Annotated in this window: 104 protein-coding genes and 3 tRNA genes (2 of these 107 only partly in view); 55 read left to right on the forward strand and 52 right to left on the reverse strand. The window is 65.0% G+C overall.

The window, feature by feature from the left end; all coding sequences use genetic code 11:
- Positions 1-918 carry the 5' portion of an MASE4 domain-containing protein gene (locus tag ACFQ4G_RS03365; protein WP_238203549.1) on the reverse strand. It extends 1,506 nt beyond the left edge of the window, so 918 of the gene's 2,424 nt are visible here — the first part of the coding sequence; it begins with the start codon at positions 916-918; its stop codon lies beyond the left edge, outside the window.
- Positions 919-1,239: 321 nt separating this feature from the next.
- On the opposite strand from ACFQ4G_RS03365, the gene miaB reads away from it, so the two are divergent.
- The 6 genes from miaB (at position 1,240) to ACFQ4G_RS03395 (ending at position 8,462) form a co-directional block, all read left to right on the forward strand.
- Positions 1,240-2,580 (forward strand): tRNA (N6-isopentenyl adenosine(37)-C2)-methylthiotransferase MiaB, encoded by a 1,341-nt coding sequence (gene miaB / locus ACFQ4G_RS03370; RefSeq protein WP_238203547.1) that lies wholly within the window; start codon positions 1,240-1,242, stop codon positions 2,578-2,580.
- Between the two features lie 151 nt (positions 2,581-2,731).
- A complete protein-coding gene (locus ACFQ4G_RS03375) occupies positions 2,732-3,802 on the forward strand; it encodes a PhoH family protein (RefSeq protein WP_238203718.1) in 1,071 nt (356 codons plus the stop codon).
- A 5-nt stretch (positions 3,803-3,807) separates the two neighbouring features.
- Complete coding sequence (ybeY, locus tag ACFQ4G_RS03380; protein WP_379039694.1) at positions 3,808-4,311, forward strand: rRNA maturation RNase YbeY; 504 nt, start codon at positions 3,808-3,810, stop codon at positions 4,309-4,311.
- A 36-nt stretch (positions 4,312-4,347) separates the two neighbouring features.
- A complete protein-coding gene (locus tag ACFQ4G_RS03385) occupies positions 4,348-5,472 on the forward strand; it encodes a hemolysin family protein (protein WP_238203545.1) in 1,125 nt (374 codons plus the stop codon).
- A gap of 117 nt (positions 5,473-5,589) precedes the next feature.
- Complete coding sequence (gene lnt / locus ACFQ4G_RS03390) at positions 5,590-7,281, forward strand: apolipoprotein N-acyltransferase (RefSeq protein ID WP_238203543.1); 1,692 nt, start codon at positions 5,590-5,592, stop codon at positions 7,279-7,281.
- Positions 7,278-8,462, forward strand: coding sequence for an MFS transporter (locus ACFQ4G_RS03395; RefSeq protein WP_238203541.1), 1,185 nt, complete (start codon positions 7,278-7,280; stop codon positions 8,460-8,462). Before lnt ends, ACFQ4G_RS03395 begins: the two co-directional genes overlap by 4 nt.
- Before the next feature lie 74 nt (positions 8,463-8,536).
- On the opposite strand, the gene ACFQ4G_RS03400 is transcribed toward ACFQ4G_RS03395, so the two are convergent.
- Complete coding sequence (locus tag ACFQ4G_RS03400; protein ID WP_238203539.1) at positions 8,537-10,126, reverse strand: catalase; 1,590 nt, start codon at positions 10,124-10,126, stop codon at positions 8,537-8,539.
- Between the two features lie 149 nt (positions 10,127-10,275).
- Between ACFQ4G_RS03400 and ACFQ4G_RS03405 the strand changes: the two genes are divergently transcribed.
- The 11 genes from ACFQ4G_RS03405 (at position 10,276) to ACFQ4G_RS03455 (ending at position 24,113) form a co-directional block, all read left to right on the forward strand.
- Entirely contained in the window at positions 10,276-11,235 is a 960-nt protein-coding gene (locus tag ACFQ4G_RS03405; RefSeq protein WP_238203537.1) for a LysR substrate-binding domain-containing protein, read from the forward strand.
- Positions 11,236-11,267: 32 nt separating this feature from the next.
- Positions 11,268-12,317, forward strand: coding sequence for an AbrB family transcriptional regulator (locus tag ACFQ4G_RS03410; RefSeq protein WP_238203535.1), 1,050 nt, complete (start codon positions 11,268-11,270; stop codon positions 12,315-12,317).
- A gap of 4 nt (positions 12,318-12,321) precedes the next feature.
- Positions 12,322-12,669 (forward strand): diacylglycerol kinase, encoded by a 348-nt coding sequence (locus ACFQ4G_RS03415; protein WP_238203534.1) that lies wholly within the window; start codon positions 12,322-12,324, stop codon positions 12,667-12,669.
- The gene (ilvA, locus tag ACFQ4G_RS03420) at positions 12,563-14,398 is read left to right on the forward strand and encodes a threonine ammonia-lyase, biosynthetic (RefSeq protein WP_379039698.1); all 1,836 of its coding nucleotides are present in this window, start codon (positions 12,563-12,565) and stop codon (positions 14,396-14,398) included. The genes ACFQ4G_RS03415 and ilvA overlap by 107 nt, the downstream gene beginning before the upstream one ends.
- Positions 14,399-14,563: 165 nt before the next feature.
- On the forward strand, positions 14,564-16,714 hold the full coding sequence (locus ACFQ4G_RS03425; protein WP_238203530.1) for a methyl-accepting chemotaxis protein: 2,151 nt from the start codon (positions 14,564-14,566) through the stop codon (positions 16,712-16,714).
- An 88-nt stretch (positions 16,715-16,802) separates the two neighbouring features.
- A complete protein-coding gene (lgt, locus tag ACFQ4G_RS03430; protein ID WP_238203528.1) occupies positions 16,803-17,687 on the forward strand; it encodes a prolipoprotein diacylglyceryl transferase in 885 nt (294 codons plus the stop codon).
- On the forward strand, positions 17,684-18,769 hold the full coding sequence (locus tag ACFQ4G_RS03435; RefSeq protein WP_238203520.1) for a class I SAM-dependent methyltransferase: 1,086 nt from the start codon (positions 17,684-17,686) through the stop codon (positions 18,767-18,769). Before lgt ends, ACFQ4G_RS03435 begins: the two co-directional genes overlap by 4 nt.
- Before the next feature lie 106 nt (positions 18,770-18,875).
- Positions 18,876-19,199: a rhodanese-like domain-containing protein gene (locus ACFQ4G_RS03440; protein ID WP_238203509.1), complete on the forward strand. Its 324-nt coding sequence runs from the start codon at positions 18,876-18,878 to the stop codon at positions 19,197-19,199.
- A gap of 143 nt (positions 19,200-19,342) precedes the next feature.
- Positions 19,343-20,491 carry an efflux RND transporter periplasmic adaptor subunit gene (locus ACFQ4G_RS03445; protein WP_238203507.1) on the forward strand — a complete coding sequence of 383 codons (1,149 nt, stop codon included), beginning with the start codon at positions 19,343-19,345 and terminating at the stop codon, positions 20,489-20,491.
- A gap of 140 nt (positions 20,492-20,631) precedes the next feature.
- On the forward strand, positions 20,632-23,841 hold the full coding sequence (locus ACFQ4G_RS03450; protein WP_238203505.1) for an efflux RND transporter permease subunit: 3,210 nt from the start codon (positions 20,632-20,634) through the stop codon (positions 23,839-23,841).
- 195 nt (positions 23,842-24,036) lie between these two features.
- A tRNA-Pro gene (locus tag ACFQ4G_RS03455) sits at positions 24,037-24,113 on the forward strand.
- A gap of 215 nt (positions 24,114-24,328) precedes the next feature.
- Here ACFQ4G_RS03455 and ACFQ4G_RS03460 read toward each other — a convergent pair.
- From ACFQ4G_RS03460 to ACFQ4G_RS03510, 11 genes are all read right to left on the reverse strand, one after another.
- Positions 24,329-24,586, reverse strand: coding sequence for a PilZ domain-containing protein (locus ACFQ4G_RS03460; protein ID WP_238203503.1), 258 nt, complete (start codon positions 24,584-24,586; stop codon positions 24,329-24,331).
- Positions 24,587-24,698: 112 nt separating this feature from the next.
- Positions 24,699-26,273, reverse strand: a complete 1,575-nt coding sequence (locus ACFQ4G_RS03465) for a SpoVR family protein (RefSeq protein ID WP_238203501.1) — start codon at positions 26,271-26,273, stop codon at positions 24,699-24,701.
- Between the two features lie 96 nt (positions 26,274-26,369).
- Entirely contained in the window at positions 26,370-27,671 is a 1,302-nt protein-coding gene (locus ACFQ4G_RS03470) for a YeaH/YhbH family protein (protein ID WP_238203499.1), read from the reverse strand.
- A 111-nt stretch (positions 27,672-27,782) separates the two neighbouring features.
- The gene (locus ACFQ4G_RS03475; RefSeq protein ID WP_238203492.1) at positions 27,783-29,735 is read right to left on the reverse strand and encodes a PrkA family serine protein kinase; all 1,953 of its coding nucleotides are present in this window, start codon (positions 29,733-29,735) and stop codon (positions 27,783-27,785) included.
- 183 nt (positions 29,736-29,918) lie between these two features.
- Positions 29,919-30,368, reverse strand: coding sequence for a 4-aminobutyrate aminotransferase (locus ACFQ4G_RS03480; protein ID WP_238203490.1), 450 nt, complete (start codon positions 30,366-30,368; stop codon positions 29,919-29,921).
- 197 nt (positions 30,369-30,565) lie between these two features.
- A complete protein-coding gene (locus ACFQ4G_RS03485) occupies positions 30,566-31,078 on the reverse strand; it encodes a MerR family transcriptional regulator (protein WP_238203709.1) in 513 nt (170 codons plus the stop codon).
- An 80-nt stretch (positions 31,079-31,158) separates the two neighbouring features.
- The gene (locus ACFQ4G_RS03490) at positions 31,159-31,479 is read right to left on the reverse strand and encodes an integration host factor subunit alpha (protein ID WP_238203467.1); all 321 of its coding nucleotides are present in this window, start codon (positions 31,477-31,479) and stop codon (positions 31,159-31,161) included.
- 132 nt (positions 31,480-31,611) lie between these two features.
- Positions 31,612-32,589 carry a beta-ketoacyl-ACP synthase III gene (locus ACFQ4G_RS03495; RefSeq protein WP_238203465.1) on the reverse strand — a complete coding sequence of 326 codons (978 nt, stop codon included), beginning with the start codon at positions 32,587-32,589 and terminating at the stop codon, positions 31,612-31,614.
- A gap of 27 nt (positions 32,590-32,616) precedes the next feature.
- Entirely contained in the window at positions 32,617-33,651 is a 1,035-nt protein-coding gene (plsX, locus tag ACFQ4G_RS03500; protein ID WP_238203464.1) for a phosphate acyltransferase PlsX, read from the reverse strand.
- A gap of 238 nt (positions 33,652-33,889) precedes the next feature.
- On the reverse strand, positions 33,890-34,402 hold the full coding sequence (locus ACFQ4G_RS03505) for a YceD family protein (RefSeq protein ID WP_238203462.1): 513 nt from the start codon (positions 34,400-34,402) through the stop codon (positions 33,890-33,892).
- Positions 34,392-34,958 (reverse strand): ubiquinol-cytochrome C chaperone family protein, encoded by a 567-nt coding sequence (locus tag ACFQ4G_RS03510; RefSeq protein ID WP_238203461.1) that lies wholly within the window; start codon positions 34,956-34,958, stop codon positions 34,392-34,394. Before ACFQ4G_RS03510 ends, ACFQ4G_RS03505 begins: the two co-directional genes overlap by 11 nt.
- A gap of 173 nt (positions 34,959-35,131) precedes the next feature.
- Between ACFQ4G_RS03510 and ACFQ4G_RS03515 the strand changes: the two genes are divergently transcribed.
- Positions 35,132-35,629: an outer membrane protein assembly factor BamE gene (locus tag ACFQ4G_RS03515; protein ID WP_238203459.1), complete on the forward strand. Its 498-nt coding sequence runs from the start codon at positions 35,132-35,134 to the stop codon at positions 35,627-35,629.
- A gap of 91 nt (positions 35,630-35,720) precedes the next feature.
- Here the strand turns inward: ACFQ4G_RS03515 and hisA are convergent, their stop codons facing one another.
- From hisA to ACFQ4G_RS03565, 10 genes are all read right to left on the reverse strand, one after another.
- Positions 35,721-36,458 carry a 1-(5-phosphoribosyl)-5-[(5-phosphoribosylamino)methylideneamino]imidazole-4-carboxamide isomerase gene (gene hisA / locus ACFQ4G_RS03520; protein WP_238203707.1) on the reverse strand — a complete coding sequence of 246 codons (738 nt, stop codon included), beginning with the start codon at positions 36,456-36,458 and terminating at the stop codon, positions 35,721-35,723.
- A gap of 44 nt (positions 36,459-36,502) precedes the next feature.
- Complete coding sequence (gene hisH, locus ACFQ4G_RS03525; RefSeq protein ID WP_238203457.1) at positions 36,503-37,165, reverse strand: imidazole glycerol phosphate synthase subunit HisH; 663 nt, start codon at positions 37,163-37,165, stop codon at positions 36,503-36,505.
- A complete protein-coding gene (locus ACFQ4G_RS03530) occupies positions 37,162-37,650 on the reverse strand; it encodes a DUF2628 domain-containing protein (protein WP_238203455.1) in 489 nt (162 codons plus the stop codon). The genes hisH and ACFQ4G_RS03530 overlap by 4 nt, the downstream gene beginning before the upstream one ends.
- A 41-nt stretch (positions 37,651-37,691) precedes the next feature.
- Positions 37,692-38,279, reverse strand: coding sequence for an imidazoleglycerol-phosphate dehydratase HisB (gene hisB, locus ACFQ4G_RS03535; RefSeq protein ID WP_238203705.1), 588 nt, complete (start codon positions 38,277-38,279; stop codon positions 37,692-37,694).
- Between the two features lie 141 nt (positions 38,280-38,420).
- Positions 38,421-39,296 (reverse strand): S-methyl-5'-thioadenosine phosphorylase, encoded by an 876-nt coding sequence (locus ACFQ4G_RS03540; protein WP_238203454.1) that lies wholly within the window; start codon positions 39,294-39,296, stop codon positions 38,421-38,423.
- A gap of 109 nt (positions 39,297-39,405) precedes the next feature.
- Positions 39,406-40,305, reverse strand: a complete 900-nt coding sequence (locus tag ACFQ4G_RS03545; protein ID WP_238203452.1) for a cytochrome c1 — start codon at positions 40,303-40,305, stop codon at positions 39,406-39,408.
- A gap of 19 nt (positions 40,306-40,324) precedes the next feature.
- Positions 40,325-41,608, reverse strand: a complete 1,284-nt coding sequence (locus ACFQ4G_RS03550; RefSeq protein WP_238203451.1) for a cytochrome b — start codon at positions 41,606-41,608, stop codon at positions 40,325-40,327.
- Between the two features lie 95 nt (positions 41,609-41,703).
- On the reverse strand, positions 41,704-42,264 hold the full coding sequence (gene petA / locus ACFQ4G_RS03555; protein WP_238203449.1) for a ubiquinol-cytochrome c reductase iron-sulfur subunit: 561 nt from the start codon (positions 42,262-42,264) through the stop codon (positions 41,704-41,706).
- Between the two features lie 240 nt (positions 42,265-42,504).
- A complete protein-coding gene (locus ACFQ4G_RS03560) occupies positions 42,505-43,920 on the reverse strand; it encodes an MATE family efflux transporter (protein ID WP_238203442.1) in 1,416 nt (471 codons plus the stop codon).
- Positions 43,917-45,785: an ABC transporter ATP-binding protein gene (locus ACFQ4G_RS03565; RefSeq protein ID WP_238203440.1), complete on the reverse strand. Its 1,869-nt coding sequence runs from the start codon at positions 45,783-45,785 to the stop codon at positions 43,917-43,919. The genes ACFQ4G_RS03560 and ACFQ4G_RS03565 overlap by 4 nt, the downstream gene beginning before the upstream one ends.
- A 98-nt stretch (positions 45,786-45,883) precedes the next feature.
- On the opposite strand from ACFQ4G_RS03565, the gene ACFQ4G_RS03570 reads away from it, so the two are divergent.
- The 9 genes from ACFQ4G_RS03570 (at position 45,884) to hslU (ending at position 54,254) form a co-directional block, all read left to right on the forward strand.
- A complete protein-coding gene (locus ACFQ4G_RS03570) occupies positions 45,884-46,333 on the forward strand; it encodes a tRNA (cytidine(34)-2'-O)-methyltransferase (protein WP_238203703.1) in 450 nt (149 codons plus the stop codon).
- Positions 46,334-46,458: 125 nt separating this feature from the next.
- Positions 46,459-46,752, forward strand: a complete 294-nt coding sequence (locus ACFQ4G_RS03575; RefSeq protein WP_238203438.1) for a hypothetical protein — start codon at positions 46,459-46,461, stop codon at positions 46,750-46,752.
- Positions 46,753-46,879: 127 nt separating this feature from the next.
- Positions 46,880-47,560 carry a PspA/IM30 family protein gene (locus ACFQ4G_RS03580; protein ID WP_238203436.1) on the forward strand — a complete coding sequence of 227 codons (681 nt, stop codon included), beginning with the start codon at positions 46,880-46,882 and terminating at the stop codon, positions 47,558-47,560.
- A gap of 104 nt (positions 47,561-47,664) precedes the next feature.
- Positions 47,665-47,937, forward strand: a complete 273-nt coding sequence (locus tag ACFQ4G_RS03585; RefSeq protein WP_238203435.1) for a YiaA/YiaB family inner membrane protein — start codon at positions 47,665-47,667, stop codon at positions 47,935-47,937.
- A 52-nt stretch (positions 47,938-47,989) separates the two neighbouring features.
- Positions 47,990-48,910, forward strand: coding sequence for an oxygen-dependent coproporphyrinogen oxidase (gene hemF, locus ACFQ4G_RS03590; RefSeq protein WP_238203701.1), 921 nt, complete (start codon positions 47,990-47,992; stop codon positions 48,908-48,910).
- Positions 48,907-50,025, forward strand: coding sequence for an ATP-dependent DNA helicase (locus tag ACFQ4G_RS03595; RefSeq protein ID WP_238203433.1), 1,119 nt, complete (start codon positions 48,907-48,909; stop codon positions 50,023-50,025). The genes hemF and ACFQ4G_RS03595 overlap by 4 nt, the downstream gene beginning before the upstream one ends.
- 314 nt (positions 50,026-50,339) lie before the next feature.
- A complete protein-coding gene (gene hslV, locus ACFQ4G_RS03600; RefSeq protein WP_238203432.1) occupies positions 50,340-50,873 on the forward strand; it encodes an ATP-dependent protease subunit HslV in 534 nt (177 codons plus the stop codon).
- 103 nt (positions 50,874-50,976) lie between these two features.
- The gene (locus tag ACFQ4G_RS03605) at positions 50,977-52,647 is read left to right on the forward strand and encodes a methyl-accepting chemotaxis protein (RefSeq protein ID WP_238203430.1); all 1,671 of its coding nucleotides are present in this window, start codon (positions 50,977-50,979) and stop codon (positions 52,645-52,647) included.
- A 293-nt stretch (positions 52,648-52,940) separates the two neighbouring features.
- Complete coding sequence (gene hslU / locus ACFQ4G_RS03610; protein ID WP_238203428.1) at positions 52,941-54,254, forward strand: ATP-dependent protease ATPase subunit HslU; 1,314 nt, start codon at positions 52,941-52,943, stop codon at positions 54,252-54,254.
- Between the two features lie 66 nt (positions 54,255-54,320).
- Here hslU and ACFQ4G_RS03615 read toward each other — a convergent pair whose 3' ends face one another.
- From ACFQ4G_RS03615 to ACFQ4G_RS03635, 5 genes are all read right to left on the reverse strand, one after another.
- A complete protein-coding gene (locus ACFQ4G_RS03615; protein WP_238203426.1) occupies positions 54,321-55,385 on the reverse strand; it encodes an MBL fold metallo-hydrolase in 1,065 nt (354 codons plus the stop codon).
- Positions 55,386-55,430: 45 nt separating this feature from the next.
- On the reverse strand, positions 55,431-55,637 hold the full coding sequence (locus ACFQ4G_RS03620) for a hypothetical protein (protein ID WP_238203425.1): 207 nt from the start codon (positions 55,635-55,637) through the stop codon (positions 55,431-55,433).
- Positions 55,638-55,709: 72 nt separating this feature from the next.
- Positions 55,710-56,819 (reverse strand): aromatic ring-hydroxylating oxygenase subunit alpha, encoded by a 1,110-nt coding sequence (locus ACFQ4G_RS03625; protein WP_238203424.1) that lies wholly within the window; start codon positions 56,817-56,819, stop codon positions 55,710-55,712.
- Between the two features lie 301 nt (positions 56,820-57,120).
- Positions 57,121-58,197 (reverse strand): acyltransferase family protein, encoded by a 1,077-nt coding sequence (locus ACFQ4G_RS03630; RefSeq protein WP_238203423.1) that lies wholly within the window; start codon positions 58,195-58,197, stop codon positions 57,121-57,123.
- Between the two features lie 528 nt (positions 58,198-58,725).
- The gene (locus ACFQ4G_RS03635) at positions 58,726-59,325 is read right to left on the reverse strand and encodes a hypothetical protein (protein ID WP_238203421.1); all 600 of its coding nucleotides are present in this window, start codon (positions 59,323-59,325) and stop codon (positions 58,726-58,728) included.
- Between the two features lie 230 nt (positions 59,326-59,555).
- Here ACFQ4G_RS03635 and pgeF point away from each other — a divergent pair, with 230 nt between their 5' ends.
- From pgeF to ACFQ4G_RS03650, 3 genes are all read left to right on the forward strand, one after another.
- The gene (gene pgeF / locus ACFQ4G_RS03640) at positions 59,556-60,326 is read left to right on the forward strand and encodes a peptidoglycan editing factor PgeF (RefSeq protein ID WP_238203419.1); all 771 of its coding nucleotides are present in this window, start codon (positions 59,556-59,558) and stop codon (positions 60,324-60,326) included.
- A gap of 270 nt (positions 60,327-60,596) precedes the next feature.
- Positions 60,597-61,430 (forward strand): outer membrane protein, encoded by an 834-nt coding sequence (locus ACFQ4G_RS03645; protein WP_238203418.1) that lies wholly within the window; start codon positions 60,597-60,599, stop codon positions 61,428-61,430.
- Between the two features lie 281 nt (positions 61,431-61,711).
- Positions 61,712-62,437, forward strand: a complete 726-nt coding sequence (locus ACFQ4G_RS03650) for a DUF2076 domain-containing protein (RefSeq protein ID WP_238203417.1) — start codon at positions 61,712-61,714, stop codon at positions 62,435-62,437.
- A 106-nt stretch (positions 62,438-62,543) separates the two neighbouring features.
- On the opposite strand, the gene ACFQ4G_RS03655 is transcribed toward ACFQ4G_RS03650, so the two are convergent.
- A complete protein-coding gene (locus ACFQ4G_RS03655) occupies positions 62,544-63,332 on the reverse strand; it encodes a L,D-transpeptidase (protein WP_238203699.1) in 789 nt (262 codons plus the stop codon).
- Positions 63,333-63,646: 314 nt separating this feature from the next.
- Here ACFQ4G_RS03655 and ACFQ4G_RS03660 point away from each other — a divergent pair, with 314 nt between their 5' ends.
- Both ACFQ4G_RS03660 and mtnA read left to right on the forward strand, forming a co-directional pair.
- Positions 63,647-64,378: a chemotaxis protein gene (locus ACFQ4G_RS03660; protein ID WP_238203416.1), complete on the forward strand. Its 732-nt coding sequence runs from the start codon at positions 63,647-63,649 to the stop codon at positions 64,376-64,378.
- A 511-nt stretch (positions 64,379-64,889) separates the two neighbouring features.
- Positions 64,890-65,987 carry an S-methyl-5-thioribose-1-phosphate isomerase gene (mtnA, locus tag ACFQ4G_RS03665; RefSeq protein ID WP_238203415.1) on the forward strand — a complete coding sequence of 366 codons (1,098 nt, stop codon included), beginning with the start codon at positions 64,890-64,892 and terminating at the stop codon, positions 65,985-65,987.
- An 87-nt stretch (positions 65,988-66,074) separates the two neighbouring features.
- Here the strand turns inward: mtnA and ACFQ4G_RS03670 are convergent, their stop codons facing one another.
- The 6 genes from ACFQ4G_RS03670 to ACFQ4G_RS03695 all read right to left on the reverse strand — a co-directional run bounded on the left by ACFQ4G_RS03670 (position 66,075) and on the right by ACFQ4G_RS03695 (position 70,354).
- Complete coding sequence (locus ACFQ4G_RS03670; RefSeq protein ID WP_238203414.1) at positions 66,075-67,070, reverse strand: MaoC family dehydratase; 996 nt, start codon at positions 67,068-67,070, stop codon at positions 66,075-66,077.
- A gap of 8 nt (positions 67,071-67,078) precedes the next feature.
- Positions 67,079-68,176 (reverse strand): redox-regulated ATPase YchF, encoded by a 1,098-nt coding sequence (ychF, locus tag ACFQ4G_RS03675; RefSeq protein ID WP_238203413.1) that lies wholly within the window; start codon positions 68,174-68,176, stop codon positions 67,079-67,081.
- Between the two features lie 185 nt (positions 68,177-68,361).
- A complete protein-coding gene (locus tag ACFQ4G_RS03680) occupies positions 68,362-68,652 on the reverse strand; it encodes a hypothetical protein (protein WP_238203412.1) in 291 nt (96 codons plus the stop codon).
- Complete coding sequence (locus tag ACFQ4G_RS03685) at positions 68,642-68,854, reverse strand: hypothetical protein (protein WP_379039713.1); 213 nt, start codon at positions 68,852-68,854, stop codon at positions 68,642-68,644. Before ACFQ4G_RS03685 ends, ACFQ4G_RS03680 begins: the two co-directional genes overlap by 11 nt.
- An 80-nt stretch (positions 68,855-68,934) precedes the next feature.
- Positions 68,935-69,543 carry an aminoacyl-tRNA hydrolase gene (gene pth, locus ACFQ4G_RS03690; RefSeq protein WP_238203410.1) on the reverse strand — a complete coding sequence of 203 codons (609 nt, stop codon included), beginning with the start codon at positions 69,541-69,543 and terminating at the stop codon, positions 68,935-68,937.
- A gap of 115 nt (positions 69,544-69,658) precedes the next feature.
- Positions 69,659-70,354, reverse strand: a complete 696-nt coding sequence (locus tag ACFQ4G_RS03695) for a 50S ribosomal protein L25/general stress protein Ctc (RefSeq protein ID WP_238203409.1) — start codon at positions 70,352-70,354, stop codon at positions 69,659-69,661.
- A 318-nt stretch (positions 70,355-70,672) separates the two neighbouring features.
- Between ACFQ4G_RS03695 and ACFQ4G_RS03700 the strand changes: the two genes are divergently transcribed.
- Both ACFQ4G_RS03700 and ACFQ4G_RS03705 read left to right on the forward strand, forming a co-directional pair.
- Positions 70,673-71,212 carry a retropepsin-like aspartic protease family protein gene (locus ACFQ4G_RS03700; protein ID WP_238203408.1) on the forward strand — a complete coding sequence of 180 codons (540 nt, stop codon included), beginning with the start codon at positions 70,673-70,675 and terminating at the stop codon, positions 71,210-71,212.
- A gap of 186 nt (positions 71,213-71,398) precedes the next feature.
- Entirely contained in the window at positions 71,399-72,901 is a 1,503-nt protein-coding gene (locus ACFQ4G_RS03705; protein ID WP_238203407.1) for a phosphomannomutase/phosphoglucomutase, read from the forward strand.
- A gap of 121 nt (positions 72,902-73,022) precedes the next feature.
- Here ACFQ4G_RS03705 and ACFQ4G_RS03710 read toward each other — a convergent pair whose 3' ends face one another.
- Complete coding sequence (locus ACFQ4G_RS03710) at positions 73,023-73,523, reverse strand: pilus assembly protein N-terminal domain-containing protein (protein ID WP_379039738.1); 501 nt, start codon at positions 73,521-73,523, stop codon at positions 73,023-73,025.
- A gap of 442 nt (positions 73,524-73,965) precedes the next feature.
- Here ACFQ4G_RS03710 and ACFQ4G_RS03715 point away from each other — a divergent pair, with 442 nt between their 5' ends.
- From ACFQ4G_RS03715 to ACFQ4G_RS03755, 9 genes are all read left to right on the forward strand, one after another.
- Positions 73,966-74,133 (forward strand): Flp family type IVb pilin, encoded by a 168-nt coding sequence (locus ACFQ4G_RS03715; protein ID WP_238203405.1) that lies wholly within the window; start codon positions 73,966-73,968, stop codon positions 74,131-74,133.
- Positions 74,134-74,437: 304 nt separating this feature from the next.
- Positions 74,438-74,944, forward strand: a complete 507-nt coding sequence (locus ACFQ4G_RS03720; protein WP_238203404.1) for an A24 family peptidase — start codon at positions 74,438-74,440, stop codon at positions 74,942-74,944.
- Positions 74,945-75,140: 196 nt separating this feature from the next.
- Positions 75,141-75,944, forward strand: a complete 804-nt coding sequence (cpaB, locus tag ACFQ4G_RS03725; RefSeq protein WP_238203403.1) for a Flp pilus assembly protein CpaB — start codon at positions 75,141-75,143, stop codon at positions 75,942-75,944.
- A gap of 34 nt (positions 75,945-75,978) precedes the next feature.
- On the forward strand, positions 75,979-77,475 hold the full coding sequence (locus ACFQ4G_RS03730) for a type II and III secretion system protein family protein (protein WP_238203402.1): 1,497 nt from the start codon (positions 75,979-75,981) through the stop codon (positions 77,473-77,475).
- A gap of 55 nt (positions 77,476-77,530) precedes the next feature.
- Positions 77,531-78,265 (forward strand): CpaD family pilus assembly protein, encoded by a 735-nt coding sequence (locus ACFQ4G_RS03735; protein WP_238203401.1) that lies wholly within the window; start codon positions 77,531-77,533, stop codon positions 78,263-78,265.
- Positions 78,266-78,336: 71 nt separating this feature from the next.
- On the forward strand, positions 78,337-79,581 hold the full coding sequence (locus ACFQ4G_RS03740; protein WP_238203400.1) for an AAA family ATPase: 1,245 nt from the start codon (positions 78,337-78,339) through the stop codon (positions 79,579-79,581).
- A gap of 27 nt (positions 79,582-79,608) precedes the next feature.
- Complete coding sequence (locus ACFQ4G_RS03745) at positions 79,609-81,057, forward strand: CpaF family protein (RefSeq protein WP_238203399.1); 1,449 nt, start codon at positions 79,609-79,611, stop codon at positions 81,055-81,057.
- Positions 81,054-82,022: a type II secretion system F family protein gene (locus ACFQ4G_RS03750; protein ID WP_238203398.1), complete on the forward strand. Its 969-nt coding sequence runs from the start codon at positions 81,054-81,056 to the stop codon at positions 82,020-82,022. The genes ACFQ4G_RS03745 and ACFQ4G_RS03750 overlap by 4 nt, the downstream gene beginning before the upstream one ends.
- A 6-nt stretch (positions 82,023-82,028) precedes the next feature.
- Positions 82,029-82,991 (forward strand): type II secretion system F family protein, encoded by a 963-nt coding sequence (locus ACFQ4G_RS03755; protein WP_238203397.1) that lies wholly within the window; start codon positions 82,029-82,031, stop codon positions 82,989-82,991.
- A gap of 112 nt (positions 82,992-83,103) precedes the next feature.
- Here the strand turns inward: ACFQ4G_RS03755 and ACFQ4G_RS03760 are convergent, their stop codons facing one another.
- On the reverse strand, positions 83,104-83,886 hold the full coding sequence (locus tag ACFQ4G_RS03760) for a tetratricopeptide repeat protein (protein WP_238208743.1): 783 nt from the start codon (positions 83,884-83,886) through the stop codon (positions 83,104-83,106).
- Between the two features lie 225 nt (positions 83,887-84,111).
- Between ACFQ4G_RS03760 and ACFQ4G_RS03765 the strand changes: the two genes are divergently transcribed.
- The gene (locus ACFQ4G_RS03765; protein WP_379039719.1) at positions 84,112-85,491 is read left to right on the forward strand and encodes a leucyl aminopeptidase family protein; all 1,380 of its coding nucleotides are present in this window, start codon (positions 84,112-84,114) and stop codon (positions 85,489-85,491) included.
- A 16-nt stretch (positions 85,492-85,507) separates the two neighbouring features.
- Here ACFQ4G_RS03765 and ACFQ4G_RS03770 read toward each other — a convergent pair whose 3' ends face one another.
- Entirely contained in the window at positions 85,508-86,470 is a 963-nt protein-coding gene (locus ACFQ4G_RS03770) for an EcsC family protein (protein ID WP_238208742.1), read from the reverse strand.
- Complete coding sequence (locus ACFQ4G_RS03775; RefSeq protein ID WP_238208741.1) at positions 86,467-87,927, reverse strand: AmpG family muropeptide MFS transporter; 1,461 nt, start codon at positions 87,925-87,927, stop codon at positions 86,467-86,469. The genes ACFQ4G_RS03770 and ACFQ4G_RS03775 overlap by 4 nt, the downstream gene beginning before the upstream one ends.
- A 320-nt stretch (positions 87,928-88,247) precedes the next feature.
- Here ACFQ4G_RS03775 and ACFQ4G_RS03780 point away from each other — a divergent pair, with 320 nt between their 5' ends.
- Positions 88,248-89,399: a PAS domain-containing protein gene (locus ACFQ4G_RS03780; RefSeq protein WP_379039740.1), complete on the forward strand. Its 1,152-nt coding sequence runs from the start codon at positions 88,248-88,250 to the stop codon at positions 89,397-89,399.
- On the forward strand, positions 89,396-89,875 hold the full coding sequence (locus ACFQ4G_RS03785) for a response regulator (RefSeq protein ID WP_238208740.1): 480 nt from the start codon (positions 89,396-89,398) through the stop codon (positions 89,873-89,875). Before ACFQ4G_RS03780 ends, ACFQ4G_RS03785 begins: the two co-directional genes overlap by 4 nt.
- A gap of 13 nt (positions 89,876-89,888) precedes the next feature.
- On the opposite strand, the gene mutS is transcribed toward ACFQ4G_RS03785, so the two are convergent.
- Both mutS and ACFQ4G_RS03795 read right to left on the reverse strand, forming a co-directional pair.
- Positions 89,889-92,642 carry a DNA mismatch repair protein MutS gene (mutS, locus tag ACFQ4G_RS03790; protein ID WP_238208739.1) on the reverse strand — a complete coding sequence of 918 codons (2,754 nt, stop codon included), beginning with the start codon at positions 92,640-92,642 and terminating at the stop codon, positions 89,889-89,891.
- Between the two features lie 130 nt (positions 92,643-92,772).
- Positions 92,773-93,099: a hypothetical protein gene (locus ACFQ4G_RS03795; RefSeq protein ID WP_238208738.1), complete on the reverse strand. Its 327-nt coding sequence runs from the start codon at positions 93,097-93,099 to the stop codon at positions 92,773-92,775.
- A gap of 205 nt (positions 93,100-93,304) precedes the next feature.
- On the opposite strand from ACFQ4G_RS03795, the gene hrpB reads away from it, so the two are divergent.
- Both hrpB and ACFQ4G_RS03805 read left to right on the forward strand, forming a co-directional pair.
- Positions 93,305-95,803 carry an ATP-dependent helicase HrpB gene (gene hrpB / locus ACFQ4G_RS03800; RefSeq protein WP_238208737.1) on the forward strand — a complete coding sequence of 833 codons (2,499 nt, stop codon included), beginning with the start codon at positions 93,305-93,307 and terminating at the stop codon, positions 95,801-95,803.
- A complete protein-coding gene (locus ACFQ4G_RS03805) occupies positions 95,800-96,243 on the forward strand; it encodes a DUF805 domain-containing protein (RefSeq protein WP_238208736.1) in 444 nt (147 codons plus the stop codon). Before hrpB ends, ACFQ4G_RS03805 begins: the two co-directional genes overlap by 4 nt.
- Positions 96,244-96,250: 7 nt before the next feature.
- Here the strand turns inward: ACFQ4G_RS03805 and cmk are convergent, their stop codons facing one another.
- Positions 96,251-96,883 carry a (d)CMP kinase gene (gene cmk, locus ACFQ4G_RS03810; RefSeq protein WP_238208735.1) on the reverse strand — a complete coding sequence of 211 codons (633 nt, stop codon included), beginning with the start codon at positions 96,881-96,883 and terminating at the stop codon, positions 96,251-96,253.
- Positions 96,884-96,888: 5 nt separating this feature from the next.
- Entirely contained in the window at positions 96,889-98,238 is a 1,350-nt protein-coding gene (gene aroA, locus ACFQ4G_RS03815) for a 3-phosphoshikimate 1-carboxyvinyltransferase (protein ID WP_238208734.1), read from the reverse strand.
- A 252-nt stretch (positions 98,239-98,490) separates the two neighbouring features.
- Between aroA and ACFQ4G_RS03820 the strand changes: the two genes are divergently transcribed.
- The 3 genes from ACFQ4G_RS03820 to ACFQ4G_RS03830 all read left to right on the forward strand — a co-directional run bounded on the left by ACFQ4G_RS03820 (position 98,491) and on the right by ACFQ4G_RS03830 (position 99,346).
- Positions 98,491-98,880: a TIGR02300 family protein gene (locus ACFQ4G_RS03820; RefSeq protein ID WP_238208733.1), complete on the forward strand. Its 390-nt coding sequence runs from the start codon at positions 98,491-98,493 to the stop codon at positions 98,878-98,880.
- Positions 98,881-99,061: 181 nt separating this feature from the next.
- Positions 99,062-99,137, forward strand: a tRNA-Ala gene (locus ACFQ4G_RS03825).
- A 133-nt stretch (positions 99,138-99,270) separates the two neighbouring features.
- Positions 99,271-99,346, forward strand: a tRNA-Ala gene (locus ACFQ4G_RS03830).
- A gap of 121 nt (positions 99,347-99,467) precedes the next feature.
- Here ACFQ4G_RS03830 and ACFQ4G_RS03835 read toward each other — a convergent pair.
- On the reverse strand, positions 99,468-100,094 hold the full coding sequence (locus ACFQ4G_RS03835; RefSeq protein WP_238208732.1) for a hypothetical protein: 627 nt from the start codon (positions 100,092-100,094) through the stop codon (positions 99,468-99,470).
- A gap of 483 nt (positions 100,095-100,577) precedes the next feature.
- Here ACFQ4G_RS03835 and ACFQ4G_RS03840 point away from each other — a divergent pair, with 483 nt between their 5' ends.
- On the forward strand, positions 100,578-100,958 hold the full coding sequence (locus ACFQ4G_RS03840) for a hypothetical protein (RefSeq protein ID WP_238208731.1): 381 nt from the start codon (positions 100,578-100,580) through the stop codon (positions 100,956-100,958).
- Between the two features lie 37 nt (positions 100,959-100,995).
- Here ACFQ4G_RS03840 and rfbA read toward each other — a convergent pair whose 3' ends face one another.
- Genes rfbA through rfbC form a run of 4 tightly spaced genes read right to left on the reverse strand, consistent with a single transcriptional unit; the run spans position 100,996 to position 104,511 of the window.
- On the reverse strand, positions 100,996-101,886 hold the full coding sequence (rfbA, locus tag ACFQ4G_RS03845) for a glucose-1-phosphate thymidylyltransferase RfbA (protein WP_238208730.1): 891 nt from the start codon (positions 101,884-101,886) through the stop codon (positions 100,996-100,998).
- Entirely contained in the window at positions 101,883-102,806 is a 924-nt protein-coding gene (gene rfbD / locus ACFQ4G_RS03850) for a dTDP-4-dehydrorhamnose reductase (protein WP_238208729.1), read from the reverse strand. Before rfbD ends, rfbA begins: the two co-directional genes overlap by 4 nt.
- Before the next feature lies 1 nt (position 102,807).
- Positions 102,808-103,899, reverse strand: coding sequence for a dTDP-glucose 4,6-dehydratase (gene rfbB, locus ACFQ4G_RS03855; RefSeq protein WP_238208728.1), 1,092 nt, complete (start codon positions 103,897-103,899; stop codon positions 102,808-102,810).
- A gap of 60 nt (positions 103,900-103,959) precedes the next feature.
- Positions 103,960-104,511: a dTDP-4-dehydrorhamnose 3,5-epimerase gene (gene rfbC / locus ACFQ4G_RS03860; RefSeq protein WP_238208727.1), complete on the reverse strand. Its 552-nt coding sequence runs from the start codon at positions 104,509-104,511 to the stop codon at positions 103,960-103,962.
- A gap of 214 nt (positions 104,512-104,725) precedes the next feature.
- Here rfbC and ACFQ4G_RS03865 point away from each other — a divergent pair, with 214 nt between their 5' ends.
- The gene (locus tag ACFQ4G_RS03865) at positions 104,726-105,130 is read left to right on the forward strand and encodes a DUF2147 domain-containing protein (RefSeq protein WP_238208726.1); all 405 of its coding nucleotides are present in this window, start codon (positions 104,726-104,728) and stop codon (positions 105,128-105,130) included.
- Here ACFQ4G_RS03865 and alaS read toward each other — a convergent pair.
- Positions 105,123-107,801, reverse strand: a complete 2,679-nt coding sequence (gene alaS / locus ACFQ4G_RS03870) for an alanine--tRNA ligase (RefSeq protein ID WP_238208725.1) — start codon at positions 107,799-107,801, stop codon at positions 105,123-105,125. The two genes, ACFQ4G_RS03865 and alaS, sit on opposite strands and share 8 nt — an antisense overlap.
- 204 nt (positions 107,802-108,005) lie before the next feature.
- On the opposite strand from alaS, the gene ACFQ4G_RS03875 reads away from it, so the two are divergent.
- On the forward strand, positions 108,006-108,422 hold the full coding sequence (locus ACFQ4G_RS03875; RefSeq protein WP_238208724.1) for an MAPEG family protein: 417 nt from the start codon (positions 108,006-108,008) through the stop codon (positions 108,420-108,422).
- Between the two features lie 74 nt (positions 108,423-108,496).
- Here the strand turns inward: ACFQ4G_RS03875 and recA are convergent, their stop codons facing one another.
- Entirely contained in the window at positions 108,497-109,588 is a 1,092-nt protein-coding gene (gene recA, locus ACFQ4G_RS03880; protein WP_238208723.1) for a recombinase RecA, read from the reverse strand.
- A 262-nt stretch (positions 109,589-109,850) separates the two neighbouring features.
- Here recA and ACFQ4G_RS03885 point away from each other — a divergent pair, with 262 nt between their 5' ends.
- Positions 109,851-110,783, forward strand: coding sequence for an RES family NAD+ phosphorylase (locus ACFQ4G_RS03885; protein WP_238208722.1), 933 nt, complete (start codon positions 109,851-109,853; stop codon positions 110,781-110,783).
- Positions 110,784-110,787: 4 nt separating this feature from the next.
- Here ACFQ4G_RS03885 and cckA read toward each other — a convergent pair whose 3' ends face one another.
- Together cckA and flhB are read right to left on the reverse strand one after the other, a co-directional pair.
- Positions 110,788-113,469, reverse strand: a complete 2,682-nt coding sequence (gene cckA, locus ACFQ4G_RS03890; protein WP_238208721.1) for a cell cycle histidine kinase CckA — start codon at positions 113,467-113,469, stop codon at positions 110,788-110,790.
- A gap of 121 nt (positions 113,470-113,590) precedes the next feature.
- Positions 113,591-113,740: the 3' portion of a flagellar biosynthesis protein FlhB gene (flhB, locus tag ACFQ4G_RS03895; protein WP_238208720.1), read on the reverse strand. 918 nt of this gene lie beyond the right edge of the window; 150 of the gene's 1,068 nt are visible here — the last part of the coding sequence; its start codon lies beyond the right edge, outside the window; it ends in the stop codon at positions 113,591-113,593.

Genomic DNA, 113,740 nt, shown 5'->3' on the forward strand with positions numbered 1-113,740 from the left:
GTCCCGCGCGCGTTGCAGCTCCGCGCGCTGGCGCTCACGCTCGTCGGCCGTCCGCTCGGCCCGCCCGTAGAGGAAGTCGACCTCGCGCAGATAGACCCCGAGGACGATGATCCCGGCCGCCAGAGCCTCCATCCGGCCGGCGAACCAGCCGATGCTGCCTCGCGCCGCACCCGCCATGGTGATCAAGCTGTCGAAGACCAGAAGCAGGAGCGAGACGGCCAGCCAGAGCTGGAGCACCGTTCTCAGTCGCGTGGTCCAGCACAGGGTGCCGAGCGCGATCAGCGTCAGGGCCAGCACGCCAGGGCCGATCCCGGTGGTGCTCAGCAACGTGTAATCGTCACCTTCGACGCTCTTGGGCAACCAGGACACGTAGCGGTGCACCAGCATTGTGACGAGGCCGACGAGGAGAAGGATGGCGAGCATCGTCCACCGCGCCGCCGCATCAACGCGGGACAGGGGCACTTGGCGATACCGGTGTCGTCCCTCCGCCAGGGCATAAGGCAGGGCGAAGAGCGGCGGCCCGATATGCCAGAACGTCCATAGCCAGGTCGTCGTGTCGGGCCCTGTGCCGAGCATCCGGCCCGCCGCGAACAGGTTGGGAAACGAGAGCAGCTGAACGAAGACGATGAGGGTGGTGTAGAGGCTCCCGGCCGCGAGCAGGAGCAGCGGCACCGAACGCGTCCGCCGGTATTGCGTGAACAGCAGGAACGTCGTGACCGCATAGACCGTGACGAGGGCCGATTGGTAGCTCGGGACGAAGCCCGGCATCGGTACGGTCGGTGAAGCGGCGATGGGCAGGAGCGCCAGGGTCGTCGCGGCAAAGGCGCTGGCGACGCAGACGGCGAGCATCCGTTGAAAGGATGTCGCGGGGGCGGAGGCGAGAGTCTCCAGGCTTCGATCCGGCGTCACGTCGATCATGCTCCGCGTCGAAACGTTCTGACTTCTCCGTCGTGGTCGTCAGGGAAAAATTACTTAAAAGGCTTCCTGCCTATTGGAAAGCATTACTCGATGGCTGGAAGAACCGCTTCAGAAGCTCACGCGTAGCTCGCGGGACACCGTTACGCGCTCTATGTCGGTCGAGCGGTATCCGGCCTCTGTCTTCGACCGTTCTCGGGAAGCGACGGACGGGGCGAAACGTGCTAGCACCACGCGAGACGAGCGTCGTCCGCCAGCCCCGTGGCATCAGCCTGGGCCGGATGCGCGAGACGCCCGAGAATTCAAGGTGCTGGAACAGGTTCGTTGAAGAAAGCCTTCGTCAAATCCTACGGCTGCCAGATGAACGCCTACGATGCCGGCCGCATGTCGGACCTGCTCGGCAGTCAGGGCTATGCCGCCACCGACAGCGTCGAGGAGGCGGATGTCGTCATCCTCAACACCTGCCACATCCGCGAGAAGGCCGCCGACAAGGTCTATTCCGAACTCGGCCGTCTGCGTGTGCTGAAGACGGCTCGGGCGGAAGCCGGCCTGGACACCCGGATCGTGGTGGCAGGCTGCGTCGCTCAAGCCGAGGGCAAGGAAATCCTGTCGCGTGCCCCCGCCGTCGACGTCGTGGTCGGCCCGCAGAACTACCACCGGCTGCCCGATCTTCTCGCTCGTTCGGGCACGTCGCGTGTGGTCGACACGGAATTTCCGGTCGAGGACAAGTTCGATCATCTCCCCGTCCGCCGGACGGCCGCCGTATCGTCGTTCCTGACGGTGCAGGAGGGCTGCGACAAGTTCTGTGCCTTTTGCGTGGTTCCCTACACGCGTGGTGCCGAGGTCTCCCGGTCCGTCGCCGCGATCCTGGATGAGGCTCGGAAACTCGTCCGTGGCGGCGCCCGCGAACTCACCCTCATCGGGCAGAACGTCAACGCCTATCACGGCGTCGACGTCGATGGTTCGCCGGCGACGCTCCCCACGGTGCTGCGTATTCTTCAGGCGATCCCCGGTCTTCTTCGCCTGCGCTACACCACCAGCCATCCCAACGACATGGAAGACGACCTGATCAGGGCGCATGGCGACATCGCCGCGCTGATGCCCTACCTGCACCTGCCGGTTCAGTCCGGCTCGACCCGCGTGCTCCAGGCAATGAATCGCAAGCATACGGGCGACGATTACCGCCGGCTCATCGAGCGGGTCAGGCAGGTGCGGCCCGACATTGCCCTCTCCTCCGACTTCATCGTCGGGTTCCCAGGTGAGACCGACGCGGAGTTCGAGGAGACCATGCGGCTCGTGGCCGAGATCGGCTTCGCCTCCGCCTACTCGTTCAAGTACAGCCCGCGTCCCGGCACGCCGGCCGCCGAGCGCGAGGATGCCGTGCCGGAGACGGCGAAGGCCGAGCGTCTCGCCGCACTCCAGGCACTGCTCGATGAGCAGCGCCATGCGTTCAACGCATCTGCCGTGGGGCAGGTCGTCGAGGTGCTGGTGGAGAAAGCCGGGCGCCATGCAGGACAGGTAGCCGGCAAGACGCCGCATCTCCTGCCCGTCCAATTCGACGCCCCGGCCTCCGCCATCGGCACCATCGTGCCCGTGCGCGTGGTCCGGGCCGGTTCGAACAGCCTGTTCGGCAAAGCCGTCGCCGACGAGGCGGCGGCCGCTTGAGCAAGCGATTGGTACGAGATCGCCCTCCCGTCCTCGTCGGCTCGGCAAGTGCGCCTTGCCGGATCGGGTCTTTTCCTCGGACGAGCCACACCCCCAATCAAGGAGCTTCGGCGTGCCGGTATCTGACGGTCTGACTGGACGAGGTGCTCCGTTGCGCGGACGCGGACCTGCAGCGCGCGTCGGAGAAATCGTGGAGAGTGTGGACGTCTCGCTGACCTTCGACGACAACCGCCTCGCGAGCCTCGTCTTCGGCCAATACGACCAGAACGTCGCGCATATCGAGCGGCGCCTCGCCGTCACCGCCACCGCCCTGGGCAACCACCTCGTGGTGAAGGGACCACCGGACTCTGCCGAGAAGGCGCGCAAAGTGTTCGAGCGGCTCTATGCCCGAGTGAAGGCGAGCGGCACCGCCCTGACCCTCGGCGACGTGGACGGCGCGATCCAGGAAACGACGCTGCAAGGCAATCTCTTCCCCTCCGCCGAAGTGAGCGCGGAGCCGGACCGGCCGCATTTCGACCAGATCGCAACGCGCAAGCGCGGCGCCGTCCGTGCACGCAACGCCGCGCAGGACAAATACATCAAGCTCCTGCGCAACCATGAACTGGTCTTCGCCGAGGGTCCGGCCGGCACCGGCAAGACCTGGCTCGCGGTGGGCTACGCCGTGTCCCTGCTCGAGCAGGGGCACGTCGAACGGCTGATCCTGTCGCGCCCCGCGGTGGAAGCCGGCGAACGGCTCGGCTTCCTGCCGGGCGACATGCGCGAGAAGGTCGATCCCTATCTGCGGCCGATCTACGACGCGCTCTACGACTTCATGGAAGCACGCCATGTGGACCGCAGTCTCCAGACCGGCGTCATCGAGATCGCGCCGCTGGCCTTCATGCGCGGACGAACCCTCACCAACGCCGTGGTGCTCCTCGACGAGGCGCAGAACACGACCTCGATGCAGATGAAGATGTTCCTCACCCGGCTCGGCGAAAATTCGCGGATGATCATCACCGGCGACCCGAGCCAAGTCGACTTGCCGCCCGGCCAGAGATCCGGTCTCGTGGAGGCGGTGAACATCCTCGACGGCGTCGAGGGCATCGGCCGCGTCACCTTCCGCGACGTCGACGTGGTGCGCCACGATCTCGTCCGACGCATCGTGACCGCTTACGAATCCGCTGCCCATGGCGAGGGCGATTCCGACCGCTCATCACCATCCCGCCGCCGGCCCCCGGCCTGATGCCGATGCCGTCCACCACCCCCTTGCCCCGTTCGGAAATCGATGTCGCCGTGGAGGATCCGCGTTGGGATTCCGTGGTTCCCGACCTCGAAGCCTTCGTGACCCGGGCAGTAGAGGCGGGAATCGTCGTCGCCCCCGATGCGCCGACCCATCCCGTCGAGGTGAGCGTACTGCTGACGTCGGACGATGTGGTCCAGGAACTTAACCGCACCTGGCGCGGCAAGGACAAGCCGACCAACGTTCTGTCCTTCCCCGCACCGCCGCAACCCGCCCATGCCGGGATCGCGGTGCCTCTCGGTGACGTCGTTCTTGCGTATGACACGATGCTGCGCGAAAGTGCCGAGCAGTCGAAACCGCTTCACGATCACCTTGCGCACCTTCTCGTCCATGGCACCCTTCATCTTCTCGGCCAGGACCACGAGACCGGCGACGCGGAGGCGAACGCCATGGAGGCCCTGGAGACCGAAGCCCTGCGCGGCCTCGGTATCCCCGACCCCTATGCCGACTGATGGGCGATCCCGCCCGCATTCCCAGACCAGAGAGACATGACGAACGATCGAAGTCGCGGCGCGGCTCAGGCTGCGCCCAGTAGCAGTGACGGTGAGGCGCAGGCGCGCGAGCCCTGGTACGACCGCCTGCTGCACGCCTTCCATCTCCGGCCGCGCGATTCGTTGCGCGACGATATCGAGGATGCGCTGGCCGAGCCCGATTCAGGCGAGAACGCGTTCTCGCCCCTGGAGCGGGCGATGCTCAAGAACGTCCTCGGGCTGCACAAGGTGCGCGTCGACGACGTGATGATCCCGCGGGCCGACATCGTCGCCGTCTCCATGGAGACGAGCCTCGGCGATCTGCTCAAGCTGTTCCGCACCGCCGGCCATTCGCGGCTGCCGGTCTACGGCGACACCCTCGACGATCCGCGCGGCATGGTCCATATCCGCGACTTCGTCGACCATATCGCCGCCAAGGCGGAGGCGACCACGCGGCGTCCGAGCGCCGCCGCCGTCACCGCACTTCCCGACACGTCCGGTGACGTCGTGGCCGTCGTTCCGCCGCGTCCGCGGCGGGGCACCCGTGCCCTGAAGGCGCTCAACCTCGGCAATGTCGACCTTTCGGCGACCCTGGCTTCGACCCGCATCCAGCGGCCGGTCCTGTTCGTGCCGCCCTCCATGCCTGCGATCGATCTTCTGGTGCGGATGCAGGCGACGCGGACCCACATGGCCCTCGTCATCGACGAATACGGCGGGACCGATGGACTGATCTCCATCGAGGATCTGATCGAGATGGTGGTCGGCGACATCGAGGACGAGCACGACGTCGCCGAGGGGCGCCTCGTCCAGCGCGTGGAAGGTGACGCCGACGTCTTCGTCGCCGATGCCCGGGCCGGCCTTGCAGAGGTCTCCGAGGCGAGCGGAGTCGATCTCGTGGCGGCGGTGGGCGAGATGGCCGAGGAGATCGACACGATCGGCGGCCTCATCGTGACGCTCGCCGGACGCGTGCCCTCTCGCGGCGAACTGATCACCGGGCCGGGCGATCTCGAATTCGAGGTGCTCGATGCCGATCCGCGCCGGGTGAAACGGCTGAGGCTGCATCGCGGTCCGATGAAGATCGCTCCGCTGATTCCGCTGGCCCTGCCGCCGCCGAGCAGCGGACCGGTCGCCGAAGCCTCCTAAAGCAACGGGCCGGATGTCTCGTTCGGCCGCTTGTTCCGGAATTCTGCCCAAGATCAGCTTCTCCCGGATGGTGGTATCCACTTGCCGGGCTGATGCTGCAGCCGAAATGGTCAGCCCATGAGCCACGCCTTCGACGGCGCCGATTCGCACGTCGCGCCCGTGCGCGGAGGCGCGACAGGTCCGCTCGCCCACTTCGCCCAATGGGTGATCCTCACCTCCGGCTGGCGACGCGTCCTCATCGCCTTCCTGGCCGGCGCGGTCGGCGCCCTGGCGATGCCGCCTTTCGGTGCCCTGCCCGCCCTGATCCTGTCGCTGAGCATCGCGATCTGGCTGATCGACGGGGCGGCGACGGGACGGAGCAAAATTCGCGGTGCCATCCTCGCCTCCGCCGTCATCGGTTGGGCCTGGGGATTTGGCTACCTCACCGCCGGGCTGTGGTGGCTCGGCTCCGCCTTCCTCGTGGAAGCGGATGAATTCCTGTGGGCATTGCCGCTCGGCGTCATCGGCCTTCCCGCCGTTTTGGCCCTGTTCTACGCGGCGGGTTTTGCCCTTGCGCGCCTGCTGTGGTCGCGGGGACCGGCGCGCATCGCTGCCTTCGCCTTCGGCCTATCCGCGTGCGAGTGGCTGCGAGGCCATCTCTTCACCGGGTTTCCCTGGAACACGCTCGGCATGGCCCTCGGCCAGAACCTCTGGCTCATGCAATCCGCCTCGGTGATCGGGCTCTATGGCCTGACCCTCCTCGCGATCCTGATCGCCTCGGCGCCCGCCACGCTCGCTACCGGCGAGACGGTGCGCGGCCGCTACGGACCGTCCTTGGCGGCTTGCCTTGCAGTCGCGGCCTTGGCTCTCTTCGGTTCTGCTCGACTGCCGGCAGCACCGACAGCGACCGTGGCGGGGGTGCGTCTGCGGCTGGTCCAGCCGAACCTCAACCAGGATGCCAAGTTCCGCCCCGAGAATCGGGCGGACATCATCGACTGGTACATCTCGCTCAGTGATCGCGCCGCCGCTCCGAACCGCACCGGCATCGCCGACGTCACCCACGTGATCTGGCCGGAATCGGCTTTCCCTTTCCTGATCCAGCGCGATCCGACCTCTCTCGCCCGCATCGCCGCGGCCTTTCCTGCGGGGCGCCAGCTCATCACGGGAGCCGCCAGGGCCGAGGAGCCGCTACCGAACGAGCGCCCGCGCTTCTTCAACTCCATCCTGACGATCTCCGCCGGTCCCAAGCTCGGCGACATCTATGACAAGGTCCATCTCGTGCCCTTCGGCGAATATCTACCGGGCCCTCTCGACGCCGTCCTGAGAGCGGTCGGGCTCCGCCAGTTTGTCTCGATTCCGGGTGGGTTCACATCCGGCGCCCGCTCGGGACAACGCCTCCTCGACGTGAAGGGGCTGCCGCCCGTCGCCGCCACGATCTGCTACGAGGCGATCTTTCCCGGCGAAATCTTGCCGGGACGCGTATCCGGCGGGCCGCCCCCCGTGCCGGGGCTGATCCTGAACCTCACCAACGACGCCTGGTTCGGCGACACGCCGGGGCCGCGCCAGCACTTCGCCCAGGCCCGGTTGAGAGCCGTCGAGGAGGGGCTTCCCCTGGTTCGCGACGCCAATACCGGCATCTCGGCGGTGGTCGATCCGTATGGGCGCATCACCGCCAGCCTGCCCGTCGGCGTGGAGGGCATCCTCGATGCCGATCTCCCCGTCCGACTTCCCGGCCGCACCCTCTATGCCGGGTTCGGCGACCTGCCCTTCGCGGCGATGCTCGCCGGAATCGGGCTCGTCGCTCTCATTGCAAGGCGCCGCATCGCGTGACCGATAGTTCATCGAAGATCGCCCGTCCCGTCCTGGTGGGGCTCGGGATGATGCTGGTCGCGTTCAACATGCGCCCGGCGCTCACCACGGTCGGCCCCCTTCTCGAAGCGATCCGCAAGGATACCGGCCTTACCGCTTCGGGCGCCGCCTTCCTGACGACCCTGCCGGTCCTCTGCCTCGGTCTCGCCTGCGTGCTCGGCCCGGTCATCGTACGCCGGACCGGAGCCGAAAGAGGCGTGCTGATCGCCATCCTGATCATCGCCTTCGGCTCGGGCCTCAGGGGCCTCGGCGGGCTTCCTCCCCTCTTTGCCGGCGCCTGCATCGCCGCCGGAGGGATCGGCCTCGCCGGCGTCATGCTGCCGGGGCTGGTGAAGCGCGATTTTTCCGAGAATGCCGGATTGATGACCGGCCTCTACACCATGGTGCTGTGTCTCGGCGCCGCCACAGGAGCCGGCGCTGCCGTACCGCTCGCCGATGCTCTGAGCGGATGGACCTGGGCCCTGGCGTCCTGGGCCGTACCGGCCGTAGTCGCGGCTCTCGCCTGGATCGCCCTCGTCCCCAAACAGGAAAACGGACCGCCGCCTCCGCGCCGCAGCTCGCTCTGGCGCGATCCGCTCGCCTGGCAGGTGACGGGCTTCATGGGCCTGCAATCGTCGCTCGCCTATATCACGTTCGGCTGGCTTCCGGTGGTCCTGCAGAGCCGCGGCCTATCGGCGGTGGAGGCCGGGTTCGTCGCATCGGTCATGAGCATCGGACAAGCACCGAGCGCTCTCCTCGTCCCCGCCTTCGCTGCGCGTCTGAGCGACCAACGTGGCATCGCGATTGCCCTGCTCGCGCTCGCCGCAGCGAGTTTCCTCGCCCTGGTCCATGGTCCGGTCGGCCTCGTTCTCCCGCTCGGCATCGGCCTCGGATTGGGCCTTGGGGGATTGTTCGGTCTGGCACTCACCATCGTCGTGCTGAGGTCGCGCGACGTGACGAGCGCCGCCGGCCTTTCGGCCATGTCGCAGGCGGTGGGCTACTCCATCGCCGCTTTGGGCCCGCTGGGCTTCGGTTTCGCCCATGATGTCTTCGGCGGCTGGAGTGTCTCCGCCGGCTTGTTCTGCGCCATCGCTCTGGCATCGGGCGTCTTCGCCCTCGGCGCGGGCCGAGACCGCAAGGTCGGCACCTCCCTCACCGCCTGATGATCGCATAAAAAACCCCTCCGCGATCACGACGATCGCGGAGGGGATGTGATGCACGCGAAAGCGACGCTGCCTTACTCGGCGGCGACGCGGTGGGCGTGGCTGCCGTCGGTATAGGTCTCCGACTGCAGGCGCTTGCCCGGGGCCGCACGGCCCGGAAGCGGCGGGAGCGCCTTGGCCTTCTCCAGATCGATCCCCGCGCCCTCGGCGACACGGCGGCCGTAATCCTCGTCGGCGTGCCAGAAATGCCAGACCATCCGCAACTGGATCGGCTCAGGGCACTGCTTCATGTCGCCCACGAGATTGGCGATCAGATCGTCGCGCTCCCAATCCTGGAACGAGCGGTAACGCACGCCGGCCTGGGTGTAATCGTCCTCGGTGCGCGAAGTCTGGTAGCGGCCGAGTTGGCCCTGGACCGGCTGGTGGTAGTCCTTGGCGGGCTTGGGAGCTTCGGCCAGGCCTTCGCCGAGGGTCGAGGGCTCGTAGTTGATGTGCCGGTTCTTGCCCGTACCGTCGACGCCGTAAGTCATCTGGCCATCGCGCTGGTTCGAATAGACCTTCACGCCGGGCTGCGGCGCGTTGATCGGCAATTGCAGGTAATTGGCGCCGACACGGTAGCGCTGCGTGTCCGAGTAGGACAGCGTCCGGCCCTGGAGCATCTTGTCGTCAGAGAAGTCGATGCCGTCCACGAGCACGCCCGTGCCGAAGGCCGACTGCTCGACTTCCGCGAAGAAGTTGTCGGGCACGCGATCGAGGACCATGCGGCCGACCGGCAGCAGCGGGAAATCTTCGACCGGCCACAGCTTGGTATCGTCGAGGGGATCGAACGACAGGTGATCGTTCGGGCCGTCGGGCATGATCTGCACGCAGAATTCCCACTCGGGGAAGTTGCCGGCGGTGATGTTGTCGTAGAGGTCGCGTGTGGCGTGGCCCACATCCTTCGCCTGGATCTCGGAGGCCTGCGCCGAGGTCAGGTTGCGGATTCCCTGCTTGGGCTCCCAATGGAACTTGCACAGCACCGCCTCGCCCTGATCGTTGACCAGCTTGTAGGTGTTGACGCCCGAGCCTTCCATCTCGCGATAATTCGCGGGGATTCCCCAGGGCGACTTCAGGTGCGTGACCATGTGGATCGCTTCGGGGTGCTGGGCCACGAAGTCGAAGAAGCGCCACGCCTCCTGGCGGTTCGTCACCGGATCCGGCTTGAACGCGTGGATCATGTCGGGGAACTTGATCGCGTCGCGGATGAAGAAGACCTTGAGGTTGTTCCCCACCAGATCCCAGTTGCCGTCGACGGTCTTGAACTTGACCGCGAAGCCGCGCGGATCGCGCTCGGTCTCGGGGCTCTCCTTGGCACCGGCCACGGTGGAGAAGCGCACGAACATGGGCGTCTTCACGCCGGTCTCGTTGAGCACGCGGGCGCGGGTGTATTTGGAAGCCGGCTCGTTGCCGATCTTGCCGTAGGCCTCGAAATAGCCGTGGGCGCCGGCGCCACGGGCATGGACGACGCGCTCGGGAATGCGTTCACGATCGAAATGCGTGATCTTCTCGATGAACTGGTAATTCTCGAGCGTCGCAGGTCCCCGCTCCCCGACCGTCCGCGTGCTCTGGTTGTCGCGAACCGGATGGCCCTGGCGGGTCGTGAGTATCGGGCGTTGATCGCTCATGCGTGACTCTCTCCTGAAACTCCGGGACGATCCGGATGTCGCTCGCGGTGCCGCTGCGACGACCATGGAATCGTTCTGAGACATCCTTATGAACCGGGCCGGCACGTTTGGCTAATGCATCGTCGCAAAGGTTGCGATAGACAGAGCCTATGAACGTATCCGGTCTGTCCCTCAGGGATCTGGAATATGCGGTCGCCGTGGCCGACGAGAATCATTTCGGGCGGGCGGCAGAGCGCTGCAACGTCACGCAGCCGACTCTGAGCGTTCAAGTGCGCAAGCTCGAAGAGGCATTGGGTCTCGTGCTGTTCGAGCGCGGTAACCGGCGGGTGATGCTGACGCCGGCGGGGCAGAGCGTCATCCGTCAGGCGCGCGCCGTGCTCGCGGAAGCGCAGCGCCTTCTGGCCCTGGCCAGCGAGGGGCGCGGCGCGCCGCTCACAGGGCGTCTGGTCCTGGCTGCGATCCAGACCTTGGGGCCGTATCTGTTTCCCCTGGTCCTGCGGACGCTGCGCCAGGAATTTCCCATCCTGTCCCTCGCCTTGACCGAGGCCAGGACCGCCGAGATTCTGGAAGGCCTTCGCGACGGCCGGATCGATGCGGCGCTGATCTCCCTGCCGGTACCGACCTCCGGTCTCACCGTATCGCCCCTGTTCATCGAGCCGTTCCTGCTGGCCTGTCCCGCTGATCACGCCCTCGCCCAGGGGGGCGCCCTGAGGGCGACGGACATTGCGGGGCCGGATCTGCTTCTCCTCGACGAGGGCAATTGCCTCCGCGATCAGGCCGTGGCTGCATGCGGCGCCGGTTCTGCGGCAGGCCGCCACGCCACCAGTCTCGAGACGCTCCGCTCGATGGTGGCCGCGGGCGCGGGTTACACGCTTCTTCCCGCCCTCGCCGTCCCGCCCGGCGCCGATGCCAGCGGCCTGACGGTGACGCGCACCTTCGACGTCGACGGCCCCGGTCGGACCATCGCGCTGGCATGGCGCTCAAGCGATCCGCGCGCCGCCGGCCTGTCCCATCTCGCAAGCTTCTTTCGGGCCCATGCCCCCGCTGGGACCGCGGCGTTTCGCGACGATGCCGGGGCGAATCGTGACAGCGTCGCCGATCCGGTGTAGCGCCGGCTTCCTTCCGAAGACCGGTTTCCTCCGTGCTCAGTCCGCGCTCCCTCGGCCTCTGGACGGCGCTCGTCGCCGCGTCGGCCGCCTTCGCCTACAGCCTCACGCTGGCGCGTTTCCCGGCGGCGCTCCTCCTCGGCCCGATGCTCGTGGCCATCGCCTTCGGCGTCGGCGGGGCGAACCTGTCCCTCGCCAAGCCCGGCTTCCAGGCGGCACAGACCATCATCGGTTGCCTCGTCGCCAAATCGGTCACCGCCGATATCGTGGGCACGCTCCTCGACGACGGATTGCTGATCCTCGCGGTCGTCCTCGTCACCGTGATGGCGGGTGCGCTGGTCGGCTGGGCTCTCACGCGACTCCGCATCCTACCCGGCAGCACCGCGGCCTGGGGCTCGTCTCCGGGAGGAGCCGCCGCCATGACGGCCATGGCGGAAGAATACGGCGCCGATCCTCGCCTCGTCGCCTTCATGCAATATGTCCGTGTCGCCGCGGTCGTTCTGTCCGCCTCGATCGTCGCCCGTATCCTCACCGACACGGCAAACCCGGCGAAGGGGGCGGCACTCCCGGATACAGAGTTCCTTCCCGTTCTCGCGACCCTGGCGGTGGCCGGTGCCGGCTTCTTCCTCGCACGTCTGATGCGGCTCCCGGCGAGCGCGCTCGTCGGACCGATGATCCTCGGCGCGGTACTCCACGCGACGGGGATCGTGTCGATGGCGATGCCCGACCTTGTCCTCGACCTCGCCTATGCCTGCATCGGCTGGTATGTCGGCCTGCGCTTCACCGCACAGACGGTACGCGAGACGATGGCCGCCCTTCCGGGCATTCTGATAGCCACCTTGGCCGTCATCCTCATGTGCGGCGGCTGGGCGTTCGGCCTGACCTTCCTCCTGCCGGTGGACTTCCTGACCGCCTTTCTCGCCACCAGCCCCGGCGGGCTCGATTCCGTGGCGATCATCGCGGTCGGCTCGAAAGCCGACGTGTCGTTTGTCCTTGCGGTGCAGACGCTTCGGCTGTTTGTTGTCTTGATCACCGGTCCGTTTCTGGCCAAATGGATCGCCCGCGGCGTGCCCGCAGATCGCTGAGGCCATGCACGCCCTCTATCTCGCCTTCCTCAATTCCTGGAGCGGCCTCGTCCACGGAGTCCGGACGGAGCGGGCGCTGCGCCTCGAACTCGTGCTGCTCGTCGTTGGAATCCCGGCCTCCTGGTTCCTGGGTACAACGCTTTGGGTGCGGGTCGCGCTGCTGGCGAGCCTGCTCCTGATGCTGGCGGCCGAGTTCCTGAACACCGCGATCGAGAAGCTGTGCGACCATCTCCATCCGGGTCGTCATGCCAGGATCGGGATCGTCAAGGATCTCGCCTCTGCCGGAGCGTTCATGGCGCAGGCGCTGGCGGCCCTGGTCTGGCTCGCTGGCATCATCGACAGGTTCTTTTGAAGGCGGGGGCTCACCGCCGTCTCCGGGTCACCCGCGGAGCTATCGAGGTCCGCCCCCTGCTACAGCATCGACCCTCGCTTCTTCGTCCCGGCAGGCGTATCCCGAGGCCAATCAGACCACGATCCAGACTTCTTACGGAGCACGCGACTCCTTGACCGACTACATCCGCAAGATCCTCACCGCCCGCGTCTACGACGTTGCGATCGAGAGCCCGCTCGATCCCATGCCGCGCATGTCGGCGCGCCTGGGCCGCCCGGTCCTGCTCAAGCGCGAGGATCTGCAGCCGGTCTTCTCGTTCAAGCTGCGCGGCGCCTACAACAAGATGTCGGGTCTCTCGTCCGAAGTGCTGGCCCGCGGGGTCGTCTGCGCCTCGGCGGGAAATCATGCCCAGGGCGTGGCTCTGGCCGCCGCTCGTCTCACCGTGCGCGCGGTCATCGTGATGCCGCGCACCACGCCGGCCATCAAGGTCGATGCCTGCCGCGCACGCGGGGCCGAAGTGGTCCTGTTCGGCGACACGTTCGACGAGGCCCTCCTCCATGCCCGTCAACTGGAGGCCGAGCAGGGGCTGACCTTCCTCCACCCGTTCGACGATCCCGACGTGATCGCCGGGCAGGGCACGATCGGCATGGAGATTCTGACCCAGCATTCCGGGCCGATCGAGGCGATCTTCGTGCCGATCGGCGGCGGCGGGCTCGCTGCCGGCATCGCCACCTTCGTGAAGTACCTGCGACCCGAGACCAAGGTCATCGGTGTGGAGCCGGACGATGCCGCCTGCATGGCTGCCGCTCTTGCAGCCAATGAGCGCGTGACCCTGGCCACGGTCGGTCTCTTCGCCGACGGTGTCGCCGTGCGTCAGGCCGGCGAGGAGACCTTCCGCCTCTGCCGCGAGCATCTCGACGAGGTCATCACCGTCGATACCGACGCCATGTGCGCCGCGGTCAAGGACATCTTCGACGATACCCGTGCGGTCTCCGAACCCTCCGGCGCGCTGGCGCTGGCCGGCGCAAAGGCTTACGCCGCCCGTGAAGGTGGCTCGGCGGGGACGCTGGTGGCGATCTCGTCGGGCGCCAACCTCAACTTCGACCGCCTGCGCCATATCGCCGAGCGCGCCGAGATCGGCGAGCAGCGCGAGGCGCTTCTCGGCGTGACCATTCCGGAGAAGGCGGGCGCCTATCGCGCCTTCATCCGCCATCTCGGTCCGCGCGCGATCACCGAATTCAACTATCGCTATGCCCGCTCGGCCGAGGCACAGATCTTCGTCGGCATCAACCTGCCCGGCGGCATCCCGGAGAAGCGCGCCCTCATCGCCGGCCTGCGTGCCGATGGTTACAGGGTGGTCGATCTCAGCGACAACGAGATGGCCAAGGTGCATGTTCGCTACATGGTCGGCGGCCGTTCGACCGGCCTCTCCGACGAGCGCATCTACCGCTTCCAGTTTCCGGAGCGGCCGGGCGCCCTCATGCGGTTCCTCGACGGCCTGGCGGACGGGTTCAACATCACCTTGTTCCACTACCGCAATCACGGCGCCGATTACGGTCGCGTGCTCGCCGGGATCAGCGTGCCCGCCGAGGAGCGCTCGCGCTTCGACGCGGCGATGGAAGCTCTGGGCTATCCTTACGTAGATGAATCCGAAAACCTCGCCTACCAGTTGTTCCTGGATAATGGCCTAGGCACCGACGATGCGTCTTCGTCGATCGACCTCGTGTCCACCCAAGCGGGTGACAGATAGTAGACCGGCGGTGATAGCGCTCGGCGTCTTTCCCGCGCTGCACGAAACCGATTGCGCGAATGACATAATACGACGGGATTTTTTGGAAAACGCTGCGCGTCGGGAACACTTCCTCAATGCGCAATCGGTTTACTGCCTGCCTTCACCTCGAAGGCAGTCTCTCCCATGTCGGTCGCCACCAGTCTCAATGTCCGCCTCCCAGTCATCATCGTGGGACTGGCGATGGCCAGTACGGCGCTCATGGGAGGCCTCAGCTGGTATTCCGCCCGTGCGGGACTTGCCGATGCCGTGCAGGAGCGATTGGAATTCGCAGCCTCCGCGAGGAAGACCGGGCTTGAACTGATTGCCGACCGCGTGAAGGGCGATCTGCTCGCCACCGCGAACAACAGCCAGGTGGCCAGCAATGTCGGCGACCTGATCGAGGCCTTCGACCCTACCAAGGCCGAGCATGCCGGACTGGTCCAGGCTTTCACCAGCCCTGCGACGGCGCAGGAGCGCATGGCCGTCGAAGGCACCGGCACGATGTATGGTCGTCGCCATGCCAAGGTGCAGGAAGTCGCCCGCAAGCTCGTGGAGCGTCCCGGCTATGCCGACCTTCTCTTCGTCGATGAGGAGGGGCGGATCGTCTACACCACGACCAAGAGCGCCGATTTCGCTCACAGCCTGGCGGAGCCGGAGCTTCAGAAGTCCGGCTTGGCGCAGCTGGTCGAGCGTCTGAAGGCTGCCGAGCCCGACGCGATCCTATATCAGGATTTCGCGGCTTATCCGGCGGAGGCCGGACCCTCCGCCTTCCTGGGCCGTACCGTTTCCCGTCGCGCCAACGTCGCGATGGGTACCGGTCAGGCGGCCTCGCGGATCGGCTTCTTGGTTCTCCGGGTGACGCCCGCCTTGTTCGACGCCACACTCTCCGAGAGGAACGGTCTGGGCGCTACCGGACAGGTCATGGCGGTGGGTGCGGACAATCTGCTGCGTAGCAATCCCCCACTGAACGTGTCGACGAAAGCCGGATCGCCCGCCGCTGCGATCGGCCTCGCCGCAGAAAGCATCAAGACGGGCAAATCCTTCGTCTATGCTTCCGGTGACGGAGACCGCCTCGCCGCGACCTCGCCAGTCTCGATCCTCGGCTCGCCCTGGACGATCGTGGCCGAACAATCCCAGGACGAAGCACTTCATTCCGTCGGCAGCCTGACGCGATCGTTGATCCTCTCCGCTCTCGCGGTTCTCGCCGCCACCGCCCTCCTCGGCCTCCTCTTCGCCCGCAGCATCGTCAGGCCGCTCGGGGCCCTCGCCCGCGCTCTCCAGGCGCTCGCCCGTCGCGAGACCCTCGACGAAGTTCCCGGCAGTCGCCGCGCCGATGAGATCGGCGAGATCGCCCGTGCCGTCGTCACCATCCGCGACATCTCATTGGAAGAGGCGGCGCAGCAGCTTCGCACCACGGAAGCCGCCCGCACGCGCGAGGAGACCGAACGTCGCGCCCTGCTCCGGGAACTCGCCGATGGTTTCGAGCGCTCGGTGGGCCGTATCGTAGACGGCGTCTCGGCGGCTTCGACGAGCCTCCACGACGCGTCGAACACCATGACCACGACGGTGGACGGCACCGTGCGCCGTTCGACATCGGTCGCGGCCACCGCTCATCAGACTGCGGGCAACGTCAATGCCGTCGCCGCGGCCGCCGAGGAGCTCGGCGCAACGGTGCAGGAGATCGGCCGGCAGGTCGAGCAGGCCGCAGACATGTCACGCTCGGCCGTCGAGGAGGCGAGCCGCACCGCGGAGACGATGCGGACCCTGTCCGGCGCGGCCACACGGATCGGCGACGTGGTCGGCATGGTCTCGCAGATCGCTTCGCAGACCAACCTGCTGGCCCTCAACGCCACGATCGAGGCCGCCCGTGCCGGTGAGGCCGGACGAGGCTTCGCCGTGGTGGCGGCCGAGGTGAAGAACCTCGCCGAGCAGACCTCTCGTGCCACCGCCGAAATCCACCAGCAGGTGGCGGCGATTCAGGGCGCGACCAGCGGCGCTTCGGGTGCGATCCAGGGCATCGTCTCCCGGATCGAGAGCATGAGCATGGTCACCAGCAGCATCGCCGCGGCGGTCGAGGAGCAGAGCCTCACCACCCAGGAGATCGTGCGCAATATGGGCCAGGCTTCGGCCGGCACCGGCGCCATGACCACGGATATCGAGGAAGTCGCCCGCTCGGCCACCGAGGCCGGCACCTCCGCCGGAAAGGTCCTGCGGGCCTCCGAGGATCTGTCGAGCCAGTCGGACAGCCTCCGCGCGGAGGTCGGGCAGTTCCTCGCGACGGTGCGGGCCGCCTGACCCTTCCTAGGCCTCCTGCGCCGGTCGAGGGTTGACGCGGGCGGTTCGGCGCGTCCAAAGCCGGCCCCTTGTTCCTGGAGGCCAGCCGATGCCGCCGTTGCTCGCCCTGCCCTTTCCCGCCATCGATCCGGTGGCGGTGTCGATCGGCCCGATCTCGATCAAGTGGTACGCGCTGTCCTACATCGCCGGTCTCATCGGCGGGTGGTTCTACGCGCGCCGGCTGGTGGCGGCCGACCGGTACTGGGGTGTCGTACGCCGCCCCAGCCTCAACGATATCGATGATCTCATCGTCTGGGTCGCCCTCGGCGTCGTCCTCGGCGGACGCATCGGCTACGTACTGTTTTACAACCTGCCTCTCTATCTCGACGACCCGCTGGAGATTCTCGCCATCCGCAACGGCGGCATGTCCTTCCATGGCGGATTTCTCGGCGCCGTGCTGGCGATGGTGCTCTTCGCCCGATCGCGAAAGCTATCCCCCTACACCCTCCTCGATCTCGCCGCCGTCGTCGTGCCCATCGGTCTGTTCTTCGGCCGCATCGCCAATTTCGTGAACGGCGAACTCTGGGGCCGGATCGCTCCGGACTTCGCCTACGCCATCGTGTTTCCCACCGGCGGCCCGCTGCCGCGACACCCGAGCCAGCTCTACGAGGCGGCGACGGAAGGTGCTCTCCTGTTCGTCGTGATGGCGATCGCGGTCCGGCGGTTCGGCTTTCGCAAACCCGGCCTGCTCGGCGGGATCTTCGTCCTCGGCTATGCCCTGGCCCGCACCTTCTGCGAGTTCTTCCGCGAGCCGGACCGACAACTCGGATACCTGTTCGGCACCGAAGACTGGCGTTATGGCGGCATCACCATGGGGATGGTGCTGTGCGTGCCGATGGCCCTGATCGGGATCACCTACATCGTTCTCGCCGCGCGCGGGGCGACGCGACCGCGGCACGCCATCGAGGAGACGGTACGGGCCGACGCGGCATGACCCCGCCGCTCTTCGCCGAGATCCGCGACGAGATCGTCGAGGCGGGCCCGATGAGCATCGCCCGCTACATGGCTTTGTGTCTCGGGCATCCCCTCCATGGCTATTACCGCACCCGAGATCCCCTCGGCGCTCGCGGAGATTTCATCACGGCGCCCGAGATCAGTCAGATGTTCGGGGAGTTGATCGGAATCTGGATCGCCGCGACCTGGGCCGCCATGGGCGAGCCGGGCGATCTCATCCTCGGCGAGCTCGGTCCCGGTCGCGGCACGCTGATGGCGGATGCGCTGCGGGCCCTGGCGCGCGCGGCACCGGGATTGAGACCGAACGTCCATCTCGTCGAAACCAGCCCGGTTCTGCGTGCGGCCCAGGCGTCCCGTCTCGGCCAGGTATCGGCCATATGGCACGACGGCATCGAGACGCTTCCCGACGGACCGATGATCGTCGTCGCCAACGAGTTCTTCGACGCGCTGCCCGTGCGCCAGTTCCAGCGGACGGAGCGCGGCTGGTGCGAGCGCCTCGTCGGAGTGTCGCCGGATGGCGGCCGCCTCGGCTTCGGTCTGGCCGCCGAGCCGGACCGTGAGATCGGCGCCGATGCGCCGATCGGCGTTGTGATGACGGTGCCGGGACCGGCGCTCGATATCACGCGCGCCCTGAGCCGCCGGCTCGTCGCAAAGGGCGGCGCTCTGCTGGCCATCGATTACGGGCACGTCCGCCCCGGATTCGGCGATACGCTCCAGGCGGTGGCGGCACACCGCTTCACCAATCCGCTTGGAGCGCCCGGCGAGGCGGACCTGACGGCCCATGTCGATTTTTCCGCCCTCGGACGGGCGGCATCGGTCGAGGGCGCACGCGTCGACGGTCCGCTGGACCAGGGAGCATTCCTCATCAATCTTGGATTGCGCCAGCGCGCCGACAGGCTCAAGCGCGATGCGACCCGGGATCAGGCCGAGGCCATCGATACGGCCGTCGCTCGTCTCACCGCTTCCGGCCGGCGCGGCATGGGGACCCTGTTCAAGGCTATCGGGATCGCCGATCCGCGGATGCCGCCCCTGCCCGGTCTGGTTCCGGACCTCTCTGCGTAGTCCCCGGCTCGCTCGCGCTCCCGCCAAGGGATTTGCCGTGATGATGCCTGACGCATAAGAACAGGCGTCACAGGCGACGCTGCAGCGACCGAGCGAGGACACTGGAATGAAGGTTGTCGATCTCGACAGGGAGACCATCAAGCACGGGCTCGATGCCCGCGAGATCCTGCTCATCGATGTGCGGGAACCGCATGAATTTGCGGCCGGACATATTCCAGGCTCCGTCACGCACCCGCTTTCGACCTTCGACACACGTGCCTTGTCGACTCTGATCGCCCAGGACGGACGTCGACCGGTCTTCTCGTGTGCCGCCGGAATACGCTCGGTCCACGCCCTGGCCGCCGCGCAATCCGCCGGGCTCGCCGTCGAGGAGCATTATGTCGGTGGTTTCAAGGACTGGTATTCGGCGGGCGAGACGGTCGAATCCTGAATATCGGTCGTCCGAACCGTGTCCGATTTCGGAGCCCGGCCGGTATTCCACCCAACAATCCCATCGATCCTCTGGTTATGTGCGGTAACGCACGACATCACGGGAACGGTGCCTTTAGCTCGCTGGGCGCAGGGAAAATCAACATGATCAAGCGTCCGCTATCCGGATGGTCGTCCGCGATCCTCCTGTCAGCCGCATTTCTGACTTTTACGTCGCCAGTTTCCGCACAGGCTCCCGGAGGCCCGCCGCCCAAGGTGACGACGGCGAAGCCCGTAGTCCGGGAAATCGTCGAGACCGATACCTACACCGGCCGGTTCGACCCCGTGGAGATCGTCGACGTGCGGGCGCGCGTCACGGGCTATCTCGAAAAGGTCAATTTCGTAGACGGCGCCACGGTGAAGAAGGGCGACCTGCTCTTCGTCATCGATCGTCGCCCCTACAAGGCCGCCCTCGACCAGGCCAAAGCAGCCCTCACCTCCGCCCAGGCCGGCCTGACATTCTCCCAGACCGACCTCGAGCGCGCCCAGACCTTGAGCCGCTCGGGCAACATCTCGGAGCAGGTGACCGACCAGCGCCGTCAGGCGTCGCAGACGGCCCAGGCTAATGTCGACAGCGCCGATGCGCAGCTTCGGCAGGCCCAGCTCAACTACGACTTCACGGAGGTGCGTGCCCCCATCTCCGGCCGCATCAGCCAGCGTCTCGTCACCGAAGGCAACATCGTCATCACCGACCAGACTCAGCTGACGACGATCGTCTCCCTAGACCCGATTTATTTCGGCTTCACCGTCGATGAGCGCTCGTTCCTGAAATACCAGGGGACCCTCGGCATCGGCATGGGCCAGACCCAGAAGGGCAAGGGCGTTCCGATCCTCATCGCCCTCACCAACGAGACCAAGCCGACCCGCAAGGGCGTCCTCGACTTCGTGGACAACCGGGTCGACAACGCCACCGGTACGGTGCTGCTGCGCGCGACGGTCGAGAATCCCGATGGCTTCATCAAGCCGGGCCTGTTCGGCATCGTCTCGCTGCCCGCCACGAAGCCGTTTCAGGGAATCCTGCTGCCCGACGACGCCGTCTCGGCCAACCAGGACAAGCGTATCGTCTACGTCGTCGCCGACGACGGATCCGTGAGCACCCGCGACGTGAAGCTGGGGCCGAAGGTCGATGGATACCGCGTGATCCGCGAAGGCCTGAAGGGCGACGAGAACGTGGTCGTCAACGGCCTCTCGCGCGTCCGGCCCGGTGCCAAGGTGACGGCCGAATCGACGACGCTACCGCCGAGCCGCACCTGACGCGCCTCGATCCTTAGACCGGCCGCGTCAGTCTCCGCGCCTCGATGAGGGGCGCGATATCTGGCGGGGCCGTGACGGCGAACGAAGAAACATTCCCGCCGAGGTGGCCAAGGGCTCCTTTGCGGCGAGAGGTTTGACCGATGCGCTTTGCACACTTCTTCGTCGATCGACCGATCTTCGCGTCGGTGACGTCGATCATCTTCCTGATCCTCGGCTACGTCTCCTACGAGTCGCTGCCGGTAGCGCAGTATCCCGAGATCGTGCCGCCCACGGTCGTGGTGCGCGCGTCCTATCCGGGCGCCAATGCCGAGACGGTGGCCGCGACGATCGCGACGCCCATCGAGCAGGAGGTGAACGGCGTCGACAACATGCTCTACATGACGTCGTTGTCGACCAACGACGGCAACATGCAGCTGACCGTCACCTTCAAGGTCGGCACCAACCTCGATATCGCGAACGTGCTGGTGCAGAACCGCCTGTCGGTGGCGCAGCCGCGCCTGCCGCCGGACGTGCGCAACCTCGGCGTGACCGTGCGCAAATCCTCGCCCGACCTGATGATGGTCGTGCACCTGCTGTCGCCGGACAACACCTACGACCAGAACTATCTCTCGAACTACATCTACCTGCGGATCCGTGACGAACTCCTGCGCCTCGACGGCGTTGGCGACATCACCGTGTTCGGCGGCAGCGAATACGCCCTGCGCATCTGGCTCGACCCGAACAAGCTCTCCGCCTACGGCTTGTCGACCACGGACGTGATCTCGGCGCTGCAGGAGCAGAACGTCCAGGTCGCCTCCGGTGCACTCGGCGCGCCGCCCGCCCCGAAGGACAACGCCTTCCAGCTCGTGGTCCAGTCGCAGGGCCGCTTCCAGACCCCCGACGAGTTCACGGAGGTCATCGTCAAGGCCAGTGACGGCCGCTTGGTGCGCATCAAGGACATCGCGCGCGTCGAGATGGGCCAGAAGGACTACACCACCCAGTCGTTCCTGAATTCGACCCCCGCGGTCGGCGTGGGCGTGTTCCAGCGTCCGGGGACCAACGCCCTCGAGGCCGCTACGCAGGTGCGGGCGACCATGGAGACGATCAAGAAGAACTTCCCGCCGGGGGTCCAATACCGGATCGCCTACAACCCGACGGAGTTCATCGAAGAATCGGTCCACGAGGTCTACAAGACCCTGTTCGAGGCCGTGGCCCTCGTGGTCGTCGTGGTGCTCGTCTTCCTGCAGAGCTGGCGCACGGCACTGATCCCGGTGATCGCGATCCCGGTCTCATTGATCGGCACCTTCGCGGCAATGGAGGCGTTCGGCTTCTCGATCAACAACCTCACCCTGTTCGGGCTCGTCCTCGCCATCGGCATCGTCGTCGACGACGCGATCGTCGTGGTGGAGAATGTCGAGCGCAACATGGCCGAGGGGCTGTCGCCTGGCGACGCTGCGCACAAGACCATGGATGAGGTCGGCGGCGCGGTGCTCGCCATCGCCCTCGTCCTGTCGGCGGTGTTCATCCCGACGGCCTTCATCCCCGGCATCTCGGGCCAGTTCTACAAGCAGTTCGCGCTCACCATCGCGGCCTCGACCATCATTTCGATGTTCAACTCGCTGACCCTGTCGCCGGCGCTCTGCAAGCTGCTGCTCAAGCCCCATCACGAGCACGCGAAGCCGAAGTTCTTCCTGACGCGGTTCGTTGCCTGGCTCGCCGACCTGTTCAACCGGGGCTTCGACAGGCTTTCGCACTGGTACGCCGCCACGATCGGCTTCCTGACCGGACGCATGATCGGCCTCCTCGGCATGATCGTGGTCTATGGAGTGATCATCGCCGGTACGCTGCACGTGGCCGCGACGACGCCCACCGGCTTCATTCCGCAGCAGGACCAGGGCTATCTCATCGGCGTGGTCCAGCTGCCGGCGGGCTCGGCGCTGGAGCGCACCACCGCCGTCGTGCGACGGGCCGCCGATATGGCCCTGAAGGTCGACGGCGTCGCCGATGCCGTCATCATCTCGGGCTTCGACGGCGCGACCTTCACCAACACCACCAACGGCGCGGTGATGTTCCTCGTCCTCAAAGGGGCGAAGGAGCGGGCCACGACCGGCAGGACGGCCGCCGCCATTACCGGCGACGTGTTCAAGGCCACGGCTTCGATCCAGGAGGCACGGGTTCTGTTCATCCCGCCGCCTCCGGTCCGTGGTCTCGGCACGGGCGGCGGCTTCAAGATGCAGATCGAGAGCCGCCAGAATTCGGCCATCGGCCCACTGCTGGCCGCGGCCAACGAAGTTCTCGGCCAGGCCAACCAGAGCAACGACGTCCAGCGCGTGTTCACGACCTTCGGCAACGACACACCGCAGCTCTTCATCGACATCGATCGCACGATGGCGCGGATGCTGAACGTGCCGCTGGCCTCGGTCTTCGCGACGCTGCAGACCAATCTCGGCGGCGCCTACGTCAACGACTTCAACACCTTCGGCCGCATTTACCAGGTCCGCGCTCAGGCCGATGCCAACTATCGTCTGGAGAAGAGTGACATCGAGCGGCTGAAGGTCCGTTCCTCGACCGGCGCGCTCGTGCCGATGGGAACGCTCGCGTCCATCCGCGAGATCACCGGCCCGCAGATCGTCCAACGGTTCAACCTGTTCTACTCGGTGCCAATCCAGGGCGACGCCAAGCCCGGCGTGTCGACAGGCCAAGCCCTCGACGCCATGGAGAAGATCGCCCAGTCCCTGCCCGAGGGGTACGCCTACGATTGGACCGAGATCGCCTTCCAGCAGAAGGCGACGGGCAACACCGCGATCTACGTGTTCGGTCTCGGCGTGCTCCTCGTCTTCCTGGTTCTGGCGGCACAGTACGAATCCTGGGCGCTTCCCTTGGCGATCATCCTCGTCGTTCCGACGGGTGTGCTCTCCGCTCTCGGTGCCGTGCAGTTCAGAGGGCAGGACAACAACATCCTGACCCAGATCGGACTGATCGTGCTCATCGGTCTGGCGGCCAAGAACGCGATCCTGATCGTTGAGTTCGCGCACCAACTGGAAGAGACGGAAAAGAAAGGGCCGGTCGCCGCCGCGGTGGAAGCCTGCCGCCTGCGCCTGCGCCCGATCCTGATGACGGCCTTCGCCTTCATCCTGGGTACCGTGCCCCTCGTCATCGCTACGGGCCCTGGCGCCGAAATGCGCCAAGCCCTGGGCACGGCCGTGTGCTTCGGCATGATCGGCGCGACCTTCTTCGGCCTGTTCCTCACCCCGGTCTTCTACGTGACGATCCGCAACATTCTGATCTGGGTCGCGCGCAAGCGCGGCAAGGATCCGCACGACACCACACCCGACAAGCACGATCCCCACGCGCCCCCTACCCATGCGTGACGAGACCGGCTCCGGCACACGAAGCGGCGTGCCGGAGCCGTTGAAAAGGGGTTGCGCGCGGGGGACCGTGAAGCTAAGACCCCTCAGCCCTTCACGGGGCGTCGGAGCGTAGCGCGACCCGGTCAGCGCCCTGGTCCAAGGACCGGGAACCGAGTGGTAATCTACGCGATCCGACATCATCGGGGCAGTTCTTGACGGAGTATAGCGCAGCCCGGTAGCGCACCTGTCTGGGGGACAGGGGGTCGCAGGTTCAAGTCCTGCTACTCCGACCAACAAAAACGCAGCGACGTCAGCCAAACGGCTGACTTTCCCTGCCCTGACGTCTGAGGCCGGGGTGCGCTGTCCCCGGCCTTTTTCGTTTCTGCCGTGACGGCGGGTTGCTTTGCTCGTCGACGTCGAGAAGCCCCGATCGGAGTACCGGCCCCTAGCGCCGAGACCCGGCTTTCGGGATAGTCGATGTCTGCGGGAACGTGGCTTCGGACGAGCGTCAGGTCAGGGCCGGCGTACCGAACGTAGCGCCGATAGTCTCTTCCCCACGCCAGACCACGCGGCAGACTTCCATGCCCTCCATGCAGGCCGAGTGCAGGATGAAGGTGTCAGGAACCAAAGCCGTTTCCGGGAGGGTGAGCCGAACCCCGGACGTCGAGATGTCGTAGACGATGCACGGAATCGTCGTGTGCTCGTCGATGGCGATGAGACCGGCCTCATCCTTACGCCGCCGTTCATCAATCCGACGCTCTAACATCGCGACCCCGTTGCCCTCGAAGTCGTGAGAATGGGTGGCGGCCTACCAAGGAATCACCTGTGCAATCCATCAAATATGATGGATCGGCGCTTTCTCCGGTTCGCTCAGCGCCTCAGAAGAAGATCGGCCGCGCGGTCGCGCTGTGTTCGGCCAGGGTCGCACCTGTCGCCGGGTCGACCTCCTTCAGCACGGCGTCATAGCCCCAAAGATCGGCCAGATGCTGCAGCACCCGCCGCGCATCGTCGGCCTGCAGGGTGATGCGGTTCAGCGCCTTGTGATGCACGATGAGCCGGCGATCGCCTTCGAGGTCCACATCGACGACCTCGATATCCGGATCGAGCCAGGCGACGTCGTATTGGCGGGCGAAGGAGCGGCGCATCTTGCGGTAGCCGCGCTCATCGTGGATCGCCTCCACCCGCAAATCCGCCTCATCGGGATCGTCGACCACGTGGAACAGGCGCATCTCGCGCATCAGCTTCGGCGACAGGAACTGCGCGATGAAGCTCTCGTCCCGATAGTTCGCCCAGATATCGCGCAGGGTCGCCATCGCGTCGCCGGTGCCCGCGATCTCGGGGAACCACTGACGATCCTCCTCCGTGGGTTGTTCCACGATGCGGGCGATGTCCTGCATCATGGCAAAGCCGATGGCGTAGGGGTTGTGCCCGCCATAGCCGCGTTCGTTGTAGTTCGGCTGGCGGATGACGTTGGTGTGGGACTGCAGGAATTCGAGATAGGCCGCCTCACCGATCAATCCCTTCTCGGAGAGGGAGTTCATGATCCGGTAGTGGCAATAGGTGGCGCAGCCCTCGTTCATCACCTTGGTCTGGCGCTGGGGATAAAAATACTGCGCCACGAGGCGGACGATCCGCAGGATCTCGCGTTGCCAGGGTCGGAGACGGGGAGCCGCTTTTTCGAGGAAGTAGAGCAGGTTCTCCTGCGGCAGTTCCAGTAATGCCTTGCGCCGCTCCAGAGCGGCGTCCGGCCGCGCACCGGCAGTCTTCTGCGGCAGCGTGCGCCAGAGGTCGTTGTAGATCTGCTCGCCATGCTCGGCCCGCTCACGTTCGCGGCGCTGCTCGGAGGCGAGATCGGGCCGCTTCTTGCGCGGGTATCGATGGACGCCCTGGCTCATCAGCGCATGGGCGGCATCGAGGACCTGTTCGACCGCGTGATGGCCATAGCGCTCCTCGCAGCGGGAGATGAAGCCCTTGGCGAAATCGAGGTAATCGAGAATGCCTTCGGCATCTGTCCATTGCTTGAACAGGTAATTGTTCTTGAAGAAGTGGTTGTGACCGAAAGCGGCATGCGCGATGACCAGAGTCTGCATCGTCGCCGTGTTCTCCTCCATGATGTAGGAGATGCACGGATCGGAATTGATGACGATCTCGTAAGCGAGACCCATCATGCCGCGGCGATAGCCGGCCTCGTGTTGGGCAAAATGCTTGCCGAACGACCAGTGCTTGTAAAACAGCGGCATGCCGATCGAGGCATAGGCGTCGAGCATCTGCTCGGCGGTGATGATCTCGATCTGGTTCGGGTACCAGGAAAGGCCGAGTTCCTCGCCGGCGATCTTCTCGCAGGCATCGTGGATGCGCCGAACCGTATCGAAATCCCAGTCGTTCCCCGTGAAGAGCGGCGTCACGCCGCCCGAGTCGGTCTTGGCCGTTGGGAAATGAAGGTTCGTGACCATAATCGTCCTTCTCTCCAAGCGGTCCGCGGCGACTTAGCCTCTGGCGGAATGGTCGGGGCGCGAGAGCTGTCTCGAGATTGGGGCAACCCGCTTGCCTCAAGCCTCCGCTTCGGCCCTGGCATTTTTGCGCCCGAACAATTCGCGGAACACCGGATAGATATCGCGGCGGTGGTTGACCTTACGCATGGCGATGGCACCTCCCGATTTGGCGAGGCCTTCATAGGTGCGCCACAGGGTCGTGCGGTGCTCGACGAACCCGGCGCGGGGGCCGTTCTCGTCCCCGACTTCGAGATAGGCGAAGTGCTGGCAGGAGGGCAGGATATGCGCCCGCAGGAGTTCCGTCGAGGTCGGGCCGTCGCTCGATACGTTGTCGCCGTCGGAGGCCTGCGCCGCGTAGATGTTCCAGTCGTTCGGATTGTAGCGCTCGGTGATGACGCGTTTCATCTCCACCAGAGCCGAGGAGACCAGCGTGCCGCCGGTCTCGCGGGACCCAAAGAACGTCTCCTCGTCCACCTCCGTGGCTTTATCGGTATGGCGGATGAAGACGATCTCTACGTGTCGGTAGCGCCGCGTCAGGAAGATGTGCAGCAGGATGTAGAAACGCTTGGCCAGATCTTTCATGTGCTCGGTCATCGAGCCCGAAACATCCATGAGGCAGAACATGACGGCCTGCGCGATCGGGCGTGGATAAGGCTCGAAGCGGCGGTAACGCAGATCGATCGGGTCGACATAGGGAATGCGCCGGGTGCGCTCGCGCAGAGCCTCCAGGGCGAGCTTCATGTCTGGGAGCAACGGGTCCGTGCCTTTTGCATCGGCGATCCGTGTCTCGAGTTCCGCGATCTCATCGGGCTTCGGTCGCTTCAACGCGATCCGGCGCGACATGGAATTCCGCAGAGTACGCGTAAGGGCGAGATTGGCTGGCGAGCCCGACACCGTGTAGCCGGCGCGGCGTAGGCCTTCCGTCTCCACCACCGAAAGCCGGCGCTTGGCGAGATCGGGCAATTCGAGGTCTTCGAGAAAGAGTTCGAGGAACTCGTCCCGCGTCAGCACGAAATGGAAGGCGTCCTCGCTGTTCTCCGAGCCTTCTCCACCCTGCCCCGAGCCCTTTCCCCCGCCCCCGCTCGGCGGACGCTCGATCCGGTCGCCCTCAACATAGGTCTTGTTGCCCGGGAGAATGTAATCGTGAAGTCCGGTGCCGGACTGGCGGCTGAAGCGGGGTTCTCGAACGCCGTCTCCGGGCACCGTGACCCGACCGTCCTTGCCGAGGTCCTTGATGTCTTTCTCTCGGGCGGATTCGCGCACGGCGCGCTGAGCCATGTCTTTGACCCGGCGCAGAAAGCGCTGGCGGTTCGGAAGGCTCTTGCCTCCTGGATTCAACCGACGGTCGACGATGTGCATCCGGTGTTTTCGCCCTCGCCTTCAAGACCTCTGCAGGTTCGGCGACCGTTGCCGGCGGAGCGTGTTACGCCCGCCGTCCCATCCCCGTCCCTGTAGGACATGCTGGCCGTCCTAGCCTGCCTGCTTCACCCTCATGTACCATTCCACAAGACGGCGAACCTGCCGCTCGGTGTAGCCTCGCGCCACCATACGGTCGACGAACTCACCGTGCTTCTTCTCGGTCTCGCCGTCCTTCTTGGAACCAAAGGAGATGACGGGCAGCAGTTCCTCCACCTGGCTGAACATGCGCCGCTCGATCACCTCGCGCAGCTTCTCGTAGGACGTCCAAGACGGGTTGCGGCCGCCGTGCTGGGCCCGTGAGCGGAGGGCGAACTTCACCACCTCGTTGCGGAAATCCTTCGGGTTGGCGATCCCGGCCGGCTTCTCGATCTTGGTGAGCTCCTGGTTCAGAAGTTCGCGGTTGAGGAGCTGACCGGTCTCGGAATCCTTGAAGTCCTGATCTTCGATCCACGCATCGGCATAGTCGATGTAACGATCGAACAGGTTCTGTCCGTAATCATGGTAGGATTCGAGATAGGCTTTCTGGATCTCGTGGCCGATGAATTCAGCGTAGCGCGGCGCGAGTTCGGTCTTGATGAACTCGATGTAGCGCTTCTCCGTCTCCGGCGGCAGCTGTTCGCGGCGCAGGGCCTGTTCCAGTACGTACATGAGGTGCACTGGATCGGCAGAGACTTCCGTGGTGTCGTGATTGAATGTCGCCGCCATCACCTTGAAGGCGAAGCGGGTCGATATGCCGTCCATGCCTTCGTCGACGCCGGCGGAGTCCTTGTACTCCTGCATCGAGCGGGCACGAGGATCGACCTCGCGCAGAGACTCGCCATCATAGACCCGCATCTTCGAGAAGGCGTTGGAATTGGCGTGTTCGCGCAGGCGCGACAGGACGGAGAACCGTGCCAGCATCTCCAGCGTGCCGGGGGCGCAGGCGGCTTCCGCCAGTTCCGAACCGGAGACCAGCTTCTCGTAAATCCGCTGCTCCTCCGTCACCCGAAGGCAGTACGGCACCTTGATGACGTAGATCCGGTCGATGAAGGCTTCGTTGTTCTTGTTGGTCTTGAATGTCTGCCACTCGGATTCGTTGGAGTGGGCGAGAATGATGCCGGTGAACGGGATCGCGCCGATATTCTCGGTACCGACGTAATTGCCCTCCTGCGTCGCGGTAAGCAGGGGGTGCAGCATCTTGATCGGCGCCTTGAACATCTCGACGAATTCGAGAACGCCCTGGTTCGCCCGGTTGAGGCCACCCGAATAGGAGTATGCATCCGGGTCGGCCTGCGACAGCGTTTCGAGCCGGCGGATGTCGACCTTGCCGACGAGGGAGGAGATGTCCTGATTGTTTTCGTCGCCCGGCTCGGTCTTGGCGATTCCGATCTGGCGCAGGCGCGACGGCCGGACCTTGATGACCTTGAACTGGGAGATGTCGCCGTTGAACTCGTCGAGCCGCTTCAGGGCCCAGGGGCTCATCAGGCCGGTGAGGCGGCGACGCGGGATGCCGTAGCGTTCCTGGATCTCCTCGCCCATCACCTCCGGGTCGAACAGGCCGAGAGGACTCTCGAATACCGGCGAGACCTCGTTGCCGGCCTTCAGGACGTAGATGGGATGGACCTCCATCAGAGCCTTGAGGCGCTCGGCCAGAGAGGACTTTCCGCCGCCGACCGGGCCGAGTAGGTAGAGGATCTGCTTGCGCTCTTCCAACCCCTGCGCCGCGTGGCGGAAGAACGAGACGATCCGCTCGATCGTCTCCTCCATGCCGTAGAATTCCGAGAAGGCGGGGTAGACCCGGATCGTCCGGTTCATGAAGACCCGGCCGAGGCGAGCGTCCCTGGCGGTGTCGACGAATTCAGGCTTGCCGATCGCGTCCAGGATGCGCTCGGCCGCGGTGGCGTACATCAAGGGTTCGTCGCGGCAGGCCTCGAGGAATTCGGAGAGGCTCATCTCCGTGTCGCGGCGAGCCTCGTAACCACGGGCAAAGCTCTGAAACAGGTCGTTCGTCGATGGCATTGGCATCCCGATCCCTTCACGACTGACGTAGCTTCATCCTGTCTCGCCTTGGATGCAACTGACAGGCCCAGTTTTGTCGCAGTGCGGTCGCGACAACAATTGAGCGTGGGAAGCATGCCACAGTACGCTGCCCGGCGGATCGGAACTGGACCGCCGGGCCTGTCGCGTCGGAGCGATCTCAGATGCGGTTCACAGGTCGGTCGAGCCCTTCTTCGTGTCGTCGCCCCCCTTCGTCGCCGAGCCGCCCACGGTGATGTTGATCGTCTGGGTAGTGGTCTTTCCATCGGCCTTCTTCACCTCGACCACGACCTCGTCGGTGCCGGTGAAGCCGTCCTTGCTCTGGTAGAATACGCCCGTCGCAGCGGTCTTCTTGTTCGGGCACTTGTGGCTCGAAGGAGTGGTGACGCTACCCGTCTTCGTGATGAGCGAGCCGTTTTTGGGTGACGTGCTGATGCGGATCTCGGGCATGGCGCCCGGCTTGCAATCGTCCTTCAGGTTCGAGGCGATGAGAATGCGGACGCTCTTTCCGGGCGCGGCGGTTTCGGTGCGGGTCGCGGTGTCCTGAGCCATGGCCGGGACGCCGGCGAGACCGAGAAACAGGCCGGCTGCGAGAATTGCGTTCGATTTGGCGGCGTACATCGGGCGGTCTCCGGTGATGCCTGGCGACCTTATGGGCTGACTTGCTGGCGGCCGCCGCGGCCTGCTGCATGTGGGAAGAGCAGAGCCTGCCGTCGAGGGCGGCAGCGGGTTTCCTTGGAAACCACACCGTCGCGGGACTCAACGCGCCTGAACAGAATTAAAGCCTTCGCCCTATCACGTCGTCATTCCGCCACGCGTCAGGATTCCGCAGCGATATCCGGCGGATTGCGCATTTCTCTCAGGGCGTCGCGGCACGCATAGAGATCATCCAGGACAGCTCTTAAGGCCAGTCGATCCGGATCCTGAAACTCGTCGCTGGCGGCATCGGACACCGCCTCGTCGTCGGTCTCGGATTCTGCCGCTTCCAGGTCTCGCAAGGTGGGGGCGGCCAGCTCGGCCTCGCCGCGTCCCACCGACTGGACGAAGCGGATTCCTTTCTCCTTCAGGACCCGCTGCGCACCCCTGATCGTGTAGCCCTGGTCGTGGAGCAGGCGCCGGACGCCCTTGATCAGATCGACGTCTTCCGGGCGGTAATAGCGTCGGCCGCCCGCTCGCTTCACCGGCCTGATCTGGCCGAACTTCGTTTCCCAGAATCGAAGGACGTGCTGCGGCACGTCGATTTCCTCTGCTACTTCGCTGATCGTGCGGAAGGCGCCGGGTCGCTTCTCGCCGGCGTCGCGGCTATCCATCAGACTTGGGACGCCGCGCATGAAGGGACTGTTCCCGCCGGAGGCCTTGTCGGCCGAAATCTTGTCTACCGGAACCTTGGCTGCCAGCGACATGGATCGCCTCAATCGTCGTCTTGTTCGACGACGCCGTTCACGCCGTTGATCCGAGCCTTCAGCACGTTGGACGGCTTGAATACCATGACCTGGCGCGGCTCGATCGCCACCTCGACACCGGTCTTGGGGTTGCGACCGACGCGTCGGCCTTTGCCCCGAACCACGAAGGAACCGAACGACGAGAGCTTCACCGTTTCACCCGAGGCGAGGCAGGTGCAGATTTCCGACAATACGGTCTCGACGAGAGCCGCCGACTCGGTCCGCGACAGGCCGACCTGTTGGTAGACGGCCTCGCTCAGATCGGCGCGTGTGACCGTCTTCCCTGCCATGCGTCAATCCCCGAGCGATTCGTATTTTCTAGCGTATCTGTATGATTGGACACGCTAATCTGCGTTCGCTCCGTGGTCAACCAGGCTCGGCGGTCGAACCTGGACAATACGCCGATGGCGGCGTCTCGAGCCTCACCAACGGATCAACGCCGCACCCCAGGTGAAGCCACCGCCGATGGCCTCGATCATGACGAGGTCCCGGCGCTTGATGCGTCCGTCCTTGCGGGCCGTGTCCAGGGCGAGCGGGATGGATGCGGCGGAGGTGTTGCCGTGCCGATCGACGGTGAGAACGACCTTGCTCCGATCGATGCCGAGCTTGTCGGCGGAGGCCTCGATGATACGACGGTTCGCCTGGTGCGGCACGAACCACGTCAGGTCGTCCGCGCTCGTCCCCGTCGCTGCGAACGCGTCGGCAATGACGTCCGTGACCGAGCCTACCGCGAAGCGAAACACGTCCTTGCCTTCCATGCGCAGGTGGCCGGTCGTCCCGGTCGAGCCCGGCCCGCCATCGACGTAGAGCTTGTCGCGGTGTTTCCCATCCGAACGGAGATGACTGGTGAGGACACCGCGATCTTCGCTCGTCCCCTCTCCTGCCTGGGCTTCCAGCACGATCGCCCCGGCGCCGTCGCCGAACAGGACGCAGGTCGTGCGGTCCTTCCAGTCGAGGATGCGCGAGAACGTCTCGGCGCCGACGACGAGGGCGCGCCGAACGCTTCCGGTCGTCAGGAACTTGTCGGCGGTGGCGACGCCGTAGACGAAGCCGGCGCAGACCGCCTGGATGTCGAAGGCGAAGCCCGCTCGGATTCCCAGTCCCGCCTGGATCTGCGTGGCGACCGACGGGAAGGTGTGGTCCGGAGTTGACGTGGCGCAGATGACGAGATCGATGTCGTCGGGGCCGAGCCCGGCATCCTCCAGGGCAGCCGCCGCCGCCTTGATCCCCAGGGTCGAGGTGGTCTCGCTGGCATCCGCGAGATGCCGCTGACGGATGCCCGTGCGCTGCACGATCCACTCGTCGGACGTGTCGACAGTCTTCGCCAACTCGTCATTGGTCACGAGGCGGGCCGGAAGGGCCGAGCCCGTGCCGACCACTACGGAGCGTATCACCGCCATGTCAGATCCGATCCCGCATCGACCACCTCATGCGGAGGCGGCCATGGGCGTGAGTTCGAGCATGTCGCGAATGGTCCGCATCAGGTCGTGCCGCGCCATGTCATGCGCAAGGTCGACCGCGGCCGCAAAACCATGGGCGTCTTCCGAGCCGTGGCTCTTGATGACGATCCCCTCAAGACCGAGAAAGACGCCGCCATTGGCCCGGCTGGGGTTCATCTTGTCGCGCAGTGCCTTGAAAGCCTGGCGGGCGAAGAAATAGCCGATCTTCGCCGACAGGGTTCGGCTCATGGCGGAGCGCAGATAGCTGCCGATCTGCTTGGCCGTCCCCTCCGCGGTCTTCAGGGCAATGTTGCCGGTGAAGCCTTCGGTGACCACCACGTCGACGGTTCCCTTGCCAAGGTCGTTGCCCTCGACGAACCCGTGATAGGCGAGGTTCGGCAATTCCGTCTCGCGCAGGCGGCGGGCGGCTTCCTTCACCGCCTCGTTGCCCTTCATCTCCTCGGTGCCGACATTGAGCAGGCCCACCGTCGGCTTGTCGAGATCGAAGACGATCCGGGCCATGGCGGCACCCATCAGGGCCATCTCAACGAGATGCTCGGCGTCGGTGCCGATGGTCGCTCCCACATCGAGGACGACGCTTTCCCCGCGTACGGTCGGCCAGAGACAGGCGATCGCCGGACGCTCGATGCCGGCAAGCGTTTTCAGACAGATTTTCGACATCGCCATGAGCGCGCCGGTATTGCCGGCCGAGACGGCCGCATCGGCCTCACCGTCCTTCACAGCCTGGATCGCCCGCCACATCGAGGATTTACCGCGACCGGAACGAACGGCCTGGCTCGGCTTCTCGTCCATGGAGATGGACACCGTGGTGTGCCGGATCTCGACAGCGCCAGTCAGGCGAGGCTCGGCCGCCACGAGAGGTCCGAGGATGGCCTCGTCCCCGAACATGAGGAACGTCATCTCGGGATGGCGCTCACGCGCTATGGCGGCGCCGGGCACCACGGTCGTCGGACCGTGATCGCCGCCCATGGCGTCGAGCGAGATGCACACTCTTTGAGGCATGTGGTTCGGCCGAAGGCCTCTTTCAGGACGGACAGACCCTTCCGAGCGAAGGGCAGACGGGATGCCCTTCGCTTGGAAGGGATGGAAGAGAGAAGGGGCCCCGCATCGACGGACCCGTCCTCGGCGCGGCGGAAAATAGCGTTTCGGGCCCGACGGGCAAACGAAATCTCAGCTTTTTCGGATTCGGCGTCGAAATCTCGAGCTTCGCTCCCGCAAAATCAGGGGGGTGATCCAGGCGTCATGCCTCGTCGCGCTTCAAGCTGCGGAGGATGGACAGAGGCGAATCCTTGTCTTCGACGACCGGCTCGAAGGCGATCCCTGGCTTGCGCGGATAGGGGTCGAGGCCGAGCGCCAGAAATTCGGCTGTGACTTGTCCCAGATCGATCGTGCCGTTGACGATGGGATCTGGGGCATCCGTCTCCTCGTCGACGACATCCTGCTTCTGCTCCGGCTGGTGATCGCTGAAGACGATCTCGACGGGCTCGGATACCTCCGCCTCGAACGGCTCGAGACTGACCGTGCAGACCTGCGTGACGGTCGCCGTCACCGTGCCCGTGATGACGAGGCGGGCGGGCGTGCCGCTCCAGTGCAATCGGCCGACGAGGTCGCGGATGGCAGGGATGCCGAAATCGGCTGCGAGTGCCGCCTCTTCCTCGGGCGTCGCGTCGATGACGATGCCGGCCCTGTCCCTCGGCAGGCGGTCGACCCGGAATGGCCGCGACAGCGGCCCGGCCGTCGACTTAGGCGTCATGTCGAATATCTCCCGATGGGATGAAGGTCAGCGGGGACGGAAAGTCCGGCCCCTGCGATACGATCCGGTCGAGGTCGCATGCACCAAGCGACACCGCGCTCGCAAGGACGTAGCGCGCGAGGCCGATACCCGCTTCCGGCATCTCGGTCCCGATGACGTTGCGGGCGAGAGACGCCTTGAGACCATCCTCGTCGCTGGCATCCAGGGCCGCGTCATAGCCCGCGGCGCGGCCATAGAAGGCGGCCCCGAGCTTCTTCATGCGCTTGGGCACGCCGAAATCGCCGACGCCGAGTTCGCGAAGCGACGAATCGAGCTGTAGGAACACCGCATTGACCAGATCCTGGGCGATATCACCGGCCGGCGGAGGAAGTTGGTTCATCCGGCGCAGGACCAGGATCACATGAAGGGACAGGCATTCGAAACGGCCCTCGACCGTGTCGGGAACCCCGAGATGCGTATAGAGGCCCGGCGCCCGCGAAGCCTCGTTGATCCGCAGATGCAACGCCTCGACGATGCTGGCTCGTGCGGAGCTTCGCCGAAAGAATCTGGCGATCATGCCGTCCACCGAGTGCGTGAGGGGTGTGGCCGAGCTTGCCTTGTCAAAACCATAACCTCGCGGTACGGCAACCGGCGGCCAAGGCGCAAGCTCCACCGACACGTCAAGGTGGGGATCTGTTCCGGGCTATCAAGTTCAAGCGTCGTGTTGTCTCAACGGATCAAGGGTGGCTGATGTCGCGCCGTTTCGTCTCGTCGATCAGCCGTCTCGCCGTCATCGGCCTCGTCGGTGTGGGAATCTCCGGCTGTATCGGTGAAGATCTCCGCCACGGATATCAGGTCGATCAGGCCGCCCTTGCCACTGTGAAACCGGGCATGAGCGCCGAACAGGTGCTGCAGATCCTCGGCACGCCCTCCACCGTCTCCACGGTGGGCAACAAGACCTGGTACTACATCACGCAGAATTCGCGCCGCACGGTGCTTTTCCTCGGCGAGCGCGTAGAAGACCAGAAGGTCACCACCATCTATTTCAATGCCGGCTTCAAGGTCGAGCGCGTGGCGCTCTACGGGTTGCAGGACGGCAAGGTGTTCGACTTCATCGAGCGCACGACCCCCACCAGCGGCGCCGACCGCGCTTTCCTGGGCCAGCTCTTCCGTGGCTTGACCAAGTATGAGCCGTTCGGCAGCGGCTCGGGCACGAGCATCGTGCCCGGTGCCAGGAATGGCCTGTAACTCCGCCTCCAGGGATCGAAAAAAAGCCGCGGCGCCCTCGAAAGGGCGCCGCGGCTTTTTTCATACCGCCTGCATATCTCGACCGAGTTTTCTAAGCCGCAGCCTTGCGGGCGATGGCGGCGAGTGCCTCGCGCGGATCGATGCGCCCGTCATAGAGCGCGCGACCGGTGATCGCGCCCGCCAGCATCTTGCAATCGGGTTCCAGCAGGCGATGGACGTCGTCGATCGAGGCGAGGCCACCGGAGGCGATCACCGGGATCGTCACGGCATGGGCGAGGCCGAGCGTCATCTCGATATTGAGCCCCTTGAGAATGCCATCGCGGGCGATGTCGGTGTAGATGATGGCCGCAACGCCGGCATCCTCGAACCGCCGCCCGAGTTCCTCGGCCGTCATGCTCGACGTCTTCGCCCAACCTTCGACCGCCACCCGGCCATCCTTGGCATCGATGCCGACGGCGATCTTGCCCGGATAGAGGCGTGCCGCCTCGCGCACGAAGGCCGGATCGCGCACGGCGGCGGTACCGATGATGACCCGGCTCACGCCCTTCTCGATCCAGGCCTCCACGGTCCGCATCTCACGGATGCCACCGCCGAGCTGAACTGGGAGATTGGTGCGGGCGAGGATGGCATCGACGGCGGAAGCGTTCATCGGGGCGCCGGCGAAGGCGCCGTCGAGATCGACCACGTGGAGCCAGGAGAACCCCTGCTCCTCGAACACGCCCGCCTGAGCGGCCGGATCGTCGCTGAAGACGATGGCCTGCGCCATGTCGCCCTGGACGAGGCGAACGCAACGCCCTTCCTTCAGATCGATCGCCGGAAACAGGATCACGGTGGATGTCGCCTTCTGAGTGTCGATGAGCGGATCGGTCGTCCCTAGGGACGCCAACGCAGGAAATTCGCGATCAGGGCCAAGCCGAGATGCTGGCTCTTCTCGGGATGGAATTGCGTGCCGGCGACGTTGTCCCTGGCCACGATGGCGGTGACGGGCCCGCCATACTCGCTCTCGGCGACGACATCCTCCCGGTTCATCGGGTCGAGGGCGAAGCTGTGCACGAAATAGGCATGCAATCCGTCGAGACCCGTGGGAATGCCGTCGAGGAGAGCGTGCTCACATTCGGGCCGAAGAGTGTTCCAGCCCATATGTGGGATCTTCAAATCCGGATCCGATGGACGGATCGGACCGACATCACCGGCGATCCAGCCCAGACCCGGTGTGGTCTCGTATTCGAGTCCGCGGCTGGCGAGAAGCTGCATGCCGACGCAGATGCCGAGAAACGGCCGACCTCGCCCATGCGCCGAATACGTCATCGCCTCGACCATGCCGGCGACGGAATCGAGCCCCTTGCGGCAATCGGCATAAGCCCCGACCCCTGGAAGCACCACGCGGTCGGCCGTCGACACCACCTCCGGATCGCTGGTCACGACGATACGGGTCGTGTCCAGGCCGGCTTCCCGTCCGGCCCGCTCGAAGGCCTTGGCCGCCGAGTGAAGGTTGCCCGACCCGTAATCGATGATCGCGACGGTCTCGGACATCATGAACGGCGGGGCTCTGCCAAGGGAAACAGCCCGATAGCCGTCTCGATCGGACGCCCTGTGACTGCGGGATACGGGTTCGGACCCGGCCGGATCGCGGCCGGCGTCGCAAGCCAGCGATTCACCGCCTTCATCTCGGCATCTTCGGTGGAATGAGCGACCACGGCGTCTCGCGCGGGCTGGCCGCGTCTCGCATAGGTCCAGCGGCGCAGGCTCGACGCCTCCAATCCCACCAGGAAGAGAAGCAATAGGGTGAGTGTCAGGCCCGCGAAGGTGGTCAGGCCGAGCAACCGACCGGTGAAGGCTGCGGCCACCAGAACGACCAACACGCCGAGTCCGGCGAGCCAGAGTCGATGGAAGAAGAACCACACCGGGCCGAAGACGAAAGCATGTAGCGAGAATCCGTCCGCGACCAGGATCGCCTTGTCGAGGCCGTGCGATTCCCCCGCGATTGCGTCGGATGCAAGATGAAACGTGTAGGTCCGCATGCGTCTTCCGCCTCTTCCCGCCCCGAAAGCCCCTATGGAGCCTAAAGCGACCCCTTCGTCGAGGGGACGCGTCCGTCCTCGCGCGGATCGACGGCGATGGCGTTCCGCAAGGCGCGGGCCAAACCCTTGAAGCAGCTTTCCGCGATATGATGAGCGTTGTCGCCGTACAAAGTCTCGACGTGCAACGTAATTCCGGCGTTCATCGCGAAAGCCTGGAACCATTCCCGCACGAGTTCCGTGTCGAACTGCCCGATCTTCTCCGCCTTGAACGTGGTCCGGAAGACGAGGAACGGCCGGCCGGAAATGTCGATGGAGACCCGCGTCAGCGCTTCGTCCATGGGCAAATGGATATCGGCGTAGCGGGTGATCCCCCGCTTGTCGCCGAGCGCTTGAGCGAAGGCTTGGCCGAGGGCGATGCCGGTATCCTCCACGGTGTGGTGGTGATCCACGTGGAGGTCGCCGGTGACCTTCGCCTCCACATCGAACAGCCCGTGCCGGGCGAACAGCTCCAGCATGTGATCGAAGAAGCCGACCCCGGTGGAGATCGTCGCCTTGCCGGTCCCATCGAGGCCGATGGAGACGTTGACGTCGGTCTCCGCCGTGCGGCGGCTGATGCTCGCGGCGCGCATCGCTGATGGTTCGCTCATGGTTCGAATGACATGTCGAGATCCGGAAGACGGGAGCATCGATCCGGATGGGTAATCGAGACCGATGCTCTAGAGGAAAACGCCTTCCTCTGGAAAGGCCCCGTGGCCGAATGCTTGCCCGGCTCAGCCTCCGAGGACGCGACCGGCCACGGCATCGAGCTTCGCGAGCAGTTCGGGATCGCGATGCGACGGGGCCGTCATGATCGCGCCGTCGAGGGCGCGGTGGGAACCGGCGGGGCATTCCTCGCGCTCGGTCGGGAAATCGCGGGCGATCCGCGACACGAGGCGTGCGGCCTTGTCGGCATTCGCGCGAGCGACGGCGACCACAGAGGCGACGTCGACATCGTCGTGTCCGGGATGCCAGCAATCGAAATCGGTGACCATGGCGATGGTGGCGAAGGTGATCTCAGCCTCGCGGGCGAGCTTGGCCTCGGGCATGTTGGTCATGCCGATCACGTCGTAGCCGAGGCCCTTGTACGTGCGCGATTCGGCGAAGGACGAGAATTGCGGGCCTTCCATGCAGACATAGGTGCCGCCGCGATGGATCGGCAGGCCTTCGGCTGCGGCGGCCGCGGCGATGCGGGCCTGGAGGGCCGGACCGACAGGATGAGCGAACGGCACATGTGCGACGCAGCCATTGCCGAAGAAGGAGGTTTGACGGCCATGGGTGCGGTCCACGAACTGGTCGACGAGGACGAACAGGCCGGGATGCAGCTCGCTCCTGAACGAGCCGCAGGCCGAGATCGACACGAGATCGGTGACGCCGGCCCGCTTCATGGCGTCGATATTGGCGCGGTAGTTGATGCCGGACGGGGACAGCCGGTGACCGCGGCCGTGGCGCGCCAGAAACACCACCTTGGTCTCGCCGATCCGGCCGATCCGCAGGGAATCCGATGGCTCTCCCCAGGGAGACTCGATCGCTTCCTCGCGAATGTCTTCCAGGCCCGGTAGGTCGTAGACACCGGATCCGCCCATCACGCCGAGCACTGCTGCGGTCATGCCGAATCTCCTGTCGCATTCTCGCGGCCGCGCCTGACGGCCCGCTGGTTTGAAAACGAAAACGGGCCCGCACAGCGAGCCCGTTCGTTAACAAGCGCCTTTAAGGGGCTCAGCTGGTCTTGTGAAGCTCGGGCTGCATGCCGTGTGCCTCGCCGCCCACATCCGCCCAGACCTTCTTCTTCACGTAGTAGAGCAGGCCCGACAGGATGAGGAGGAACAGGATCACCCGGAAGCCCAGCGCCTTGCGCGCCTCCATATGTGGCTCGGCGGCCCAGGACATGAACGCCGCCACGTCGTGGGAATACTGCTCGACAGTCTCGGGAACGACGGGATTGCCGTCGGCACCCTTGGCATAGCTCACCTGACCATCGCTCAGGGGCTTGGCCATCGCGATGAGATGGCCGGGATAGTACTTGTTGTAGTTGGTGCCGGCCGGGACATCCATTCCCTTCGGGGCGTCCTCGTAGCCGTTCAGGAGCGCGTGGATATAGTCCACGCCCTGCTCCGAATAGCCGATGAAGGGCATCGCATCGAAGATGAAGTTCGGGAAGCCGCGCTCATAGGTGCGGGCCTTGGCCAGAACCGAAAAGTCCGGCGGAGCCTTGCCGCCATTGGCCGCCGCAGCGGCCTTCTCATTCGGGAAGGGAGCCGGGAAGGCGTCGGCCGGGCGGCCGGGCCGCTCGAACATGTCCCCGGAATCGTTGGGGCCGTCCTTGACCTTGTACTCGGCGGCCAGCGCTTTGACCTGAGGAGCCGAAAAGCCCGGGCCACCCTTCTCTGCGAGGTTGCGGAACTTCACCAAGTTCATGCTGTGGCAGTTCGAGCAGACCTCACGATAGACTTGGAAGCCGCGCTGGAGTTGAGCCTCGTCGAACTTGCCGAAGATCCCGGCAAAGCTCCATTTTTCGCGGGGCGGATTGGGCGTCGAATGCCCATCCTCGGCGAGGACCGGGCTCGTGCCGATGATCGCCGCGAGCATCGTGGCGGCGAGGATGCGTGAGGTGTTCATGGTGTTCACGATCCGCACCTCAACCCTTCGACGATGGCGCGGCGACCGCACCGGCTGGCATGCCCGAACCACCATATTGCGGATGAGGTCCGGTCACGCTTTCCAGGATCGATCCCGGCAGGGCCTTCGGCGTTTCGAACAGACCCACCAATGGCATCACGATGAGGAAGTGGGCGAAGTAGTACGCCGTGCAAATCCGCGACGCGAGGACGTAGCCACCCTCCGGCGGCTTGGCGCCGAGCCAGCCCAGCACCACGCAGACGACCACGAACAGCCAGAAGAACTGGCGGTAGATCGGCCGATAATTCGCCGAGCGGACTCGCGACGTGTCGAGCCACGGTGCGAAGGCGAGAATGATCACGGCGCTGAACATCAGGATGACGCCGCCGAGCTTGTCGGGGACTGCGCGAAGGATCGCGTAGAATGGCAGGAAGTACCATTCCGGTACAATGTGGGCCGGTGTCACCGAGGCATTGGCGGGGATGTAGTTGTCGGCGTGACCGAGGTAGTTCGGCTGGTAGAAGATCCAGTAGGCGAAGAAGACGAAGAACACGACCGAGGCGAAGACGTCCTTGATCGTCGCGTAGGGCGTGAACGGCACCGCGTCCTTGCCGGTCTTGATCGGGATGCCGGTCGGGTTGTTCTGCCCGGTCACGTGCAGCGCCCAGACGTGCAGCACGACGACGCCGAGGATCATGAACGGCAACAGATAGTGAAGTGAGAAGAAGCGGTTGATCGTCGGATTGCCGACGGAATAGCCGCCCCAGAGCAGGCTCTGGATCGTATCGCCCACGATGGGGATCGCAGCGAGGATGTTGGTGATGACGGTCGCGCCCCAGAAGCTCATCTGGCCCCAGGGAAGGGTGTAGCCGAGGAAGGCCGTGGCCATCATCAGGAGGTAGATGATGACGCCGAGGATGTAGAGCACCTCGCGCGGGGCCTTGTACGAGCCGTAATACAGCGCGCGGAAAATGTGGATGTAGACGGCGACGAAGAACATCGAGGCGCCGTTGGCGTGCATGTAGCGTAGCAGCCAGCCGTAATTCACGTCGCGCATGATGTGCTCGACGGAATTGAACGCGTTGCCCGCCGAGGGGTCGTAATGCATCGCCAGCCAGATGCCGGTGACGATCTGCGACACCAGCATCGCCATGAGGATGGCGCCGAAGGTCCAGAAATAGTTCAGGTTTCGCGGGACCGGAAAGGCGATGAAGGACGAATGGACCAGCCCGACGATGGGCAGCCGCGATTCGAACCACTTGGCGATCCGACTCTTGGGGACGTAGGTGGCGTGACCGCTCATGAGGCTACCCGCTTCAAAGTCTGTTTCGCTGCATCCGTCGCGTGTCGTGGCGCGCCGGACGTCCTCCCTCGCCGCCCTCGGGCGACGTCCTCACGTCAGGCGACGGCCTTGCCGCCCTCCTCGCCGATCCGGATCTTCGTGTCCGTAAGAAAGGCGTAGGGCGGGATCGGAAGGTTCGTCGGAGCCGGTCCGCGACGTACGCGACCGGACGTATCGTAGAGCGAACCGTGGCACGGGCAGGACCAGCCTTCGTACTGACCCTGGTGACCGATCGGGACGCAGCCGAGATGGGTGCAGTTGCCGTAGACCACGAGCCACTTGGCGTGGCCTTCCTTGACGCGCGCGGAATCGGCCTGGGGATCCATGAGCTCGCTGAGCTTCACGGCCTCGGCCTCCTTGACCTCCGTCTCGGAACGGCTCCGGATGAAGATCAGCTTGCCGCGCCAGAACACGTTGACGATCTGGCCTTCTTGGATCGGCGTCAGGTCGACCTCGAGGGGGGCGCCTGCCGCGATCACCTCGGCGTCGGGCGCCATCGATGCCACGAAGGGCCATGCCAGCGCGCCCGCACCCACGGCGAGGCCAGAACCGGTCGCCAGGAACAGGAAGTCGCGGCGGGAACCGTCGGGACCTGATGTGGGAGGGGTGTTCGCCAAGATGGACACTCCGGTCAGGATGGCGCCGGGTCGGGCCGCCCGCAGATCGAGGACGCGCCGCTTCCGTTCGCCGACAATTAGAGGCGCTCGAAAGAAGCACGCAGCGCAGACGCAGACACGATTGCACAGTGACGTGCAATGCGACCGGGCGTCACCCGAGCGAGCCTTCGGAGGCAGGGTTCTCTGGCACGCCAGATGCGAACCTGTCCAGAGTAGGCCCGTGACGGGTCACGGGATTCGTCACGGGCATAGCGCGACGCGCCCGCTGAGCGAAAGCCAGCGCCTCACCAGCAGGATGGCGACCACCGCCAATCCGGCACAGAAGCCCATCCAGATCCCCACGCCGCCGAAGCCGAGCCCCCATGCAGCTAGGATGCCCGCAGGGATGCCGATCACCCAATATCCGAAGAGGGCGATCCCCATCGGCACGCGTGTGTCCTGCATGCCCCGCAGCGCGCCGAGCGCCACCGATTGGACACCGTCGGCCATGGCGAAGAGCGCGGCGAAGCCGATGAAGCTGATGGCGTACGGGATCACTGCGGCATTCCCCGGCGCGTCGAGATCGAGGAACAGGCCGATCAGCGGCCGCGGCAGCGTCACCTGGACGAGGGCGCAGGCGCTCATGAAGCCGAAGCCGAGCAGAATCGCGATGGCGCCCGCTCGGCACATGGAAATGCGATCCTCGGCGCCGAAGGCGCGCCCCACCCTCACCGTGGCGGCCTGCCCGATCCCGTTGGGGACCATGAAGCAGATCGCGGCGATCTGGATCGTCACGGCATGGGCCGCCAGGGGAGCGGTGCCGAACAGGCCCATGCCGAGAACTGCGGCCTCGAACAGGCTCGCCTCGGCCAGACCCGTCGCGGCCATGGGCAGGCCGAGGCGGAAGGTGGTCGCGAGCCGCCCGGCATTGGGTCGCCAGACTCCGAGGAAGAGCCGCCGCTGGCGAAGGCCCGGCGCCATCATCATCACGCCGACGAGGGCGGCGAGGGACAGGAACGCGGCGAACGTCGTAGCGAGTCCGACACCGACCAAGCCGAGACCAAGCAGTCCCGGTCCCTCGAAGGCGAGCCAGATCGCCAGCCCGACATTCACCGGTAGAGCCGCGAGACTGATAGCGAGGGGCCAGCCGGGCCGCTCCAGGGCGGAAAGGCTGGCGCGCAACGCCATGAAGGCGAGTGCAGGCCACATCGACCATTGCAGGGCCCGCATGTAGAGCCCGGCATCCTCAGCGAGCTTCGGTTGCTGACCCATGGCCAGAAGCATGTGCTCGGTGTGCCAGAGGGCCAGCATGACGGGGACGATCGCGATGGTGACGGCCCAGAGCCCGGCCCCGACGATTCGGCGCACATCGTGATCGGCGGAATCGCCACGACCGACGGCACCTGCGATCAGAGGCGAGACGACCGAGGCGAGGCCGATCCCACAGATGAACAGGATGAAGTAGAGGCTCGTCGCGAGCGCGCCGGCCGCGAGCGGCTCAGCACCGAGCCGTCCGAGCAGGACCACGTCGGCGGTGACGAGGCCGTGCTGAGCGAGGTTCGTCACGATCAGGGGCGCCGCGAGAACCAGCGTCGCTCGTAACTCGGTCGTCCAGGGGCCACGCGACGAGGGCCGCCGCGTCTCTCTCGGCCCGGCGGTCGCGTCCAGGACGATCATTCCGCGGCGTCCTCGTAGTGTGCGGGCACGGCATCGCCGAGGAAGCCGCCCGACTGGCGCTCCCACAGGCGCGCGTAGAGACCTCCCGTGCGGATCAGCTCCGCATGGGTCCCCTCCTCCACGATCCGGCCGGCGTCGATGACGATGAGCCTGTCGAGGGCCGCGATGGTGGAGAGCCGATGAGCGATGGCCAGCACGGACTTGCCCTGCATGAGCGTGTCGAGGCTGTCCTGGATCGCCGCCTCGACCTGACTGTCGAGGGCCGATGTCGCCTCGTCGAGGATCAGGATCGGCGCGTTCTTCAGGATGACGCGGGCGATGGCGATGCGCTGGCGCTGGCCGCCGGAAAGTTTCACACCGCGCTCCCCGACCTGGGCGTCGTAGCCGGTGCGGCCCTTGTGATCGACGAGGCCCGCGATGAACGTGTCCGCCTCCGCCAAGCGGGCGGCATCTTCGATCTGGGCCAGGGTGGCGTCCGGCCTGCCATAGGCGATGTTGTCGCGGATCGAGCGATGCAGAAGCGAAGTGTCCTGCGTGACCATGGCGATGGCTCCGCGCAGCGATTCCTGCGTAACGCCGGCGATGTCCTGTCCGTCGATGAGAATCCGGCCGCTCTGGATGTCGTGCAGCCGGAGGAGCAGCGCAGTGAGCGTCGTCTTGCCTGCGCCGCTGACGCCGACGAGGCCGACCTTTTCTCCGGGACGGATGTGAAGGCTGAAATCCTCGATCACGGCGGGGGTGCCTTCGCCGTAGCGGAAGCCGACCCGATCGAAGCGGATATCGCCGCCACCGACCGCCAGGGTCCGAGCGTCGGGCCGGTCGACGATGCCGTGCGGCCGCGAGATGGTCTGCATGCTCTCTTGGATCACGCCGACATTCTCGAAGATGCCGCGCACCGTCTGCATCACCCAGCCGGACATCGCCATCAAGCGCAGGACGAGCGCGAGGCCCGCCGCCGCCTCGCCGGTGGTCATGGCGCCGCGCTGCCACAGGATGACGCAGGCAGCGGCGGTCGCGACGATGAGCCCGCTGTTGAGTACGCCGAGCAGCGTCGTCGTCGTGGTCACGAGGCGGAACTGGTGCAGATGCGCCGTGGTGTGGACATCGATGGCGTCGCGCACGGCGGCGCGCTCCTCGCGGTCGCGAGCGAAAAGCTTGACGGTGAGAATGTTGGTGTAGCTATCGACGATGCGACCGATGAGGAAGGAGCGCGTGTCGGCGGTAACGAGGGAGCGGAACCTGGCACGGGGAACGAACCACCAAGTGAGCGCAGCATAGGCCGCTACCCACATGACCACCGGTAGTGCGAGCCAAAGTGAGATCGAGCCGAACAAGCCCACGGCCGTGACCGCATAGATCGCCACGTAGAGCAGCGTATCGATGAAGACGACGGCGAGTTCGCGCACTGCCGGGCCGACCTGCACGACGCGATTGGCGAGCCGCCCGGCGAAATCCGCCTGGAAATACGAGAGGGAATGGCCGAGCGTGTAGAGGTGAGTGCGCCAGCGGACCTGATTGGTCGCCTGCGGGACAAGGAGCTGATTCGACATCACCTCGTGCAGCCAGATCGTGAACGGGCGCACCACGAGGAGCAGTCCCGCCGCGAGGCCAATCTCGAATCCGTGATCCTGCAGAACCGTTGCCCGATCGGCCTTGTTCAGGAGATCGATGAACCAGCCCATCAGCAGGTAGAGCGAAGCCTCCACCGTGCCGGCAGCCACCGCCACGACGAAGAGCAGTGCGAGCGCACCGCGCATCGGCTTCAGGTAGAAGGCGGCAAAGCCCGTGACGGATTTGGGCGGCATACGCCCGTCTTCGAAGGGCGCGAACGGATCGATGCGGCGCTCGAGCCAATCGAGAAACATGGTCTGGTCCGGTGTTGGAGGTCAGCTTCAGGTAGTCGGCCTTGACGGGCTGCCAACCGCGAGGCGATGCCGCAGACGCAATGCAGCTGCCCCGTCCGATTCTCCGCCTCGCCCTCTACCAGCCCGATATTCCCCAGAATACGGGGACGATCCTGCGGATGGCGGCCTGCCTCGATGTCGCCGTCGATATCATCGAGCCGGCCGGGTTCGATGTGTCGGACCGGCACCTGCGCCGATCGGGGCTCGACTACCTGGACCATGTGGCGATCACGAGGCATCGTTCCTGGGCCGCATTCTCTCAATGGCGTGCCGAAACCGGGACGAGGCTCGTCCTCGCCACCACCGCTGGCGCCCTGCCCTACACCACCTTCGCCTTCGCCCCTGGCGATTGCATCCTGCTCGGGCGCGAATCGGCCGGAGTTCCCGCATCCGTGCACGAGGCAGCGGATGCCAGGATCGTCATTCCCATCCGCGAGGGAATGCGCTCGCTGAACATCGCCGTGGCGGCCGCGATGATCCTCGGTGAGGCCCTCCGTCAGACGAGGTGATTCCGTGCCATTCGGCACCCTCGCGGCGGCTGGAGCGTAACAGACGTGTTTGGCGAGGCGAAACCTGCTGCGGATGTGGTCTCGATCCGACGCGCATCCTCGTCTCACCTCAAGGAGCCATCGCCATGATCAAGTCAGCCCTCGCAGCCATCGCTTTTTTCGCCGCCGTTGGAGGCGCCGCCGCCCAGACCGCGACGCCCATGCCGTGGTCCGATCAATATACCCTGTCGGCTTTCGAGACGGTGCCGGCCAATGTCGCCACCGCCACCGACACCCAGACGGGCAAATCGTTCAACGTCGTCAAGCTGGCGAACGGGAAGATGATGGTTCTGATGTCGCTCGATCGGGTCAAGGCGCTGACGCCCTTCGCCGACGATTCGGAGATGATGTTCAGCGGCCACGGCGGGACCACTCGGTAGGGCTTTCCGACGCGACATCGCCTGTCGCAGAACAAATTTTGAACGATGTGTAATTCAACACTTGAACGCTGTGTAAATTCAAGCGATGCCTTCGGTGTGGACAGCGTTCAAACACCGGAGGCCAATGATGCTCAACTTGTTTCGACTCCTCGCCCGCGGGGCCGCTGCCAAGGCCGAGGAAGAGTTGATCGATCGAAACGCCCTGCTCATCCTCGATCAGCAGATCAGGGAGACGCGGACCTCGCTGGAGCGCAGCCGCCTGGCGCTCGCGGCCGCGATCGCCGGCGATAAGGCCGAGGAGCGGCGCCTCGCCGCCGTCGAGACTCGCGCGGCCGACCTCGAAGAGCGCGCTCTAGCGGCTCTGGCAGCCGGACGCGAAGATCTCGCCGTCGAGGCTGCTGACGCCATCGCCGAACTCGAAGCCGAGCGCGATGCGATCCGCGAGGCGCGCCTGCGCTTTGCCCGTGAGGTCGTCCGTATCCGCTCCGTCGTCGCCGACGCGACACGCCGTCAGAACGAACTGGAGCGCGGCCGCCGCATCGCCGCGGCGGCCGAGGCGGCAAGACGACTCGGCGTCCATGCCGGCCCGAGCGAGCGGGCGACGTTGAAGGAGGCGGAGGCGACCTTGACCCGTCTTCGGGCGCTTCAGGCCGAGGCTGCCGATACCGAGGCGGCTCTGGCCGAGATCGAGCCCGGCCTCTCGATCGCCGAACGTCTGGAGCGCGAGGGCTTCGGTCCGAGCACGCGCCCGAGCGGTGGCGCGGTGCTCGACCGCCTGCGTCGCAAGTCCGAAACCGCCGCCGCCTGAAGCCTTCGACCCCATCCCGTAGCCGCATGACGGCTTTCGGGATGGGGAAGAAAATTCCTTCGCTCTCTCTCTCGATCTCATTACTCGTTCAAAGGACGACGACCATGACCAACGAGACCACGCAGCATTCCGGCGCCTGGGTCACTTTCACCTACGCATCCTTCATCGGATCGGCGGCGATGGTGGGCCTCGGCATCCTGTTCATGCCCATGGACATCTGGATCAAGGGCTACCTCGCCATGGGCACGATCATGCTGGTCCAGTCCTGCATCACCGCCACCAAGACCATCCGCGACGTTCACGAAGGCCGCCGTATGGTCAACCGGATCGAGGACGCGAAGACCGAGCGTCTTCTGATGTCGGTGGGCAAAGATTGAAGCGGTCTCGATTGACGATGGCGGGGAGGGATGGGACATCCCTCCCATGACGATGTCCGACACGACTCCGCCGCCGCCGCCTGCCGCCGAACTCGCCGCCCTCAAGGACGAGGTGACGACATGGTTCGCGACCCTGCGAGACAGGATCGTGGCGGAACTCGAAGCGATTGAGGCGGAGACCGAAGGGCCGTTCCATCCCGATGCCCCGGCCGAGGCCGGGCGGTTCGTGAAGACGCCCTGGCAGCGCACCGACCATTCCGGCACGCCCGGTGGCGGCGGCACCATGGCGATGCTGCACGGCCGGGTCTTCGAGAAGGCGGGCGTTCACGTCTCCCAGGTCTTCGGTGAGTTCGCGCCGGAATTCCGGGCCCAGATGCCGGGAGCAGCGGAAGACCCGCGCTTCTACGCCACCGGCATCTCTCTCATCGTCCATCCCTGGAACCCGAACGTGCCGACGGTGCACATGAACACGCGTTTCGTCTCGACGACGAAGACGTGGTTCGGCGGCGGGGCCGACCTCACCCCCGTCCTCGACCGGCGCCGGACGCAAGATGATCCCGATACGCTCCGCTTCCACGCGGCCATGAAGGCGGCCTGCGACGCCCATGCGCCGGCTGCGGATTACGATCGCTACAAGGCATGGTGCGAGGAATACTTCTTCCTCAAGCATCGCAACGAGCCGCGCGGCATCGGCGGCATCTTCTACGATTATCACTGGACCGGCGATCCGAAGGCCGATCTCGCCTTCACCAGGGATGTCGGCCTCGCCTTCCTCGACGCCTATCCGGCCATCGTGCGCGCGAATCTCTCGACGCCGTGGACCGAGGCCGACCGGCTGGAGCAACAGGTCCGGCGCGGGCGCTATGTGGAGTTCAACCTGCTCTACGACCGCGGCACCATCTTCGGCCTGAAGACCGGCGGCAATGTCGCCTCGATCCTGTCCTCGCTGCCGCCCACCGTGCGCTGGCCGTGAGCGATGACCTTCCGACCCGGTTCGCGCCGCAACAGGACGCGGCTCTGAAAGCCATTGCCGAGTGGCGCAAGGCAGGCGGGCCTCAAGTGTTCCGCCTGTTCGGCTACGCCGGCACGGGCAAGACCACTCTCGCGCGCCGCATCGCCGACGATGTCGAGGGCAACGTGGTCTTCGGCGCCTTCACCGGAAAGGCGGCCTCCGTGATGAGGTCGAAGGGCTGCCATGACGCCGCGACGATCCACAGCCTGATCTACCGCACCAAGGAGACCGAGGAGGGAGGACCCGCCTTCACCCTCAACCGAGCCGGACCGGTGGCGAAGGCCGAACTGGTCATCATCGACGAGTGCTCGATGGTCGATTCGGATCTCGGCAACGACCTTCTCTCATTCGACAAGCCGGTCCTCGTCCTCGGCGACCCCGCCCAGCTGCCGCCGGTTCGGGGCGGCGGCTTTTTCACCGAGGCCGAGCCTGACGTGATGCTCACCGAGGTCCACCGCCAGGCTGCCGACGATCCGATCGTGCGCATGGCGATGACCGTGCGCGAGGGCGGCCGTCTCAGTATCGGCGAGTATGGCAAGAGCCGCGTGGTCTCGCGCCGCTCCCTCGATCCGTCCAGCGTGCTCGAATGCGACCAGGTCCTGGTCGGAATGAACAAGACGCGGCGGCTCTACAACAATCGCCTCCGGGAACTCGCCGGGCACACGGACCCGATGCCGGCGGTGGGCGAGAAGCTGGTCTGCCTGCGCAACGACCGCACCAAGGGACTGCTCAACGGCTCGACCTGGACGGTCCACGCCCTCCGCGCCGCACCCCGCGCCGATACGATCCGCCTCGACGTGGTTCCGGAGGACGATCCGGCCCTGCGCCGGCGACCCACGGACATCAAGGTCCTGCGTGCGGTGATGTCGGGCTCGGAAGAGGAGATCCCGGCCTTCCTGAAGCGCGAGACCGACGAATTCACTTACGGCTACGCGCTGACCGTCCACAAGGCGCAAGGCTCGCAATGGGACAACGTCGTCCTCTTCGACGAATCCTTCGCGTTTCGCGAGCATCGGGCGCGCTGGCTCTATACGGGTCTCACCCGTGCAGCCCGCGCGATCACGGTGGTGATGTAGCGGGACTTACCCTCCTCGCCGCGCTCCGCAAGATGGATCACGAGCGAAGCGGGGACCGGATATGGCTTCGAGCGCACGCTGCTGCGGCTCGATCCACGACACCGCCGAGGGCGAACCGACACACAGTGCCCCCCTGCCGCATCCAGGTCGCAGAGGCATCCGCGTGGCTTTCCCACTTCGAAACGCTGCCGACCTTTCGGCGCTTTCCCGAATAGCTGGGTGCTTGGAGCGGGCACGGCAAGCGACTACGTGACATCCTTCAGAATCAGACCGAGTCAGTCTTGTCCCATCCCGAAGCCGACGGTCCGCCTCGCATGCATGCCACGACGATCCTCATGGTCCGCAAGGGCGGACGGGTGGTGATCGGCGGCGACGGGCAGGTCAGCCTCGGCCAGACCATCGTCAAGGGCAATGCCAGGAAAGTGCGCCGCCTCGCCAAGGGCTCCGTCATTGGAGGCTTCGCCGGCGCCACGGCCGATGCCTTCACCCTGTTCGAGCGGCTCGAGGCCAAGCTCGAACAATATCCCGGGCAGCTCACCCGCGCCTGTGTCGAACTCACCAAGGATTGGCGCACCGATCGCTACCTGCGGCGCCTCGAGGCGATGATGCTCGTGGCGGACAAGGACGTCAGCCTTCTTCTCTCCGGAGCCGGCGACGTCCTCGAGCCGGAAGGCGGCGTCATGGCGATCGGATCGGGCGGCAATTACGCGCTGGCTGCGGCCCGCGCCCTGGAAGACGGGGAGCATGATGCAGAAGCGATCGTTCGCCGCGCACTCGGCATCGCGGCGGAAATCTGTGTCTACACAAACGGCAACCTCGTCATCGAGCAACTCGATACGGCTGAATAGCAACATCGGCATCTTAATGCCGATTTTTGTGTCTTGTTAACGCAAACTTGCAGATCGATGCCTATCACTTCTCGCCGAAACGGCGGGAATTGGGTCGGCGACAATGCGTATCAGGGCGAAAATCCTTAGCTTCGTGGGCCTTTGTTCGCTGGTGACGCTCGTCGTCGCGGCGATCAGCATCCTATCGCTTCAGACATTCAATGGCGCGTTGAGCGACGCCAAGCTCGCGTCGCAACGCGCCCTCGACGCCAGCAACCTGAATCGAATCGTGACCAGTGTGGTGGTCGAGGCGCGCGGCATCTACGCAGCCAAGGATACGCAGGACGCGGTGAAATACGCGACCCGCCTCGGCAAGAACCTCGAGGCGATGAATGCGCTCCTCGCCGCTTGGGCTCCGAGGGTGCCAGCGAACGAACGCCCGTTATTCGACAAGGTCGTCGGCGAAGCGGCAGCCTTCACGACCCTGCGTACCGAAACCGCTCGTCTCGGCACAGAGGTTTCGCCGAGAGCGGCGGCTGATCAGGGTTTCAACGAGGTCAACCGCGCCAATCGCCAGGCCTTTCAGGACAGTATCGAGCGGCTCGTCGCCAGCAGCACGGCCGAGGTCGAGGCGATCGATCGCTGGACCGACGAACTCTACGCGCAGCGCCTCAACCTGCTCCTGGCCCTCGCCGTGGGCGGAACGCTCGGATGCCTGCTGATCGGTGGCTATGTGGGAACGCGAGAGATCGCAAAGCCGCTATCCAGCGTGTCCCAGGCGATCCGTCGCCTCTCCGAGGGCGACCTCACCTTGCCGAAGATGAAGGCGCGGCGCGACGAGATCGGCGAGATCTGGACGAGCATGCAGGTCTTCTCGGCAACGATGAAGGAAGCGGCCGAAATGCGCGTGACACAGGAGCAGGCGGCCGGGTCCGCGAGCCGGCGCCGCCATGCCGAAATGAGCACGCTGGCGGACCGTTTTCAGGGAAGCGTCGGAAGTCTCGTCGATACCCTGTCGGGTTCGGCCGCCGAAATGGAGCTCACCGCCCGATCCATGGCCGCCACCGCCGACCAGACCAACCGGCAATCGACCGCGGTGATGAATGCGGCCAATGAGACGGCCATGAACGTCCAGGCCGTCGCGGCCGCGACGGAGGAACTCGCGGCGACGGCCAACGAGATCGGCTCGCAGGTGGCTCAGACATCGGCCGCTGCGGCCGGTGCCGTGGAGAGTGCCCATCGGACGTCGGAGCGTGTGCGGGTCCTCGCCGATAGTGCCGCGCGTATCGGCGACGTGGTGGCACTCATCTCCAGCATCGCGAGCCAGACCAATCTGCTCGCGCTGAACGCGACGATCGAGGCTGCCCGCGCCGGTGATGCGGGCCGCGGCTTCGCCGTCGTCGCCGCCGAAGTGAAGGGTCTCGCGGCCCAGACCGCTAAGGCGACCGACGAGATCACGGCGCAGATCGCGATGATCCAGGATGCGACCCGCGCCACGGTCGACGCGATCGAGGAGATCGGATCGACCATCGGGAGCGTCCATACGATCGCGATGGGCGTCGCCGCAGCCGTGGAGCAACAGCAGGTCGCGACCCAGGAAATCGCCCGCAGCGTCAGCGATGCGGCACGTGGCACGCAGGCCGTCACCGAGACCATCGCCGACGTGCAGAGTGCCGCCGTCCAGACCGGTGCCGGCGCCTCACAGGTTCTGGCTGCGGCCGAACAGCTGACGCGCCAGTCGACCAGCCTCGGTCACGAGGTCGAAGGCTTCGTCGGCGGCATTCGCGCCGCCTGAACGTTTGTGAAGAGGATCAAGCGAGGAGAAGGATCTGGAAAGGGAAGCCGCCGACGCTTAGATCGGAGGCGTGCATGACCGGCTTCACCTTCGTACCTGTCTGACCATGATCGCCGCTGGCTCACCGCTCCAGGTCGAACCGGCGGCGATCCGCATGGGGCAGCAGTGCCCGCGAGCGCGGTACCCTGTCCGTCGCCACGGTCTCGGGCCGGCTGGCATCGTTCCCGCACGGACCGGATCAGCGCCCTCCCCTCCTCCCGGGCAGCGCAGCTGCCGCATCCGACCGGAGCGTGATGACAACCTTCTCCCCCCGCGAAATCGTTTCCGAACTCGACCGGTTCATCGTCGGCCAGCACGATGCCAAGCGCGCGGTTGCCATCGCTCTGCGCAACCGCTGGCGCCGCCAGCAACTGGTCGGACCCTTGCGCGAAGAGGTGGCGCCTAAGAATATTCTGATGATCGGTCCGACGGGCTGCGGAAAGACCGAGATCGCCCGCCGCCTCGCCAAGCTCGCCGGTGCTCCGTTCCTCAAGATCGAGGCGACCAAGTTCACCGAGGTCGGCTATGTCGGCCGCGACGTGGAGCAGATCATCCGCGATCTCGTGGAAGTGGGCATCGGGCTGAAGCGCGAGGAGAAGCGCCGCTCGGTCCAGGCGAAAGCGGAGGCAGCGGCCGAATCGCGCATCCTCGACGCTCTCGTCGGGCCGACATCCGGCCAGGCAACCCGCGAGAGTTTCCGCAAGAAGCTGAGGAACAGCGAGCTCGCCGACAAGGAGGTCGAGATCGAATTGTCGGGCAGCTCGTCCGGCGGCCTGCCGATGTTCGAGATTCCAGGCATGCCAGGTGCTTCCATGGGCGCGGTCAACCTCGGCGACATGCTCGGTAAGGCGCTCGGCGGCCAGAAGGGCAAGCCGAAGCGGATGACTGTGCGGGAGGCCTACGCGCCCCTGCTCGCGGAGGAATCCGACAAGCTCGTCGACACCGAATCGCTTACCCAGGAGGCGATCCGCGAGGTCGAGAACAACGGTATCGTGTTCCTCGACGAGATCGACAAGATCTGCGCCAAGGAGGGACGCTCGTCGGCCGATGTCTCGCGGGAGGGTGTCCAGCGCGATCTCCTGCCGCTCATCGAGGGAACCACGGTGGCGACGAAGCACGGTCCGGTGAAGACCGACCACGTGCTGTTCATCGCGAGCGGCGCCTTCCACGTCTCGAAACCGTCCGATCTTCTACCGGAACTGCAGGGCCGCCTCCCCATCCGCGTGGAGCTGCAACCGCTCACCGTCGAGGATTTCAAGCAGATCCTCACCACTACAGAGGCGAGCCTGCTGAAGCAGACGGTGGCTTTGATGGCGACCAAGGGGGTGACTCTCGATTTCACCGACGATGCCGTTGATGCGCTGGCTCGTGTGGCCGTCGACGTGAACAACTCGGTGGAGAATATCGGCGCACGCCGACTCCAGACGGTGCTGGAGCGGGTGATCGACGAGATCTCCTTCACCGCAACCGACCGGTCGGGTGAGACGGTACCGATCGACGCGGCCTATGTCCGCGAGAGGGTCGAGAGCCTCGCGGCGAATGCCGATCTCAGTCGGTTCATCCTGTAGCGGGAGCGGCTGCGCGAACTCGCCGATCTCGACGTTTCGGATCGCATCAGCCCGTCGAGCCGATGCTCAGGCCGACCAGACTTGGCCCGGCCGCAGCGGGACGAAGCGCGCCGGGTCGATTCCCTCCGCCTCGCAAGCGGCCAGAAGTGCCTCCGCCGGCTGCTCGATCCCCTCGTCGGTGAGGCGGAACGTGCCCCAATGGTGGCCGAGCATCTGGTCGGCCCCGAGCAGTTTGGCGGCGATGACGGCATCGGCCGGATTCATGTGCTGGGCCTTCATGAACCAGCGCGGCTCGTAGGCCCCGATCGGCAGCGTCGCGAGGCGCGGTGGTCCGAAACGGTCGCGGGCCTGCCGGAATATCCCGCCATCGCCGAGACCGGTATCGCCGGAATGGTAGTGGATACCGGACGGGCTCGTGAGGACGTAGGAACACCAGAGCGCCATACGCTTGTCGTTCAATCCCCGCGCCGACCAATGATTGGCCGGCGTCATGTGCACGACCAACCCGCCGCCGAGATCGATCGACTGTCCCCAGTCGCGCGTCTCCACATGCATCGTGTCGTCGAAGGACCGCAGGATGGTGTCGTTGCCGAGGGGGGCCACGATCAAAGGCTGATGCGCCTGCCAGAGTCGCGACACCGTCGGGCCGTCGAGATGGTCGTAGTGGTTGTGGGTGATCAGTACGACGTCGATGGGCGGCAGATCGTCGAAGGCGATGCCGGGTGGATTCACCCGCTTCGGACCGGCCATCGAGAACGGGCTGGCTCGGGGGGCAAAGACCGGATCGACCAGGATGTTGCGGCGGGCGACTTGGAACAGGTAGCTCGCATGGCCGATGAACGAGATCCGCATCCCGTCCACGCGCTCGGGCGGAGTGTCGGTGAAGGGACTGGGGAACGAAGCCGGCCACGGGATGCCGGACTTTTCCCGCTTCCAGCGCAGCATGTCGCCCAGTGCCTTGTCCGGCGGCTGATCGACACCGTGGAACTGGAGCCCGTCGAAATTCTCGGTGACGGGACCAGTGTAATACGGGTTTCGGCTCTTGCTGCGCCGGTGAGCGGCGTAGCCGACACCACCGAGCGTCATGACCGTGACCGCAGAGAGGGTTGCGAGAAGGCTTTGCCGTTTCATCTTTCCGAGATGGCGGTGGCTGCCGCGCAATCAAGACTGCGGCCTTCAGGCCGAAGCGGCCTTCCCCATCACGGTCACGAGTTCATCGGCCAGGGCGCGGATCTTTTGATGAGCTGCCGCCTCGATCTCCTCGCGAGACTTGTTCTCCGTCGGAATGACGACGACGCCGGTGATCCGTCCGTAGGCGCCGATGAGCGTGAAGTTGAACCGGCCCATGCGACTGCGGCGGACGAAGTAATGCGGCTGCGGCAACGGTCTCGCTCCTTTCAGGCTGAAAAGAGACGGTACGAAGCCGTTGCGGGAAAAGTTTCGGGCGGTTGTCTGTCAGGAGCGCCAGCGCAGTTCCTGTTGAACCAGCGGGTTGCGGAAGGTCCTGGCCTCGCGGGCGGCCTGCAAAGCCTCGCGCTTGAGACGGAAATACCATTGCGACGGCAGATCACTCTGGCCGAACAGCACCATGGTCGGTTTGCGGTCGAGACCGGCCTGGGCGTGCTGGAGCACTTGCTGGTCCTGCGTCAGGAATTGCCGCATCAGCGGCCGCGCCAAGGGCTTCAGCAGGTTGAGGACCGGCATGTTCCAGTAGAGAGCGTTGGTGAGCATGGTCCGGTTGTGCGTGAGCGGCGTCGCGAAAGTGTAGTTCGCGACCCGCTTCGCCCCGGCCTCGATCCGCTCGAGCCGCACGCCGGGCAACCGGAACTCGATCTCGACCTCGGGCACGCCGCCGAGCAGCTTGTAGACCGGAGAACTCGTCGTGGTGGAATGGCTCGACATGGTGAATCCGTGCGGCGTCGGCGTGAAGGTCTTCACCTTCTCGCGCAGCTCCTTCGAGGGACGGAACCACCAGGAATCATGGACGAAAGCCACGTGTCCGGGATCGACGAGGCTCAAGGTGGTGAGATCGAACGAGGCCTCCACCACGAGCTCGACCACGAGCGATCCGGCCGCCTCGAATCCGAGGGCGGGCAGAACCGGCACGTCGCCACTCGCGCCGCCGAGATATGGATTGACCCAGACGAAGCCGGCGCTCTCCCGGATGGGAAAGCGCTGGACCACGATCCGGGAAAAGTCGGCGGCATCCGCCGACGACAGCGTCGGCACATCGCGGCAGCGACCGTCGGTGCCGAAGCGCCAGCCGTGGAATGGGCAGGTCACGGCCTCGCCGTCGAAGCGACCTTTCGACAGGGCCATGCCACGGTGCGGACAGCGGTCCCGCATGGCGAAGAGAGTGCCGGCCTTGTCGCGGCCGAGGACGATCTGCTCGCCATTGAGCTCCACCGCGCGAAGGCTGCCGGCCTTCAGCGTGTCAGAGCGGCCGACGCAATAGAACGCATCCGGCAGCGGCTGGCGCATGGCGTCGGGGTCGAGGGCCGCCTCGTCGGTCGCAGCATTGCGGGCCGTATCGGCCTTGGCCTGGATCGGCGGAGATGAGAGCATGACGGGCTGCGATTGTCCTGAAACTGAGCTTCTCGCGAACGATCTCCCTCGGTCGGCTCGTCGACCGTTGCCGGCCGGCTACCGAGATGGTGACGCATGGCCGCCCTCCCGACGGAAAACGCACCGTCATACGCTTCGGCGATGATGGTGGCCATAAGGGGCAGATCGACCGGGCGTCGAGATCACATGAGGTCAGCGTCGGGCCAAGGGCCACGACCCTCGTCTGTCTCCCTGCTGCCTCGCAATCCATGCATCCGGCGGTTTGTCGAAACGCCGGGTCGGATGCGGGCGTCGATCCATTTCAAGCCTCGGCCTTCGGCGCCGCGCTTCGCAACATTGACGCGGCATTCTCGATCCACGCGATGATCTGCTTCTTATGATCGAGAATGGGCTTCTCGATGAAGGTCCACGACAGCCAGGCGCAGGCGAGAGACAATGGGAGGGCAATCGCGAAATAGGCCGGGAAGGTCAGTCGATCGCCGAAGATATCGTAGGACAGTTTGATGATGGGAAAGTGGAAAAGGAACACGCCGTAGGACAGGTCGCCGAACGGGATCCTGCGCGGGTTGGTAACACCGAGCCACACCGTGATGTAGGCAATGGGAAAGGCGGCGAGATAGGACGTCTCGCGATAGGTCAGCAGCCCAGCGGCGAAGAACAGGCTCGCGGCGAAGAGACGGCCATCATGCGGGATGCGGTCCCGGTAGAGATAGAGGAGCACGCCGGCGAGGAACGAGAAGATCAGGACGCGTCCCCCGAGCTGCGCATAGGGGCTCTGGTCTCCGGCTCCGACGGAGAAGATCGTGAGTCCGAGGACGACGAGGATGAGAGCACCGCCGAACAGAGCTCGCCTGCGCGTCACTCCCAGCAAGGCCAGGCAGATCAGGGCGAGGTAGCATTCGAGCTCGGTCGGTATGGTCCAGAGCTGCGCGTTCAGCATCTGCCCTCCGATCACGCCGGGCAGCGTATAGTGAATATATCCGATAATGTTCAAGAAGTAAGAATAAAGCTCTGGTGATGCGAAGTAGACCGACAGCGGCAGAACTGTGAAGAGCGGTCCCAGAACCAGAGCCACCAGGAAGGTTTCGAAAGCAAGAGCCGGGACGATACGCAGGATCCGGAGCAGAGCGAATTGGTGCAGGCGTGTCCGGCCAAGGCTGCCGGCCACGAGAAATCCCGACAGGGCGAAGAACATCGGGAGGATGGCGGCGGGAAGCGCCCGGGCGGGCCCGGCCCAGAATATCCTGACCGATTCCTCGAAATTCGCGACGGAGTAGGAGTGCCAGAGCAGAACGGAGAGCGACAGACCGATACGCAGGTAATCGAAACCCGACGTATTGCCGGATGCGCTTACCATTTTCCCGTTGATGGATGGCATCTACCAAGTTTCCGTAGCGAGCGGCGAGGCGGATCTCACGACGCACTGTTCGTCGAGGTCAGATCTTCACTGTAGCTCGACGGGTAGAAGCCGTGCGATATTCGAAGTGTTAGCCTTAATGGCTTCGTCCGCCGCATATGGGCGGCGATCCGGCTCGCCTCGCCCGCGCGAGATCCTGTCATTCTGCCGGGATCTCGGTCGTTCATCGCTCGACGATGGCGACCATGAGAGCGTCGAGAGGCAGCCGCGGCGCGCCGCCGCGCCCCCGCTAGAGGGGTTTCCAAGCGGCCGATCCCTGCCTAACTTAGCATTCTCGCAACGAACGAAAGGAGGTGATCCAGTGTCTCATTGCCTAAATCAGCCGCTTACCTCGGCTTACCGGACCTGGACTTTCGCCTCCGGCGCGCACGGCTAGCGCGTCAGGCATCCCCTGATCGGGTCCGGCCGAACGGACAAGCGGTTCGGCAATGGAAGGGCCGCCCTCATGGGGCGGCCCTTCGGCTTTTCGTCTTTCGAAAAATCAGCGTTTCAGCGCTTCTGAAACAGCGGCTGGGCGAGAGCTTCGGCTCGAGCCATCCAGAGGTCGCGGTCGGAGCAAGCCTGGGCCAGTTCTTCGGCGTCCCGCTCGGAGCGCGAGCGGGCGTCGTCGAGCTCTTCGATGAACAGGGTCTGGAGTTCTGCGAGGCGGTCCCGCTCGGCGCGTACTTCGTGGAGCTCCACCATTTCCTTTTCCACGTGGGAGCGCAGGCGGCGGAGTTCCTGGGCGAGAAGGCCTTGAAGCTGATCGTAGCGGTCGATCTCGATCTTGAGCTTGGCCTTCAGCATCAGGTTTTCGGCCATCAGTTCCGAGACGTCGTTATCCTCGGAGTGCTCGGTGCGCGCCGGTGATACGACGCGTGGCGACCAGGACGGAGCCTGCGCCTCGGCCTTGTCCGACGGGGCGGCTTTTTCGAACGGGGCCACCTTCTCGGAAGCCGACCGTTGCGGCTCCGCATGCCGGGGGGCCACCGACGGCGCATCCTGGGGTGTGGTCGCCGCCTTCATGGCTGCCAGCCAATCTCGCAGCGGTCCGGGCGCCGGACGGCCACCTGAATCCTGTGCCTGATAGTGGCGGGCTGGTTCCGACATCGGTCGCGTCCTCATGTGCAGGAGCATTCGATCAAACCATGCTTAACGAAGGGTAAACGTTAAGGAACTTTCGCTGTCCCATTTCCAGGGTCTGCAACGCGACCGCATCGAAGCCCTGGATTGTGAATGGTCCTGGTCGTGCTCGGCGCTGGAAAGCGTTATCGAGGCCGTGCCGTTGCGATGACGCCGACGGCCCAATCGCCGTAAGATCTCTTCGGACAGACACGATCATGCATATCGAAGCGCCCAGCCTTTCGGGACAGCCCGGAATCCGGCACGCCTTCTTCACCCGTCGAGGTGGCGTCTCCGATGGCCTCTATGCAAGTCTCAATGGCGGGCTCGGTTCACAAGACGATGCTGCGCATGTCGCCGAGAATCGGCGCCGAATGGCCGAGCACCTCGGTGTCGCACCGAGCCATCTCGTGAGCCTGTACCAGGTCCATTCGGCAGAGGTCGTTGTCATCGATGGCCCCGTCGCTCTGGCAGATCGGCCACGTGCCGACGCCATGGTGACGCGTGTTCCGGGCATCGCCTTGGGCATCGCCACGGCCGATTGTGGCCCGATCCTTTTCGCCGATCCCATCGCCCGCGTGATCGGGGCCGCCCATGCCGGATGGAAGGGTGCGTTGTCCGGTGTGGTGGCGAGCACGGTCGAGGCGATGGAGCGGCTCGGTTCGACACGAAAGGACATCGTCGCTGTGCTGGGGCCGACGATTTCGCAGAGCGCTTACGAGGTCGGCAACGACTTTCGGGATCGTTTCGCGGCCGAGGTGCCAGGGTCGGACATCTACTTCGCTGAAGGCGACCGTGAGGGACACGCACAATTCGACCTGCCCGCTTTCATTGCGCGACGTTTGCGGGAGGCCGGCATCGAGGCGGCTTCGTGCCTCGATCTATGCACCTACGCTGATCCCGGACGCTTCTACAGCTTCCGGCGTACGACCCATCATAAGGAAGCCGATTACGGTCGGCTTATCTCCGCCATCGCTCTTGCGTTTTGAAAGGGATATAGCCGCGCACAAGGGATGCGGCAATCTGCCACTATCGAACAGAGGAGGAAAGCGTGGCCGCAGTTGAACCTTAGCCGTTCTGCCGGGTTCTTCGCCTGCGTAGCCTTCACCGAGGCGGTCGCTGCCACAAAGGGGCCGTGTTCGACACACGCGGCGTGGTTGCGATGCAACAGCTTCCTAACGGATGCTGAGATATAGACGGGGAACTGCGCTGAACCGAACCCAAAAGGGCGGCGGCGCTAACGAGTAGAGGACCAGACAATGAAATCCTTCCTGCGGGCCACCACCGCTCTCGCCGGCGTCGTCATCGCCGGTTCCGCTTTCGCCGCCGACCTTCCCCGTCGCGCTGCCCCGCCGGTCTTCGTTCCGGTGCCGGTCTTCACGTGGACGGGCGCCTACTTCGGTATCAACGCCGGTTACGCCTTCAACACCGGCAGCGAGGGTACCCGCTCCTTCGTCGTTCCCGGCGCCTTCACGAATTCCGGCGTCGCCCAGACCGCCACGTTCAGCAAGAACGACCAGAACGGCTTCACCGGCGGCGCGCAGATCGGCTACAACTACCAGTTCACCCCGGGTTCGGGCGTGGTGGTCGGTGTCGAAGCCGATGCGCAGTACCTCGATTTCGGCGCCAAGCGTCGTGACTCGGGCATCCTCGCCGCTCCGGGCCTCGTGATCAACGATCCGCGCGGTCTCTCCAGCCTCGACTACTTCGGCACCGTCCGCGGCCGTCTCGGCTACGCCTTCGACCGCACCCTCGTGTACGGCACCGGCGGTTTCGCCTACGGCGCCGGCAGCGCCGAGCGTGATTTCGGCGGCTTCCGCGGCAACGACGACTTCCGCACCGGCTACGCCGTCGGCGGTGGTATCGAATATGCTCTCCCGACCGACTCGTTCTTCAACTTCTTCAAGTCGTCGGCTGTGACGCTGAAGGTCGAAGGCCTGTACGTGAACCTGGATCGCGGCAACCGCAGCACGGGCGCCCTGGTCGTCAACACCGCGACCGGCGACGTCGTTCGCTCGGTCAGCACCGGTCGCCGCGACGACGAGTTCGCCGTCGTCCGCGCCGGCCTGAACTACAAGTTCGGCACCTACTAGGATCGTCCATGATCGCCGCGCGGTCCCTCGAGGATCGCGCGGCATCGGGATCGTCCAAAACGAAAAGCCCGGCCGCAAGGCCGGGCTTTTTTGTTGTGCCGCAAAGCCTTGTCTCATTCAGGCCGGAAGGCTGTCCAAAAATTCATGCGGACCACCGGTCCCCGAGTGCATCCGCAACAGCGAAGTTTGCGTTGCCCCCCTGACAAAGCCTGATGCGCCACCCCATTTCGAAGGCGCCGGAGCGGCATTGGCCCGCAGGCTTCTTTCAGGAGGACGACCCCATGAACAGCGAAGAACGCGAGGTCATCGGCGGCATTTTCCAGCGTCTGGAGCAGGCCTCGAGCCAGCCCCGCGACGCCGATGCCGAACGCTTCATTGCGGAGAAGCTGCGCGCACAGCCCTACGCACCCTACGCGATGGCACAGCTGATCTATGTTCAGGAAGAGGCGATCAAAAGCCTCAACGAACAGTTGGAACAGGCGCGTCAGGCCGCTCAGCAACCTCAGGGGGGCGGCGGTGGGTTCCTGTCGAGCATTTTCGGCGGTGGTTCGCGCCAGCAGGAGCCGCAGCGTCCGCCCGGCCAGCCTTGGGGCAACCAGGGTGGCCCGCAACAGGGCTATGGTCAGCAACAAGGCTACGGCCAACAGCCGGGCTATGGGCAGCAGCCGGGTTATGGCGGCCCGCAGCAGGGTGGTCCCTGGGCCGGTCAGCAGGCGGCCCCCGCCCGGGGCGGTGGCTTCATGGCGACGGCACTTCCCATGGCTGCAGGTGCGGCGGGTGGAATGCTGCTCGGTAGCGCATTGTCGAATGCGTTCGCAGGCGGCCATTCGGCCCTTGGCAGCGCAGCGGCGGCCGGTCTTCCCAGCGCTGGTGCTGCATCGGGTAACGAAGATCTCGGTTCCGCACTCGGCGGCGGCAACGACTTCCAAGACGCGTCGTTCGATAGCGACCCGGCCGGTGACTTCGGTGGCGATCTCGGCGGTGGCGGGGACGACGACTGGGTGTGAGGTCGTCGACCGCGCTAAAACAGCGCGTGATGTCCCGATGACGAAGAGATCAGGCCCGGCGCGTGGTTCCACGCGCCGGGCCTTTCCCGTGTAAGGCTGCGGGAACCTACAGGACCTCGACCTTCGTCCCCACCGGGGTGCGTTCATAGAGATCGATCACGTCCTCGTTCATCATCCGGATACAGCCGGACGAAACCGATTGACCGATCGTATGCGGCTCGTTGGTGCCATGGATGCGGTAGAGCGACGAGCCGAGGTAGAGGGCCCTTGCGCCGAGGGGATTGGCCGGCCCACCGGCCATGTGCCGCGGCAAGTCGGGGCGCCGCTGGAGCATCTCCGCCGGTGGCGTCCAATCCGGCCATTCACGCTTCTGGCTGATGGTTTTCATTCCCGACCAGACGAAACCAGGCCGTCCGACACCGATGCCGTAGCGGATCGCCTGACCGCCGGGCTGGACGAGGTAGAGATATTTCGTCTGTGTATCGATCACGATGGAGCCCGGCTTTTGCCGGCCATCGAAAGCGACGACCTGACGCTCATAGCGCGGATCGGGCGTGCGCTCGATCGCTGCGGTCTGCATCTCAGGCCCCGGCTGTGACGGTAGTGCCGCAAGCCGAGTCCGCACCGGCGCGGCGTAAGGATCGACATCCAGCACACGATCGCCGGAAGAGAGCGGACGCGGGATCGGCTGACCACCATAGCCGTAGGATGCGGGGTGACGCGGCAACACGCCGTCATCCGCGAGACCGGGCCGCGAGGGGCGTGGCGGCGTGCCGTTTCCTGTCACCAGAAATTCGATGAATCCGCCGCCATATCGGCCGGGAACCGTCTGGGCCTGCGCGGCTCCTCCTGTCGCAGTTGCCGCCAGACAAGCGATAGCGACGCACAACTCCATACGCTTCAACACGCGACACTCCCGACCGTGACGATACCGATCGGAAGCTGGCCGTGGACACCGAGCATCGCGTGAAAAAACGTGGTGAATCGTTCAGTTTGCCTCGTCTCGAATGTCCCGTTGCAAGAACAGCATGAATCGCCGGTAAAAAACTTGCCCGCACTTCGGGGTGTTGAAGAAATGGCAACCACTTTGGCGGATGGTGGTTCGAGGCCTCCTGTGTCGGAAATCGCATCGCTTCCCAAGGCGACGACGATGGAGGCACGCGCCTCTCGTCATACTGCCCAGTCACTCCTGCCGGCTGATCATCCCCGATGAACATGAAGCGCTACCGCATCGAAGACAGCCTCGGTTTGGCAAGCGTGCGGCCGGTCGCAGAGGCTCCGCTCGGAAGCCAGCGGTCCGCCAGCGATGAAGTGAAACTCGACGAAATTCTCTCTGCCATTCAGGATCTTCGTCGCGTTACCCAGACGAGCACTGTGGAAACCGTCGAGGCGTGCCGCAAGGAGCTCAACGAGGCGTTCACCATGCGCTCCGAGCTCGACGTGATGAAGAACGCGATCACTCGCACCAAGCAGGAGATCGCAACGCTCTACCACTCGGAGAATACCGGGAAGGGGATGAAGCGGGTCGCCGGCGAACTCGATGCGGTGGTGGAATCCACCGAACGGGCAACAAGCTCGATCCTCGGAGCCCTCGAAGAGATCGAGACCAATGCCGGTGCGCTGCGCGCCATGCGGGTCGCTGCAGGCCGCGACAATATCGATACGATCCTCGAGCGTGTGGTCGTAGCCTACGAAGCCTGCAACTTCCAGGACCTGACCGGCCAGCGTATCAGCAAGATCGTCGGTGTGCTGAAGTTCATCGAAGAGCATCTGGACCGCATGATCGAGGCTTGGGGCGGCCTGGATTCGTTCAGCGAGATCCTGGGCGTGCTACCGCAGGCTCCCAGTATCGACGACGAAAGCTCGCTCCTCAACGGACCGAAGCTCGACAGCGATCCGGGCCATGTCGACCAGGGCGATATCGACGCGCTGTTCGATTGAGATCGCATCCACCGGATCGCGTGGGGCCTGAATGGGTCCAGCCACGAATCCGACGACATCAGTCAGGACGTATGCTGCGACCTGGCGGGCAAGCTCGCAGCTTCAAGGGCGAGGCGAGCTTCACCACTTGGCCATACGGTATCGTCGTCAACGCCTGCCGTGATCATCACCGGCGATGAGCCGCACTGTCTCGCTTGAAGGGTCTCGCGGTTCTCGTCGGTCTGGCGGCTCCCCCAGACGGGCGTGATCTGTTCCATCGCTGCTGGCTTGCAAGCGAACTCTCCCGGCTCGCTCCGCCCTTGCGCGAGACATCGTGCTTTCTGCGCGGGGGCTCGAGGCACCGTGACGACGACGCGAGTTCAACGGACGATTTCCCCGGCCTCGGCCGCGTTCCAGGATTAGCCCCCTTCCGACGCGCGCTATCGCGCCGAGACTTCGGCGTCGAAGGTCAAGCTCGCGCGCAGGACACATAGGCTGGCTCTGTCGGCTGGATTATGCGAGAGGCCCGCCCATGAACATCGACGGCAAATCGTTCCGCACCATCCTCCCGGCCGACGACGGCGCATCCGTCGAGGTCATCGACCAGACACGGCTGCCTTTCGCCTTCGAGTTGAAGCGCCTCGCCAGCCTGGACGATGCAGCGGTCGCCATCCGCACCATGATCGTACGGGGCGCTCCGCTCATCGGTGTCACGGCGGCTTACGGTCTGGCGCTCGGCCTTCGCGAGGAGGCTTCGGATGAGGCGATCGAACGCGCGGTCGAGATGCTCGCCGCGACGCGTCCCACCGCGATCAACCTGCGCTGGGCGCTCGATCGTGTCGCCGCCAAGCTGCGCGAGGTCGAATTCTCGGAGCGTGCCACCTTCGCTTTCGCCGAAGCCGGGCGCATCGCCGAGGAAGACGTGGAGAGCTGCCACGCCATCGGCCGTCACGGCGCCGCGATCCTGGCCGATCTCCACCAGGCCAAGGGGCGACGCATCGACGTGCTGACCCATTGCAATGCCGGCTGGCTCGCCACGGTCGATTGGGGCACTGCGCTCGCGCCGATCTACGTGGCGCACGAGACCGGCATTCCAGTCCATGTCTACGTGGACGAGACCCGGCCGCGGAACCAGGGCGCGGCCCTCACCGCCTTCGAGCTCAACGCCCACGGCGTGCCCCACACCGTTATCGCTGACAATGCCGGCGGCCACCTGATGCAGCATGGCAAGGTCGATGTCTGCATCGTCGGCTCGGACCGGACGACCGCCTCCGGCGATGTGTGCAACAAGATCGGTACCTACCTGAAGGCCCTCGCGGCTTCCGACAACCGCGTGCCGTTCTATGCCGCTCTCCCCTTCTCGACCATCGACTGGACGCTCGACGACGGTGTGGCGCAGATTCCTATCGAGGAGCGCGACGGGCGCGAGGTCTCGCACCTGACCGGACGGCTCGCAGATGGCGGCCTCGCCACAATCGAGGTCGTCTCGCCGGGGAGCCCGGTGGCGAACCCCGCCTTCGACGTGACGCCGGCGCGGCTCGTGACGGGAATCATCACCGAGCGTGGCGTCGCGAGTGCCGATGCCGAAGGGCTGCTGTCGCTGTATCCGGAGCGGCGGGCGGCGGCATAGGATCCCTACTCGGACGCGGGATCGAATCCCGGTCTCGGTCCGACCCCGAGCAGCCTATCGCTCCGGATCAGGCGATCGTGAGCGATCTCACGCGGTCGGCTCCCACTGGATGAAAACCGATCCGGTGAACTCGAACACCTTCGTCCCGTGTTGGTTCACGGCGGTGTTGTGGTGGGTGGCGAGACCCCATCCCGGTCGCGTTGCGGTTCGGCGCGCGGCGGTGAGGGTGCAGGAATAGCGCAGAGTGTCGCCGGCATAGACCGGGGCCAACCAGCGCATGTCTCGAAACCCCGGTGAGGGACCGAGTTGCGGCACGGGGCCCGAGCGCTCCGTGTGGGCGATGTCGCGCGCGCGGGTGATGTGCAGGCGCTTCATCCAGACGGCCGCGGTGTGCCAACCCGAAGCGCACAGGGCACCGAAATGGGTCTCGCGCGCCAAGCCGGGATCGAGGTGGAAGGCCTGCGGATCGTAGGCCCTGGCGAAGGCCACGATGGCCTCGGACGTGAATACGTGCCCGCCGAGATCGCGCGTTGTCCCGATGGGCGCACTGCCGAGAAAATTGATCCGCTCCGCGTCGGTCCCCTCCACCAAACGGGCAGGCTCGGCCAGGCTCACGGAGCGCGGTGGCAGCGGTGTCGCGTCCCTGCGGGCGAACATCACGGAGAAGGCCTGAGTCATCACCGTCTCGTCGCGGCCGTTGAGCATGGTCATGCCAAAGCGCACGAAGCCACGATCCGGTTTCGAGTTCGAGACCCGGCAACTCTCGACGGTGACGGCGATGCGCAGGGCATCATTCGGCAGCACCGGCCGCAGCCAGCGCAGTTGAAGGATGCCGGGCGAGCCCATGGAAGTGGCGCCGCGGAAGACGTGCTTCTGCAGGAGCCGCATACCGAAACCGGCGCTCTGCCAGCCCGAGCCGATGAGATGGCCGACGAAAGTCGCCTCCGCTGCCGCCTCGTCGAGGTGGAACGGCTGTGGATCGAACTCGGCGGCAAATGCGACGATCTCATCGCGGGTCACTGTAAGCGGCCCGCCCTCGATGACGGCGCCGGGGGTGAAGTCCTCGAAGGCGATGCCGGGCATGCGCGCTCTCAATTGGCGAAGCGGAAGTGCAGCACGTCGCCGTCCTGCACCACGTATTCCTTGCCCTCCAGCCGGAACTTGCCCGCCTCCTTCGCGCCGCTCTCGCCCTTGAGGGCGGTATAATCGGCAAAGGCGATGGTCTCGGCGCGGATGAAGCCCTTCTCGAAATCCGTATGGATCACGCCGGCGGCGGCGGGCGCGCGGGTGCCCTTCTCGATGGTCCAGGCGCGCGCCTCCTTCGGACCCACGGTAAAGTAGGTGATGAGACCGAGGAGTTCGTAGCCGGCACGGATGACACGGTTCAGACCTGGCTCGGCGAGCCCCACCGCTTCGAGGAAATCGGCCTGATCGTCGAGCGGCATCACCGCGATCTCGCTCTCGATCTTGGCCGAAACCACCACGGCGCGGGCGCCCTCGGTCTTGGCCTGGGCGATGACTGCCTCCGAATAGGCGTTACCCTTGTCGGCATCCGCCTCGTCCACGTTGCAGACGTAGAGGACGGGCTTGGCTGTCATCAGACCGAGGGTCTGGAACAGCTTCTCTTCCTCCGGCTTGCGGCTGACCAAGCGCGCGGGCTTGCCCTCGCGCAGGAGCGGCAGCGCCCGCTGGACGAGATCGAGCATCTCCTTGGCTTCCTTGTCGGCGCCCTTGGCCTTCTTCTCCAGAGCGAAGAGGCGCTTCTCGAGGCTGTCGAGATCGGCGAGCATCAGTTCGGTCTCGATCGTCTCGATGTCCGCCTTGGGATCGACTTTGCCCTCCACATGGGTGACGTCACCGTCGGTGAAGCAGCGCACGACGTGGGCGATGGCGTCCACCTCGCGAATGTTGGCGAGGAACTGGTTGCCGAGCCCCTCCCCCTTCGAAGCGCCACGGACCAGGCCGGCGATGTCGACGAAGGTGAGCCGGGTCGGGATGATCTCCTTCGAGGCGGCGATCTTCGCCAGGTCGTCGAGGCGCGGATCCGGCACCGCCACCTCGCCGACATTCGGCTCGATCGTGCAGAACGGATAGTTTGCCGCCTGCGCCGCCGCGGTCTGCGTCAGCGCGTTGAAGAGGGTTGACTTGCCGACGTTCGGCAGGCCGACGATGCCGCATTTGAAGCCCATAATATTCCTCAAGAGTTCGCGAGGATCGATTCCGGTAAGGCCCGAAACGGATTCACGATCGCCGTTCTTTCGACCTCGCGGCCGTATTGATAGTCTTCCGACAGGAGGAAGCGGCATCCAGCCCGGATCGTGGAACCGAGTATGACGCAGTCCCTCCACTGAAACCGGGTCTGCCGCCGCAATGACTAGGCATCGCCGACCCGTGCGAGACCGGTCGCGCCTTCCGACCATTCTTCCAGTGCCAGCGTCTCCTGCCGCGTATCCTGCGGATCGATCCAGAGACGACCGCACAGGATGACGGCATGCAACTCACCGAGAACCTGCAGGCTCACCACGATCAGGCCGCGATCCGCCAGAACCTCAAGCCAGTGTCGCGCCATCCCCTTCTTCTCGGGGAAGCGGTCGTCGCGGTCATACAGGAATACGTTGGTATCGACGAACACTCGGCCCGCGAGAGGGACGGCGTCACTCCGCATCGTAGATCTGATCGCGTGTCGGCGCTCGTCCGTTCTCGTCGAGGAGATGGAGTGGCGGCCCCGCAAGGAAGCGTTCCAGGGCCTGACTTTGGAAAAACGACCGGGCGACGCGCTGTTCCACCGTCTCGGCGATGAACTTCGACGGGCGCTCGCCGTCACGCGCAGCGGCGATGCGCGCACGTTGCAGGAGGCTCTCATCCATCGTCACCGTGACGTTCCTCACCCCCTTGTCTCCCGACACGCCGAAGCCGAGTCTCGATATCGTGTCCTCGTGTTTTCGTGTCAATCACGGGCATTGACCTGCCTGACGTCGTCCCAGCCGCGGCCCGCCATGGCGAGGTGGACCTTGTTCTGGAAGCTCGCATCCTCGCCCGCCGCCAGCAGCGCGGCGTGGTCCGCGACGGCACGGCAGAGATCCTCGACCCATGCTCGCTCACCCTTGCCGAAATCATTGAGGACATAGGCATGGACCAGAGCCTTGTCGCCGGGATGACCGATGCCGAGGCGGACGCGCCGGTAATCGTTGCCGCATTGCGCGGTGATCGAGCGCAGGCCGTTATGGCCGGCATTGCCACCTCCGATCTTCACCCGGAGCTTGGCCGGAGCGAGGTCCAGTTCGTCGTGGAGCACGATCACGTCGGAGAGCGCGATCTTGTAGAAGCGCTGCGCCTCCGAGACCGACCGGCCGGATTCGTTCATGAAGGTCTGCGGCTTCAGAAGCACGACGCGTTCGGTGCCGAGCGTTGCCTCGGTGATCTCTCCCTGGAACTTGCGCCGCCAAGGCCCCGCGCGATGGCCCCGAGCCATCTCGTCGAGGGCGAGAAAGCCGATGTTGTGGCGGTTACCCGCATAGCGGGCCCCCGGATTGCCGAGCCCGACGATCAGGCGCATGGCATCATCTCCCTGACGGATGACGAACGGGCGGCATCAAACAAAAAGGTGCCCCGACCTCGCGGTCGGAGCACCTGTGGACGAAGACGAGACCGGGGCGCGAAGCCCCCTGGCCTCAATCCTCCTTCTTGTCTTCTTCAGCCTCGGCGGCCTCTTCGGCCTCAGCCTCGGCCTTCTCCTCGGCGGCTTCCGTCGCCTGAGCCTCGGCGATCGCGGCCTCTTCGGCCTCGACCTCGGCACCGAGCACGGTCGGCGGCACGACGTTGGCGACGACGGCTTCGGCCTCGCCGGTGAAGCTGGTGTTGGCCGGAAGCGTCACGGCTTCGATATGGATCGAATCGCCGATCTCGAGACCGGTGAGATCGACCTCGACCGCGTCGGGGATCGCGTCGGCGGGCACTTCGAGGGAGAGCGTGTGCAGAACGACGTTGAGGGTGCCGCCATTCTTCTTGATGCCGGGGGCCTCATCCTCGTTGATGAAGTGTACGGGCACTTCGACGGTGAGGTTCTGGCCCGCGACGACACGCAGGAAATCAACGTGCAGGGGCACGCCCGTCACCGGATCCAGCTGGTAGTCGCGCGGAATGGCGCGGGTCTTCTTTCCACCGGCATTGATTTCGAACAGGGTGGTCTTGAAGCCACCGGCATAGATCAGTGTGCGGGTGCGAACGAGGTCGATGGCGATGGCCTGTGGAGCCTGACCGCCACCATAGATGACGGCGGGAACGTTGCCCTGGCGACGAACGGCCCGGGCGGCCCCCTTGCCGACCCGGTCGCGTGCCACGGCCTCAAGCGGCTTTGTTGCGCTCATGGCGTGATCCTTCAAATAGAAAAGCAAATAACCGCGAAACGCCAAAAGCCGCCCGAAACGGACGGCCCTCACCGATCCACGAAGCGCCCGTGCCTCCAAGGGTGTCTGGCGGGCGCGTGAGGTCCATACCCGCAAGAGGCGTGAAGTGCAACGCTCCGTACTCGCCATGCACGGCGACCGACCTCTTAGCGAATGCAACGCATCTCTTGAACGCTTCACTCATCATTCGCGTCATTGGCTGGCGCTTCGGCCGACCTCCAAGGGATTTGTTCACCTGCCAAGACAAGGATGGCTCGCCATATGGCGAGGTGACCGAGAATGACGCAGCCGATCCTCTGGGCGTTGGGAGTGACATCCGCCGCGGTCACCGTCGGCATGAGTCTGGTGACACGGTTCGAGAACGGTCCCCGCCCTCATGATCGTGGCGGAATGGCCCTCAACATCGACAGTGCGAGCCTTGGCGGGACCAACCCGACACGCTTTGCGCCGAACGCCGTGACCCTGTCGGCCGATTCGCGCGGACATTTTTCCATCGACGTCGACGTGGCCGGCCGCTCTCTGAAAATGCTGGTCGATACGGGAGCCAGCATCTGCGCCTTCAGCTACGAGGATGCGCAACGACTCGGATTACGAGTCTACGAGCAGGACTTCACTCGCCGCATCGAGACGGCCAACGGCTCCGTCGCGGGCGCCAACGTGCGGATTCCGGTGATACGCGTCGGGACGATCAGCATCCGTGATGTGGAGGCCGTGGTCCTGCCGAGGGGGCGCCTAGGCACGAGCCTCCTGGGCATGTCGTTCCTGCGGCGCCTCAACGATTTCAAGATGTCGGACGGCCGGTTGATGATGCGCGGCTGAGGGCGTCCCGCGCCATTGCCACATCGCCGACGGATATGTCGGTGAGATCCGGGATCGCGCGTTTCCCGAGATGCGCGGGTCGGCCTTTCCCCGCTGAGTCCATTCCGGTATGGCGCTTGCTGAATGTCGCCTGCAGGACATCACCTGCAGAGCGTGATTGACTGACGAGAATTCAAAGGGCCCGCGATGTTTCCAAAGCCGCATGCTTCGCTCACGCCCAATACGTTCGAGTTCGAGCAGTTTCCTCTGGTGAAGCCCACCGGCTTCCGTGAATACGACGCCCGCTGGCTGTTTCCGCAGGAAATCAATCTCATGGGCGTCCAGGCCCTCGGCATGGGCATAGGTACGCTGGTTCACGAGATGGGTGTTCGCCCCGACATCGTCACCGGGCACGATTTCCGCGGGTACTCTTCCTCGATCAAGCTGGCGCTGATCGCCGGCATGCAGGCCGCGGGCCTGCGTGTGAAGGATGTCGGCCTCGCCCTCTCGCCGATGGCTTATTTCGGGCAGTTCGCCCTCGATTGCCCCTGCGTCGCGATGGTCACCGCTTCGCACAACGACAATGGCTGGACCGGCGTGAAGATGGGCGCCAACCGCCCGATGACCTTCGGCCCCGAGGAGATGGGACGCCTCAAGGAGATCGTACTCGGCGGCACCTACACGTACCGCGATGGGGGTGCCTACGAATTCGTCGAAGGCTTTGCCGAGACCTACCTCGCCGACCTCAAGAGCCGGGCAAAACCGATCACCCGCAAGCTCAAGGTGGTGGCGGCCTGCGGCAACGGGACGGCCGGAGCTTTCGCGCCGAGGCTCCTCGAAGCGCTCGGCGTCGAAGTCATCCCTCTCGATGTGACGCCCGACTACACCTTTCCGCGTTACAACCCGAACCCCGAGGACATGGAAATGCTCCATGCCATCGCGGCCAAGGTGAAAGAGACCGGTGCCGATGTCGGCCTCGGTTTCGATGGTGACGGCGACCGCTGCGGCGTCGTTGATGACGAGGGCGAGGAGATCTTCGCCGACAAGATCGGCGTGATGCTGGCCCGCGACCTGTCGAAGCTTCATCCCGGAGCGACCTTCGTCGTCGACGTGAAATCGACCGGCCTCTACAACACCGACCCGGAATTGCAGGCTCAGGCGGTCAAGACGGATTACTGGAAGACCGGCCATTCCTACATCAAGCGGCGCGTCAACGAACTCGGTGCCCTCGCAGGCTTCGAGAAGTCCGGGCACTTCTTCTTCAACGAGCCGATCGGCCGCGGCTACGACGATGGTCTCCTCACCGGCATCGCTGTGATCGAAATGCTCGATCGCAACCCCGATAAGTCCATGGCCGATCTCTACCGTGCATTGCCCAAGACCTGGGGGTCGCCGACCATGTCGCCGCATTGCGATGACGAGGTGAAGTACGGCATCGTCGAGAAGGTGACCGCGCGCTTCCAGGCCATGCAGGCGGCGGGCGAACCCATCGCCGGAGCCAAGATCACCGATCTCGTCACGGTGAACGGCGTGCGGGTCGCCACGGAAGATGGGACCTGGGGCCTCGTGCGCGCATCGTCCAACAAGCCGGAGCTGGTGGTCGTGATCGAGAGCCCCGTGTCGGAGGAGCGGTTGCACGCCATGTTCAAGGCGGTGGACGGCGTCCTGCGCGAAAGCCCGGAAGTCGGCGCCTACAACCAGACCATCTGACACGTCTCCGGTCGGTCGGTTCCTACGCCGGCCGCCGAGACCGCGCGGCACTGCCACGCTCCGACAACGAGAAAGGCCACCGTCATGGCGACGGTGGCCTTTCTCGTTCCGAAACCTCGGTCTATCTCGGGCCGCTTCCCGCTGTTGCGAGAGTGCGTCGGCTATCGGCTTGGCCGCTGACATCACCGAAGTACTTCGTCGCGTCGCCGAGCTGCATCGATGGCATGCAATTGGGGGTGCACGAATAAGATTCGCGGTCGAGACCCCGCTGTACGGTAACGATCGCTCCTTGTGCAGCCTGGACGCTGATGGTCGATTCCGCCAGCATTCCGCCGGATGCGTCGAGGGCGATAAGGTTGGTGGAGCCGAAGCTCTTCCCCGTCAGGATGACGATGCCGTTCTTCTGAAGAGCGACATCGGCCACGAGAGGATTTCCTACGATGACCGTCTGCGTCCGCTCGGGCAGACGGATGACCTTTGCGTTGTCGACATTCACCGCCACGATGGCCGGTGCGGTCTCAGCGAACGCGGATGATGCGCCGAGAACGAAGCAGAGCGAAACCCCGATCGACCGGGCGAGTCGCTTCCATGGCGTGATTGTCGGCATCGACCTGTGGCCCATGGCTAAGGTTGCTTTCGGCTGCGACGGGAATGTCTCGCTGCAATCGCCAGCGCCCATCCGATCGGCTTATTGCTTCGTCATCATAAGTCTTAGCGCCAATTTGGTAAATGAAAGCCTAACGTTATGGCGTCGTGTTCTTGAACGCACCGCAAGCTTCCATGTAAAAAGACAATGCCTCGAACGCGCAGCAGGCTGCTGATTGTTCGGCCGTGCAGCATCAGGGCAATTGCTCATCGACCCGAAATGATGAGCGTCCTTAAAGACTATCGGGTGCATTTAACATTTTTTTACCACGCGGAAATCGTGAACGGCACGGGCTCGTTTCGGATACCGGCTTAACCCAATCGCAAGAGGAAGCAGGGCATCTTCCTTCTTGTCGCCGATCGAAACACAACGATCTTCGACGGCACCTTCGCAAGACGAACAATCAGGAAATACAGTCATGACCAGCATCTTCAAGCGCTTTGCTTCCGACGAGTCCGGCGCTACCGCTATCGAATACGGCCTCATCGCGTCGCTCATCGCCGTCGCCGTCATCACCGTCCTCACCAGCATCGGCGGCAACCTCAACACCACCCTGACCAAGGTCGCGACCAACCTCGGCAAGTAAGACCATCTGAACTGTTCCTCTCGGGATCGTTCCTCGCGTCTTGTGCCACCGGTCGACCACGCCCGTTCTGCGTGGTTCGAATACCTCGCCGGACGATCCGCCGATCGTCCGGCAGAGCCATCGACCTTTAGCGGCTTCGTCCGGCGATGCGGCCTTGCAGTGGCGAGGAAGGATCTCCGCCACGCCCTGACAGCCTCACGGCCGGTTCTTTCGAGAGCTTGGCGGCGAGGCGCTTTCGCATGTCGATGGATCGACCTCCGATCGCGACGAACCTGAGTTCTGACCTGAGCCCGAGGTTGCCCTGATGGCGAGCGTCACGCTTCTGATCGTATTTCCGTTCCTGATGGCCTACGCGGCTGCCCGGGATGTTCTTACGATGCTGATCCCGAATACGGTGTCCTTGCTGCTCCTGCTCGGCTTCGCGGTCTTCGCCGCCTCCACGGGCCTGTGGGGCTGGGATCTGGCCAGCCATCTCGGAGCCGGTGCGGCGACGCTGGCTGTGACCTTCACTCTGTTCGCCTTCGGGATCATCGGCGGTGGAGATGCCAAGCTCGCTGCGGCCACGGCGATCTGGATAGGGTTCGACCATCTGGCGGATTATCTCGTGGTCGCTTCGATTGCCGGGGGGGCTCTCACCTTGGCGATTCTCGTCGCGCGCTCTCATCCCCTCCCTTCCGCACTCGGCCGATTCCCGTTCGCTCTGCACCTCCACGATGCGAAGACCGGCGTGCCCTACGGTGTGGCCTTGTCTCTCGGCGCGCTGATCGTCATTCCGGAAACGATGACCTGGGCGCGGATGATGGCGTCCTGAGACCGACGCAGGCAGAGTGTCGAAGCTCTCTCCTATTCAGGCGCAGATCGCCGCAGGGTTTCTCCGCGATATCGCCGCTCCACGCAAAGCAGGCCACCATCATAAAGGTTAGTCTTCGTTAACCGTAATTTGAGGAATCCCGAACGAAGGTGATCGACGACGGCAACCGGCCGTTCTGTCAGGTTCGATCTCGGCGATGAAACCAGCCCGTCTTGCCGTCCTCGCCATCGCACTCACGACCGGCGTCGGCGCCGCTTTCCTGATGAGCGGCAGCGACACCCCTCCTCCGGCCCCGACGGTAGCCGAGGCACCGCCCCCCCAGGTTCCAGTCTCGGACGTCCTCGTCGCGGCCGCCGATCTCCCGATGGGGCAGAACATTCAGGCTGCCGATCTGCGCTGGCAGCCTTGGCCCGATCAGGCCATCACCGTCGGCTACATCACGCGTGCGAACTCACCCAAGGGCATGGAGACCGTCATCGGCTCCATCGCCCGTACGGCCTTCCTCGCCGGCGAGCCGATCCGCCCGCAGAAGCTCGCCCGCTCGGATGGTGGGTTCATGGCGGCGATCCTCCCCTCGGGAATGCGTGCCGTCGCCATCGTGACCGATACGCGGGGGTCGAGTTCCGCCGGCGGTTTCATTCTTCCCAACGACCACGTCGACGTCATCCGCACCTACCGCGACGAGGATGCCTCGCGCTCCGGAGGCGGCGAGGTCCAGATTTCCGAGACCCTGCTGACGGACATCCGTGTCCTCGCGGTCGGTCAGATCGTTCAGGAAAGAAACGGGACCAATGTCGTCACCGGCGAGACAGCGACCCTCGCCCTGACGCCTGCCCAGGCCGAGATCGTGACGCTCGCGCAGAAGGTGGGGCAACTCTCCCTGTCTCTGCGCAGCCTCGTGGATGCCGGCAAGACCACGGACATCACTCCCGACGCGCAGCAAGAATCCGCCCTGACGGTGGTGCGGTTCGGCGTCGCCAAACAACAATCGCGTCGCTGAGACGCCCGCTCACGCGATGATGAAGGATTCGTCGATGACCACGAGACACCGGGTCCGCGCGGGCAACCTGTCCGTGCTCGCGGGCCTAGCCGGCCTGATGCTTGCCGCCCTTCCGGCTATCGCCGCGCCGCGGGAGGGTTTCACCGCCGCCCCCATCGTCGAAGTCGGCGCCGGCGAGTCGGGTACGTCGCGCCGCATCGAACTGACGACGGGACGATCGTTGGTGATCGACCTGCCGCGCGACGCCAAGGAGGTCTTCGTGGCCAACCCGAAGGTCGCCAATGCCGTCGTGCGCTCGACCCGAAAGGTCTTCGTCATCGGCATGGAGGACGGTGCCACCTCGATCTTCATCATGGATGCCGAGGGACGCCAGATCACGGCTCTCGACGTGACGGTGGCTCGTGACCTCAAGCTCGGTACGTTGCGGCAGATCCTCCTCCAGAGCATCGCAGGCGGCCGTTTCGACATCCGCACCGCGGGCGATTCCCTGATCCTGTCCGGCAGCGTGAACTCCGCCTCCGAAGCGGCCCAAGCCATGGACATCGCGAACGCGTTCGTCGGGCAAACCGGAGGCGGCGGTAGCAGCGGCGGTGCCGGCGCGCCGGGTGCGAAGGGCGCCGTGATCAACAACATCACCATCCGGGGCAAAGATCAGGTGATGCTGCGCGTCACCGTGGTCGAGGTCGCCCGAACCGTCCTGAAGCAGTTCGGCGTGAACCTGCAGGGTGGCTGGTCCGGGCTGGACGTCATCAGGAATACCACGCCCTTCGGACTCAACGGCGGACAGTTCCCGGACGGCAATCGCATCGAGGCGACGATCAAGGGAACCGGCGGTGCCAGCCTGACCGCGACCCTCCGGGCCTTCGAGCAGGCGGGTGTCTCGCGCATCCTCGCCGAGCCGACGCTCACCGCGATCTCAGGTGAATCCGCGAAATTCACAGCCGGCGGCGAGCTTCCCGTTCCCGCATCGCAGAACTGCACCGGCGGCGTCTGCACCATCGGTATCTCGTTCAAGACCTACGGCGTCAGCCTGAACTTCACGCCCGTGGTGATGGCTGAGAACCGCATTTCCGTGCGCGTGGCGACGGAGGTGTCGGAGATCGATCAGGCCAATTCGTTCACCTTCGTTCAGGGCAATTCCACCGTTGCGGTTCCCGGCTTCACCCTGCGGAAATCCGAGACGACCGTCGAGCTCGCCTCCGGCGGCACCATGATGACCGCAGGCCTGATCCAGCAGCGCAACAAGGCCGCCGTCAGCGGACTGCCCGGCCTCATCAACCTGCCGATCCTCGGTGCCCTGTTCCGTTCGCGCGACTACCAGCGGCAGGAGACCGAACTCATGATCATGGTCACCCCCTACATCGCCAAGGCGATGGAGGCGAAGCAGGTGGCACGGCCGGACGATGGCTTCATCGACGCCCAGGATGCGCAGGGCATCCTGCTCGGACGCCTGAACCGTGTCTACGGAGCGACGGGCACGGCTCCCCTTGGCGCGAATTACCGCGGCCATGTCGGCTTCATCACGGACTGACGCGGCAGCGACATTCCCCAACGACGCGGCCCCGGCATCATCAGGATCCGACCACATGTCTCTTCCCTCGTTCCGCTCTCCGATCGCGCTTCTCGCCGTTGCCGCCGTGGCCTCCGCCCTCGGTGCCTGCCGGGCCGACCGCGCCGAGACCACCGGCTCGCTCTATCCCATGGATTACCGGGCTCGCCACCCGATCGTGCTCGCCGACAATACCCGATCTCTCGATGTCTTCGTCATCGGAACCGGCCATATCGATCCGCGCCAGGCCGCCGACATCGAGGCTTTCCTGCTCGAATTCCGCCGCTATGGGCGAGGCACCATCATCCTCGATATCCCGCGCGGCGTCTCGCCGGCGATCGGGGCGGCCGTCGAGAGGACGGGTGCCACGATCCGCAGGCTCGGCGCCGAGAACGGTGTCACCGGACGACAGATGGTCGTGTCCGCCTATGCGGTGGCCGATCCCTCCCTCGCATCGCCCCTGCGCCTCAGCTTCCAGCGCATGGAAGCGAAAGTCGGCAGCCAGTGTGGCGTGTGGCCCCAGGACCTCGGAGTCGGCAATCCGGCGTTCAACGGGCGCAACGAGACCCACTGGAACCTCGGATGCGCGACGCAGTCCAACGTCGCGAGCCAGGTGGCCGACCCGATCGACCTCATCCGCGGCAGGCCGGAGGGACGCATCGACTCGATCCGGCGTACCGGCGACATCAACAAACTGCGCGAGGGCAAGGATCCGTCAACCATATGGCGTCAGGATGGAAAGACGTCGGTGAAGTCGGCCATCGACAACTGATCGGCGCTTCCTCCTCGTCGTTCCCCAGAACTTCGGCCTTCGTTTTCACCTAAAAGACCGGAACCCGCCCCATGCCGGACTTCAACGAGTCACTCGAGCGCATCATCGCTCCTGTGCCGCGGATCACGATACAGGCCTTCTGCGAGACGACCGAGACGGCTGCGATGATCGAGGCGGCCGGCAGCGACAGACGGCTGCAGAAGGCTCAGATCAAGATCCAGATGGGAGGGGGGCCCGCTGCAGTCGAAGCCTTCCGCCACGCGCCCACCCCGAACGTCGTGATCATCGAGACACACGGTACGAAGTCTCGTCCGCTGGAGAGTCTCGATTCCCTGGCCGAGGTCTGCGACGAGGGAACGAAGGTCGTCGTCATCGGCCACGTCAACGACGTTCAGCTCTATCGCCAGTTCATCCAGCGGGGCGTGAGCGAATACCTCATGGCGCCTGTGGATCCCATTGTCCTGATCCAGGCCGTGTCCGATCTGTTCTCGGCACCCGGCGCCCGGCCGGTTGGCCGCACGATCGCGGTGGTCGGTGCCAAGGGCGGCGTCGGCGCATCCACGATCGCCCACAACCTGGCCTGGACCGTGGCGCGCGAACACGCGGTGGCAACGGTCATCGCCGACCTCGACATCGCCTTCGGCTCGGCGAGCCTCAACTTCAATCAGGATCCGCCTCAGGGGATCGCGGAAGCGGTCTTCGCGCCGGAGCGCCTCGATTCCAATCTCCTCGACCGCCTGCTCTCGAAATGCAGCGACAACCTTTCGCTCCTTTCAGCACCGGCCACCCTCGACCGAACGACGGACCTGACCGAGCCGTCCTTCGACAATCTCGTCGACCTGTTGCGCGCGGCCGTGCCCTGCGTGGTTCTCGATGTTCCGCATACCTGGTCGGCCTGGACCCGGCGTCTGCTGATCTCCTCGGACGAGATCATCATCGTCGCACAGCCGGAACTCGCCTCCCTGCGCAACCTCAAGAACCTGCTGACCCTGCTGCAGCAGAACCGGCCCAATGACAGCAAGCCGCGCATCGTCCTCAACGGCGTCGGCGTCCCCAAGCGGCCCGAGATCTCGCCGGGCGAGTTCGCCAAGGCGCTCGACTCGACATTGACGGCGACGATCCCGTTCGATCCGGTCCTGTTCGGCACCGCGGCGAATAACGGGCAGATGCTGGCCGAGGTCCAGGCGAACGCGAAGGCATCGGAGGTGTTCTCGGATCTCGCCGGCCGCATGATCGGCCGCCCCGAGGTCCGCCGCGCCCGCGGGAACCTGTTCGAGCCCATCCTGTCGAGACTATCACGGCGCAAGGCGTCCTGATGCTCTCGAGCCCCAAGGAGCCCTGTCATGTTCGGTAGGAGGAGCGGCGCCTCGGCGGTCGAAGCGACCCCATCTGCATTGCCTGCGCCCAAGGCCCAGGTCGCGATTCCCGCCTACGACGACAATGCGGGGGAGTCGAAGACCAGGCGGGTGGAGCGGCCTGTACCGGCCAAGGAGAACGTGAAGTCGGAGGACTATTTCCGCACAAAGAGCATGATCTTCGGTGCGCTGATCGAAGCCATCGATCTGGCTCAGCTCTCGCGTCTCGACGCGGAATCGGCGCGTGAGGAAATCCGCGACATCGTCTCGGAGATCATCGGGCTCAAGAACATCGTCCTCTCCATCGCCGAGCAGGAAGAACTCCTCGACGACATCTGTAACGATGTCCTCGGATACGGACCGCTCGAGCCACTACTGGCGCGTGACGACATCGCCGACATCATGGTCAACGGGGCCAACCGAGCCTTCATCGAGGTCGGCGGCAAGATCCAGCTGACCAACGTCCGCTTCCGCGACAACCAGCAGCTGATGAATATCTGTCAGCGAATCGTCAGCCAGGTCGGCCGCCGCGTCGACGAATCCTCGCCGATCTGCGACGCGCGCCTTCCTGATGGCTCCCGCGTCAACATCATCGCGCCGCCCCTGGCCATCGATGGCCCGGTGCTCACCATCCGTAAGTTCAAGAAGGACAAGCTCACCCTCGACCAGCTCGTGACCTTCGGCGCGATCTCGCCCGAAGGCGCGAAGATCCTCCAGATCATAGGGCGCGTCCGCTGCAACGTCGTCATCTCCGGCGGCACGGGCTCGGGCAAGACCACGCTGCTGAATTGCCTGACGCGCTACATCGACGAGGATGAGCGCATCATCACCTGTGAGGATGCGGCCGAACTCCAGCTCCAGCAATCCCACGTCGTGCGCCTCGAAACTCGACCGCCGAACATGGAAGGGTCGGGCCAGGTCACGATGCGCGACCTCGTGAAGAATTGTCTGCGCATGCGGCCGGAGCGGATCATCGTCGGCGAGGTTCGCGGGCCGGAGGCATTCGATCTGCTGCAGGCGATGAATACCGGCCATGACGGCTCGATGGGCACGCTCCACGCCAACTCGCCGCGCGAGGCGCTCGCCCGTATCGAGTCGATGATCACAATGGGCGGCTTCAGCCTGCCCTCGCGGACCCTGCGCGAGATGATCGTCGGGTCGATCGACGTCATCGTCCAGGCCACCCGCCTGCGCGACGGCTCACGCCGCATCACCCACATCACCGAGGTGATGGGCCTCGAAGGCGACGTCGTCATCACGCAGGATCTCTTCGTCTACGACGTGCTCGGAGAGGATGCGAACGGGAAGCTCATCGGGCGCCATCGTTCCACCGGCATCGGCCGCCCCCGCTTCTGGGAGCGCGCGCGCTATTACGGCGAGGAGAAAGCCCTGGCGGCCGCCCTCGACGCGTCCTCAGACGGCGCCGGCCTGTCATGAACTCGGCTCAGATGCCCCTCGCCGTCGGGCTCGCGACCGTCGCCGCCGGTGCGATCGCCTACGTGGTGCTGACGCCGCTCCTGTCGGGCGAGAACCGCGCGGCGAAGCGGCGGCAATCCGTGAGCATGGTGACGGCCCCCGGAAACCGTGCCACCACGGTCAACCGCCGAGAACAGGTGGCGAAGAGTCTGAAGGAGATCGAGGCCAAGCGCGACGGCACGAAGGTCACTCTGGAACTGAAGATCGCCCGCGCAGGCCTGACCTGGACGAAACAAAAATTCTACATCGTGTCCGCGGTCATGGCGGTCGTCTTCGCGTTGGCGATCTTCATCGTCACCTCGAACAAGCTAGCGACCATGGGCGCCCTTTTCGCCGGTGGGTTCGGCTTGCCTCTGTGGATGCTTACCTTCCTGCGCAAACGGCGTATCAACGCTTTCATCACCGAGTTGCCGACGGCCATCGACATCATCACCCGCGGCGTTCGCGCCGGCATCCCTGTGGGTGATTGCTTCCGCATCATCTCGCGAGAGTCAGAGGAACCGATCCGAAGCGAGTTCCGCCAGGTCGTCGAGTCCCAAACTCTCGGCCTCTCCCTCGGCGACGCTATGGTGAAGATGTACGAGCGCGTACCCGTCGCCGACGTCAACTTCTTCGCCATCGTGATCGGCATCCAGGGCCGGTCCGGCGGCAATCTGTCGGAAGCCCTTAGCAACCTGTCCCGCGTCTTGCGCGAGCGCAAGAAGATGGCGGGGAAGATCCAGGCCATGAGCATGGAGGCCAAGGCGTCCGGCGGAATCATCGCGGCCCTGCCGTTCATCGTGGCGGTCCTGACCTACCTCTCCAGCCCGGACTACATCTCGCTCCTCTGGACGACGGACACGGGCAAGATGGCCCTCGTCGGATCGGCCATCTGGATGTCGATCGGGATCTTCACCATGAAGAAGATGATCAGCTTCGAGGTCTGACCGCCCATGTTATCCGCCATCGGCGAAAAGCTCATCGATCCGCGCTTCATCGGAATGGTCCTCGCCGGGGTCGCCGCCGCCGCGACGGCCTTCGCCCTGCTCCAGCCCATCCTGGAGCCCGACAAGCTCAACAAGCGCATGAAGTTGATCGGCGACGAGCGCGAGGAACTGCGTCGGCGCGAACGTGACCGGCTCAACAACAAGACGACACTGCGCGTGGCGCCGAAGGCGTACATGAAGCGCATCGTGGATCAGTTCAATCTCAGCCGATGGCTGGGCACCGACACCGCCAAGCGCCAATTGGCCATGGCGGGTTACCGCTCACCCGGCGCGGAGACCGGATTCCTGTTCTTTCGCATGGTCACGCCGATCGCGGTCGGGCTGGTGGCGATCTTCTACATCTTCGTCCTCAAGGTCGTGGACTATTCCGTCACCGTCCGCCTGATGATGGTCATCGCGGCGATCCTGCTCGGGATCAAGGCGCCCGAACTCTACCTCCTCAATGCCACGAAGAAGCGCCAACTACAGATCAAGCTGGCTTGGCCCGATGCCCTCGATCTCACCCTGATCTGCGTCGAATCCGGCATGTCGGTCGAGCACGCGATCCGGAGGGTGAGCACGGAGATCGTGACGCAGTCGGTCGCCCTGGCGGAGGAACTCGCCGTCACTGCGGCTGAACTGTCCTACCTGCCCGATCGTCGCATGGCGTTCGAGAACCTCGCCAACCGTGTCGGCCTCGATGCGATCAAGGCGGTCACCACCGCGCTGATCCAGGCCGAGCGTTACGGCACGCCGGTGGGCCAGGCCCTCCGGGTCCTTTCACAGGAAAGTCGCGACCAGCGCATGAACGAGGCCGAGAAGAAAGCGGCTGCCCTGCCGCCGAAGCTGACCGTGCCGATGATCCTGTTCTTCCTGCCGGTCCTGTTCGTGGTCATCCTGACACCGGCGATCATTCAGATCCTCCGCTGACGAATCGGCAGACGCGGCGACCTTCGACATATGTACCGAAGACCAGAAGGCCCCGGACGATGGTGTCCGGGGCCTTCTGGTCTTCGAAGCGATGGGCTCGATGAACGCTGGCTCAGCCGCGCGGCAATTCCGGTGCTCTGGATCGTGCCGAGGGCCGCTGCGCCTTCGGCTGTCCCGCCTGGGCCGTCATGGCGCGGAGCGACGCGGCATTGGCCGCAGCCTCTTCCGGTGTCAGGTCGCGACGCGTGAGCTCTTCGGCCTCCGCGACCTTGCCCCGCAGCCCCAGCACCAAGGCGAGGTTCTGGCGCACCCTCGCATCCGCGCGCGGCTGGGCCACGGCGTTGCGCATCACGGCCTCGGCCTGATCGAGCTGCTTTGCCAAGGCGTATGAGAGGCCGAGATTCGAGAGGATTGCCGGATCGTTAGGCTGGATCTTCAGGGCGGCCTCGTAGAACCCTTGAGCCCGTACATGGTCGCCCAACTGATCCGCGACGGCGCCCTGTGCGGAGAGGACACGCCAATCAGGCCGGGCCGGGGTATGAGCGTTCTGGAGGACTTCAGCTGCTTCGTTGAGGCGACCGACTTCGGCCAAGGCCTTGCCATAAGCCGCGAGCACCACGGGATTCTTGGCGTTGCGCAAGGCCGTCTGCTGAAGCACGGCGACGGCTTGCGTCTTCTGATTCGTGGCCCTGAGCGCCTGGGCATAACGCAGGGCGAGGCCGACATCGCTTTGGTCGGCATTGTACTTCTCGCCGAGCGCGTCGACATCGCGGCGCGTCACCACATCACGGCTCGGCGAACGGCCGAAATTCTTGAGGGAGAAGCCGCCGATCGAGCCGGTTGTCTCCGGCGACCGTGACTGGCAGGCGCTGGCCAGGAGACCGATCAACGCCACTCCGGCCAAGCGCGCGGGAAGGGATAGTCCCGCCCGGACGAGCGCAGCAGAGTGGGACGGGAATTGGTCTGAACGCGACGACGCCATGACGTGCTCCGCACGAGCCTTCCGGTCGGCGCTTCACGCCACCGGTCGTGCAGTGATAGAACGTTAACCCTAATCGCCGGTTAACCCGAGCTTAGGGCTTCCACGGGTCGATCGGCTGTCCTGCCCCGATGCCCGCGAGTGCTGAACCTGCCCCATCTCCGGTCCGATGATATCATTGCCCTGCCGATCTGCTGCCTGCGGGCCGAGGAATGGGGCGCTTTCGAAGCGGAACTCGCCCCAAGGCATCGGGCCTTCGCCAAAGCGACCGCCTTCCTCCCGAAAGCCGGCAACGTCGCCTTCCTGCCTGCCGAGGACGGCCATATCGATCGGATCCTGTTCGGCCTGGGGGACGGGGCAGACCTGTTCCTCGCCGGGAAGCTGCCATCGCTCCTTCCGCCGGGACGCTACCGGCTCGAACCGAGGCCACTCCTGGACTTGTCGGCAGCGGCGTTGGCGTGGGCGCTCGGACGCTATCGCTTCTCGCGCTACCGCAAAGTTGCTCCGGAGGGACCGATTCTCGTCGGTCCGGACGGTGTCGACAATGCCGAGATCGGGCGAGTCGCCGAGGCAGTCGCTTTCGGGCGCGATCTCGTCAACACCCCATCCAACGATCTGGGACCCGACGAGATCGAAGCCGCCGCCCGCACTCTGGCCCTTCGCTACGATGCTGACGTCTCGGTGACGGAAGGCGATGCGCTCGCCCGCGACTTTCCGCTGGTCCATGCGGTCGGCGCCGCCTCGCCCCGCACACCCCGCCTCATCGATCTCACCTGGGGAGATCTCGATGCTCCGAAGGTGACCCTCGTCGGCAAGGGCGTGGTGTTCGATACCGGCGGCCTCGACATCAAGCCGTCGAGCGGCATGCTTCTCATGAAGAAGGACATGGGCGGCTCGGCCGCCGCGCTCGCCGCCGCCTCCATGGTCATGGGCGCCGGATTGAATTTGCGTCTGCGCCTCATCATTCCAGCCGTCGAGAATGCCATCGCCGGCAACGCGTTCAGGCCCGGCGACGTTTTCAGGAGCCGTGCAGGCCTGACCGTGGAAATCGGCAACACGGATGCCGAAGGACGCCTGATCCTCGCCGATGCCCTCGCTCTCGCCGACGAAGAGAAGCCCGATCTCCTCATCGATTTCGCGACCCTCACCGGCGCGGCGCGCGTGGCCCTCGGACCCGACCTGCCGGCCTTCTTCACCGAGGATGACGAATTGGCACTCGCCGTCTCGGCCGCGGGAAAAGCCGCGTTCGATCCGGTCTGGCGGCTCCCGCTCCACGCACCCTATGCCAGCCTGCTCGATTCGAAGGTCGCCGATCTGAACAACGTTTCCGGCGGCCCCTTCGCGGGAGCGATCACCGCGGCCCTATTCCTGAGGCGGTTCGCGCCCAATACTCGGGCGCATGTCCATTTCGATCTCTACGGCTGGAACCCATCGACAAAGCCCGCACGGCCGGAAGGTGGGGAGGTCCAGACCGCACGCCTGGCCTATTCACTCCTCAAGACCCGCTATCCTGCCCGTTAGCGAAGGATCGATCGTCTCAGGCTGCGAGCATCGCCTTCTCCGCGTCGTAAGCGATGCGTACGACACCTTTTCCATAGGACCGTTCGAGGCGGCGCACGGTGAAGTGCGCGCGTGCCATGGCCTGGAAATGGTTCATGAAGGCGGTGTTCACGGCAGCACCGCCGAAGGCGCCGAGGATCGGCACCGCCTGTGCCGCGACCTTCTGCGACACGACGAGGCCGAAGCGCGCCGCGATCTGCGTCGAGAAACGGATCAGGGCCGGGGCAGCCTCGTCGAGGAGGGCACGGTTGCCGGCATAGCGCGCCGCCTCGGACATGGTCTTGGCAAGCGCCGCCCGAACCGCGAAATAGCCGCTCTCCGTCAGCGCCGTATCCGCGCCGTTTCGTCCGCCGAGCGCGAAGACCTGCACGCAGGCGAGCGCATTCTCGGGATCGGACAAATCCTCTCCCTCCTCCCTGGCGATCTGCGCGATAGAGCGCAGCATCAGCGTGGTCGAGAGCGGGAGCTCCACCGGCAGGGTCGCGATGCCGAAGGCGCCGCCGACGGCGCCCGATAGCGCGGCCATCGCCTTATGCCCGAAATCGCCCGAAGGCAGGAAGCGGGCGAACCGCTCACCGGCCGTGCGCGCCACCGGAACGGTAAGAGCGTCGGAGGACGCCGACGCAGCGTCTCCAGACTCCGATGCCGGAACGATCGTCTTCTCGGCCTCCGGCAGAGTGGCGAGCGCCACGCGCAATGCCGAGCGCATCGCCCCTTCCGTGGCGCGCGACACCGCATCCGTGACGGGAGCCGGGAGGCTGCGGCTGATCATGTCGAGGGGCGCCCCGGCCGCCGCGGAGAGCCGTGCGGTTAGGCCCGGCGTCTCCAGCGTGCGGACGGCGCGGGCGAGGGCCGCGTGGTCGGCATCGCTGAGGGTCGGGCTGGCAGTGGCTCCGCCGGGGGCGGAGCGGGTTTCGTCGACGAGGGAGATGTTGCTCACTTCTGCGGTCTCATCCGTGTTCCGGGCGCCGCGGCGCCGGGCCGATCGCTGGAAGCAAGCGCGAGGCCCACAGGATGGTTCCCGCTCACGGTTTCGGTGTCTCCGCTGGCGGCCGTCTCGGCGGCAGCGCGGGCGGCACTCCGTTCGCCTGCGCGTCCGACGAAGAAGCAGAGGATCACCACCGGGATGCCCACGGCGGCCGTGAAGGCGAAGAAGACCGGATAGCCGTAGCTCGCCGCGATGAAGCCCGACGTACCGGCGACGAGTTTTCCCGGAAGGGCATAGAGCGACGAGAACAAGGCGTATTGCGTGGCGGCGAAGCCCGGTGCCGTGAGGCTCGACATGTAGGCGATCAGCGCCATCCCGGCGAAGGATCCGCAGAAATTATCGATGGAGATCGCAGCGGTCAGGCGCCAGACCTCGGGCCCGCCAAAGGACAGCCACGAGAAAGCGAGATTGGAGGCCGCACCGAGGAAGGCCCCCGTCACCAGGGTCGGGAACAGCCCGAGCCGGGTCATCGCCCAGCCGCCGACGAAGGCACCGGCGATGCCGACCCAGATGCCATAGAGCTTCGAGACGGCACCGATCTCGGTGAGGGTGAAGCCGACCTGCCGGTAGAGCGGGCTCGCCATCACGCCGGATATAAAGTCCGGCATACGGTAGAAGGCGACGAGGACGAGGATCGCCCACAGGCCCGGTCCGAGGCGGGTATGCAATTCGGTCAGCGGTTCGAGCACCGCGCCGCGGAACGTCCAGACCTTCGCGGGCGCGCCGTCCCGCTCCGCAGCCTTGGTTTCCTGCTCTTCCGCCTGCGCCCTGTCGTAGGCAGGCGCCAGGAGAGCGGCGATCATGCCGACGCCCATCAGTGCGGCCATGCTGAAATACGCCACCGACCAGCCGGCTCCGTCGGCGATGAACAGCGCGCCGGCCCCGGCACACATGAGCGCGAGGCGATAGCCGAGGTTCGAGGTCGCCGCCATGACACCCTGGAGATCGGTGCCAGCGGCATCGATGCGCCACCCGTCGATCACGACGTCCTGAGTCGCGGCGCAGATCGCCACCAGGAACGCGCCGAGACCGAGCAGAACGAGGCTGGTCGCCGGATTTGCCGTTGCCATGAGAGAGAGCGCGAGGGCGACGGCGACCTGCGTCGTGATCATCCACGAGCGCCGACGGCCGATCCGGTTGCTGAGGAATGGAACGTCGAACCGATCGATGAGCGGCGCCCACAGAAACTTCAGCGTGTAGGGTAGCGCCAGATAGCTGAACAGGCCGATGGCCTTGATGTCCACGTCCGAGAAGGCGAGCCGCGTCGAGAAGGTGCCGAGTACGAGGAGAAGCGGCAGGCCGGACGAGAAGCCGAGCGCCAGCATCAGGATAATGCGCGGATCTTCGATGACATCCCGCAAGGTGAGTTTTCGGCGCACCTTGTCCGATACCGCTGCGGTTTGACCCATTCGTGGAACTCCTAAAGGCCTACGACCCTTGAAGGTCGATCGCCACGCTCATCCGGAGGCGGTTCGTCCGGAGGTTGCTCCGCGCGCTGCGACACACGCCACAAAGCGTGACAGAGTTGAAGAATGGTCGACGAGAACTTAATGGGCGCCAGCACTTTGCGGGTAGCCAATGGCCCATAATGAGACATATTCCATGCAGATGATTCAAGACGACGAGACAACGCCACCTTGATTTATTGGCTTTGGCGGTCGTCTCACTCTGTACCGCCGATGTATTTTCCTCTTTTACGCGGCGACGGCCTGGGCGTGATGTGGCGATGATGGATAGCGGTGACGATACTGGGTCCGCCTACAACAGTCAGGTGGAGAGTGCCGCCGTCGACGCCAGGACGTTTGCCATGGCTTTCGATGCCAGCCCTACCCCCATGGTGGTGACCGACCCACGGCTTGCCGACAACCCCATCGTATGGGTGAACGACGCCTTTGTGGATCTGACAGGCTACTCCCGATCGGAGTTGGAAGGCCGCAATTGCCGCATGCTCCAGGGGCCGGAAAGCGATCGGCGGGCCATCGAGATCATACGGGACGCGATGAAGCGACAGGCCTCCCTGGAGGTGGAGCTCCGCAACTACCGCAAGGACGGGACCTCTTTCTGGAATGCAATGACGATCACGCCGGTCCGCAACGAGCACGGCGAACTCGTCTATTATTACGCCGCCCAGGCGGACATGACCGAGAAGCACGCGCTCGAACTCGCCATGAAGGGAACGAACGACGAACTCGCTCGCCAGGTCAACGAGCAGACGGCCGATCTTCGGGCAGCTCTCGAACAGAAAACCGCTCTGCTTCACGAAGTGGATCATCGGGTCAAGAACAACCTCCAGGTGATCTCGTCGCTGGTTCTGCTGAAAGCCAGGCGTACCCCCCAGGGCGAGGCGCGCGACGCCCTCCAGGGTATGGCGGAGCGTATCGGCGCCCTCTCCATGGTGCACAGGATGCTCTACTCGGCCGGGGACGTCACCCGCTTCAATCTGGAAGAATTCGCCGACGATTTCATGTCCGACCTCACTGCCGGCATCGATCCTGAACGCACGGCCGTCTCGGCGGAGATCGAACCGATCTCCTTGCCGGCGGCCATCGCGGCGCCCCTGGCCTTGATGCTCCACGAACTCGCCACCAATGCCGTCCGCCATGCCTTCCCCGACGAGCGCGGAGGCCGCATCACGATTTCGGCGCGCCGGTGCGAGACCGGTCTTCGCGTCTTGATCGAGGATGACGGGATAGGGCTCAAGGCTGGGAAACCGAACCCCGCCGGATTCGGATGTTCTCTCGTCGAGATGGTGGTGAAGCAACTGCGAGGCGTCATCACGTGGCACGATCCGGTTCCGGGCACGCGGGTGGAGATCGTCATTCCGCTGCAGCAGGACGCCCCGACCGGTTCGGCTTCAGCCTCGGCAGGGCGGGCATCGTGAGCAGGGACACCAGCCTTCGTATCCTCGTCGTCGAGGACGAGGCGCTCATCGCCCTCGAACTCGAATGCCTGTTGGACGATCTCGGCTACGTCATCGTTGGGGTGGCGGGAAGTTCGGCCGAGGCGATCGAACTGGGGCGGACGACCTTTCCCGATGTCGCATTGGTGGATATCCACCTCGTCGATGGTCCGACGGGGATCGACGTGGCGAGGACGTTGAGCCTCGACCCGCGGACGAGCGTCGTGTTCATGACCGCCAACGACAAGCGCATTCCCGCCGACTTCGCCGGGGCGCTCGGCGTCATCGCCAAACCGTACTCGGAACGCGCCGTTGCCGGTGCGCTTCGTTACGTGGCGGACATCCGCGCTGGCCTTGAGCCCCGACCGGAGGGGCTGGACGGCTTTCGGCTCGCGGTCGACGGCGTGCCGGACGATCCCATCTGGCCGAGCGCGCCATGGTCAGGGCCGAAGCATTGAGTCGGATCGACCGTCAATCCGCCGGTTCGCGCGCTGCTTTCTTCAGTGTGTAGAGAACTTCCAGGGCCTCCCGAGGCGTGAGCGTGTCGGGATCGACTAGATCCAGCGCCTGACGCAGATGGTCCTCGCGCGGAGGAGCCTGGACCTCGGGCAGAGGCGGCGGGGCCAGGCTCGCAAAGAGCGGCAGATCGTCGATCCGCGGCCGGGTCGGGCGGTCGCGCTCCGCCTTTTCCAAGTTCTTCAGGATGGATCCGGCACGGGCGATCACTGCTGCGGGCAATCCTGCGAGGCGTGCGACCTGCAAGCCGTAGGATCTCTCGGCCACGCCCGGCACAACCTCGTGCAGGAACACGACTTCGCCCCTGTGCTCGGCCACTTTGAGCGTGGCATTGTCGAGCCGCGTGAGGCGCTGGCTGAGGGCCGTGAGTTCGTGGAAATGGGTCGCGAACAGGGCGCGACAGCCATTGTGCTCGTGCAGGTGTTCGAGGCAGGCCCAGGCGATCGACAGGCCGTCGAAGGTCGCGGTTCCCCGGCCGATCTCGTCGAGGATGACGAGGGAATGCCGACTTGCCTGATTCAGGATAGCGGCCGTCTCCACCATCTCGACCATGAAGGTCGATTGCCCGCGCGCGAGGTCGTCGGCGGCGCCCACCCGCGAGAACAGACGATCGACCACTCCGAGATGGACGCGGGTCGCAGGCACGAAGGCGCCCATCTGCGCGAGGACGGCGATGAGGGCGTTCTGGCGCAGAAATGTCGACTTGCCGCCCATATTCGGCCCGGTGATGAGCCGGATGCGTCCGCGCCCTTCGCCGGAGAGATCGCAATCGTTGGCGATGAACGGCTCACCGGAGCGACGAAGGGCCGATTCCACCACAGGATGCCGGCCGCCCTCTACGACGAAGCTGAAACTGTCGTCGACGAAGGGCCTGCGCCAGTCTCGCTCCACCGCGAGTTCGGCGTGGGAGGCCGTCACATCGAGGCAGGCCAGGGCGTCGGCGATGGCGGCGATCGTCTCGGCCTGCGCCAGGATTCGCGCCGTCAGGGCATCGAACACTTCGGTTTCCAGGGCGAGCGCCCGGTCGGACGCCCCCGAGATCCGGCTTTCGAGATCATGCAGTTCAACACTCGAGAACCGCATGGCGTCCACCATCGTCTGACGATGGATGAAGGTCTCGCGCATCACCCCCTTGAGGCAGGTCTCGCCGATCGCCTGAGGCACCTCGATGTAGTAGCCGAGCATATTGTTGTGCTTGATCCGCAGGGTGCGGCAGCCGGTCTCTTCGGCATAGCGCGCCTGCAGGCCGGCGATGACCTTGCGGGAATCCTGGCCGAGGAGGCGTGCCTCGTCGATCTCGGAATCGTAGCCCGCCCGCACGAAGCCGCCGTCGCGCAGGTTGAGGGGGAGGTCGTCGGCGAGGGCTGCGCGCAGATGCTCGACCAGGTCGGCATCCACCGTACCGAGGCGCTGAACGATGCCGGCAAGGTCGTCCGGCAGCGCCCTCACCTGTCCACAGCTTTCCGAGATGGTCATTGCCGCGTCGAGGCCGTCGCGCAGGGCGGCGAGGTCGCGCGGTCCGCCGCGTCCGAGGCCGAGCCGCGACAGGCCGCGGGCGATATCGGGAGCCCTCGCCAAGGTATCGCGCAGCGTCCGGCGCAGGCTGCCGTTCTCCACCAGGAAGGACACAGCTTCGTGGCGCCTGGTGATGGCCGGGAGATCTGTCAGCGGGCCGGCGAGGTGTTCTGCGAGCAGGCGTGCCCCGATGGCGGAGACGGTGCGGTCGATGGCGTCGAGCAGGCTACCGGTGCGCTCGCCCGAAAGCGTGCGGGTGAGTTCGAGATTGGCCCGCGTCGCCGCATCGATGGCCAGCGTCGCGCCGCTGGTTTCCCGTGTCGGGGGCGAGAGTGCCGGTCGGGCGCCGATCTGGGTGCGCTCGATATAGAGCAGGGCCGCCCCTGCAGCAGCGAGCTCGGCGCGGCCGAACTGACCGAACCCTTCGAGGGTCGAGACACCGAACTGCTGCTTGATCCGCCGCTCGGCCGAGGCCGGTTCGAGTTCTGCCTGAGCCAGAGGCGTGACCGGCGCCTTCAGATCACGCCAGAGCCCCGCCAGAGCGGGATCGGAATGGATCGCCTCGGACAGGACGATCTCTCGCGGATCGTGCCGAGCGATGGCCGCGCCGAGTTCGCCCTCGGGGACCTCGCTTAGCGAGAAGCGGCCGGTGGAGATATCGACGGCGGCGATCCCGTAGGCGTAGCCGGCTTCCGAGTGCTTGCGGCGGCCCAGTGCGAGGAGGATGCTCGCCCTGGACGGATCGAGCAGGCGATCTTCAGTGATCGTGCCGGGTGTGACCAGACGGACCACCTCTCGCCGCACTACGGATTTCGGACCGCGCTTCTTGGCTTCGGCCGGATCCTCCGTTTGGGCGCAGACGGCGACGCGATGGCCCAGCGCGATGAGCCGGCTGAGGTAATCGTCCGAGCGTTCCACCGGTACGCCGCACATGGGGATATCCGCCCCGCCGTGCTTGCCACGTTTCGTCAGAACGATGCCGAGGGCACGGGATGCGATCTCGGCATCCTCGAAGAACAGCTCGTAGAAATCGCCCATCCGGTAGAACAGGAGACAATCCGTATTCGCCGCCTTGATCTCGATATACTGCGCCATCATCGGCGTGGCGCCGGGAATGTCGAGGATGGACGCGCTCACGGTCTCTTCGGCCGGAACGCTGGTCTTCGGGCTGGAGCGGACGGCACGCTGGGACATGTGACCCTCATAGCAGAGGCCGTCGGACCGGATCAGCGCTCCCTTCGCATCATCTGGGGAGAACCGTCCGCCGACGAAAAAAGGCCGATGCGTTTCCGCACCGGCCCCCAAGCACGACGTGAAGCGTGGTTCAGTAGCGCGGGCCGCCCGACGTGGTGCCCTTGCGCTGCATGTATCCCGGCTGCTGCGGGTTACGCGAGTTCGGATCGCCGTGGCTGTAGGCGGCGGGGGCGCGGTGACGGCGCATGCCATGGCGGTGATGGTGGTGGCGATGACGCATGCCGCGGCTGGCGTAGCCCGGGTGATGGCCGCGGGTAACCACCTCGGTGGTGAGCGCTTCGCCGGCGATGACCGGGGCGGTCGGCATGGCTGGGGCAGCCGAAGCAGCGGTGAGGCCCAGGGCGCTAAGGAAAGTTCCTGCTGCGAGGGCAAAGGCAATTTTGGTCATGTAGTCCATCCGTTCGGATCGCGCCGCGCGCGTCGAGGCAACAAGTCGCTCGTGCGGACTCCGTTCCCATCCTCTCGACAGCAAATTTCGTGAGCGAAAACCTGTCGATATCCTTCGATTCATGGGATGATTTTCGCATCGTATTCGTTGTCCGTCGCGAGCCTGCCGACCGGGGTTGCAGATCGCTGCTATTCGTCCCACCAGCACATCCGTGATGGCGAAAGACGCTTCCTTATCCACTCCGCTGCCGATCGATGCGGCTCTACCGGCTCTCCTCGCCGCCCTCGAAGCCGGTTCGTCGGCGGTGCTCGTGGCACCGCCGGGCGCCGGCAAGACAACACGCGTGCCACTGGCCCTGCTCGATGCTCCGTGGCTCGGACGAACCGGACGGATCATCCTCCTCGAACCGCGCCGCCTCGCAGCGCGCGGGGCCGCCGAGCGTATGGCTGCGACCCTAGGCGAGCGTGTCGGCGACACGATAGGCCTGCGCGTCCGTCTCGGCTCGAAGATATCGCGCACGACGCGCATCGAGGTGGTCACAGAGGGGGTGTTCACCCGCATGATCCTCGACGATCCCGAGCTCGAGGGTATCGGCGCCGTCATCTTCGACGAGTTCCACGAGCGGTCTCTCGATGCGGATCTCGGGCTCGCCCTCGCCCTCGACGCGCAAGGAGCCCTGCGCGACGACCTGCGCGTCCTCGTCATGTCCGCCACGCTCGACGGCGCGCGGGTCTCGCGCCTCATGGGTGATGCACCGATCATTCGATCCGAGGGCCGGGCCTATCCCGTCGAGACACGCCATATCGAGCGCGATCCCAACCGGCGGATCGAAGAGGCAATGACCGATGTCATCGGAAGGGCGCTCCGAGCCGATCCCGGCTCCGTCCTCGCCTTCCTGCCCGGACAGGGGGAGATACGGCGGGTGGCTGATCTCCTCGCCGAACGTGTGGACGAGAACACGCAGATCGCGCCCCTCTACGGCGCCCTCCCCCCGGCGGAGCAGGACCGTGCCGTAGCACCCGCTCCTGCGGGCACGCGCAAGGTGGTGCTCGCCACCAGTATCGCCGAGACCTCGCTGACCATCGAGGGGGTGCGGATCGTGGTGGATTCCGGCTTGTCGCGGGTACCGCTGTATGAGCCGGGCATCGGCCTCACTCGCCTCGTCACCGCCCGTTCCTCCCGCGCCTCGGTGGATCAGCGGCGCGGTCGCGCCGGGCGCACCGAACCGGGCATCTGCTATCGCCTCTGGACAGAGGCTGCGACCAACGCGCTCGAACCGTTCACCCGGCCCGAGATCCTGGCGGCCGACCTCTCCGGCTTGCTCCTCGATTGCGCAGCCTGGGGGGTCCCCGACCCCGCGACCCTGTCGTTCCTCGATTCTCCGCCCGCTCCGGCGCTGGCCGAGGCGCGCCTGATGCTGCGCGACCTGTCCGCGCTCGATACCGACGGACGCCTCACCGAGATGGGGCGGGCGTTGCGTGCCATTCCCCTTCCGCCTCGCCTGGCGCGGATGGTGGTCGCGGCCGCCGGGCTCGGCCGGGCACGTGAGGCGGCCGACCTCGCGGCCGTGCTCGTCGAGCGCGGCCTCGGAGGCGACGATGTCGATCTCGCCGTCCGTGCCGACCGATTCACCCGGGACCGGGGCACCCGCGCCGCCGACATGCGCCGGCTGTCGCGCGGCTGGGCCCAGCAGGCCGAGGGCTTCGCCCCGCGCTTTCCCGCCGCATCGCAGGAGCACGATCTCTCTGGCGCCGGACCTCTCCTGGCGTTGGCCTATCCCGACAGGGTCGCCCGCGCGCGCGGGCGGGACGGCGAATTCGTGATGGCGAACGGTCGCGCCGGACGCCTGGATCCGGCCACGGCGCTTGCCCGCGAACCCTTCGTCGTCGTGGCCGACATCGCCGGCACCGCGGCGTCCGGGCGTATCCTCGCCGCCGCCGCGATCCGCCTGGACGAGATCGAGGCTCTGTTCGCGGATCGGATCACGTCGATCACCCAAGTCGTCTTCGACAAGGCGTCCCGATCGTTGCGGGCTCGCGCGTCCCGCCGCCTCGGCTCGGCGACCCTGGGCGAGCGTATCCTGCCCGTGCCGCCGGATGCGTCTTCCGCCACGATCCTGGCGCGGGGCATTGTAGGCATCGGCCTCGACAGCCTTCCCTGGACACCCGCTCTGGCCCAATGGCGGGCCCGCCTGGGTTTCCTTCGTGCGGCAGAGGGCGAAGCTTGGCCCGACATTTCCGACGCGGCCTTGAGCGCGACGATCGAGGATTGGCTCGCGCCGGAGATCGAAGGACGCACGAGCCTCGATGCCATCACGGCCGATAATCTCGGCCGGGCACTGCACTCGCTCCTGCCCTGGGACCAGCGTCATCGTCTGGATGCCGAGGCGCCGACTCATGTGGAGGTCCCGACGGGATCGCGCATCGCCATCGACTACGATGCCGAGGGTGGACCGGTCCTCGCCGTCCGGGTGCAGGAGCTGTTCGGCCTCGACCGCCACCCCACGATCGCTGGTGGCCGCGTACCGCTGGTGCTCCACCTGCTGTCGCCGGCCTCGCGGCCGATCCAGATCACGAAGGACTTGCCCGGCTTCTGGCGCGGCTCATGGAGCGCCGTTCGCACGGAGATGCGCGGCCGCTACCCACGCCATCCATGGCCGGACGATCCCCTGACGGAGCCGCCCACCCGGCGCGTAAAGCCTAGGGGAACATGATGCAGAGGTTCTTCGAACTCGGAGCGCTGCTCGATCCGAGAGGCAGGTTGTCCCGCGCGGGCTACGGCCGGCGACTTATCCGGATGTTGCTCGCATTCATCGGTCTGGGCAGCCTGTCCATCCTGCTCGCGTCTCTGGAGGCCCGGTTTGCGGCGCTTGCGATCCTCTCCACCGGTATCATGGGAACGGCGGTGCTCGCCTCTGTGGCTACGGTCCAACGCCTGCACGATCGGGACCGAACCGGCTGGTGGCTGCTCCCCAACATTCTGGTCACGCTCGCCGGCTTCGCGCCGATCGAGACGCTTGCCGATGCCTATCCGGTGGCGGTGATAGCCGTGACGCTCGCGCTGGCCGGATTCAGCCTGTGGTTTCTCATCGAGACCCTCGGCCGCCGGGGCACGGCCGGCCGCAACCGCTACGGGCCCGAACCCGGGCGCTGAGACGTCTTCAATGCACTCGCGCGCGATCCACGACGGCGCGGGCCGCCGCGAAGGCCTCGTCCGCATCCAGATCTGTGGTGTCGAGCACCACGGCATCGGCGGCGGCCTTCAGGGGCGCCGTCGAGCGTTGAGCATCACGTGCGTCGCGGGCGACGATGTCGGCGAGGATCGCGCCGAGACTCGCCGGCTCGCCGCGCCGCATGAGTTCGAGGTGACGGCGCCGGGCACGCTCTTCGGCGGCGGCGGTGATGAACAGCTTCACCTGGGCCTGCGGACACACCACCGTACCGATGTCGCGACCGTCGAGGACGGCGCCGCTGGCCCCTCCGGCGAAACGCTGCTGCCAGGCGAGCAGGGCCGCACGTACGGCCGGGATCGACGAGATCCGGGAGGCCGCATCTCCCATCGCGCGCTCCCGCAGGCGCGGATCCGCGAGACGGTCGACGATCAGCGTCGACGCGGCGCGCGCGGCGGCAGCGTGGTCGTCGAGATTGCAGCCGGCATCGATCACGGTGAGCGCCACGGCCCTGTAGAGCAGCCCGGTATCGAGATGCGGCAGCCCGTAATGCGCGGCGAGCCGCTTGGCGAGCGTACCTTTGCCGGAAGCGGCCGGCCCGTCGATCGCGATGACCATCGGCATGGGGGTCACTCCGCGATATGGCCGCCGAGCGCCCGCATCGTCGGCAGGAAGCTCGGGAAGCTGGTGGCGATCATGGCGCCGTCATCGACGGTGACGGGCTCCTTCGTCGCGAGGCCCATGACCAGGAAGGCCATGGCGATGCGGTGATCGAGATGGGTCGCCACCGTGCCGCCGCCGCGCGCCGTCGAGCCGTCACCCTCGACGATCAGGTCGTCTCCCTCGATCCGATAGGAGACACCGTTCTCGCGCAATCCATCCGCCACGGCGGCGAGGCGATCGGATTCCTTCACGGTCAGTTCGTGCAGCCCGTTCATCCGGGTGACGCCATCGGCAAAGGCGGCGGCGACGGCGAGAACGGGATATTCGTCAATCATCGAAGGCGCGCGCTCGGCCGGCACGTCGACGCCCTTCAGGCGGCTTGCGCGGACATGGAGGTCGGCCACCGTCTCGCCACCCTCGTCGCGCTCGTTGCGGCGTTCGATATCCGCGCCCATCTCGATCAGTGTTGTGATGAGGCCGATGCGGAGCGGATTCATCATCACGCCCTGGATCGTCACCTCGGAGCCGGGAACGAGGAGGGCCGCTACCAGCGGGAAGGCCGCCGAGGACGGATCGGCCGGCACGATCACGTCGGTGCCGCGCAGGGTCGGCTGTCCGGTCAGGGCGATGGAGCGGCCATGGCCTCCCGGTCCGTGCGGGGTCACGCTCACTTCGGCGCCGAAGAGGCGCAGCATCCGCTCGCTATGGTCCCGGGTCGCCGCGGCCTCGATCACCGTCGTCGTGCCCGGTGCGTTGAGGCCAGCCAGCAACACCGCGGATTTGATCTGCGCCGAGGCGACGGGCGTCTCGTAGGTGATCGGAATGGCCTCACGCGGCCCGCGCAGGGTGAGCGGCACGCGGCCGCCCTCCTCTTCCCCGAGCACCTCGGTCCCCATGCGGATCAGCGGATCGAGGATGCGGCGCATGGGGCGCTTACGCAGGGAGGCGTCGCCGTCGAAGGTCGCGGTGACATGCTGGCCGCCGACGACGCCCATCATCAAGCGCGAGCCCGTGCCGGCATTACCGAAATCGAGCACGTCCGCGGGGTCGGTCATTCCGCCTATGCCGACGCCGCGCACTACCCAGCGGCCTTCGCCGAGGCGGTCGATCCCGGCGCCGAGAGCCCTCGCGGCGGCGGCCGTGCGCAGGACATCGTCGCCTTCAAGCAGTCCCTCGACGCGGGTCTCGCCGATGCTGAGCAGTCCGAAGATCATCGCCCGGTGGGAGATCGACTTGTCGCCCGGCGGCCGCAGCGTGCCGCGCAAGGACGTGCCGGCAGAAGCGGTCAGGGGCTGCGGTGCGGAATGGTGAGACACGGGAATGGTGACTTTTCGGCTTATGGGCGCGGTAGGGCCGTCAACGGCCGGCCGTTCAGCCGGCTACGACGCCATGGGGCCGGTTACCATGCACTCGGGGCGGCGTCATCCGACCCGACAACGCCTCGATGTGGTTGCGTCTGGATAAGCGCACGGCCGATTGAAGTGTACGATTACAGCGAGAGCATTTGACAGGACGGTTTCACCCGACTAACGGGGCGCCTCTCCCAAAACCCTATCAGAGGTTCGCCCGTGGCCAGACCGGAACTCGGCTTGAAGCGTCAATGCATGAGCTGCGGCGCGAAATTCTACGATCTCGACAAAGATCCGGCGACCTGCCCGAAATGCGGGACGATCTATCAGGCAGCGGCGACCTCCCGTGTCGCGGCTCCTGCGCTGGCCTCCCGCGCCGCGGCCGTCCCGGCCGACGACGATGAGGACACCGACGGCGAAAAGGGCGGTCCCGAGATCGTCTCCCTCGATGAAGTCGAGGCCGCCGAGGACGAAGCAGACACCACGCCCGGCGACGACGATGCCGATTCCACCGACAGCGACGACACCTTCCTGGAAGAGGAAGATGCCGGCGACGACGATGTGGCCGATCTCATCGACGGCGACATCGAGAACGACGAGGAAAGCTGAGTCCTTTCTTCGGGCGGCGTCCTCCCGCCGAAAGCATGTCCCGCAAAAATCTGCGCGGCGAATGCGATTAGGGGCTTGAGTCCAGGCAAGCCGCCGAATATAGAACCGCCTCCGCCGGACGCCGAAAGGCAAGCCGGTCGGCACGGCCACCGCGAGACTTGATTGCGGTGGTTCCAGAAATGGGGCCTTAGCTCAGCTGGGAGAGCGCTTCCATGGCATGGAAGAGGTCATCGGTTCGATCCCGTTAGGCTCCACCATTTCTTTTTCCTTCCGAGTATCGGATACTGACCGTTGGTTGGTCAGAATTGATTCGGAACAAGCAGGTCATTGTCGATGCTTCATCGATGATGAAAGCGGCCGCAAGACGAGATCGCGGTCGTAGCGAAATGTGGGGCCTTAGCTCAGCTGGGAGAGCGCTTCCATGGCATGGAAGAGGTCATCGGTTCGATCCCGTTAGGCTCCACCATTCGATTTCTCGACGGAGCTCCGGCCGGGCGCCGACAAAGCTTCGCGTACGATCGTCACTTTCTTGCAAGCAAGATCGACTGCGCGCCGTTGCGGATGGCGCGGTCGAAACCTGTTTGCCGTCACGCGATGTGGAAATCGAGATCCGTCAGCGCGATCGGATGATCAAGGGTCGCGAAGGTAACGTCGCTGGTGCTGCCGCTGCAATCCTTGTCGTAGGACAGCGCACCGCTGGTCGGGTCGTAAAGGATGCGGCCGGTCGCATCCACCGAGCCGTTGGAAAGGTCCTTGAAGGCCTCAGCGGCCAGAACCCCCACCGGCGGTGTCGTGGCAATCGCATGCGCGATCTCAATGATATCGACGGTTTTGGAATCAGTGATGTGATCCACGTTGGCGCTGGAGAACGTCGTTCTGAAATGGAAGGTGTCACGGCCTGTGCCGCCGGTCAGGACGTCCTCGTCGGCGAGACCGTCGAGCGAGTCGTCGCCGGCCCCGCCCGAAAGGGTATTGGCGCTCTTGCTGCCGGCGATCGCGTCGGCGAAGACCGAGCCGATCACGGACTCGATCGACGTCAGGGTATCCGTCCCTTCGGATGTGTCGGTCGCAGTCCCGACCGCCACGTCGATCCCAGCGCCATGGGTCCCGCTGAAGAGTTCGTCGTTCCGGAAGTCGACCGTATCGATTTGGTCCGAAGGATTGAGGTAAGTGTCGCCGTCAGCAATAAGATTGCAGATTGTCGACTCAGCCATCTGTCCAATCAGATTTGCGTGATTTATTGATTCGACTCGTTTTTTAATTAAGCAATATTTTTAAAATACTACAGTCGATTGAAATAAACATGCAACATATGCGCGAATATCAACGATGACTTTATTGCTCCATCGCTTGATCGACAGCCGCGTCAAAGACCTCCGCTCGGTTTGGAAGCGTTCGGCTTGATCTCTCGATCTGGCGCTGTCCGCATTCTGTGAACCGGTGCAGGGAATGCATGGGAAGGTGCGGGATGACGGAGTGTGCCCCATCCGACCGCGTGATAGTTCGAGGCCATGACTCTTCCCGCCGAGCCGCGTGCCCTGACTGCCTCCGCTCTCCCCACGGCCGAAATGCTGATCGAGACGCTCTGCGCACGTCTTCTCAGCGGCGACAGCGCGACATCCGTCCTTGAACATTGGTGTGCAGAGCGCCGGCTCTCATCCGAACCCCGTCTCGTGGCGACCCGGGTTGGAGGTCCGATGCGGGCACCCAGCGATGTCCAGAGCGAGAGGCTCTGTCTCCTCGACGACGAGGCGGTCCGCTACCGGCATGTCAGCTTGAGCTGCGGGCCGTACATCCTGTCGAAGGCCGAGAACTGGTACGTGCCGGCCCGATTGACGCCGGAGATGAATCGGCTGCTGGACGTCACCGAGGAGCCGTTCGGCCGCGTGGTCCACGCGTTGTTCCCCAAACGCCGTAATCTCAAAGTTCACCGGCTGTGGCCCAAGGCCGCCGGGCTTCCCGGCCGGTCTGATCTCGTCTTCGCGATCGAAGCCGTCCTGTCGGACCGGGCCGGCCGTCCGATCTGCGAAGTCAGCGAGACCTATACCGGTGCGATCCTCGCCCTTGGTGACGAATAGACGTCGTCGGCAGGGATCCATTCCAGCCTTTCCGCCCTCAATCGGTGAAGCGAGAGTCCGGGTCGAGCTTGGACAGCTTCAGCAGGTTCTGTCCGTAGGCGGTCTTGGCGAAGAGTTCGCCGCGAGCGATGAGCTGCGACTTGTCGATGAAGCCCTGGAGGTAGGCGATCTCCTCCAGGCACGCGACCTGGAGACCCTGGCGGTTCTGCAGGGTGCGAACGAATTCACCGGCTTCGAGCAGGCTGTCATGTGTGCCGGTATCGAGCCAGGCGTAGCCGCGCGACATCCTCTCCACATGAAGGTCGCCGAGGTCGAGATAGGCTTGGTTGACGCTCGTGATCTCGAGCTCACCACGAGCCGAGGGCTTCACCGCGGCGGCGATGTCGAGCACCCGGTTGTCGTAGAAGTACAGGCCGGTCACGGCCCAGGGGCTTTCCGGCTGCGTCGGCTTCTCGACGATGCGCAGGGGCCGGCCATCGCGGTCGAGGGTGACCACGCCGTAAGCCTCGGGATGGTCCACGTGGTAGGCGAAGATCGTCGCGCAATTCGTCCGTTCGCGCGCCCGCTGCAGCATGGCGCTCATGCCGGAGCCGAAGAACAAGTTATCACCGAGCACGAGTGCCACGTCATCCGAACCGACGAAGTCGCGGCCGATCGTGAAGGCTTGGGCGAGGCCTTCGGGACGTGGCTGCAAGGCGTAGCTGAAGGTCAGTCCGAACTGCTCGCCGGTGCCGAACAGGCGCTCGTAATTGCCGAGATGCTCCGGGCTCGAGATGATCAGGATCTCGCGAATCCCGGCGAGCATCAGCACCGAGACCGGATAATAGATCATCGGCTTGTCGTAGACGGGAAGCAACTGCTTGTTGATCGACAGCGTCGCCGGATGAAGGCGCGTGCCGGAGCCACCGGCGAGAACGATGCCCTTCATGACCGAATCTCCGCTGGATCATAAGCCGGCTGGAACGGCACGGGTCCGATCAGCCTGTCGAGAATGTCGTCGAGCGCAGCCTGCCAAAGCCTCGGTTCGATCCCGTAGGCCTGCGTCAGGCTGTCCGTCGACAGTTCCGAATTGGCGGGGCGTCTGGCGGGCGTCGGGTATGCGCTGGTGGGGATGCCGTTCACGGGAACGAGGCGGCCACCTCGCGCGGCCGATCCGGCCACGATCGCCTTCGCAAAGCCTGCCCAGGTGGTCGCTCCGGCATTGACGAAATGGTGCGTACCCGTCGGTGCATCGGCGTCGCCGGACAGACGTGATGCGATCGTCGCCAGCGCCTCGGCGAGGTCGATGGCGGAAGTCGGGCAACCATGCTGGTCGTCGACGACGCCGAGGGCGTCGCGCTCCGCGGAGAGCCGCAGCATCGTCTTGACGAAGTTCGACCGATGTGGACTGACGACCCAGGCCGTGCGGATGATCGCATGGCGTGGGTTGCCCGTGCGGACGGCCATTTCGCCGGCGGCCTTGCTCGCGCCGTAGACGCTCGTCGGCCGCACGGACGCATCGGGTGCATAGGCACCCGAGGCCGTACCGTCGAACACGTAGTCGGTGGAGACATGGACGAGGGGAATGCCGTGGCGCGTCGTCTCGGCGGCAAGGATCGCCGGCGCGAGCGCGTTGAGGCGCCAAGCCTCGACGATGTCGGTCTCTGCCTTGTCCACGGCGGTGTAGGCAGCGGTGTTCACCACGGCTCCGAACGTGCGTTCGGAGAACTGGCGCGTCACCGCCTCGGCATCGGTGATGTCGAGGTCCGAGCGCGTTGGGGCGACGACCCTAACACCCTCGGGCCAGTGTCGGAAAGCCTGCAACTCCGTGCCGACCTGGCCCGCACCGCCGAGGATCAGGATATCCATGTCAGGCGCCCGCGGCGGCGGAGACGCCGAGGCCGAGACGCTCACCGGTGTAACGGCCCTCTCGGATAGGGCGCCACCAAGCCTCGTTGTCGAGATACCACTGCACGGTGTCTTCCAGCGCCTGCTCGAAGTTTTTGGTCGGAACCCAGCCGATCTCGTGTTCGGCCTTGCCGGGGTCTATGGCGTAGCGACGGTCGTGGCCAGGTCGGTCTGCGACGAAGGAAATCAGGCGCTCATGTGGTCCGTGATCGGGCAGCAACCGGTCGAAGGCGGCGCAGAGCGCGTTCACCACCGCAAGGTTGTTGCGCACTGAACGGCCGCCAAGGAGGTAGGTCTCTCCCAGTTTGCCCGACTCCAGCACCGCCACGAGACCTCGGGCGTGGTCCTCGACATGGATCCAGTCGCGCTCGTTGAGCCCGTCACCGTAGACCGGCAGGGGACGACCTTCCAGCGCGTTGAGGATCATCAGCGGGATCAGCTTCTCCGGGAAATGACGGGGGCCGTAATTGTTCGAGCAATTCGTGACCAGGACCGGCAGGCCATAGGTCTCGTGCCACGCCCTGGCGAGATGGTCGGAGGCGGCCTTAGACGCCGAATAGGGCGAGCGCGGATCGTATCGGCTCTCCTCGGTGAAGAAACCATCCGGCGGCAGCGAGCCGTAGACCTCGTCGGTGGAGACGTGGAGGAACCGGAATGCGTCCCTCGCCTCGCCGGTCAAGCTCTCCCAATGGGTCCGGGCGCCGTCCAGCATCACCTGGGTGCCGACGACATTGGTTCGGATGAAGGCGCCGGGATCGGTGATCGAACGGTCCACGTGACTTTCGGCAGCTAGATGCATCACGGCATCGGGGCGAAACTGCGAAAAGAGCGCATGAACAGCCTGAGGATCGCAGATGTCGCCGGTGACGAGTCGATGGCGCGGATCACCGTCGAGGGGCGCCAGCGAGATCGGGTTGGCCGCATAGGTCAAAGCGTCGAGTGTCGCGACCTCGTGGCCGAGCCCTTGAACAAGATGCAGGACCAGCGCTGAACCGATGAAGCCACAGCCACCGGTGACCAGAATACGTCGAGACTTGCCCTTATCTTCATGCATGAGCCGGTCCGTGTCCTCTTGCCGAAACATCTGATCGCCGCGTTGCTGCCGAGAGGGCCGCTAGAATACCAAACTCAGTTGCGTGAAGGATGGCGCCGCACGATCCTTATCTGAGAGGATGGCCTTTCCTTCGTCGACCGGCCAGTCGATGGCGAGGTCCGGATCGTTCCATGCGAGGTTTCTGTCATGCTCACGGCTGTAATACGCCGACACCTTGTAGGCGACCATCGTGTCGGGTTCCAGGGTGCAGAATCCATGGGCGAAGCCGACGGGAACGTAGAGCTGTTTGCCGTCCGCTGCGTCGAGCCGAACCGCAACGTGACTTCCATAGGTCGACGAGCCTCGTCTGAGATCGACGGCGACATCGAGTACGGAGCCGGAAAGAACGCGGACCAGCTTGGCTTGCCCCGCCGGTTCGAGCTGGAAATGCAATCCGCGAACGGTGCCGCTCTGCGTCGAGAACGATTGGTTGTCCTGGACGAATACATCGTCGATCCCGGCCCCGGCCAGGGTATCGGCCCGGAAGGTCTCCGAGAACCAGCCCCTGTCGTCGCCGAAACGGTTCGGTACGATCACTTTCACCGCAGGAATCTGCGTCTCGATTACACGCATCGCGATACATGGCCTTTCTCAAATGTTGCCTCTAGGCGCGTCTCGGAGCTGCCTGTCAAGGAGTGCGGCCCAGTCTCTGACCAGCTTTGAGCCTTCGCTTGCCCGTCACGTCTTGGAGGACTAAGTCCCGTCCCTCTCGGACAAGGGCCGTCTAGACGGCTTTGGCAGGCCTGCGGGAAGGCGAAGGACAAAAATGACGTTCAGATCGACCTCGATGCGTTCCGCCGCTGCCGCATTGATCAGTCTGTTGCTGACAGGGGGGGCATTCGCCGAGAAGGGCGTAGACCCGAGCGGCGTGTGGCTCACCGAGAACGGTGATTCGAAAGTTCGGATTTCCCGGTGCGGGAGCGGCTATTGCGGCACCCTCGTCAGCGTGCCCGGGCCTGGCCTCGACTCGAAGAATCCTGATGCGTCGCTGAACTCCCGCAGTCTGATCGGTGTGCAGATCATGAATGCCGGAACCCCGTCCGGGGACGGCTACGACGGCTCGCTCTACAACCCCAACGACGGGAAGACCTATTCCGGCAGCCTCACGATCAAGGGGCCGAACGTGGTGGAGGTCGCCGGTTGCGTGATGAGCGTATTCTGCAAGCGGCAGACTTGGAAACGCGTCAACTGACCGACAGGGCCTCGGCGATGGCGTCGATCGCCGCTTGCGCGCCGGTCCCTTCCGGACCGCCGGCCTGCGCCATGTCGCGGCGTCCGCCGCCACCCTTGCCGCCGAGATGCCCCGCGCCGGCCCTGACGAGGCCCACCGCGTCGTAGCGACCGGTCAGATCCTCGGTGACACCGACGACGAGGCCGGCCTTGCCATCGGGCGACAAGCCGACGATTGCGACGATGCCGGAGCCGATGCGGCTCTTGCCGGCATCGACCAAGCTCTTCAAGTCGCGTGTCTCCACGCCCTCCACGATCTTGGCCATGAACGTGATGCCGGCGATCTCGACGATGCCGTCATCGCCTCCCGACGTGCCCCCCATCGCCAGCTTCTTCTTCACCTCCGACAATTCGCGCTCCAGGCGACGGCGGTCCTCGATGAGGGCGGCCAAGCGCTCCGGTACATCGGCACTCTGTGCCTTCAACAGCCCGGCGATCTGTCCCAAGGTCCGGCTTTCCTCGGCACGATGACGACGGGCAAAACCGGCGGTGAGGGCCTCGATCCGGCGTACGCCGGCGCCGACGGCGCTCTCGCCGAGGACCGAGATCTGGCCGATCTCACCGGTGCGCTCGGCATGGGTGCCGCCACAGAGTTCGATCGAGAAGGCCGGTAGACGACGCGCCTCCGCGATATCGCCCTCGTCGTCGACGGGACGTCCCATCGAGACGACGCGGACTTCGTCGCCGTACTTCTCGCCGAACAAAGCGCGAGCGCCGGAGGCCACGGCATCGTCCTGAGCCATCAACTTCGTCACGACGGGTGTGTTCTGGAGCAGCACCGCGTTGGCGATATCCTCGACGGCTCGGATCTCCGCCTCGTCCATCGGCTTCGGATGGCTGAAGTCGAAGCGCAGGCGCTCGGCCGAGACCAGGGAGCCTTTCTGCGCCACGTGATCGCCCAGCACCTGGCGCAGGGCCTCGTGTAGCAAGTGGGTCGCGGAGTGGTTGGCCCGGATCGCCGTGCGGCGCGCATGATCGACGGAAAGTTCCACCGCCTGGCCCATGGCGAGTCGTCCCTCGTCCACGATGACGTGATGGACGAAGAGGTCGCCGAGCTTCTTCTCGGTCGCGGTCACTCGGGCCTTGAGACCGGGCCCGGCGAGGATACCTGTGTCGCCCACCTGCCCCCCCGACTCGGCGTAGAAGGGCGTCTGGTTCACCAGGACGAGGCCGGTTTCTCGAGCGGACAGGCTCTCGACCTCGCCGCCGTCCCGCAGGATCGCCGTGACGATCCCCTCTGCAATCTCGGTCTCGTAGCCGAGGAACTCATTGGCGCCGAGGCGTTCCTTGATGCCGTACCAGACCGTCTCGGTGGCCGCCTCCCCAGAGCCGGTCCAGGCGGCACGGGCGGCCTTGCGCTGGCGCTCCATCGCCTGGCCGAACGCGTCGGTGTCGACGCCGATGCCACGGGCCTTGAGGGCGTCCTGGGTCAGGTCGAGCGGGAAGCCGTAGGTGTCGTAGAGGGTGAAGGCGGTCTCGCCGGACAGGTTCTGCCCCGGGATGAGCGTGCGGCTCTCGGAATCGAGGATTGCGAGGCCGCGCTCAAGGGTACGGCGGAAGCGGGTCTCTTCCAGGCGCAGGGTTTCGGAGATGAGCCCTTCGGCACAGGCGAGTTCCGGATAGGCCTGCCCCATTTCGCGGATGAGGGTCGGTACGAGGCGGAACATCACCGGCTCGCGCGAGCCGAGAAGTTCAAGATGGCGCATGGCGCGGCGCATGATCCGGCGCAGGACGTAGCCGCGGCCCTCGTTCGACGGCAGCACGCCGTCCGCGATCAGGAACGAGACCGAGCGCAGATGGTCGGCGATGACGCGGTAGGAGGCGACGTTGCCGGGCTCGGGAGGACGACCGACCGCGTGGCTGACCGCATCGATGAGCGCCCTGAACAGATCCGTGTCGTAATTGCTGGTAACGCCCTGGAGGATCGCCGCCATGCGCTCCAGCCCCATGCCGGTATCGATCGAGGGACGCGGCAGGGAGAGGCGGTTGCCCGGCTCGATCTGCTCGTACTGCATGAAGACGAGGTTCCAGAATTCCAGGAACCGATCGCCGTCCTCATCCGGCGAGCCGGGCGGTCCACCCTGGAGGCCGGGACCCTGATCGATGAAGATCTCCGAGCAGGGCCCGCAGGGGCCAGTATCGCCCATCTGCCAGAAATTGTCCGATGTGCCGATGCGGATGATCCGGTCGTCCGAGAACCCGGCGATCTTCCGCCAGAGTGCGGCAGCGTCGTCGTCATCGGCATAGACGGTGACGAGCAGCCGGTCCTTGGACAGACCGAATTCCTTCGTGATCAAGGTCCAGGCGAGTTCGATCGCCTGCGGCTTGAAATAATCACCGAAGGAGAAATTGCCGAGCATCTCGAAGAAGGTGTGATGACGCGCGGTGTAACCGACATTGTCGAGGTCATTGTGCTTGCCCCCGGCGCGCACGCATTTCTGCGCGGTGGTCGCCCGATTGTAGGCGCGCTTCTCGACACCGGTGAAGACGTTCTTGAACTGCACCATCCCCGCATTGGTGAACATCAATGTCGGGTCGTTGCGGGGAACGAGTGACGATGACGGCACCACGGCGTGGTCCGCCTTGGCGAAATAGTCGAGGAAGGCCGACCGGATCTCGTTGACGCCGCTCATCGTGAATTGACTCTGTCGTGGGCTTCGGACGGTCATTCGGACCGCCCGAGGGCTTCTTCGTAGCTCGCGCCCTCATAAGGAGGCCGGAGCGCCGAGTCACGCCCGGTACCCTGCAGACGGTTTCGCTTTCTTCACGGCTCGGGCTAGGAACGAGCCGCCGCTTCAGCCCTAGACCGGGACGACCGGTCTCCAAGGATCACACATATGCCGGTTGAAATTCGCCTTCTCGCCTGGTCTTGCCTGCTCGGACTCGTTCACGTCATCGCGGCATCCGCCAGCGGCCTGCAGCAGCGTGGTGGTTACGCCTGGGCCGCCAGCAACCGGGATGGAAGGACGCCGGAGGTGACTGGAGCGGCTGCCCGCCTCGAGAAGGCCTCGAAGAATTTTTTCGAGACGTTCCCGATCTTCGCCTCCCTCGTCCTCGCCTGTGCCGTCACCGGGCGGCACAACACCGCGGTGGTACTCGGCGCCTATCTCTATTTCTTCGCGCGCCTGATCTACCTGCCGCTTTTCGGATTCGGCATTCCGAAGGTGCGCAGCATCGTCTGGGGCGTGTCGATCGTCGGGATTCTCTTCGTGCTCTGGGGCCTGTTCATCAAGATCCTGCCCTATAGCAGCTGAGCGTTGAGGCAGCCCGGAACAAAAGAGGCCGCCGCAGTAATCTGCGGCGGCCTCTTTGATTCAGTCCGGAGCGATCAGGCCTCGCCTTCGTCCAGATCGTCGGCCGTGGGCTTGGCGGTCTCAAGAATCTTGTCGGCGAGCAGACCCGAATTCTGTCGGATCGCAGCTTCGATCTTGTTGGCGATATCGGGATTATCGCGCAGGAAACCCTTCGAGTTCTCACGACCCTGGCCGAGCCGCTGGCTCGCATAGGAGAACCAGGCGCCGGATTTCTCGACGATACCGGCCTTCACACCGAGGTCGATGAGCTCGCCGACCTTCGACACGCCCTCGCCGAACATGATGTCGAACTCCACCTGCTTGAACGGCGGAGCGACCTTGTTCTTCACCACCTTGACGCGGACCTGATTGCCGATGGCCTCGTCGCGGTCCTTCAGGGTGGAGATACGGCGGATGTCGAGACGGACCGACGCGTAGAACTTCAAGGCGTTGCCGCCCGTCGTCGTCTCCGGGCTGCCATACATGACGCCGATCTTCATCCGGATCTGGTTGATGAAGATGACCATGCATTTTGAGCGCGAGATCGAACCGGTGAGCTTGCGCAGGGCCTGGCTCATGAGGCGCGCCTGGAGGCCGGGCTGACTGTCACCCATCTCGCCTTCGATCTCGGCGCGCGGCGTGAGCGCCGCAACCGAATCGACCACCAGCACGTCGATGGCGCCCGAACGCACTAGCGTGTCGGTGATCTCGAGGGCCTGCTCGCCGGTATCGGGCTGCGAGATCAGCAGATCGTCGAGCTGCACGCCGAGCTTGCGCGCATAGATCGGGTCGAGAGCGTGCTCCGCATCGACGAAGGCGCAGACGCCGCCCTTTTTCTGGGCCTCTGCGATGGTGTGCAGGGCGAGCGTGGTCTTGCCCGACGATTCCGGACCGTAGATCTCGATCACGCGGCCGCGCGGTAGGCCGCCGACTCCGAGCGCGATGTCGAGGCCCAGCGAGCCGGTGGAGACGGTCTCTACCTCTGCCACCTTGTCGTTCTTGCCGAGCCGCATGATCGAGCCCTTGCCGAAGGCACGCTCGATCTGGGACAGCGCGGCATCGATCGCCTTCGCCTTGTCCTTGTCCACCATCGGGGAATCCACAATTTTCAGCGCGGGCTGGGCCATTCGTCGGCATCCTTATGCATGGGGAGAGCTCAAGGCTCAATGCGCCTCGGATGTGACTTATGTACTTGTTTTGTTCTCATTGCGCAAGGGGCTATCGATTGGTTAGCGTGCCCGTAAGCCGCTCGTATCTCGATGTGAGCAGCTTCGAAGCGTGCTTAGTAAATCTATCTCACGCCAAAATCGATAAATCGGCGTATAGATTCATCAATGCGTTTCTATCTGAAATATACTTTCTATAGTTATAATTCTATTAGAGATTATTATGAACGGCACCATAAAACAATTATCTAAATTCGAATTGCATCAACAAATAAGGAAAATCAATAGAATTGACCCTAGGCGGGGTGATTACCAATATATCAAGAGCGCCTACGAACAAATAGTTCAAGGTTTTTTGATCAACGTTGTGATGAGCTCGGGCGGAGAGCTTTTCTTCCGCGCCCGTAAGAACCCACGATCGAAGATTTTGCATGTCGATGAGATGGGCGCGCCGCCAATTTCAACAGTCACCGGATTTCAGAGATGCAATCCACCACATATTCCGATGTTTTATTGTGCATCAAAAAGAATAACAGCGATAATTGAATGCCGTCCAAATCTTGGCGATCAATTCTATCTTGGTCAATGGATCGGCAAAGGTCCAGTTCCAATAAATCGTGTATTTGATCCGTGGGTAATAAAAGGGGATGAGGAAATTTCGTCTACAGCATCCGAAATTCTTACCCCGCATTTAGATACAATTTTCACGCGACGTATTCATGAAACATTTTCCGACGACTATAAATTTACGGCAGCTATTGCCCAGCTACTGACGGCAAATTATGATGTAGCTGTAGATTTAGATATACGCGAAGATAAAACAGTAGGCTTGCGATATCCTTCAGTAATGACCTTTGAAGATAGCTATAATACAACGATGCACGTAAAATTTTCGAAAGATCGCCTGGAATTACTACACTTGATGGAATTAAAGGTAGTCGATTTTGCTAATGAAGTTCCGATTTTGACAGTTTCTGACACGGCACTCGAATTTGACAAGGGCATCGTGCATTGGACTGGAGATAAAAATTTGATCCCAGCTTTTAAAAGCTCTAGAAATGAAGTTTTGTTTCGATCCAATGAGAGGAGATGGCTTCTCGAAACAAGCAACAGTCCGGTTTCAGTGGACGAATTCCAGCAGCTTTTGAAAGAATAAAAAATTATCGAGCGATCGTCTGCTTCACCGTCTCCACCAGCTGCTTGAGGCTGAAGGGCTTGGGCAGGAAGTTGAAATCCTCCCCGTCCGGCAGGTTTTTTCGGAACGCATCCTCGGCATAGCCCGAGACGAAGATCACCTTCAGGTCGGGCCGGTGCTTGCGCAGTTCTCGCAAGAGCGTCGGTCCGTCCATCTCCGGCATCACCACATCGGACACGACGAGGTCGATGGGCTGGTCGGCGTCGCTGATGAGCGCCAGCGCGTCGAGGCCGGACGCCGCCTCGAGCACGGTATAGCCGCGTGCCGAAAGCGCACGGCTGTTGACCGCGCGGACCGGGTCCTCGTCCTCCACGAGAAGGATCACGCCCTGGCCGGTATGGTCCGGCGACGGCTTGCGCGGGGCCGACCTGTCGGAGCCCGCCGGCCTTTCGAGTTCCGGAGTACCCTTGAGTCGATTGACCGCGATCTCAGCACTGCTCTGGCCAGCGGCGGGCGGCGGGATCGTGTCGGATATGGGCTCGGCGGCCGGCTCGTGGCGCGGCAGATAGATGCGGAAGGCGGTGCCCTTGCCCACGGTCGATTGCACGTCGATGGTGCCGCCGCTCTGCTTGATGATACCGAAGACTGTGGAAAGGCCGAGACCGGTGCCCTTGCCGATATCCTTGGTGGTGAAGAACGGCTCGAAGATCTTCTCCATCACATCGGACGGGATGCCCTCGCCGGTATCGAGCACCTCGATCAGCACGTGGTCGCCGGCCGGCGCGCCGGATTGCGGTTCGCCGTTCTCCAGGCCCTGGAGGATGTTGGCGGTGCGGATCAGAAGACGGCCGCCATTCGGCATCGCGTCGCGGGCATTGACCGCGAGGTTCACGATGACCTGCTCGAACTGATTCACGTCGGCCTTGATCGGCCAGATGTCGCGTCCGTGCTTGAGGTCGAGGTCGACCCGCTCGCCGAGCAGACGTTTCAGCAGAAGTGTCAGGTCGGACAGCGCCTCGCCGACATTCATCACCTCCGGGCGCAAGGTCTGACGCCGCGAGAAGGCCAGTAGCTGACGCACCAGGCTCGCGGCCCGGTTGGCGTTCTGCTTGATCTGCATGATGTCTTGGAAGGCCGGATCGGTCGGCCTGTGGCTCGCGAGCAGCAGGTCGGAATAGCCGATGATGGCCTGGAGGACGTTGTTGAAGTCGTGCGCGATACCGCCGGCGAGCTGGCCGACCGTATCCATCTTCTGGGTCTGGGCGATCTGCTGCTCGAGCTGACGCTGGGCCGTCGTGTCCAGGGCATAAAGGATCACGCGCTCTCGGTCGGCCTGAGACGCGGCATCGGCCGGTTCCGTCGCCGTCGAGGTGTCGCCGCCGGCCGGGCTGAGCCAGACCCGGGCCGAACGGTTGCCCGGCCCTGCCAGCGCCACTTCGATCGGCTGGACCTCCACCGTGCCGTCGGCGGCCTTCAGCAGGGCGGCTTCGAGGGCCGCGCGGTCGCGGTCGACAAGGGCCTCCCACATGGTCGGTTCGGTGCCGAGCTCGCCCCTGCCATCCGGCACGGCCTGGCGCGGCGTGCCGCCGAACAGCCGGGCGAAAGAGGCATTGGCGCGCGCGATGCGTCCGGTACGGTCGAGGGTCGCGATCGCGATGGGGCTGTTGTTGAGGAAGCGGGCGAGCCGCACCTCTGCCGCGCGCTGCGGCTCGTCGCTCTCGGCACCGGCCGAGCGGTTGAGTACGAAAGTGCGCGAGGGACCGGGCTTGCCATCCTGGCCGAAGGCGACGCGGTGGTAGAGCCGGGCTGGAAGCGGCTGGCCGTTTCGGCGGCGCAAATCGAGATCGAACCGATCGGTTCGAACCTCGCCGGGCAGACCCTCGGTGGCGGTGAGCACGTCGGCGCTCGGTGCGATCTCGGGGAGACGCAGCCCGCCCGATCCCACGGTGGCGAGGTCGTATCCGAGCCAGGAGGCAAGCGTCGCATTCATGTAGACGATGGAACCGGCCGGATCGATGGAGAGAAAGCCGGCCGGTGCGTGGTCGAGATAGTCGATCGCGTGCTGGAGTTCCTGGAAGACGTTTTCCTGGCGCTCGCGCTCGTGGGTGATGTCGGTGACCGTCCACAGGGTCGCAGGCAGTCTGGGCCGCTCGACCGCCCTCACGGCGATGCGGAACCAGGCGAAGGCTCGGTCGGTCTCGCCTTGCGGCGGGGGCGCCATGCGGATCTCTTCCACATGACCGCGTCCGTCATTGGCCGCCTGAGCGAGCCGATAGACCGCTTCCGACACCTCCGGCGAGCCGACGAAGACCCGCTCGACGGGACGCAGGTTGGAGAAGGTTTCTCCTCCTGAGATCCGCAGATAGGCTTCGTTGGCGTAGATGAGCCGGCCTCCATCCTCGACGACGATGGCGCCCTCGGGAGAGGCATCGACGATGGCTTTGGTGATGTCGTCGCGCCCGGTCTGGCCCGAGAGCTGGATCGCACCGATCGCCAGCGCAAAGAGGCAGAACACGCCGGCCATGGCGAGAAGGGCCAGGAGGCCGAGGATCAGCGGCTGGGCCTGCTCATTGGCGACGAAGGACAGGCCGACAGCCGCGCCCACCAGCAGACCGGCGAGGACGAGGAGCAATCCGACCCGCCCAGGCCTCTCCGACCGGTCGATGGCGCTCGACACCGGCTTCGTTGGTCCGCTCACCTCAGCCATCTCGGCGCCATTCTACCCTTGAGCGATCCCGGTTAGCGCCCAGGCCGCATCGGCAGCAAGGGGTATCCGTCGGACGTTACGGACAAATCTCGTCAAAAAAGGTGCATAAAGGGTGGCGTTCTCACGCCGCCCTGCGCTTCAGCCTCAGGACGAAGCCGATTACCTCGGCCACCGCGCGATAATGCTCGGCCGGAATCTCCGCATCGATCTCCACCGTCGCGTGGAGCGCACGCGCCAGCGGCGGGTTTTCCAGGATCGGAACGTCGTGGTC

This window comes from Methylobacterium marchantiae (assembly GCF_042679825.1).
GTDB lineage: Bacteria > Pseudomonadota > Alphaproteobacteria > Rhizobiales > Beijerinckiaceae > Methylobacterium > Methylobacterium marchantiae.

Excerpts from the sequence above, each read along its gene's own strand:
- ybeY (WP_379039694.1), top strand. The coding sequence starts at position 3,808 with ATGCCGTCCACCACCCCCTTGCCCCGTTCGGAAATCGATGTCGCCGTG.
- ACFQ4G_RS03385 (WP_238203545.1), top strand. The coding sequence starts at position 4,348 with ATGACGAACGATCGAAGTCGCGGCGCGGCTCAGGCTGCGCCCAGTAGC.
- lnt (WP_238203543.1), top strand. The coding sequence starts at position 5,590 with ATGAGCCACGCCTTCGACGGCGCCGATTCGCACGTCGCGCCCGTGCGC.
- ACFQ4G_RS03400 (WP_238203539.1), bottom strand. The coding sequence starts at position 10,126 with ATGAGCGATCAACGCCCGATACTCACGACCCGCCAGGGCCATCCGGTT.
- ACFQ4G_RS03405 (WP_238203537.1), top strand. The coding sequence starts at position 10,276 with ATGAACGTATCCGGTCTGTCCCTCAGGGATCTGGAATATGCGGTCGCC.
- ACFQ4G_RS03415 (WP_238203534.1), top strand. The coding sequence starts at position 12,322 with ATGCACGCCCTCTATCTCGCCTTCCTCAATTCCTGGAGCGGCCTCGTC.
- ilvA (WP_379039698.1), top strand. The coding sequence starts at position 12,563 with ATGCCAGGATCGGGATCGTCAAGGATCTCGCCTCTGCCGGAGCGTTCA.
- ACFQ4G_RS03425 (WP_238203530.1), top strand. The coding sequence starts at position 14,564 with ATGTCGGTCGCCACCAGTCTCAATGTCCGCCTCCCAGTCATCATCGTG.
- lgt (WP_238203528.1), top strand. The coding sequence starts at position 16,803 with ATGCCGCCGTTGCTCGCCCTGCCCTTTCCCGCCATCGATCCGGTGGCG.
- ACFQ4G_RS03435 (WP_238203520.1), top strand. The coding sequence starts at position 17,684 with ATGACCCCGCCGCTCTTCGCCGAGATCCGCGACGAGATCGTCGAGGCG.
- ACFQ4G_RS03440 (WP_238203509.1), top strand. The coding sequence starts at position 18,876 with ATGAAGGTTGTCGATCTCGACAGGGAGACCATCAAGCACGGGCTCGAT.
- ACFQ4G_RS03445 (WP_238203507.1), top strand. The coding sequence starts at position 19,343 with ATGATCAAGCGTCCGCTATCCGGATGGTCGTCCGCGATCCTCCTGTCA.
- ACFQ4G_RS03450 (WP_238203505.1), top strand. The coding sequence starts at position 20,632 with ATGCGCTTTGCACACTTCTTCGTCGATCGACCGATCTTCGCGTCGGTG.
- ACFQ4G_RS03460 (WP_238203503.1), bottom strand. The coding sequence starts at position 24,586 with ATGTTAGAGCGTCGGATTGATGAACGGCGGCGTAAGGATGAGGCCGGT.
- ACFQ4G_RS03465 (WP_238203501.1), bottom strand. The coding sequence starts at position 26,273 with ATGGTCACGAACCTTCATTTCCCAACGGCCAAGACCGACTCGGGCGGC.
- ACFQ4G_RS03470 (WP_238203499.1), bottom strand. The coding sequence starts at position 27,671 with ATGCACATCGTCGACCGTCGGTTGAATCCAGGAGGCAAGAGCCTTCCG.
- ACFQ4G_RS03475 (WP_238203492.1), bottom strand. The coding sequence starts at position 29,735 with ATGCCAATGCCATCGACGAACGACCTGTTTCAGAGCTTTGCCCGTGGT.
- ACFQ4G_RS03480 (WP_238203490.1), bottom strand. The coding sequence starts at position 30,368 with ATGTACGCCGCCAAATCGAACGCAATTCTCGCAGCCGGCCTGTTTCTC.
- ACFQ4G_RS03485 (WP_238203709.1), bottom strand. The coding sequence starts at position 31,078 with ATGCGCGGCGTCCCAAGTCTGATGGATAGCCGCGACGCCGGCGAGAAG.
- ACFQ4G_RS03490 (WP_238203467.1), bottom strand. The coding sequence starts at position 31,479 with ATGGCAGGGAAGACGGTCACACGCGCCGATCTGAGCGAGGCCGTCTAC.
- ACFQ4G_RS03495 (WP_238203465.1), bottom strand. The coding sequence starts at position 32,589 with ATGGCGGTGATACGCTCCGTAGTGGTCGGCACGGGCTCGGCCCTTCCG.
- plsX (WP_238203464.1), bottom strand. The coding sequence starts at position 33,651 with ATGCCTCAAAGAGTGTGCATCTCGCTCGACGCCATGGGCGGCGATCAC.
- ACFQ4G_RS03505 (WP_238203462.1), bottom strand. The coding sequence starts at position 34,402 with ATGACGCCTAAGTCGACGGCCGGGCCGCTGTCGCGGCCATTCCGGGTC.
- ACFQ4G_RS03510 (WP_238203461.1), bottom strand. The coding sequence starts at position 34,958 with ATGATCGCCAGATTCTTTCGGCGAAGCTCCGCACGAGCCAGCATCGTC.
- ACFQ4G_RS03515 (WP_238203459.1), top strand. The coding sequence starts at position 35,132 with ATGTCGCGCCGTTTCGTCTCGTCGATCAGCCGTCTCGCCGTCATCGGC.
- hisH (WP_238203457.1), bottom strand. The coding sequence starts at position 37,165 with ATGATGTCCGAGACCGTCGCGATCATCGATTACGGGTCGGGCAACCTT.
- ACFQ4G_RS03530 (WP_238203455.1), bottom strand. The coding sequence starts at position 37,650 with ATGCGGACCTACACGTTTCATCTTGCATCCGACGCAATCGCGGGGGAA.
- hisB (WP_238203705.1), bottom strand. The coding sequence starts at position 38,279 with ATGCGCGCCGCGAGCATCAGCCGCCGCACGGCGGAGACCGACGTCAAC.
- ACFQ4G_RS03540 (WP_238203454.1), bottom strand. The coding sequence starts at position 39,296 with ATGACCGCAGCAGTGCTCGGCGTGATGGGCGGATCCGGTGTCTACGAC.
- ACFQ4G_RS03545 (WP_238203452.1), bottom strand. The coding sequence starts at position 40,305 with ATGAACACCTCACGCATCCTCGCCGCCACGATGCTCGCGGCGATCATC.
- ACFQ4G_RS03550 (WP_238203451.1), bottom strand. The coding sequence starts at position 41,608 with ATGAGCGGTCACGCCACCTACGTCCCCAAGAGTCGGATCGCCAAGTGG.
- ACFQ4G_RS03560 (WP_238203442.1), bottom strand. The coding sequence starts at position 43,920 with ATGATCGTCCTGGACGCGACCGCCGGGCCGAGAGAGACGCGGCGGCCC.
- ACFQ4G_RS03565 (WP_238203440.1), bottom strand. The coding sequence starts at position 45,785 with ATGTTTCTCGATTGGCTCGAGCGCCGCATCGATCCGTTCGCGCCCTTC.
- ACFQ4G_RS03575 (WP_238203438.1), top strand. The coding sequence starts at position 46,459 with ATGATCAAGTCAGCCCTCGCAGCCATCGCTTTTTTCGCCGCCGTTGGA.
- ACFQ4G_RS03580 (WP_238203436.1), top strand. The coding sequence starts at position 46,880 with ATGCTCAACTTGTTTCGACTCCTCGCCCGCGGGGCCGCTGCCAAGGCC.
- ACFQ4G_RS03585 (WP_238203435.1), top strand. The coding sequence starts at position 47,665 with ATGACCAACGAGACCACGCAGCATTCCGGCGCCTGGGTCACTTTCACC.
- hemF (WP_238203701.1), top strand. The coding sequence starts at position 47,990 with ATGTCCGACACGACTCCGCCGCCGCCGCCTGCCGCCGAACTCGCCGCC.
- hslV (WP_238203432.1), top strand. The coding sequence starts at position 50,340 with ATGCATGCCACGACGATCCTCATGGTCCGCAAGGGCGGACGGGTGGTG.
- ACFQ4G_RS03605 (WP_238203430.1), top strand. The coding sequence starts at position 50,977 with ATGCGTATCAGGGCGAAAATCCTTAGCTTCGTGGGCCTTTGTTCGCTG.
- hslU (WP_238203428.1), top strand. The coding sequence starts at position 52,941 with ATGACAACCTTCTCCCCCCGCGAAATCGTTTCCGAACTCGACCGGTTC.
- ACFQ4G_RS03615 (WP_238203426.1), bottom strand. The coding sequence starts at position 55,385 with ATGAAACGGCAAAGCCTTCTCGCAACCCTCTCTGCGGTCACGGTCATG.
- ACFQ4G_RS03625 (WP_238203424.1), bottom strand. The coding sequence starts at position 56,819 with ATGCTCTCATCTCCGCCGATCCAGGCCAAGGCCGATACGGCCCGCAAT.
- ACFQ4G_RS03630 (WP_238203423.1), bottom strand. The coding sequence starts at position 58,197 with ATGCCATCCATCAACGGGAAAATGGTAAGCGCATCCGGCAATACGTCG.
- ACFQ4G_RS03635 (WP_238203421.1), bottom strand. The coding sequence starts at position 59,325 with ATGTCGGAACCAGCCCGCCACTATCAGGCACAGGATTCAGGTGGCCGT.
- pgeF (WP_238203419.1), top strand. The coding sequence starts at position 59,556 with ATGCATATCGAAGCGCCCAGCCTTTCGGGACAGCCCGGAATCCGGCAC.
- ACFQ4G_RS03645 (WP_238203418.1), top strand. The coding sequence starts at position 60,597 with ATGAAATCCTTCCTGCGGGCCACCACCGCTCTCGCCGGCGTCGTCATC.
- ACFQ4G_RS03650 (WP_238203417.1), top strand. The coding sequence starts at position 61,712 with ATGAACAGCGAAGAACGCGAGGTCATCGGCGGCATTTTCCAGCGTCTG.
- ACFQ4G_RS03655 (WP_238203699.1), bottom strand. The coding sequence starts at position 63,332 with ATGGAGTTGTGCGTCGCTATCGCTTGTCTGGCGGCAACTGCGACAGGA.
- ACFQ4G_RS03660 (WP_238203416.1), top strand. The coding sequence starts at position 63,647 with ATGAACATGAAGCGCTACCGCATCGAAGACAGCCTCGGTTTGGCAAGC.
- mtnA (WP_238203415.1), top strand. The coding sequence starts at position 64,890 with ATGAACATCGACGGCAAATCGTTCCGCACCATCCTCCCGGCCGACGAC.
- ACFQ4G_RS03670 (WP_238203414.1), bottom strand. The coding sequence starts at position 67,070 with ATGCCCGGCATCGCCTTCGAGGACTTCACCCCCGGCGCCGTCATCGAG.
- ychF (WP_238203413.1), bottom strand. The coding sequence starts at position 68,176 with ATGGGCTTCAAATGCGGCATCGTCGGCCTGCCGAACGTCGGCAAGTCA.
- ACFQ4G_RS03680 (WP_238203412.1), bottom strand. The coding sequence starts at position 68,652 with ATGCGGAGTGACGCCGTCCCTCTCGCGGGCCGAGTGTTCGTCGATACC.
- ACFQ4G_RS03685 (WP_379039713.1), bottom strand. The coding sequence starts at position 68,854 with ATGGATGAGAGCCTCCTGCAACGTGCGCGCATCGCCGCTGCGCGTGAC.
- pth (WP_238203410.1), bottom strand. The coding sequence starts at position 69,543 with ATGCGCCTGATCGTCGGGCTCGGCAATCCGGGGGCCCGCTATGCGGGT.
- ACFQ4G_RS03695 (WP_238203409.1), bottom strand. The coding sequence starts at position 70,354 with ATGAGCGCAACAAAGCCGCTTGAGGCCGTGGCACGCGACCGGGTCGGC.
- ACFQ4G_RS03700 (WP_238203408.1), top strand. The coding sequence starts at position 70,673 with ATGACGCAGCCGATCCTCTGGGCGTTGGGAGTGACATCCGCCGCGGTC.
- ACFQ4G_RS03705 (WP_238203407.1), top strand. The coding sequence starts at position 71,399 with ATGTTTCCAAAGCCGCATGCTTCGCTCACGCCCAATACGTTCGAGTTC.
- ACFQ4G_RS03710 (WP_379039738.1), bottom strand. The coding sequence starts at position 73,523 with ATGGGCCACAGGTCGATGCCGACAATCACGCCATGGAAGCGACTCGCC.
- ACFQ4G_RS03715 (WP_238203405.1), top strand. The coding sequence starts at position 73,966 with ATGACCAGCATCTTCAAGCGCTTTGCTTCCGACGAGTCCGGCGCTACC.
- ACFQ4G_RS03720 (WP_238203404.1), top strand. The coding sequence starts at position 74,438 with ATGGCGAGCGTCACGCTTCTGATCGTATTTCCGTTCCTGATGGCCTAC.
- cpaB (WP_238203403.1), top strand. The coding sequence starts at position 75,141 with ATGAAACCAGCCCGTCTTGCCGTCCTCGCCATCGCACTCACGACCGGC.
- ACFQ4G_RS03730 (WP_238203402.1), top strand. The coding sequence starts at position 75,979 with ATGACCACGAGACACCGGGTCCGCGCGGGCAACCTGTCCGTGCTCGCG.
- ACFQ4G_RS03735 (WP_238203401.1), top strand. The coding sequence starts at position 77,531 with ATGTCTCTTCCCTCGTTCCGCTCTCCGATCGCGCTTCTCGCCGTTGCC.
- ACFQ4G_RS03740 (WP_238203400.1), top strand. The coding sequence starts at position 78,337 with ATGCCGGACTTCAACGAGTCACTCGAGCGCATCATCGCTCCTGTGCCG.
- ACFQ4G_RS03745 (WP_238203399.1), top strand. The coding sequence starts at position 79,609 with ATGTTCGGTAGGAGGAGCGGCGCCTCGGCGGTCGAAGCGACCCCATCT.
- ACFQ4G_RS03750 (WP_238203398.1), top strand. The coding sequence starts at position 81,054 with ATGAACTCGGCTCAGATGCCCCTCGCCGTCGGGCTCGCGACCGTCGCC.
- ACFQ4G_RS03755 (WP_238203397.1), top strand. The coding sequence starts at position 82,029 with ATGTTATCCGCCATCGGCGAAAAGCTCATCGATCCGCGCTTCATCGGA.
- ACFQ4G_RS03775 (WP_238208741.1), bottom strand. The coding sequence starts at position 87,927 with ATGGGTCAAACCGCAGCGGTATCGGACAAGGTGCGCCGAAAACTCACC.
- ACFQ4G_RS03780 (WP_379039740.1), top strand. The coding sequence starts at position 88,248 with ATGGATAGCGGTGACGATACTGGGTCCGCCTACAACAGTCAGGTGGAG.
- mutS (WP_238208739.1), bottom strand. The coding sequence starts at position 92,642 with ATGTCCCAGCGTGCCGTCCGCTCCAGCCCGAAGACCAGCGTTCCGGCC.
- ACFQ4G_RS03795 (WP_238208738.1), bottom strand. The coding sequence starts at position 93,099 with ATGGACTACATGACCAAAATTGCCTTTGCCCTCGCAGCAGGAACTTTC.
- hrpB (WP_238208737.1), top strand. The coding sequence starts at position 93,305 with ATGGCGAAAGACGCTTCCTTATCCACTCCGCTGCCGATCGATGCGGCT.
- ACFQ4G_RS03805 (WP_238208736.1), top strand. The coding sequence starts at position 95,800 with ATGATGCAGAGGTTCTTCGAACTCGGAGCGCTGCTCGATCCGAGAGGC.
- cmk (WP_238208735.1), bottom strand. The coding sequence starts at position 96,883 with ATGCCGATGGTCATCGCGATCGACGGGCCGGCCGCTTCCGGCAAAGGT.
- ACFQ4G_RS03835 (WP_238208732.1), bottom strand. The coding sequence starts at position 100,094 with ATGGCTGAGTCGACAATCTGCAATCTTATTGCTGACGGCGACACTTAC.
- ACFQ4G_RS03840 (WP_238208731.1), top strand. The coding sequence starts at position 100,578 with ATGCGGGCACCCAGCGATGTCCAGAGCGAGAGGCTCTGTCTCCTCGAC.
- rfbA (WP_238208730.1), bottom strand. The coding sequence starts at position 101,886 with ATGAAGGGCATCGTTCTCGCCGGTGGCTCCGGCACGCGCCTTCATCCG.
- rfbD (WP_238208729.1), bottom strand. The coding sequence starts at position 102,806 with ATGGATATCCTGATCCTCGGCGGTGCGGGCCAGGTCGGCACGGAGTTG.
- rfbB (WP_238208728.1), bottom strand. The coding sequence starts at position 103,899 with ATGCATGAAGATAAGGGCAAGTCTCGACGTATTCTGGTCACCGGTGGC.
- rfbC (WP_238208727.1), bottom strand. The coding sequence starts at position 104,511 with ATGCGTGTAATCGAGACGCAGATTCCTGCGGTGAAAGTGATCGTACCG.
- ACFQ4G_RS03865 (WP_238208726.1), top strand. The coding sequence starts at position 104,726 with ATGCGTTCCGCCGCTGCCGCATTGATCAGTCTGTTGCTGACAGGGGGG.
- alaS (WP_238208725.1), bottom strand. The coding sequence starts at position 107,801 with ATGAGCGGCGTCAACGAGATCCGGTCGGCCTTCCTCGACTATTTCGCC.
- ACFQ4G_RS03875 (WP_238208724.1), top strand. The coding sequence starts at position 108,006 with ATGCCGGTTGAAATTCGCCTTCTCGCCTGGTCTTGCCTGCTCGGACTC.
- recA (WP_238208723.1), bottom strand. The coding sequence starts at position 109,588 with ATGGCCCAGCCCGCGCTGAAAATTGTGGATTCCCCGATGGTGGACAAG.
- ACFQ4G_RS03885 (WP_238208722.1), top strand. The coding sequence starts at position 109,851 with ATGAACGGCACCATAAAACAATTATCTAAATTCGAATTGCATCAACAA.
- cckA (WP_238208721.1), bottom strand. The coding sequence starts at position 113,469 with ATGGCTGAGGTGAGCGGACCAACGAAGCCGGTGTCGAGCGCCATCGAC.